At 63.7% G+C, this 112787-nt stretch carries 115 protein-coding genes (1 of these 115 running past the window's edge); 44 read left to right on the top strand and 71 right to left on the bottom strand.

What is annotated here, in order from left to right; translation table 11 throughout:
- Window positions 1-711 carry the 3' portion of an HNH endonuclease gene (locus AB4074_RS10160; RefSeq protein ID WP_441413276.1) on the top strand. It extends 735 nt beyond the left edge of the window, so only the last 711 of its 1446 coding nucleotides appear in the window; its start codon lies off the left edge, out of view; its stop codon occupies window positions 709-711.
- A 224-nt stretch (window positions 712-935) separates the two neighbouring features.
- On the opposite strand, the gene AB4074_RS10155 is transcribed toward AB4074_RS10160, so the two are convergent.
- The 10 genes from AB4074_RS10155 to AB4074_RS10110 form a co-directional block, all read right to left on the bottom strand.
- Complete coding sequence (locus AB4074_RS10155) at window positions 936-1766, bottom strand: permease prefix domain 1-containing protein (protein WP_441413275.1); 831 nt, start codon at window positions 1764-1766, stop codon at window positions 936-938.
- Complete coding sequence (locus AB4074_RS10150) at window positions 1715-2038, bottom strand: PadR family transcriptional regulator (RefSeq protein WP_441413274.1); 324 nt, start codon at window positions 2036-2038, stop codon at window positions 1715-1717. The genes AB4074_RS10155 and AB4074_RS10150 overlap by 52 nt, the downstream gene beginning before the upstream one ends.
- Before the next feature lie 93 nt (window positions 2039-2131).
- Complete coding sequence (locus AB4074_RS10145) at window positions 2132-2911, bottom strand: enoyl-CoA hydratase/isomerase family protein (protein ID WP_441413273.1); 780 nt, start codon at window positions 2909-2911, stop codon at window positions 2132-2134.
- Window positions 2912-2922: 11 nt separating this feature from the next.
- Window positions 2923-4158 (bottom strand): 1,2-phenylacetyl-CoA epoxidase subunit PaaE, encoded by a 1236-nt coding sequence (gene paaE, locus AB4074_RS10140; protein ID WP_441413272.1) that lies wholly within the window; start codon window positions 4156-4158, stop codon window positions 2923-2925.
- Between the two features lie 10 nt (window positions 4159-4168).
- Window positions 4169-4708, bottom strand: a complete 540-nt coding sequence (gene paaD / locus AB4074_RS10135; RefSeq protein WP_441413271.1) for a 1,2-phenylacetyl-CoA epoxidase subunit PaaD — start codon at window positions 4706-4708, stop codon at window positions 4169-4171.
- Window positions 4709-4719: 11 nt separating this feature from the next.
- Window positions 4720-5670, bottom strand: a complete 951-nt coding sequence (paaC, locus tag AB4074_RS10130) for a 1,2-phenylacetyl-CoA epoxidase subunit PaaC (RefSeq protein WP_441413270.1) — start codon at window positions 5668-5670, stop codon at window positions 4720-4722.
- Window positions 5667-5984 (bottom strand): 1,2-phenylacetyl-CoA epoxidase subunit PaaB, encoded by a 318-nt coding sequence (paaB, locus tag AB4074_RS10125; RefSeq protein WP_441413269.1) that lies wholly within the window; start codon window positions 5982-5984, stop codon window positions 5667-5669. Before paaB ends, paaC begins: the two co-directional genes overlap by 4 nt.
- Entirely contained in the window at window positions 5981-6976 is a 996-nt protein-coding gene (gene paaA / locus AB4074_RS10120; protein ID WP_437771262.1) for a 1,2-phenylacetyl-CoA epoxidase subunit PaaA, read from the bottom strand. The genes paaB and paaA overlap by 4 nt, the downstream gene beginning before the upstream one ends.
- 484 nt (window positions 6977-7460) lie before the next feature.
- Entirely contained in the window at window positions 7461-7853 is a 393-nt protein-coding gene (locus AB4074_RS10115) for a hypothetical protein (protein WP_441413268.1), read from the bottom strand.
- A gap of 224 nt (window positions 7854-8077) precedes the next feature.
- Window positions 8078-9277 (bottom strand): sensor histidine kinase, encoded by a 1200-nt coding sequence (locus tag AB4074_RS10110; RefSeq protein ID WP_441413267.1) that lies wholly within the window; start codon window positions 9275-9277, stop codon window positions 8078-8080.
- 755 nt (window positions 9278-10032) lie between these two features.
- Between AB4074_RS10110 and AB4074_RS10105 the strand changes: the two genes are divergently transcribed.
- Complete coding sequence (locus AB4074_RS10105) at window positions 10033-10863, top strand: response regulator transcription factor (RefSeq protein WP_441413266.1); 831 nt, start codon at window positions 10033-10035, stop codon at window positions 10861-10863.
- 11 nt (window positions 10864-10874) lie between these two features.
- Here AB4074_RS10105 and AB4074_RS10100 read toward each other — a convergent pair whose 3' ends face one another.
- From AB4074_RS10100 to AB4074_RS10040, 13 genes are all read right to left on the bottom strand, one after another.
- Window positions 10875-11330, bottom strand: coding sequence for an Hpt domain-containing protein (locus AB4074_RS10100; RefSeq protein WP_441413265.1), 456 nt, complete (start codon window positions 11328-11330; stop codon window positions 10875-10877).
- Between the two features lie 125 nt (window positions 11331-11455).
- Window positions 11456-12340 carry a type II secretion system F family protein gene (locus AB4074_RS10095; protein WP_441413264.1) on the bottom strand — a complete coding sequence of 295 codons (885 nt, stop codon included), beginning with the start codon at window positions 12338-12340 and terminating at the stop codon, window positions 11456-11458.
- 8 nt (window positions 12341-12348) lie between these two features.
- Window positions 12349-13281 (bottom strand): type II secretion system F family protein, encoded by a 933-nt coding sequence (locus tag AB4074_RS10090; RefSeq protein WP_441413263.1) that lies wholly within the window; start codon window positions 13279-13281, stop codon window positions 12349-12351.
- A 7-nt stretch (window positions 13282-13288) separates the two neighbouring features.
- Window positions 13289-14815, bottom strand: a complete 1527-nt coding sequence (locus AB4074_RS10085) for a CpaF family protein (protein WP_441413262.1) — start codon at window positions 14813-14815, stop codon at window positions 13289-13291.
- Window positions 14815-16008, bottom strand: coding sequence for an AAA family ATPase (locus tag AB4074_RS10080; RefSeq protein WP_441413261.1), 1194 nt, complete (start codon window positions 16006-16008; stop codon window positions 14815-14817). The genes AB4074_RS10085 and AB4074_RS10080 overlap by 1 nt, the downstream gene beginning before the upstream one ends.
- A complete protein-coding gene (gene cpaB / locus AB4074_RS10075) occupies window positions 16005-16754 on the bottom strand; it encodes a Flp pilus assembly protein CpaB (protein WP_441413260.1) in 750 nt (249 codons plus the stop codon). Before cpaB ends, AB4074_RS10080 begins: the two co-directional genes overlap by 4 nt.
- On the bottom strand, window positions 16751-17827 hold the full coding sequence (locus AB4074_RS10070; RefSeq protein WP_441413259.1) for a Tad domain-containing protein: 1077 nt from the start codon (window positions 17825-17827) through the stop codon (window positions 16751-16753). Before AB4074_RS10070 ends, cpaB begins: the two co-directional genes overlap by 4 nt.
- Window positions 17815-18189 carry a TadE/TadG family type IV pilus assembly protein gene (locus AB4074_RS10065; RefSeq protein ID WP_441413258.1) on the bottom strand — a complete coding sequence of 125 codons (375 nt, stop codon included), beginning with the start codon at window positions 18187-18189 and terminating at the stop codon, window positions 17815-17817. The genes AB4074_RS10070 and AB4074_RS10065 overlap by 13 nt, the downstream gene beginning before the upstream one ends.
- 125 nt (window positions 18190-18314) lie before the next feature.
- Complete coding sequence (locus AB4074_RS10060) at window positions 18315-18542, bottom strand: Flp family type IVb pilin (protein WP_441413257.1); 228 nt, start codon at window positions 18540-18542, stop codon at window positions 18315-18317.
- Between the two features lie 49 nt (window positions 18543-18591).
- A complete protein-coding gene (locus AB4074_RS10055) occupies window positions 18592-18804 on the bottom strand; it encodes a Flp family type IVb pilin (protein ID WP_236812567.1) in 213 nt (70 codons plus the stop codon).
- Window positions 18805-19416: 612 nt separating this feature from the next.
- Entirely contained in the window at window positions 19417-22221 is a 2805-nt protein-coding gene (locus AB4074_RS10050) for a PEP/pyruvate-binding domain-containing protein (protein WP_441413256.1), read from the bottom strand.
- A 99-nt stretch (window positions 22222-22320) separates the two neighbouring features.
- Complete coding sequence (locus AB4074_RS10045; RefSeq protein ID WP_441413255.1) at window positions 22321-22986, bottom strand: PAS and ANTAR domain-containing protein; 666 nt, start codon at window positions 22984-22986, stop codon at window positions 22321-22323.
- 191 nt (window positions 22987-23177) lie between these two features.
- Window positions 23178-24140 carry a plastocyanin/azurin family copper-binding protein gene (locus AB4074_RS10040; protein WP_441413254.1) on the bottom strand — a complete coding sequence of 321 codons (963 nt, stop codon included), beginning with the start codon at window positions 24138-24140 and terminating at the stop codon, window positions 23178-23180.
- A 419-nt stretch (window positions 24141-24559) separates the two neighbouring features.
- Here AB4074_RS10040 and AB4074_RS10035 point away from each other — a divergent pair, with 419 nt between their 5' ends.
- The 6 genes from AB4074_RS10035 to AB4074_RS10010 all read left to right on the top strand — a co-directional run bounded on the left by AB4074_RS10035 (window position 24560) and on the right by AB4074_RS10010 (window position 32004).
- Window positions 24560-25603, top strand: coding sequence for an LCP family protein (locus AB4074_RS10035; protein ID WP_441413253.1), 1044 nt, complete (start codon window positions 24560-24562; stop codon window positions 25601-25603).
- A 160-nt stretch (window positions 25604-25763) separates the two neighbouring features.
- Window positions 25764-26390 carry a TasA family protein gene (locus AB4074_RS10030; protein ID WP_441413252.1) on the top strand — a complete coding sequence of 209 codons (627 nt, stop codon included), beginning with the start codon at window positions 25764-25766 and terminating at the stop codon, window positions 26388-26390.
- A gap of 88 nt (window positions 26391-26478) precedes the next feature.
- The gene (locus tag AB4074_RS10025) at window positions 26479-27468 is read left to right on the top strand and encodes a signal peptidase I (RefSeq protein ID WP_441413251.1); all 990 of its coding nucleotides are present in this window, start codon (window positions 26479-26481) and stop codon (window positions 27466-27468) included.
- A 58-nt stretch (window positions 27469-27526) separates the two neighbouring features.
- Window positions 27527-28018 (top strand): hypothetical protein, encoded by a 492-nt coding sequence (locus AB4074_RS10020; RefSeq protein ID WP_441413250.1) that lies wholly within the window; start codon window positions 27527-27529, stop codon window positions 28016-28018.
- A gap of 78 nt (window positions 28019-28096) precedes the next feature.
- A complete protein-coding gene (locus AB4074_RS10015) occupies window positions 28097-30316 on the top strand; it encodes a S9 family peptidase (RefSeq protein WP_441413249.1) in 2220 nt (739 codons plus the stop codon).
- A 56-nt stretch (window positions 30317-30372) separates the two neighbouring features.
- Window positions 30373-32004, top strand: a complete 1632-nt coding sequence (locus tag AB4074_RS10010; RefSeq protein WP_441413248.1) for a sensor histidine kinase — start codon at window positions 30373-30375, stop codon at window positions 32002-32004.
- A gap of 259 nt (window positions 32005-32263) precedes the next feature.
- Here the strand turns inward: AB4074_RS10010 and AB4074_RS10005 are convergent, their stop codons facing one another.
- The 3 genes from AB4074_RS10005 to AB4074_RS09995 form a co-directional block, all read right to left on the bottom strand.
- Complete coding sequence (locus AB4074_RS10005) at window positions 32264-32437, bottom strand: hypothetical protein (protein WP_441413247.1); 174 nt, start codon at window positions 32435-32437, stop codon at window positions 32264-32266.
- Between the two features lie 82 nt (window positions 32438-32519).
- Window positions 32520-33335 carry a response regulator transcription factor gene (locus AB4074_RS10000; protein ID WP_441413246.1) on the bottom strand — a complete coding sequence of 272 codons (816 nt, stop codon included), beginning with the start codon at window positions 33333-33335 and terminating at the stop codon, window positions 32520-32522.
- Between the two features lie 152 nt (window positions 33336-33487).
- Window positions 33488-34138, bottom strand: coding sequence for a TetR/AcrR family transcriptional regulator (locus AB4074_RS09995; RefSeq protein WP_441413245.1), 651 nt, complete (start codon window positions 34136-34138; stop codon window positions 33488-33490).
- Between the two features lie 321 nt (window positions 34139-34459).
- On the opposite strand from AB4074_RS09995, the gene AB4074_RS09990 reads away from it, so the two are divergent.
- The gene (locus tag AB4074_RS09990; protein ID WP_441413244.1) at window positions 34460-35353 is read left to right on the top strand and encodes a DMT family transporter; all 894 of its coding nucleotides are present in this window, start codon (window positions 34460-34462) and stop codon (window positions 35351-35353) included.
- 72 nt (window positions 35354-35425) lie between these two features.
- Here AB4074_RS09990 and AB4074_RS09985 read toward each other — a convergent pair whose 3' ends face one another.
- Window positions 35426-35980 carry a GNAT family N-acetyltransferase gene (locus tag AB4074_RS09985; protein WP_441413243.1) on the bottom strand — a complete coding sequence of 185 codons (555 nt, stop codon included), beginning with the start codon at window positions 35978-35980 and terminating at the stop codon, window positions 35426-35428.
- Window positions 35981-36110: 130 nt separating this feature from the next.
- On the opposite strand from AB4074_RS09985, the gene AB4074_RS09980 reads away from it, so the two are divergent.
- Genes AB4074_RS09980 through AB4074_RS09970 form a run of 3 tightly spaced genes read left to right on the top strand, consistent with a single transcriptional unit; the run spans window position 36111 to window position 38609 of the window.
- The gene (locus tag AB4074_RS09980; RefSeq protein WP_441413242.1) at window positions 36111-36593 is read left to right on the top strand and encodes a hotdog fold thioesterase; all 483 of its coding nucleotides are present in this window, start codon (window positions 36111-36113) and stop codon (window positions 36591-36593) included.
- A gap of 7 nt (window positions 36594-36600) precedes the next feature.
- Window positions 36601-37953: a phenylacetate--CoA ligase PaaK gene (gene paaK, locus AB4074_RS09975; protein WP_306959145.1), complete on the top strand. Its 1353-nt coding sequence runs from the start codon at window positions 36601-36603 to the stop codon at window positions 37951-37953.
- 53 nt (window positions 37954-38006) lie between these two features.
- The gene (locus AB4074_RS09970) at window positions 38007-38609 is read left to right on the top strand and encodes a TetR/AcrR family transcriptional regulator (protein ID WP_236812614.1); all 603 of its coding nucleotides are present in this window, start codon (window positions 38007-38009) and stop codon (window positions 38607-38609) included.
- A 193-nt stretch (window positions 38610-38802) separates the two neighbouring features.
- On the opposite strand, the gene AB4074_RS09965 is transcribed toward AB4074_RS09970, so the two are convergent.
- Window positions 38803-39210, bottom strand: coding sequence for a VOC family protein (locus AB4074_RS09965; protein ID WP_441413241.1), 408 nt, complete (start codon window positions 39208-39210; stop codon window positions 38803-38805).
- Window positions 39211-39422: 212 nt separating this feature from the next.
- Here AB4074_RS09965 and AB4074_RS09960 point away from each other — a divergent pair, with 212 nt between their 5' ends.
- Window positions 39423-39743, top strand: a complete 321-nt coding sequence (locus tag AB4074_RS09960) for a GYD domain-containing protein (RefSeq protein WP_345448958.1) — start codon at window positions 39423-39425, stop codon at window positions 39741-39743.
- Window positions 39744-39879: 136 nt separating this feature from the next.
- Here the strand turns inward: AB4074_RS09960 and paaZ are convergent, their stop codons facing one another.
- Together paaZ and AB4074_RS09950 are read right to left on the bottom strand one after the other, a co-directional pair.
- Window positions 39880-41982, bottom strand: a complete 2103-nt coding sequence (paaZ, locus tag AB4074_RS09955; protein ID WP_441413240.1) for a phenylacetic acid degradation bifunctional protein PaaZ — start codon at window positions 41980-41982, stop codon at window positions 39880-39882.
- A gap of 242 nt (window positions 41983-42224) precedes the next feature.
- Entirely contained in the window at window positions 42225-42950 is a 726-nt protein-coding gene (locus AB4074_RS09950) for a tyrosine-protein phosphatase (protein ID WP_441413239.1), read from the bottom strand.
- 228 nt (window positions 42951-43178) lie between these two features.
- On the opposite strand from AB4074_RS09950, the gene AB4074_RS09945 reads away from it, so the two are divergent.
- From AB4074_RS09945 to AB4074_RS09920, 6 genes are all read left to right on the top strand, one after another.
- Entirely contained in the window at window positions 43179-44192 is a 1014-nt protein-coding gene (locus tag AB4074_RS09945; protein ID WP_441413238.1) for a LacI family DNA-binding transcriptional regulator, read from the top strand.
- Between the two features lie 155 nt (window positions 44193-44347).
- A complete protein-coding gene (locus AB4074_RS09940) occupies window positions 44348-45583 on the top strand; it encodes a sugar ABC transporter substrate-binding protein (protein WP_441413237.1) in 1236 nt (411 codons plus the stop codon).
- A 10-nt stretch (window positions 45584-45593) separates the two neighbouring features.
- Window positions 45594-46598, top strand: coding sequence for a carbohydrate ABC transporter permease (locus AB4074_RS09935; RefSeq protein WP_441413236.1), 1005 nt, complete (start codon window positions 45594-45596; stop codon window positions 46596-46598).
- Between the two features lie 157 nt (window positions 46599-46755).
- Window positions 46756-47526: a carbohydrate ABC transporter permease gene (locus tag AB4074_RS09930; RefSeq protein ID WP_441413285.1), complete on the top strand. Its 771-nt coding sequence runs from the start codon at window positions 46756-46758 to the stop codon at window positions 47524-47526.
- 116 nt (window positions 47527-47642) lie between these two features.
- Entirely contained in the window at window positions 47643-48416 is a 774-nt protein-coding gene (locus AB4074_RS09925) for a ThuA domain-containing protein (protein WP_441413235.1), read from the top strand.
- Window positions 48413-49546: a Gfo/Idh/MocA family protein gene (locus AB4074_RS09920; RefSeq protein WP_441413234.1), complete on the top strand. Its 1134-nt coding sequence runs from the start codon at window positions 48413-48415 to the stop codon at window positions 49544-49546. The genes AB4074_RS09925 and AB4074_RS09920 overlap by 4 nt, the downstream gene beginning before the upstream one ends.
- 89 nt (window positions 49547-49635) lie before the next feature.
- Here the strand turns inward: AB4074_RS09920 and AB4074_RS09915 are convergent, their stop codons facing one another.
- Window positions 49636-50322 carry a LysE family translocator gene (locus AB4074_RS09915; protein ID WP_441413233.1) on the bottom strand — a complete coding sequence of 229 codons (687 nt, stop codon included), beginning with the start codon at window positions 50320-50322 and terminating at the stop codon, window positions 49636-49638.
- A gap of 169 nt (window positions 50323-50491) precedes the next feature.
- On the opposite strand from AB4074_RS09915, the gene AB4074_RS09910 reads away from it, so the two are divergent.
- Window positions 50492-51343: an SGNH/GDSL hydrolase family protein gene (locus AB4074_RS09910; RefSeq protein ID WP_441413232.1), complete on the top strand. Its 852-nt coding sequence runs from the start codon at window positions 50492-50494 to the stop codon at window positions 51341-51343.
- A 51-nt stretch (window positions 51344-51394) separates the two neighbouring features.
- Here AB4074_RS09910 and AB4074_RS09905 read toward each other — a convergent pair whose 3' ends face one another.
- On the bottom strand, window positions 51395-51988 hold the full coding sequence (locus tag AB4074_RS09905; protein ID WP_441413231.1) for a GNAT family N-acetyltransferase: 594 nt from the start codon (window positions 51986-51988) through the stop codon (window positions 51395-51397).
- 164 nt (window positions 51989-52152) lie between these two features.
- Between AB4074_RS09905 and AB4074_RS09900 the strand changes: the two genes are divergently transcribed.
- A complete protein-coding gene (locus tag AB4074_RS09900) occupies window positions 52153-53079 on the top strand; it encodes an endonuclease domain-containing protein (protein WP_441413230.1) in 927 nt (308 codons plus the stop codon).
- 68 nt (window positions 53080-53147) lie between these two features.
- On the opposite strand, the gene AB4074_RS09895 is transcribed toward AB4074_RS09900, so the two are convergent.
- From AB4074_RS09895 to AB4074_RS09875, 5 genes are all read right to left on the bottom strand, one after another.
- The gene (locus tag AB4074_RS09895; RefSeq protein ID WP_441413229.1) at window positions 53148-54011 is read right to left on the bottom strand and encodes a 3-hydroxyacyl-CoA dehydrogenase family protein; all 864 of its coding nucleotides are present in this window, start codon (window positions 54009-54011) and stop codon (window positions 53148-53150) included.
- A gap of 1 nt (window position 54012) precedes the next feature.
- Complete coding sequence (locus AB4074_RS09890) at window positions 54013-54813, bottom strand: enoyl-CoA hydratase/isomerase family protein (protein WP_441413228.1); 801 nt, start codon at window positions 54811-54813, stop codon at window positions 54013-54015.
- On the bottom strand, window positions 54813-56036 hold the full coding sequence (locus AB4074_RS09885; RefSeq protein ID WP_441413227.1) for a thiolase family protein: 1224 nt from the start codon (window positions 56034-56036) through the stop codon (window positions 54813-54815). The genes AB4074_RS09890 and AB4074_RS09885 overlap by 1 nt, the downstream gene beginning before the upstream one ends.
- Before the next feature lie 97 nt (window positions 56037-56133).
- The gene (locus AB4074_RS09880; protein WP_236812652.1) at window positions 56134-56793 is read right to left on the bottom strand and encodes a pentapeptide repeat-containing protein; all 660 of its coding nucleotides are present in this window, start codon (window positions 56791-56793) and stop codon (window positions 56134-56136) included.
- On the bottom strand, window positions 56793-57251 hold the full coding sequence (locus AB4074_RS09875) for an SRPBCC family protein (RefSeq protein WP_441413226.1): 459 nt from the start codon (window positions 57249-57251) through the stop codon (window positions 56793-56795). The genes AB4074_RS09880 and AB4074_RS09875 overlap by 1 nt, the downstream gene beginning before the upstream one ends.
- A 73-nt stretch (window positions 57252-57324) precedes the next feature.
- Between AB4074_RS09875 and AB4074_RS09870 the strand changes: the two genes are divergently transcribed.
- Window positions 57325-58050 (top strand): dienelactone hydrolase family protein, encoded by a 726-nt coding sequence (locus tag AB4074_RS09870; RefSeq protein ID WP_441413225.1) that lies wholly within the window; start codon window positions 57325-57327, stop codon window positions 58048-58050.
- A gap of 125 nt (window positions 58051-58175) precedes the next feature.
- Here AB4074_RS09870 and AB4074_RS09865 read toward each other — a convergent pair whose 3' ends face one another.
- On the bottom strand, window positions 58176-59654 hold the full coding sequence (locus tag AB4074_RS09865; protein ID WP_345448984.1) for an amino acid permease: 1479 nt from the start codon (window positions 59652-59654) through the stop codon (window positions 58176-58178).
- A 201-nt stretch (window positions 59655-59855) separates the two neighbouring features.
- Between AB4074_RS09865 and AB4074_RS09860 the strand changes: the two genes are divergently transcribed.
- The 5 genes from AB4074_RS09860 to AB4074_RS09840 all read left to right on the top strand — a co-directional run bounded on the left by AB4074_RS09860 (window position 59856) and on the right by AB4074_RS09840 (window position 64219).
- A complete protein-coding gene (locus tag AB4074_RS09860; RefSeq protein ID WP_441413224.1) occupies window positions 59856-60584 on the top strand; it encodes a CPBP family intramembrane glutamic endopeptidase in 729 nt (242 codons plus the stop codon).
- Between the two features lie 136 nt (window positions 60585-60720).
- Window positions 60721-61158 carry a VOC family protein gene (locus AB4074_RS09855; protein WP_441413223.1) on the top strand — a complete coding sequence of 146 codons (438 nt, stop codon included), beginning with the start codon at window positions 60721-60723 and terminating at the stop codon, window positions 61156-61158.
- A gap of 21 nt (window positions 61159-61179) precedes the next feature.
- Complete coding sequence (locus tag AB4074_RS09850) at window positions 61180-62133, top strand: 1,4-dihydroxy-2-naphthoyl-CoA synthase (RefSeq protein WP_059389529.1); 954 nt, start codon at window positions 61180-61182, stop codon at window positions 62131-62133.
- A gap of 9 nt (window positions 62134-62142) precedes the next feature.
- Window positions 62143-63276, top strand: coding sequence for an AMP-binding protein (locus tag AB4074_RS09845; protein ID WP_441413222.1), 1134 nt, complete (start codon window positions 62143-62145; stop codon window positions 63274-63276).
- Window positions 63277-63337: 61 nt separating this feature from the next.
- Window positions 63338-64219: a 1,4-dihydroxy-2-naphthoate polyprenyltransferase gene (locus tag AB4074_RS09840; protein ID WP_441413221.1), complete on the top strand. Its 882-nt coding sequence runs from the start codon at window positions 63338-63340 to the stop codon at window positions 64217-64219.
- A 227-nt stretch (window positions 64220-64446) separates the two neighbouring features.
- On the opposite strand, the gene AB4074_RS09835 is transcribed toward AB4074_RS09840, so the two are convergent.
- On the bottom strand, window positions 64447-64755 hold the full coding sequence (locus AB4074_RS09835) for a DUF4229 domain-containing protein (protein ID WP_441413220.1): 309 nt from the start codon (window positions 64753-64755) through the stop codon (window positions 64447-64449).
- 81 nt (window positions 64756-64836) lie between these two features.
- Here AB4074_RS09835 and AB4074_RS09830 point away from each other — a divergent pair, with 81 nt between their 5' ends.
- The gene (locus AB4074_RS09830; protein WP_437771316.1) at window positions 64837-65214 is read left to right on the top strand and encodes a PLD nuclease N-terminal domain-containing protein; all 378 of its coding nucleotides are present in this window, start codon (window positions 64837-64839) and stop codon (window positions 65212-65214) included.
- Window positions 65215-65383: 169 nt separating this feature from the next.
- On the opposite strand, the gene ccsB is transcribed toward AB4074_RS09830, so the two are convergent.
- Genes ccsB through AB4074_RS09805 form a run of 5 tightly spaced genes read right to left on the bottom strand, consistent with a single transcriptional unit; the run spans window position 65384 to window position 70284 of the window.
- Window positions 65384-66448: a c-type cytochrome biogenesis protein CcsB gene (ccsB, locus tag AB4074_RS09825; protein WP_236812673.1), complete on the bottom strand. Its 1065-nt coding sequence runs from the start codon at window positions 66446-66448 to the stop codon at window positions 65384-65386.
- Window positions 66448-68199 (bottom strand): cytochrome c biogenesis protein ResB, encoded by a 1752-nt coding sequence (gene resB, locus AB4074_RS09820; RefSeq protein WP_441413219.1) that lies wholly within the window; start codon window positions 68197-68199, stop codon window positions 66448-66450. The genes ccsB and resB overlap by 1 nt, the downstream gene beginning before the upstream one ends.
- Entirely contained in the window at window positions 68199-68954 is a 756-nt protein-coding gene (locus AB4074_RS09815) for a cytochrome c biogenesis CcdA family protein (protein ID WP_441413218.1), read from the bottom strand. Before AB4074_RS09815 ends, resB begins: the two co-directional genes overlap by 1 nt.
- Window positions 68955-68968: 14 nt before the next feature.
- Window positions 68969-69619, bottom strand: coding sequence for a TlpA family protein disulfide reductase (locus AB4074_RS09810; protein WP_441413284.1), 651 nt, complete (start codon window positions 69617-69619; stop codon window positions 68969-68971).
- Between the two features lie 2 nt (window positions 69620-69621).
- Window positions 69622-70284 (bottom strand): histidine phosphatase family protein, encoded by a 663-nt coding sequence (locus tag AB4074_RS09805; RefSeq protein ID WP_441413217.1) that lies wholly within the window; start codon window positions 70282-70284, stop codon window positions 69622-69624.
- A gap of 204 nt (window positions 70285-70488) precedes the next feature.
- Here AB4074_RS09805 and AB4074_RS09800 point away from each other — a divergent pair, with 204 nt between their 5' ends.
- From AB4074_RS09800 to AB4074_RS09790, 3 genes are all read left to right on the top strand, one after another.
- Window positions 70489-71037: a YceI family protein gene (locus AB4074_RS09800; RefSeq protein ID WP_441413216.1), complete on the top strand. Its 549-nt coding sequence runs from the start codon at window positions 70489-70491 to the stop codon at window positions 71035-71037.
- Window positions 71038-71416: 379 nt separating this feature from the next.
- Window positions 71417-71893: a hypothetical protein gene (locus AB4074_RS09795; protein ID WP_441413215.1), complete on the top strand. Its 477-nt coding sequence runs from the start codon at window positions 71417-71419 to the stop codon at window positions 71891-71893.
- 235 nt (window positions 71894-72128) lie between these two features.
- Entirely contained in the window at window positions 72129-72929 is an 801-nt protein-coding gene (locus AB4074_RS09790) for a hypothetical protein (RefSeq protein ID WP_441413214.1), read from the top strand.
- Window positions 72930-73000: 71 nt separating this feature from the next.
- On the opposite strand, the gene AB4074_RS09785 is transcribed toward AB4074_RS09790, so the two are convergent.
- Together AB4074_RS09785 and AB4074_RS09780 are read right to left on the bottom strand one after the other, a co-directional pair.
- Window positions 73001-73708 carry a redox-sensing transcriptional repressor Rex gene (locus tag AB4074_RS09785; RefSeq protein ID WP_441413213.1) on the bottom strand — a complete coding sequence of 236 codons (708 nt, stop codon included), beginning with the start codon at window positions 73706-73708 and terminating at the stop codon, window positions 73001-73003.
- Between the two features lie 51 nt (window positions 73709-73759).
- Window positions 73760-74014 carry a glutaredoxin family protein gene (locus tag AB4074_RS09780; protein WP_234748772.1) on the bottom strand — a complete coding sequence of 85 codons (255 nt, stop codon included), beginning with the start codon at window positions 74012-74014 and terminating at the stop codon, window positions 73760-73762.
- Window positions 74015-74091: 77 nt separating this feature from the next.
- Here AB4074_RS09780 and AB4074_RS09775 point away from each other — a divergent pair, with 77 nt between their 5' ends.
- Window positions 74092-74910 (top strand): HAD family hydrolase, encoded by an 819-nt coding sequence (locus tag AB4074_RS09775; RefSeq protein WP_441413212.1) that lies wholly within the window; start codon window positions 74092-74094, stop codon window positions 74908-74910.
- A 264-nt stretch (window positions 74911-75174) separates the two neighbouring features.
- On the opposite strand, the gene AB4074_RS09770 is transcribed toward AB4074_RS09775, so the two are convergent.
- The 3 genes from AB4074_RS09770 to AB4074_RS09760 form a co-directional block, all read right to left on the bottom strand.
- Window positions 75175-75273, bottom strand: coding sequence for a 30S ribosomal protein bS22 (locus AB4074_RS09770; RefSeq protein ID WP_003792170.1), 99 nt, complete (start codon window positions 75271-75273; stop codon window positions 75175-75177).
- Between the two features lie 173 nt (window positions 75274-75446).
- Entirely contained in the window at window positions 75447-75659 is a 213-nt protein-coding gene (locus tag AB4074_RS09765; protein WP_441413211.1) for a helix-turn-helix domain-containing protein, read from the bottom strand.
- 158 nt (window positions 75660-75817) lie between these two features.
- Window positions 75818-76960 (bottom strand): 3-deoxy-7-phosphoheptulonate synthase, encoded by a 1143-nt coding sequence (locus AB4074_RS09760; protein WP_441413210.1) that lies wholly within the window; start codon window positions 76958-76960, stop codon window positions 75818-75820.
- Between the two features lie 325 nt (window positions 76961-77285).
- On the opposite strand from AB4074_RS09760, the gene AB4074_RS09755 reads away from it, so the two are divergent.
- Window positions 77286-78299, top strand: a complete 1014-nt coding sequence (locus tag AB4074_RS09755) for a LacI family DNA-binding transcriptional regulator (protein WP_441413209.1) — start codon at window positions 77286-77288, stop codon at window positions 78297-78299.
- On the opposite strand, the gene AB4074_RS09750 is transcribed toward AB4074_RS09755, so the two are convergent.
- Entirely contained in the window at window positions 78289-78993 is a 705-nt protein-coding gene (locus AB4074_RS09750) for a FadR/GntR family transcriptional regulator (RefSeq protein ID WP_441413208.1), read from the bottom strand. The genes AB4074_RS09755 and AB4074_RS09750 overlap by 11 nt on opposite strands.
- A 79-nt stretch (window positions 78994-79072) precedes the next feature.
- On the opposite strand from AB4074_RS09750, the gene AB4074_RS09745 reads away from it, so the two are divergent.
- Window positions 79073-80377, top strand: a complete 1305-nt coding sequence (locus AB4074_RS09745) for an alpha-hydroxy acid oxidase (RefSeq protein WP_441413207.1) — start codon at window positions 79073-79075, stop codon at window positions 80375-80377.
- A gap of 128 nt (window positions 80378-80505) precedes the next feature.
- Here the strand turns inward: AB4074_RS09745 and gdhA are convergent, their stop codons facing one another.
- The 3 genes from gdhA to AB4074_RS09730 all read right to left on the bottom strand — a co-directional run bounded on the left by gdhA (window position 80506) and on the right by AB4074_RS09730 (window position 83936).
- Entirely contained in the window at window positions 80506-81843 is a 1338-nt protein-coding gene (gdhA, locus tag AB4074_RS09740; RefSeq protein WP_441413206.1) for an NADP-specific glutamate dehydrogenase, read from the bottom strand.
- Window positions 81844-82045: 202 nt separating this feature from the next.
- Entirely contained in the window at window positions 82046-82627 is a 582-nt protein-coding gene (locus tag AB4074_RS09735) for an ArsR/SmtB family transcription factor (protein WP_441413205.1), read from the bottom strand.
- A gap of 97 nt (window positions 82628-82724) precedes the next feature.
- Window positions 82725-83936, bottom strand: coding sequence for an acetoin utilization protein AcuC (locus tag AB4074_RS09730; protein WP_441413204.1), 1212 nt, complete (start codon window positions 83934-83936; stop codon window positions 82725-82727).
- 112 nt (window positions 83937-84048) lie between these two features.
- On the opposite strand from AB4074_RS09730, the gene AB4074_RS09725 reads away from it, so the two are divergent.
- Both AB4074_RS09725 and AB4074_RS09720 read left to right on the top strand, forming a co-directional pair.
- A complete protein-coding gene (locus tag AB4074_RS09725) occupies window positions 84049-85482 on the top strand; it encodes a TrkH family potassium uptake protein (RefSeq protein ID WP_236812705.1) in 1434 nt (477 codons plus the stop codon).
- A gap of 40 nt (window positions 85483-85522) precedes the next feature.
- Window positions 85523-86161: a potassium channel family protein gene (locus AB4074_RS09720; RefSeq protein ID WP_171983496.1), complete on the top strand. Its 639-nt coding sequence runs from the start codon at window positions 85523-85525 to the stop codon at window positions 86159-86161.
- Between the two features lie 26 nt (window positions 86162-86187).
- On the opposite strand, the gene proC is transcribed toward AB4074_RS09720, so the two are convergent.
- The 7 genes from proC to AB4074_RS09685 all read right to left on the bottom strand — a co-directional run bounded on the left by proC (window position 86188) and on the right by AB4074_RS09685 (window position 95160).
- On the bottom strand, window positions 86188-87018 hold the full coding sequence (gene proC / locus AB4074_RS09715) for a pyrroline-5-carboxylate reductase (RefSeq protein WP_441413203.1): 831 nt from the start codon (window positions 87016-87018) through the stop codon (window positions 86188-86190).
- Window positions 87019-87270: 252 nt separating this feature from the next.
- A complete protein-coding gene (locus AB4074_RS09710; RefSeq protein ID WP_059389509.1) occupies window positions 87271-88107 on the bottom strand; it encodes a sugar phosphate isomerase/epimerase family protein in 837 nt (278 codons plus the stop codon).
- A 1-nt stretch (window position 88108) separates the two neighbouring features.
- Window positions 88109-89173 carry a Ppx/GppA phosphatase family protein gene (locus AB4074_RS09705; RefSeq protein WP_441413202.1) on the bottom strand — a complete coding sequence of 355 codons (1065 nt, stop codon included), beginning with the start codon at window positions 89171-89173 and terminating at the stop codon, window positions 88109-88111.
- Between the two features lie 71 nt (window positions 89174-89244).
- Complete coding sequence (locus AB4074_RS09700) at window positions 89245-89736, bottom strand: SseB family protein (protein ID WP_441413201.1); 492 nt, start codon at window positions 89734-89736, stop codon at window positions 89245-89247.
- A gap of 223 nt (window positions 89737-89959) precedes the next feature.
- Entirely contained in the window at window positions 89960-92689 is a 2730-nt protein-coding gene (gene topA / locus AB4074_RS09695; RefSeq protein ID WP_441413200.1) for a type I DNA topoisomerase, read from the bottom strand.
- Between the two features lie 119 nt (window positions 92690-92808).
- Window positions 92809-93450: an ArsR/SmtB family transcription factor gene (locus AB4074_RS09690; protein WP_345449015.1), complete on the bottom strand. Its 642-nt coding sequence runs from the start codon at window positions 93448-93450 to the stop codon at window positions 92809-92811.
- Between the two features lie 36 nt (window positions 93451-93486).
- Window positions 93487-95160 carry a DUF7059 domain-containing protein gene (locus tag AB4074_RS09685; RefSeq protein WP_441413199.1) on the bottom strand — a complete coding sequence of 558 codons (1674 nt, stop codon included), beginning with the start codon at window positions 95158-95160 and terminating at the stop codon, window positions 93487-93489.
- Between the two features lie 87 nt (window positions 95161-95247).
- On the opposite strand from AB4074_RS09685, the gene AB4074_RS09680 reads away from it, so the two are divergent.
- Both AB4074_RS09680 and AB4074_RS09675 read left to right on the top strand, forming a co-directional pair.
- Window positions 95248-95685, top strand: coding sequence for a hypothetical protein (locus AB4074_RS09680; RefSeq protein WP_441413198.1), 438 nt, complete (start codon window positions 95248-95250; stop codon window positions 95683-95685).
- Between the two features lie 43 nt (window positions 95686-95728).
- Entirely contained in the window at window positions 95729-96265 is a 537-nt protein-coding gene (locus AB4074_RS09675) for a hypothetical protein (protein ID WP_441413197.1), read from the top strand.
- Window positions 96266-96274: 9 nt separating this feature from the next.
- Here the strand turns inward: AB4074_RS09675 and trhO are convergent, their stop codons facing one another.
- Window positions 96275-97168: an oxygen-dependent tRNA uridine(34) hydroxylase TrhO gene (gene trhO / locus AB4074_RS09670; RefSeq protein ID WP_441413196.1), complete on the bottom strand. Its 894-nt coding sequence runs from the start codon at window positions 97166-97168 to the stop codon at window positions 96275-96277.
- A gap of 125 nt (window positions 97169-97293) precedes the next feature.
- On the opposite strand from trhO, the gene AB4074_RS09665 reads away from it, so the two are divergent.
- A complete protein-coding gene (locus tag AB4074_RS09665) occupies window positions 97294-97989 on the top strand; it encodes a GNAT family N-acetyltransferase (protein WP_441413195.1) in 696 nt (231 codons plus the stop codon).
- Between the two features lie 88 nt (window positions 97990-98077).
- Window positions 98078-100402, top strand: coding sequence for a DEAD/DEAH box helicase (locus AB4074_RS09660; protein ID WP_441413283.1), 2325 nt, complete (start codon window positions 98078-98080; stop codon window positions 100400-100402).
- Window positions 100403-100420: 18 nt separating this feature from the next.
- On the opposite strand, the gene AB4074_RS09655 is transcribed toward AB4074_RS09660, so the two are convergent.
- The 7 genes from AB4074_RS09655 to ssd all read right to left on the bottom strand — a co-directional run bounded on the left by AB4074_RS09655 (window position 100421) and on the right by ssd (window position 106034).
- A complete protein-coding gene (locus AB4074_RS09655; protein WP_441413194.1) occupies window positions 100421-100906 on the bottom strand; it encodes an Rv3654c family TadE-like protein in 486 nt (161 codons plus the stop codon).
- Entirely contained in the window at window positions 100903-101421 is a 519-nt protein-coding gene (locus tag AB4074_RS09650) for a TadE family type IV pilus minor pilin (protein ID WP_441413282.1), read from the bottom strand. The genes AB4074_RS09655 and AB4074_RS09650 overlap by 4 nt, the downstream gene beginning before the upstream one ends.
- Window positions 101422-101543: 122 nt before the next feature.
- Window positions 101544-101918 carry a DUF4244 domain-containing protein gene (locus AB4074_RS09645; protein ID WP_441413193.1) on the bottom strand — a complete coding sequence of 125 codons (375 nt, stop codon included), beginning with the start codon at window positions 101916-101918 and terminating at the stop codon, window positions 101544-101546.
- Window positions 101919-102094: 176 nt separating this feature from the next.
- On the bottom strand, window positions 102095-102745 hold the full coding sequence (locus tag AB4074_RS09640) for a type II secretion system F family protein (protein WP_441413192.1): 651 nt from the start codon (window positions 102743-102745) through the stop codon (window positions 102095-102097).
- Between the two features lie 3 nt (window positions 102746-102748).
- On the bottom strand, window positions 102749-103549 hold the full coding sequence (locus AB4074_RS09635; RefSeq protein ID WP_441413191.1) for a type II secretion system F family protein: 801 nt from the start codon (window positions 103547-103549) through the stop codon (window positions 102749-102751).
- The gene (locus tag AB4074_RS09630) at window positions 103546-104811 is read right to left on the bottom strand and encodes a TadA family conjugal transfer-associated ATPase (protein ID WP_441413190.1); all 1266 of its coding nucleotides are present in this window, start codon (window positions 104809-104811) and stop codon (window positions 103546-103548) included. The genes AB4074_RS09635 and AB4074_RS09630 overlap by 4 nt, the downstream gene beginning before the upstream one ends.
- Window positions 104808-106034: a septum site-determining protein Ssd gene (gene ssd, locus AB4074_RS09625; protein WP_441413189.1), complete on the bottom strand. Its 1227-nt coding sequence runs from the start codon at window positions 106032-106034 to the stop codon at window positions 104808-104810. Before ssd ends, AB4074_RS09630 begins: the two co-directional genes overlap by 4 nt.
- Window positions 106035-106248: 214 nt before the next feature.
- On the opposite strand from ssd, the gene AB4074_RS09620 reads away from it, so the two are divergent.
- From AB4074_RS09620 to AB4074_RS09610, 3 genes are all read left to right on the top strand, one after another.
- Window positions 106249-107943 carry a bifunctional 3'-5' exonuclease/DNA polymerase gene (locus tag AB4074_RS09620; protein ID WP_441413188.1) on the top strand — a complete coding sequence of 565 codons (1695 nt, stop codon included), beginning with the start codon at window positions 106249-106251 and terminating at the stop codon, window positions 107941-107943.
- A gap of 44 nt (window positions 107944-107987) precedes the next feature.
- The gene (locus tag AB4074_RS09615) at window positions 107988-108851 is read left to right on the top strand and encodes a CHAD domain-containing protein (RefSeq protein WP_441413187.1); all 864 of its coding nucleotides are present in this window, start codon (window positions 107988-107990) and stop codon (window positions 108849-108851) included.
- Window positions 108852-109061: 210 nt separating this feature from the next.
- Complete coding sequence (locus AB4074_RS09610; protein WP_441413186.1) at window positions 109062-109262, top strand: YegP family protein; 201 nt, start codon at window positions 109062-109064, stop codon at window positions 109260-109262.
- Between the two features lie 49 nt (window positions 109263-109311).
- Here the strand turns inward: AB4074_RS09610 and AB4074_RS09605 are convergent, their stop codons facing one another.
- Genes AB4074_RS09605 through AB4074_RS09595 form a run of 3 tightly spaced genes read right to left on the bottom strand, consistent with a single transcriptional unit; the run spans window position 109312 to window position 111982 of the window.
- Window positions 109312-109992: an NUDIX hydrolase gene (locus tag AB4074_RS09605; protein ID WP_441413185.1), complete on the bottom strand. Its 681-nt coding sequence runs from the start codon at window positions 109990-109992 to the stop codon at window positions 109312-109314.
- The gene (nth, locus tag AB4074_RS09600) at window positions 109989-110780 is read right to left on the bottom strand and encodes an endonuclease III (protein WP_441413184.1); all 792 of its coding nucleotides are present in this window, start codon (window positions 110778-110780) and stop codon (window positions 109989-109991) included. Before nth ends, AB4074_RS09605 begins: the two co-directional genes overlap by 4 nt.
- An 11-nt stretch (window positions 110781-110791) precedes the next feature.
- Window positions 110792-111982 carry a hypothetical protein gene (locus AB4074_RS09595; RefSeq protein ID WP_441413183.1) on the bottom strand — a complete coding sequence of 397 codons (1191 nt, stop codon included), beginning with the start codon at window positions 111980-111982 and terminating at the stop codon, window positions 110792-110794.
- Window positions 111983-112406: 424 nt separating this feature from the next.
- Between AB4074_RS09595 and AB4074_RS09590 the strand changes: the two genes are divergently transcribed.
- Window positions 112407-112787 (top strand): acetyl-coenzyme A synthetase N-terminal domain-containing protein (locus tag AB4074_RS09590; RefSeq protein ID WP_441413182.1); only part of this gene is annotated, 381 nt, incomplete at its 3' end.

The following is a 112787-nucleotide window of genomic DNA, read 5'->3' as shown; positions in this document are numbered from 1 at the left end:
ACCCGGTCCCGGGGCCAGATCATGGCCGACACCCTCGTCGAACGCACCACCGGCACCCCCGCAGGCATCAGCGGCGTCGAGGTCCAGCTCGTCATGACCGACCGCACCCTCTTCCAGCGCGATGCCGAACCCGCCCGGCTCCCCGGCTACGGCATCGTCCCCGCCGGCTGGGCAAGGACGATGCTCTCGACCGGCGAGCCTGAGGGCGGTCAAGAACTCAAGCTCTGGCTCCGGCGGCTCTACACCGCCCCCGGGACCGGGGACCTCGTCGCCGCCGATTCGAGGGCACGGCTCTTCCCGGCCGGTTTGCGGCGCTTCATCCAGGCCCGCGACGACACCTGCCGGACACCCTACTGCGACGCGCCCATCCGGCACTTCGACCACATCATCCCCTGGCACGACGGCGGACCCACCAGCCTGGCCAACGGGGCAGGGCTCTGCGAAGCCTGCAACCACACCAAAGAACTCCCCGGCTGGACAGCAACAACCGGGAGAGCAACAACAAGCCCGGGGACACGGCATGTCCTCCACATCCGCACCCCTACCGGCCACACCTACCGATCCACAGCCCCGCCGCTGCCCGGAGCCCGGATACACGGCACCGAGCCTTCCGATACCGCGCCGCCACATTCCAGACACCACCGGCGGCGACTACGCCATCAAGCCAAGGCGCTGAAATACGCCCATCTCACGGAACTCCAGGCCGCTTGAATCACCCGGCTGCGTCCTCAAAGGGTGGGGGCTACCAGATAGGCGCGGAGATTGGCCTGCTGACCGGCGCCCCTGGCTTCCGGGGTCCGCGTTAACCGGCCGAAGTTTGCTGCGTTACCCCACCCGCCTGCCAGCCGGGAAGAGTGTCTCGGGGAATCCGTACAGAAAGGTAGTGCACTCCGTCCGTACCCTCGGCCCGATGGTATCCACCGCCGCCATCCGGACTATGAACCCGCGGGCTTCATCCGCATGCTGCGCAGGGCGGCTACGGCGAACACGACGGCGAGCGGCAAGGCGACGACGACGGCGCTCAGCCACGCCCCCGTGCCCTGCCAGCCTTGGACGGCGGCGTTGAGTGCCTGGACTCCGGTCGCCGCGGCGGCGAGCAGGAAAGCCGCGGCTGCGAGCGACGGCGCGAGACCCGCCGGAAGCTGGGCTTCACGGGGCAGGAGCCGCCATACGAGCAGTAGGACAACGCCCAGCACACCAAAAACCACGCGATATTCGACCACCTCGCCCCAGTGGTGCTCGGCGGCAGCCTGGGCACAGTCGAGGCCAGCATAAGGTGCCTGAAGGACCGCGCACCTGGCGGCCGTGTAGGCGACGCCAGGGAGATCGCCGGCCACGAAGCCCGCGCCCCAGATCCGGCCGAACAGCTCCGATATGGCGCCGCTCACGCCGACGGCGATCGCGCCAACAGCCGCAAGGCCAACCAACGGTCGCACGAACGCTCGCAACGGCAGCCGGGCGACGTCGCGAAGTGACGGGCGCAGGACCGGCGTCACGGTGCCGACCGGTCCGAAGCGACGGACGGCCTCGCGCTCGGCGTCCTCCGGGTCCAGGCCCTGCCCGCGAAGCCGGGCGGCGCATTCGCGCAGATGCGCCTCGGTCTCAGCGAGGAGCCTGCGCGCGGCAGCGGGATCGCCGTCACGGGCGGCCACGAAGAGCTCGTCGAGGTATGCATCGATGGGCCCCTCTTCGGCCCCGGCGCCGCTCCCCGCGTTCACAACGCCGCCCCAAGAACGCCCTGCACCGCCGCCGAGAAGCCTTTCCATTCCTCCACCATGCGGGCAAGCTCGGCGTGCCCGGCGCCGGTGATCGCGTAGACTCTTCGGCGGCCGCCGGCGTCGTCCGCCCAACGACTCGAGACGCACCCCGCCGCCTCGAGCTTGTGCAACGCGGGGTAGACAGAGCCCTCCTGAAGCTCGAGCCGCGCTCCGCTGCGCTCGTGAATGCGCGCGATGAGCGCATAGCCGTGTGCCTCGCCCGCACCGAGCGAGCCAAGCAGCAAAAGGTCAAGCTGTCCGTTCACTGAACTTCGTCCCATACCTAGAGAGTCTAGGTATGGGACGTTGCCCTGACAAGATCAACCGACCAGGTTATCCGCGGCTGGAATTTGGGCGAGTACCCCCGGGACGCACTACCCCCTGAAGACCGGCGCCCGCTTCTCCTGGAACGCCCGGAAACCCTCGGCGTAGTCCTCGGTCTTGCAGAGCCGCGCCTGCTCGTCGTTCTCTTCAGACATGGCGGCCCACAAACCCAGGCGCTGATCGCGGATATGGGCCACGAGTTCCTTGCTTGCCGTGAACGCGCCGGTGGCGCCCGCCGCGACCCGCTCAACGATGATCCGCGTGGCCTCCAGCAAGGCATCATCAGGCATGACCCTGCTGAACATTCCCTGCGCCACAGCCTCGGCGCCGCTGATCAGGTCCGCGGTGTAGATGAGGTCCAAGGTCCGGTGCATGCCCAGGCGTTCGGTGAAGTACCAGTGCCCGCCCGAGTCCAAAGTGGCGCCCAGCTTGGCGAACGGCGAGCCGAACTTCGCGTTCTCCGCCACGTACACCACGTCCGTGGCGAGCAGCAGGCCGAGCCCGACGCCGAGGCACGCGCCATGCGCTGCCGCGAAGGTCGGGGCGGGGAAGGCTGCCATCTTCTTGAGCAGCGGCTCCACGAGCCCGTTCAAGTACGCCTTCGCATCGTCGCTCTCCGGCGTCACACCGGCAATGTCGCGTCCCGCGCAAAAGGCGCGGCCCTCTCCGCGGAGGAGCAGCGCCCGCACCATTCCGCGGGAGGCTGCGGCAGCGGCGTCGTCGTACGCTCTATCCAGTTCCGCAAGCGCTGCCTCGTCAAGAGAGTTCAGCTTTTCCGGGGCATTGAGGACAATTTCGGCGATGCCGTTGGCGATGGAGAGCTCGATCATTCGTTTATTCCTTAGACGTCGAAATCGACCGTGACGGATTCACTTGTGGGGTGGGACTGGCACGTCAGGACGTAGCCTTTGTCCAACTCATCCTGCTCCAAGGCGTAGTTCTCGTCCATGCCGACCGTCCCAGAGACCAGTTTGGCGCGGCACGTGCCGCACACGCCACCGGCGCACGCGAACGGAACGTCCGGGCGGACCCGCAACGCCGCGTTGAGGATGGATTCCCGCGCGTGGGTGGGGCTGGCGACATCGCCGGTCAAACCATCCAGCCTGAAGGTGATCTTGAACGTGTCCTTCGACTCGTCATCCACAACGGGGCGGCCGGCGTTGCCCTCGGGGCGGTCCGGGCGGCCGGTGGTGAAGAGCTCAAAGCGGACGTGCTCAGGCGCCACGCCACGGGCGGCGAGGGTATCCCGGCACAACTGGACCAGCTCGAACGGACCGCACAGGAACCATTCGTCCACATCCTGCGCATGGATGGCCGTGCCCAGCAGCTGTTGCAGCTTCTCGGCGTCGATACGTCCCGTCATGAGCGGCGCAATGCGCTGCTCGCGCGACAACACGTGGTGCAGCGCCAAGCGCGAGGGGTACTTGTCCTTCAGGTCCGCCAATTCCTCGAGGAACATGACGTCCATCGCGGCCTTGTTGGCGTAGATCAGGTCGAAACGGGTCTCCGGGTTCGCGGCCAGCAGCGTGCGGGCGATCGCGATCACCGGGGTGATGCCCGAGCCGGCGGCGATGGCCACGAACGATCCGGCGTCGCCGAACTCGCCCGCCATGTTCTGCGGATTATTCATGGAGTTCATGACATTCTGCTGGACAGTCTTGCCGTCCTTGCCATGCTTCGAAATGAACGCGCCCATGGGGCTCATGACGTCCAGCGTGTCGCCGGCCTTGAGTTCCGCATTCGCCCACGTGGAGAAGATGCCGCCCAGGTCCTTCTTGATGGCGACGCGGATCTCGCTGCTGCCGTCCGCAAAGCTGCGCGGCTCTGCGCAGATGGAGTAGCTGCGGCGGACCTCGTGCGGCTCACCGCTCTCATCGGGAAGCGTGGTCCGCAGGGCCACGTACTGGCCGGGAAGGTAGTCATACTGGCCGGCGAGTTCCGCCGGAACATCGAACGTGACCTCGATGGCGTCTTCAGTCAGGCGGCGGACTTCCGAAACGCTGAGGGAATGAAAAGACGCACGACGGCGGCCGGTGGCCTGCGCTTGTTCGGCTGCGGTCTGGCGGACAACGGGCATGTCGGATTCCTTACAGGACTTTGAAGTAGTCGAACGGTTCCTTGCAGTCCTGGCAGACGAAGAGCGCCTTGCAGGATGTGGAACCAAAGCGGGTGAGTTCCTTGGTGTTCAGCGAAGAACACTGGGGGCATTTCACGGCGAGGTTGAGCCGCACCGGGCCGGAGTGGCCGCCGGCTGCTGCCCTGCCACTTGGAGGTGCGATGCCGTATTCCTGCAGCTTGGCCTTGCCGTGCTCGGTCATCCAGTCGGTGGTCCAGGCCGGGGCCAGGACGAGTTCGACGTAGACGCTCGGGTATCCCTCTTTGTGGAACGCGCTCTTGAGGTCGTCGCGGATCGCGTCCATCGCGGGGCAGCCCGAGTAGGTCGGCGTAATGGTGACCTGGACCGCGGGGACGAGCCCGCCGTCGTCGAACAATTGGACGTTCCGGAGGATCCCCAGATCCTCGATGCTGAGGACGGGAATCTCCGGATCGCAGACCGTGGCAGCAATCCCCCAGGCCTTCTGCTCGGCGGTCTGCTTGGTCTGGGTTGGTGTTTCTTGAAGGAACATGTCCACCGCTGTCACCAGCTTGCGCCGGGATGTTCGCGGGCAAGCACCTGCATCTCGGCGAGCAGGTAACCCAAGTGTTCGGAATGCTTACCCTGACGTCCGCCGCCCAAGGATTGCGGGATACGTTCGAGGTTCAGTTCCTCATCGAGGCCTGCTTCGCGCAGGATCTCGCCCGTGAGCTGGTCGAAGTCCGCGCGGAGGCTGGAGGGCTGCACGCCTGCTCCGCTTTCAGCGAGGCGGGCCGTGAGCTCGTCGTCTTCGAAGAGTTCTTCCACGTACGGCCAGACGAGCTTGAAGGCCTGGACAATACGACGGCGGGACTCTTCCGTGCCGCCGGCAAGCCGGAGGACCCATTGGGCGCTGTGGTCGCGGTGGTAGTCGACCTCTTTGAGTGCCTTCGCGGCGATGGCTGCGATGGTGGCATCCGCGGATCCGGTCAGCCGCTTGTAGAGCTCAAACTGGTAGTAGCTCACAATGAACTGCCGGGCGATGGTGACGGCGAAGTCCCCGTTGGGCTGCTCGAACAGGTGGGCGGAGCGGAACTCGTGCTCCCGGCGGAAGTACGCCAGATCGTCCTCGGACTTGTCCCACGCCGCGCCGGCGTAGGTGAGGAAGGAACGGGCGTGGCCGAGCTGGTCGAGGGCGATGTTGCCGAGCGCGACGTCTTCTTCGAGCTCCGGGGCGCGGGAGATCCAGTGACCCAGGCGCTGGGCGAGGATCAAGCCGTCGTCGCCGATGCGCAGGGCGTATTCCGCGACGTCATTTGTGGGCTTGACTTGTCCCTTGCGGATCTCGAGGGCGATGTCCTCGGGGCGCAGGGCGTTACCGGGGGTGATGCGCGTGGCGCTTGCCGAACCGTCTCCGGAGGCACCTGCACCCTTGACGCCGACGGAGATATCGCCGTGGCCCTCGATGGCGAAGTCTTTGATTTCGTTTTCGTGTTCGTTTGCGGGGGCGGTCACAGGTGCTTCACGCCTTCGCTCTTGGTGTAATACGTCGCGTGGCGGTAGTCCTTGCCCTGCGGGGATTCGAAGAAGGAACCCTTGGAATCCGGGTCGCTCGAGGAAATAGCATCGGCCGGAACCACCCAGATGGACACGCCTTCGTTGCGACGCGTGTACAGGTCACGGGCGTTGCGCAGCGCCATCGCCGCGTCGGGAGCATGCAAGGATCCTGCGTGGACGTGGGACAGGCCGCGGCTGGAGCGGACGAAGACTTCCCAGAGGCTCCAGGGCGTTTCGTGGGGTTCGTTGGCTGTCTGGTCGTTGGGGATCATGCTGCGTGTTCCTTCTCTGCTTGCTTGCGGGCGTACTCGGCGGCCGCTTCGCGGACCCAGGCGCCGTCGTCGTGCGCTTCGCGGCGGCGTTCAAGCCGCTGCGCGTTGCAGGGACCCTTTCCGGCGAGAACGTTCTTGAACTCGTTCCAGTCCAGGGGGCCGTGCTCCCATTTCTTGGTTTCTTCGTTGAAACGGACGTCCTTGTCCGGGAGCGTGAGGCCCAGGACCTTGACCTGCTCCACCATCATGCCGACGAAGCGGCTGCGGAGCTCATCGTTGCTGAACCGCTTGATGTTCCAGGCCATGGACTGCTTGGAGTTGGGTGAATCGTCGTCGGGCGGGCCGAACATCATCAGCGCCGGCGCGTACCAGCGGTTGACGGCGTCTTGGGCCATCTGCTTCTGGGCGGGCGTGCCGTTGGACAATTCAAGGAGGATCTCAAAACCCTGGCGCTGGTGGAACGACTCTTCCTTGCAGATGCGCACCATTGCGCGTCCGTAGGGGCCGTAAGAGGCGCGGCACAGGGGGACCTGGTTGCAGATCGCGGCACCGTCGACCAGCCAGCCGATCGCGCCCATGTCCGCCCAGGAAATCGCGGGGTAGTTGAAAATGGACGAGTAGCGGGCCTTGCCGGCGATCAAGTCGCTGGTCATCTTGTCCCTGCTTTGGCCGAGGGTTTCTGCGGCCGAGTAGAGGTACAGGCCGTGGCCTGCCTCGTCCTGGACCTTCGCCATGAGGATGGCCTTGCGCTTGAGGCTCGGAGCCCTGCTGATCCAGTTGGCTTCCGGCTGCATGCCGATGATCTCCGAATGCGCGTGCTGCGAGATCTGGCGGAGCAGGGTCTTGCGGTAAGCCTCCGGCATCCAGTCGCGGGGTTCGATGCGCGAGTCCTCGGAGATGATGCGGTCAAAGTACGCCTGACCGGCCTGTTCCCGCTCAAGCTCTTCGGGGGACAGCTCAGCGGGCACAGACTGCAGATTCTGCGATGCCATGGTTGCTCCTAAATATTTACCGACCGTTCGTTCAGAATATGCGGAAGGCGCGAGATGCGTCAAGCGTTCAGGTTGGTGAGCCTGGGTCTACACAACGCTCGCTCAGATATAAGGCGCTCTCCCCCGACGCGCGCTCACATATATGGCCAAACGCCGAAACGCCCGCTCAGATCATGTGAGCGAGCGTTCGCCGAAAACGCCCCAAAGGTGAGCGAGCGTCGGACCGGAAGGGCTTGTTTGTGAGCGCGCGTCTGAGGGGGGAACGGCACAAAGGCGAGACGACGGCGAAACGGGACTGCCGCCGTCGGGCGCTAAGAGACTGTGCCCGGCACATCGACCGGAACGCTCGCTCAGATATAAGGCACTCTCCCCCGACGCTCGGTCAGATATATGGCCAAACGCCGAAACGCTCGCTCAGATCATGTGAGCGAGCGTCGGGCCGGAAGGGCTTGTTTGTGAGCGAGCGTCGGGCGGGGCGTGGCACTCAGGCCGACGCCGACACCGGGACGAAGGTGGGTCGCGGTGTCAGTTGCTTCCGCGCCCAGCGGGCAAGCTTCTTGCCTTTGCCCTTCCACCAGTTGTCCTCGTCCTTGTCTTGGTGCCAGCGGAAGATGATCATCACAATCACGAAAACGCCCATGGCCACGTCCGCCCAATTCCATTGGATTGCCTTGGCGAGCACACTGACGCCCATGACAAGAATCGACGGCACCGCCAGGGTCTTGAAGACGGTGTTGGCGACATAACGCCTATGCGACCGCGGCACGGACACGGCGCGGACCATGTCGAAACACACGCATACCACCACCATTGTCTGGCCCAAGTCCATCAGAATGAGCCCGGGCAGTGACCCGGCGAACATGGAAGCGGATTCCATCCCCGCGCTCAACGGACTGCCCCCGTCGCTATCGGACGCGGATAGGACACAACAGGATTGCAGGAAACACACATACGGATAACCCCCAGAGACCAGGAACTGCATTGAGACCAACTGCGTTCCATTCAATCCGTTGGCTCCAGGGCCGGTCACGAGTAGTGGGTACTCTACTTTGCTCGCCCGAATACTTGCACGGCGGCCAGTTACCCGGTCCGGGAACTGGCTTAATGCAGTGCCGGCGCGTCTGTCCGTGAAGGATCCTGGGGCGGACCAGCTGGCAGCGCCACAGTGAAGGTACTTCCACTGCCGGGCTCGCTACTGCAGGAGATGCTGCCTCCATGTCGTTCCACGATGGACTTGGTGATAGACAAGCCGAGGCCCACGCCTGGAATCCGGGCCTGACGGGCAGCATTCGTCCGGAAGAACCGGGTGAAAATCCTGGTTGACTCGTCCGTGGTCATGCCCATTCCGGTGTCCTGCACTTCAAGCTGGACCCAGCCGTCGTTCCGCTCCGCCCTTATCGTCACTAGTCCGCCACCGGGGGAATACTTGATGGCATTGGATACCAGATTGTCCAGGGCCTGTCCCAGTCTCAAGGGGTCGGCGTTTGCCCATAGTGGTGCTGGTACGTCGGCGACAAGGCCTACATGGGCGGCGTCGGCCTGCGCCTGTGCAGAAACCAAACTGTTCTCCACCAGGCCTGCCAAATCGGTGCGCCGTGGATGCACGCTCTCCACGGCGACGGCGGACATAAGGAGGTCTTCAACGAGGGCGCGAAGCCGCTCGGCATTGCGCTCCGCGACTTCCAAGCCACGCCTTGTATCCGGCTGGAGCTCTTCGGCTCCGCGTAGCACAAGATCGATGTTGCCCAAGATCGATGTCAGGGGCGAACCGAATTCGTGCGAAACGTTGGCAACCAATTCGTCCTTGGCCGCGAGTGCATCGACAACATCCGTCACGTCCTTGAAAACGATCACCGCACCAGCAAATCCGTCGTCGAGCTCGCTTTTCATACCCCGCGCCGCGGTAGAGATGGCCCGTTGGCCGGTACCGGCACCGAACCAGAGGAGATAGTCGGAAAATGTTTCCCCTTGAACTGCCCTCCGAGTAGGGCCCTTTTCCGGGGGAAGCGGCGTCCGCCGGTCCTGGCCGAAAACCAGCCGGTCCTGTTCCGCGGGCCCTGGCGAGCCTTCCGCCGGCATTGCCATCTGTAGGAATGCCTTTTGCTGGTTGTTGATAAGGAGGGTTTCGCCCTTCGAATCGACGGCGACAATCCCGACGTCGATCGTGTCCAGGATTGTCTTGAGCAGCGTCTCCCGCTCCCGGCTGGCGGCCAACAATTGCCGCAGGACCTGATCCCGCTGTTTTACCCGCCGTTGTTGGAGCCGAGCATTGGAGCCAGCCAAGCGAATGGAAACTGCCATTGCGAACATCATGAGGGGCAAAAGCAGCACCGAAGAAATGTCCGATGGGGTGGGACGTGGCAAGTGCGAAACCACCGGCGGAAACGCAATGAAGAAAGGACCAACAAAGCTGAGGATCAGGCTTGTCTTGGAAAGCATGCCCGAGGCAGACAACCAGATCACGGGAAAGATAGCCAATGTGATGAGGCCAGGTATCGCGCTGAAAGCGCCGTTTCGCGTGAACCAGAGGGCAACAAAATCCAAAATGGGGATCGCAAGGCTTGCGCTCGGCGCCAATCTCTCCCAAGGGACCAGCAGGCATCCCAGGAACAGGACGCCGTGGAGAAGGACTCCGGTAACGAACAACCAATTTTGGGTTAACCCTGGCCAAACAGTAGGTGCCGCGATTGCCAAGCCCGCGATGATGAGCGTTAGTGGCAATTCACAGACAGCCAGCCGGGCGCGAGGCGTGAGTTTTCTGAAGAAACGGGCGGCCGCGCGGAAAAATGGCTGCTCACTCAAAGTCGAGACCCTTCCTTGGAGATTCGCGAGCATTTACTGCTCCACGCGATTCCCGAAGGAACCGCCCGGAGTCCACTATTCCCCCCCAAGGAACCACAATACGATGGTCCGAACGATCCAACTGGAAGTTCGGAGCAGCGCTTAATCCACATATTAGATGCCAGATGGCTTTAATGCTTGTATCGTGAGTATTTGGGTGGCATTTACCGCATTGCGCTGGGCTGTGCGGCGATGTGCGCCCACAAGGATGTCCAATGAGCGAGCCTGGGGTAGCTGTAGTCATTGAGGATGACGAAGATGTGCGAAATCTGGTTGACGCCATCCTCAAAGAAGCTGGATTTGTGGTGCATTCTGCCGCCACCGGACGCGAAGGCGTCGAAGTTGTAAGGGATCACCACGCCTCCGTGGTGACGCTCGACGTCGGGCTTCCGGATATGGACGGCCATGAGGTCCTGCGGCGAATTCGGCAATTCAGCGACGCATATGTCGTGATGCTGACGGCCAGGCGCGACGAGCCCGACACGTTGACGGCTTTCCTCACCGGCGCGGACGACTACGTCAAGAAGCCGTTTCTACCGCGCGAGTTGAGGGCCCGGGTCACTGCCATGATGCGGCGGCCACGCGCGGAAGGCAGGCTTGCGTTGCCGGAGGAGGGTCGCGGGGGTTCGGACCGTTTAGCCGGTCCCGACGGCGGTTCAGCCCGTTTTGACGGGGGTGCTTACGCCGCCGCCCGCTCAGCCGAAGCCGACCAAGCGGTGATCAAGCACAATGGCCTGGCCCTGAACTACAAATCACGCACGGTGACGCTTCAAGGTTCGGCACTGACGTTGACGAGAAGCGAATTCGATCTCCTCTTTGACCTGCTTCGGGCCAAAGGCGAGGTGCGGACGCGCGCCGATCTCGTGCGGGCTGCCCGCGGTGACTACTACGACGACGATGCGTACATCAGCGACGCCGACGAACGCGCCGTTGAGACCCACATCGGGAACCTACGCCGAAAGCTCCGCGAGGATCCACAATCGCCACGCTTTCTACAGACCGTCCGGGGAGTCGGGTATCGGCTGACGCCGAAAAGATCGGACTAAGCGAGCCGGCGTCAATCATTCCGGAGGACGTAGCTGTCCTTTAGTTCCTGGACAGTCAGGTGCCCGCATTCAGCAAGTTCCTTGAGCAGGGGCCGGGCCTCACACAATTCACGTTTTCGAATGCGTTCCTCCAGTTGCGCTGCAAGTATCGCAAGGCGAACACCGCCAACCATGATGGAAGAGGTCCTGAGGCTTAGGACCGCGTTCAGGGCCGCGGCCACGTCGCCGCGCTCGACGGCGGTCGCGAGGATTTCGTATCGCTTGGCCCAGAGTTTTGCGAAGTCACCGGCAAACGTGCGTGCGACCAGCGGATTGTCCACTTGATCTTCCAAGAGTTGGAACTCCGCGAGGTCCAGTATGGGATGTTCGGCAAGCGGGACGACGGGCAGCCCATTGGAGTCGTCGACCGAGCCCGGATGGCTCGGATCTGAATCCTCGTTGACGTCGCTGGAACCTGAACTGAACATAGCCCAATGCTACTTTCTGAATTCCGGAAAAACCGAACTTATGGCTATCTTAAGGAAATCTTAGGCCTTTCTTGACTTACCCGGTTTCATCGTCTGCGCCCAATTCAGAGAATGCGATATTGCGCTTAGCCTCCGCTGAAGGTGGCTATGGCGTTGATGACAGCCGGCCCCAGGATGGCGATGAACAGCACGGGAAAGATAAAGAAGAGAAGCGGGAAGAGAACCATCACCGGAAGCTTCATCGCCTTCTCTTCGGCACGTTGGCGGCGCTTGACCCGCATCACCTTCGCCTGGACCCTGAGGACCCGACTGATGGCAATGCCGTAAGTGTCTGCCTGAATCACGGCCTGCACGAAGCTTCGAAGCTCCGGAACGTTGGTACGTTCGGCCAACGCCAGATAGGACTCGCGACGGCTCCGTCCAACCTGCATGTCTTGCAAAGTCCGCACCAACTCCTCGGCCAGGGGCCCCTTCCCATTTTCGCCTGCTCGGGCCATGGCTCCTTCAAACCCGAGCCCCGCCTCGACCGATATCAGCATTTGGTCCATGGTATTTGCGAGTTCCAATTGCAAGGCCTTTTGACGCTCTTGTCCTTTGCTGTAAAGCATTAGGTCCGGGATAAAATATCCAAGCAGTACAACAAATATCCCCACGAGCTTAAGTAATCCGCTCGAGCTGTTAGCACTGATCAAAAACCCAAAAAGTGCGCCGAACAATCCGAGCAGGGGTTTGGCTGCGAGGACGCGCCCCAAAGGGAGCGACGGGGGACGGCCAGCCAACGAGAGCAACCGATCCAGCTTCTGGACGTAGCTGACGGGAGTCAGGCGGTACCCAATGAGCTCGAGTGCACCACCACGATTTTGTGGACCGGTCTCGGCAATGTCTTGACCCCGAGTCAAGAGCACCCGGACGGCACGTTGGGCTTGCCGGTCAACCGACAGGAATGACCAAACGAGGTAGGCGATAGGCAGGGGAACCAGCAGCAGGGCGAAAAGGAGAGAGGGATTCACGCGTCACCTCAAAACTTCAGGTCGATGATCTTGCGCATCCACAGACCGCCGATGGTCATGAGAATGAACGACAACCCAATCATTCCCCAACCGAGCGGATGGGTGAACATCACGTTCATGTAGCCGGGGTTGACGACCAAGAGCATGGCCACGATGCCAAAGGGAAGCGCCATCAGTATGTATCCCGAGAATTTTCCCTCTGCGGCCAAGGACTTGATGTGTCCCTTGATCTCGCTGCGTTCGCGTATGGTCTCGTTGACCTGGTCCAAGACCTCCGCAAGGTTTCCGCCCACCTCACGGTTGATTTGGATGGCCTGCGCTATCCACACAAAGTCCTCGCTCTGCATTCGCTCCGCCGTATCGGTAAGCGATTCCTCAAGATCGCGGCCAAGACTCGTCTCGGTAATGACCCGGCGCATTTCCTCGGACGTGGGGCTGGCCGATTCATTGGCCGCAGCGTCGATGGCACGAAGTATGCTGTGCCCGGCCCGCAAGCCACCAGACAGTAGTTGGAGGGTGTCCCCAAGCTGGCCATCGAACTTCGCGCGCCTTTTACCGGCCAGAGAATTCAAAAAGAGCCGTGCCACGAAGGGCGCCGGGATAAAGAACAGAAAAGCCACCAACGGGCCGCCGATGACCAGCCCGATCAAGGCGCCCACGAATGCACCGGCAATCACGAGGATGAAGAAATCCGCCTGGCTCATTCGCAGCCCGGCATTCTCCAGTTGTTCGCGGTTGAAGAGCCGGACGTTGCGCCTGGTCAGGACCCCATGGACGACGTCGGCGGCAGAACCTGCAATACGCGTCAGCTGCGAGCCCGCGCCTACGTGGTAGGGCCGCCTTCGATCGAATGGAACTTCGGGAGTTTTCGGCAAGATCACGGCGACCCCGAAGAGCAGGATGGCTGACAGCATCAAGGCCGTTCCGGTCAAAAGGATCATGTTCCGTTCACGTCCTTGCTGCTGCTGCGGTTGCCAGGGGAGCGGCAAAGACCCCAGGAGATACATGAATGCCCAAGTCATCGAAGCGGTCGATGAAGCGCGGACGGATTCCCGTTGGGACGGGCTTTCCAAGAAATCTCCCGTGGGCGTCGACGCCTGCCGAGTAGTCGAAAACGAATGCATCCTGGAGGGTGACAATGTCGCCTTCCATGCCTTGGACCTCAGTCACGTGCGTGATGCGGCGAGTTCCGTCCCGCAACCGGGAGATCTGGATGATGAGGTTCACGGCGGACGCTATTTGCTCGCGGATTGCCCGCAATGGCAGGTCCATGCCTGCCATGAGCACCAGGGTTTCGAGGCGTGCAACGGCGTCGCGAGGAGAATTTGAGTGCACCGTGGAGAGGGAGCCGTCGTGACCGGTGTTCATGGCCTGCAGCATGTCGAGGGACTCTCCACCGCGGACCTCGCCGACGACGATCCTGTCCGGGCGCATACGAAGCGAGTTCCTGAGCAACTCCCTGATGGTCACGGCCCCCTTTCCCTCGGTATTCGGTGGCCGGCTCTCAAGCCTTACGACGTGTTGCTGCTGGATCTGGAGTTCTACGGCATCCTCAATGGTGACAATGCGGTTGTCTTCCGGGATGAACGACGAGAGGACATTCAACAGTGTCGTCTTGCCGGTTCCAGTACCTCCGGAAACGATGATGTTCAGCTTCGCCTTGACGCAAGCATTGAGGAGCTCAGCCATCTCGGGCGTGAGCGTTCCGAAATCAATCAGGTTCCTGATGGTCAACGGTATCTTGCTGAATTTTCGGATGGTCAGCGACGAGCCTCCCACCGCAAGCGGAGGGATCACGGCATTGACTCGGGAGCCGTCCTCAAGTCGCGCGTCAACGAGCGGGGACGACTCATCGATCCTGCGCCCCACCTTTGAAACGATGCGTTCAATGACCCTCCGGAGATGGTCCTCGGAGCTGAATCCGGAGTCCGTGAGGGTCAGCTTGCCTTTTCGTTCGACGTAGATCTGGTCCATTCGGTTGACCATGATTTCAGTGACCTCTGGATCGTCCAGCAAGCGTTGGAGCGGCCCATAGCCAAGGACGTCATCCGCTACGTCCGCCACGAGCCTGCTGCGCTCGTCCGCGGACAGCGGGACCTGTTCGGCGTCGATGATCCGGATGAGTTCTTCCCGGGCAGTCGACCGCAACTCACGTTCGCTGACGCTCGAATCGTTGAACCTCGCCCCCAGTCGCTCGAACAACGCCGTGGCGGCGCGCTGCTTGAGGGCAGCAAAGGCGTCCACCGGCTGCTGGGCCCTGAGCTTCGGCGACTCCGGTACGTCAGACAGCTTGACTGAAGTGTGGGGTTTTACGGCACTGCCGGACTTCGCCATGGGATGCGGCATGACTTGCTGCGCGGACTCGGCGAATGTCGGTTTAGGCGTAAAGAGAGGGCTCGGACCAAGATCCACCCCTTGGCCGGAGGACCTTTCGACCTTGTCCTCGACTGCATGCAGGCGTTCAGACAGCTTCATTAGACCACCACCCTTCTGTGCAGTTTGCGCTGTGCCGTGGCACGCCACGCGGGATTGAAGCGCTCGACAAGTTGCTTGAGTCCCTTGACGGCCGGATCCTTCACTGCGTCCTGGAGCACGGGAATGCCACGGTTGGTGGAGAACGCTACGGCCTTCGATCGAGGGATGCTCACGTCAACCGGGGCGCCTACGGTGGACTCGACGTCCTGCACCGATAGCCCCGACTTGGAATCAGCCATGTTGAGCACCACATGCCGCGTTTCCGGCAGGATGTTCAGCCTGCGGAGAATGTCCAGGCCGGAACGGAGGCCACGGACACTTGGAACGTCCATGCCGGTCACCCAGACAGCGTCCGAGCATTGCTCGAGGGCAGCTAGCCCGATTTCGGGCAGTCCGGGTGCCGTGTCAACAACCACATATTGGAACTCTTGTGCGAGCTGTTCGAGGAGCCTGCCGACTTGTTCCGGAGAGATCTCGTCTGCTTCGACGGGGTCCTTCGGTGCGCACAATGCATAGATGCTTGCCGGGTGAACAGTGAGAAATGCCTTGAGCACCAGGGAATCCTGGCTGGCCGAGGGAGTAACGGCATCGGTGACAGTATGCTCCGGATTGAGGTAGAGCCCGGAGGCGACGTCACCGAATTGCAGGTCCAGATCCACGATCACCACGCTCATCGGCGCGATCTTGCCCAACCCCACTGCGATGTTCGTGGCGATGGTCGTCTTGCCCACGCCGCCTTTGGGGGAAAAGACGCCGATCACCAGGCCCTTCGGGGAGCCGGATTGCTTGGGTTCCCCAGTGCGCTGCCGGCTCGCGAAAGACTGGCACGCGCGCTCAAGCATGACCCGTATCTGAGCCAGGTCTGCGTCCGGGCTCATGATGTCGCGGATACCGGACCGCATGGCTTGGAGGACAAACGCAGGATCCAGTTCACTGACAAGGATGACGCTCAGTTCCGGCAACTGCACATCGAAGACGGTGGCCAGGCGCAGGGCATCTTCCACGGGCACGTCGGGTCCCAGAATCAGCACTTCGAGTTGTTCCTGGTTGAGCGCGCCGAACAGTTCTGCTGGATCAGCCGGCAAAATGCTCGTGAAGAAGGTCTGCACGCTCCCCGGCAGGCCGCCCGCGACAGCTTGGCGTAAACGTTGGTCAAAGTCGGTGTTCGGGGTTATCAGGACAAAGCGGCTCATTTGTAGACCCCGCTCTGCTGCATGACGGTGGGGCCACTGTCTTTGGCATCCAACGGCTCTTTGCTGAGCCAGATCTTTTCGAACTCGGCGGCGAAGACGATCTTGGATGCGTCCACATCGCTCACGGCAACGGTCAGCAGGAGGGCTCCCGTGGGAAGTGCGCTGTCCTTGGAGCCGGCAGCACCGGACGTGGGATTCGGCGTCGCTTGTGCACTCGCTGCTGTTTGGGGGGCGCGTTGGACCGTCGTCACAAGAACCTTGTGTATCGCCAATTCGGTAGTTGGCTTGTCGCTCGACATGGAGATGAATATTCCAATGTGGTCGCCAGGAACCAGCAGTCCCCCGACTACCCGCTGGGGTTCCAGTTGAAATGAGACCTCCTGGAGCCCTGCGGGCACCTTGACGTCTCCAGGAGTCTTGAGTGCATCCGGGGCCACCAAACGCTCGGCTACCAGGGTCTCGCCAGGGATGAGGTCGACGGCGGCAACCTTGCCAGTGGAGTCCGCCAGAGTGTGTAGGGCCGACTGGGGTACCGCCGATTGCGGGAGTTGCTGGGTAACCAAGGAATCCTTCATGGCGTCCACAGAGGTGCCGGCAGGAATGGCCGCCTTGACCACCAGCACGTCAACAGGCGCCAGATTCTGGACTGCCCGTTGATCCGCTCCTTGAGCGTAGGAGAATACGAGAATCACCCCGACGACGGCCAGCAGTGCCGCTGCCGATCCGGCCAACAAGCGTGACTTCACTTACTACTCCTGTGCTCGAAGAACGGATGGAAACTAGTTGGTGAGGCGGACATTGGTGGCCCGTAGGCGTCCACGGGCCCCAGCGAGTAGCCATCCGCCAGCGATACGTACTTGACGAAACTCCCGATGATTCCGCGGCAGCCTCCGGTGCAGGAAAGAGCTGAAGACACATAGGCACTCGTGTTGTGGAAACTGTCCGGAAGGCTGTTGTTGCCGCCGCTGAACTTCCACCCCGTCACTTTGAATGCGGCGAAGGACACGAGATGGTAGATAGCCCCGGCTCCTGTGCCCGTTGCAACGTCGAAGACAGGGAGCAGAACGATGACATCCCGTCCAGCGGTGATCGTGTCGCCCCACTTTTGGAGGGTGGCTGCGCAATTACCCGGCGAACTGTTTCCCTGGGAGCTGCCGGCTTCGCTGGTGGCGAGGTTGATCGTGCTGCCACACAACCCGGCATCCTGGGCGAGCCAGCCGAACCCTCCAGGCACGGCGGCGCCGGATGGACCGTAATTGCAGCTCGGATTGGCACCGGAGCCGTGATCCTGAAGTAGCTGGAGTGCCCCGCCGATGTATCCCTGCACTTGGCAGATGGAATATGCAAGTGGGAACGGAGTGGTACCGGCCGATGGGCTGCCCCACTGAACACTGGACGTGGTCAAGACATTCGTGCTGTTCATGCCCAGGACGCGGGCGAAGAGGAGTGAAACGGCATTCGGCGCGCCGCCAGCCTGCTGGGCCCCGGCGGTCACGGTGACCTTCCGGTTTGTCAGATCCAGATTGATCGACTTGATGTTGTTCAGGCCATCGTTTGCGTTCTTGTTTGCGATGTCGCTGGCGATTGGGGACGTGGTGGAGCAATTCGGATCGCTCGTACTCGCGGCGCATTTCTGCGCCACCGCGAGGGCGGCGGCGTCGGATCCGTTCTGAACTTGCGCCCGTTCTGAATACAGCATTCCTGCATCCACGGCGAGGGCGGCGAACCCGAGCAGCACCACCAACAAGAGAGCGACGAGAACGGCAATCGCACCGCGTTCGCCGTCGTTGTTGTTGTTAGGGATCATCAGCCGCCGCATACCATGACTCCTACTCCTTGCATGGGGAAAGGCCCCGCGAATCCCGTGAGCGTGCTGAGGGTGTATTTGATGGTCACGGACATCTGGGCGCCGGAGGTACAGCTCGCCGGACTGAAAGTGAAGTTCGTGTCTGCCAGCTGTGGATTCAACGACACGGCAGCGTTCTTCGCCGCTGTCTTGGCGGCGGTTTGGTCATTAGAGATTGCCATGACGCGAACTCCTTCGCGGGCTGCATTCGAGAGCGATACCTGCACGTTGTAGGCCCTGCCGAATTCCATGATTCCCAGGAGCAACATGATCAAGACGGGTGCGAGGATGGCGAACTCGACCGCCACGGCACCGCGCTCTGAAGCCCTCGGCATGATGTTGCCCTCCCAGAGAACGGATGGTTCGAGTCAAGCAGAGTGGCGGCCGCCTGAATGCCGCCGCCACTCGGGATTTGCTTGGTGTGCTGGTGTTGCCACCAAGGCACCGTGCCGAGCGCCTCCTAGGGGCAGGTGGCTTGACCGGGGCCTGATCCTGCACTGAAGGTGGTTTTACCAGCTATGGAACACTGGGCTTGGGTGAAGGTGTCATGAACTGTCCCACCCAGCAGGGTCACAGCGGCGATGATCACCACTGCGATGAGGGCGACCATGATGCCATATTCGACGGCGGTGGCACCTCTTTCGTCGCGCCGCACGTGAGACGCGGACTTTAGGAAAGCGGAAAGCATTGATGCTCCTTGTTGTCTGGTGCGAACGGTAGGGCAGGACGCGAAGCTACTAGCCGCAAACGTTGGTGGTGGTGTTCCACGTTTTGCCGGAAACTGAGCATTGGACCTGGGAGAAGGTGTTCTTGACCGTCCCACCCAGTGCCGTGACGGCGACGATGATGACGACAGCAATGAGGGCAACCATGATGCCGTATTCGACGGCGGTGGCGCCCTTTTCGCTACGACGGATGCGCGAAGCGGCATTGGAGAAGAAAGCAAACATGTGAAACTCCTGAGCGAGTTGGGAGATACGGGCTGGTCCAGCACCGGCCCACAAGCAACTTAGCAACGCCCAATACCCCGTGGAGCAGTCCTTGGGACAACCTGTGCCAAGACTCGCGATCCTGCGCATTTCTTGGGTTAAACCTAGGCAGACCTTGCGATCTTGGCGCGCGACCAAAGGTGGGAAAACAGCGCGACTGCCCCGCCGCCGTCGGGCCCTCCCAGGACGCCGGCTCACATATATGGCCAGATCCCAGGACGCTCGCTCACATATATGGCCAAATTTCAGGACGCTCGCTCACATCATCTGAGCGAGCGTCCGCCGAAAACACCCCAAATGTGAGCGAGCGTTGGGGGGACACTGCGAAGGTCAGAAAACAGTGCAACGGGACTGCCGCCGTCGGGCCCCGACGAACCGGCCCGCGGCACATCGCCCCAGGACGCCGGCTCACATATATGGCCCTTGGGCGTAACCCTCGCTCAGATATATGGCGGTTGGGCGTAACCCTCGCTCAGATCAAGTGAGCGAGCGTCCGCCCAAAACCCCACACAAGTGAGCGAGCGTCCGCCGAAAGCCCCACATATGTGAGCGGGCGTCGGTGGGGGCGCAACGCTAGGCGGGTGGGTGCTCGACGGTCACGGTGCCGGCGTCGCCGTCGACGGTGATTTGTTGGCCGCTCGTGAGCCGCTGGGTGGCGACTCCGGTGCCGAGCACTGCGGGGATGCCGTATTCGCGGGCCACAATCGAACTGTGGCTCAACGGGCCGCCGACGTCGGTGACCACGGCGGACGCCATCGCGAACAACGAGGTCCATGCGGGAGTAGTGATACGGGCAACCAGAACCTCACCGGGCGCCATCTGGCCGAAATCCTGAGGCCCGCCCAGGACGCGCGCAGGAGCACTAACCCTGCCCGCACTGGCGCCGACCCCCTTGATGACATCGCCCGGCTGGTCCTGGGAGCGTGCCGGCATCATTGATTCGAAAGTGCGCTTCATCCAACGGGTCTCCGGCAGCAGTTGCGGCGCGGCGGCCTTGGCCTGGCCCCGCCAAAGCATCTTGCGTTCCTCGACGACGTCGGCACGGACGGGGCGCACAGCCCCCGTAATTGCCACCGCCACCGGTGCAAGCGGTTCCGCCGTGCCCAGCGGCTGCGGCGCGGTGAGGCCGAACTCGACGGCGCTTTGCAGCTCCTGCTGGCGCAGCCAGAACACGTCGGCGGGGCGGGTGATGACGCCGGAGTACACCAGCCGTTGTCCGAGTTCGAGCAGCATCCGCCGGATCAGCGGCCAGGCAAGCCCGACGTCGGCCAGGGCATCTTCGCGTATCGGTGCGGACTTCTGCGCCCACCGGAGCAGCCGGATGAACGGCGCCTTGCGACTCCGCCCGAGACGGGTCTGTCCGAGCCGGGCGAGCACCCGCTCGGTTTGGTCCTCCCGCCGGGCGGCCGAGAGCCGCTGGCGCTCATGCGGGTCGTTGCCTTGTCCACGCAGGTAGAACTTCACTGTATCCAACAGCGGCGAAGGATCGTCCGCCGGTACCGGGCTGGCGAAGTCCAGGTTGTAGACCGCATGGCCGAAGCGATCGAGGTGGGCCTGGAAACGTGGATGCCACTGCTGCCAGAGGGCCGGGTCCATGCCGGCAGGCGGGAGCCAGCTACGCTGCGACTCGGCCAGTGCCGCCGTCGCTTGATGGAGGATCGCCGGGGCCAGCCCCTCAACTTCCCGGGCCCAGGCCGCGAGGTCGTACAACGATTTCTCCGCACGGATCGGTTCACTGTCGTAGCCGAGGAGGAATGTCTCGGCCGGAGGATCTCCAGCGCGCCGGATGAGTTTGTCGTAGAACGCCCGGAAGGAGATTTCGCTCGTCGCGGCGATCGGAATGACTGACTCCACGGCGGTGTAGTACACGGTTCCGGCGTCCAGCAACGTCCGGACACCCTCAAGCAACTCTTCTCCTGAAAGCTCCGCCGCGGACTTCGCCGACCAGTCTTTGAGCACTTCCTTGTAGCGCGGATGCGAGAATTCACGCCAGCCGGTCATGCCCATGTGCGCCTTGCCCTGAGCCAAGGCGAGCATGGCCCCCGGCGCCTTGCCCATCACCCGCCACATTGCTGAGGAGCGGTAGTAGTAGTAGGCGTACCCGTTGATGGTGGGCAGTCCGACGTCGCCATCCCTGACCACGTCACTCCCGACGGCTTCGTTCATCAGAGTCTTGAGCGAACGGGTCACCGAGCCGTCAATGAGGTCGGCGAACAGCGGCGAGAGCGGGTCCGGCAGCTGTTCCACGATGCTCGCCCGGAAGTAGAGCCCCTTCGGGTAGGGCAACGGCCAGGTGTCCGGGGTGTCAGCTACGGGTTCAGGCAGGGCCGTTATGGGCCTGGACTGCAGCATGAAGAAATTGCCGTCGGCCCGCGCCCATTCGATGTCCTGCGGAGTTCCGAAGTAGTCCGAAATCCGTGTTCCATAGCGGGCCAGCGCGGCGGCAGCTCCGTCGTCGAGCACGGCCTGGTTGCGAAGCGTCGCCGGGACCGGCTGCTCCGTAGTGCCTCCTTGGCGCGCGGCGCCGTCCGCGGCCTGGTGCGCGGCGCCGCGGTCCTCAGCGCCGTCCGCGTACACAGTCATGACTTCCTTGTCGGCCGTCCGGCGCGAAAGCACGCGGCCGGTTCCCGCTTCGACCACAAGGTCATCCGTGGTGACTGTTCCACTGACCACGGACTCCCCCAGTCCCCACGCGGCACTGATGACGATCTGGTCGCGGCGCCCGTTGGCCGGATTGGCCGTGAACATGACCCCGGCCGCCTCGGCCTCGACCATCCGCTGGACCACTACCGCGAGGCGTACATCGCCCGGTGCGATGCCTTCCCGGTTCCGGTAGGCCATGGCCCGCGCCGTCCATAAGGAAGACCAGCAATCGACGACGGCGGCATCCAACGCTTCCGCGCCGCGGACGTTGAGGTAGGTTTCCTGTTGCCCGGCGAAGCTGGCCGAGGTGAGGTCCTCGGCAGTGGCGGACGAGCGCACCGCCACGGGCGCGCCGTCGTCGCGGCCGTCGCCGCCGCGAGAGCCGCCGTCGCGGCCGCCGCCGCCGTCGCCGTCGTCGCGGAGGCGTTCATAAGCGGCGGCGAGCTCGTATGCGATGGCCGCGGGCATGGTGCCGCCAGTGAAGAGGTCCCGGATTGCGGCCGAGGCATCCTCGTAATCCTGGGGCGCGGCCTCCGACGGGAGCGTCGCCAGTTCCTGGATGCGCGCCTGAATTCCGTTGGCATCCACGAAGGCCTCATACGCCGCGGTGGTCAGCACGAACCCTGGAGGGACCGGAAGCCCGGCGCGAACAAGGTTGCCCAGCCCGACGCCCTTGCCGCCGGCAACGGCGACGTCGGCTGCTTGCACATCGGCGAAGTTGTAGATGTAGGTCATGACCGTCGCTCCTTATCGCGGAGACGCCCTCATCGAGCCTGACTCACAACATACTGCCACGCCGTCCGGCGAGAGGCGATGGCTGCGCTGTCCGGCTTCTTACTGCGGGTCCAACGCGCGTTTCACCGCCGCCTGGTCGCAAGCCTGGAGAACACGAATGAACCCGTCCATGGCTTCCGGCCCCTCGTCGGTGTCAGCCACGCGAACAAGGTGTGAGGCCAGGACAGCGACCTTGACGTTGGTCATGCTGCTGCAACTCACAAGCAGTTTGAAAGCTGCGTCGGAGCTAAGGAGCAGCCGCCCCATCAGGATGCCGCGTGCCTGATTGATGACGCCCCGGGTCGCATTGGCGCCCGCGACGGCGTCACGCGCCGCTTGCTCGGTTTCCCGCCGCAGCGTGGACGTCAGGTCGACCGTGGTCCCCTCGAGCGCGACGGTCCCCGACGGGCCCGGTTGCGCGTTCCCCGCCGTCAGCACGCGACGGACATGTCCCTGCGCGTCGATGATCCGGTGGTAGATGCAGAAGTGTCCGCCGTCGCGAAATACTTGAGCCAGGATCTCCATGGCCCGAGGCCTGTCCTCCGGGTGCTTGTGCGACATCAACAGCTCGAGCGTGGGCACCACTTCGCCTCGCTGGTAGCCGTGGAGATTGAAGAGCCCGTCGGACCATTCCGCTTTCCCCGTAAGCGGGTCAAAGAGGAAGGTTCCGGCCAGAAAGCCGGGGGCGCCCAGTGCACTCGAGTACGTATGAGGGCTGTCCAACATGGCGCAAAGACTCATTTCCTAAGGGTGCTTATTAATTCAGCTAAGCGTACAGAATACAACGCGTACGACGGCGGCACGCGCCGTCGCGTCCGCCCTCATCCGCACACCGGGGCTTGGTTCCCAGCCGGGTGTTTGTAGCGCCCATGCAGGAAACCAGCCCCGGATATGCAAGAAACTACCAAATCAGCAGCTTAGTCCTTCACCACCACCTTGCCGACCATTCCAAAGTAATCGTGGAGTGCGCAGATGTAGTCGTACACGCCAGCCTTGTTGAAGGTCACCGTGAATGTCACGCCCGGCGGCAAAATGCCCGAATTGAGCTGTCCGCCCGTGTAATTCGTTGGATCGCCGAGCGGCGGGAACGGATTTGCCGGCTCGGTACCGAAGGTGATCGTGTGCGGCTCGCCCATGCCGTTGTTCACGAAGCTCACTTTCTCGCCAACGTGAATGACCACTTTGGGTTCGATGAACCGCATGACCATTGCGACGCCGTCGTCGGTCCCGGCAATCACTGTGTGGTTGTCCGCCTGATCGCGGGCGTCGCTCCATTGCTTGTAACCGTCACGGATGATGGCCCGTTCAGCCCGCTCTACCCGGTTGTTGTATTGCTCCTGGGTGTACGGGTAGTCCGTACCCTTGGCCCGCACGTGGACCGTGCCCTTCTGGGCCGCACCGTGCACCAGGCAGTAGTACGTGAAATCGCCTGTATCCGGGAACTTCAAGGTGTAGGAACTGACTTCGGCGAAGCCACTGTTCGAGACGTTCGACATCACGCCGGAGTTGTAATAGGAGTGCCCGTCGTAGGACGTGCCGCCCTGCGCGGATATATACAAGGGGCTGAAAGGATCAAAAGGTTGCGTGGACTCGATGGTTTGCCCCGCGGCCAGGAACGTGACCGTATGGATTTCGGCCGCGTTGGCCTCCCAGGTGACTTTGTCCCCGGCATTGATGAAAATGTTCTTCGGCAGGAAGGACATTCCCTGGATGGCCTGGTCCGATGATTCGGAGCCGACCTGGACAGTCCACGTCCTTGCGGATTTGCCACTGTCCGCTGCTGCTGTGCCACTCAGGGCCACCGGCAACACGAGGGCAAGTAGCAAAACCATGAGGGCTCGAAGGCGCGGCAATAGATGGGGTTTTGGATGAGCAGTCATAAGACTCATTCCTTAGAAAAATCTTTGCTGACCGGCTGTTATTAGCCTGGAAATTTTGAGGCGCCGGAGACCATGGCGTCGTTTGACGGTGACTCGGTTTCTTATAAATTCCCTATGAACTTCAGCTCGCAGCTGCTGCCCGTCCCCCGCAAGCGGTGCGGCGCCACGACGTTGGGGCCATGCAGGATCCTCCCTTGCTCGCAGGGATAACGTCCAGCTCCGTGGGCTAAGAGCCCCCCATTGCGGAACCGAAAGGACACGGCAAAGCCGGCCCATGTGAAGGCGAGAGATTTATCTCTCATCGTGCTACCTGGACGTTATTTTGTCGAGACTCCGGGACTGCATACGGGCGATTATTGTGGCCGAAATGAGGCCTTCCCTGGCGCGTTTTTAACTCACCTGGGTGATACGTTCCGGACATGAACGGACGACGGCGACTGTGGCTTGCGGCGGGACTCGCAGTTCTGCTGGCCCTCGTGGTGGTTCTGGCCGCGGTCATCGCCGGATCCAACAAGACCTCGTCCGGATCGTCGCCCTCAAGCGCCTCCGCGGGCGCAACGGTCACCCGTACTCCATCCCCCACCAAGTCCCCTGCGCCAACGGCTGCAGCACCGGCCCCGCCTACCATCCCGGAGCTTCCCGCGACCCCCATGAACATCCTGGTGATTGGCAGCGACAGCCGTGCCAACGCCAGGGACCAGAACAACCAGACCGTCACAACGGGGCAATCATCGGACCAACGCTCGGATTGCCTGATGCTGATCCACGTCCCAGCAGACCGGCACAAGGCCTACGGTATTTCGATCATGCGCGACAACTGGGTGGACATCCCGGGCTATGGCGCATCCAAAATCAACGCCAGCCTTGAGGTGGGAGGCATCCCCCTGGTGGTCCGGACCGTCGAGACGCTATTGGGCACGCACATAGACCACACCGCGATGCTGGACTTCGAGGGCTTCAAAGTCCTGACCGACGGCCTCGGCGGGATCGACGTCAATGTCACACTGCCCTTCACCGCAAGCTTTGATACCCATCACACCTTTGTTGCCGGCGTCAACCACTTGGACGGAGAAGCGGCCCTGGAGTTCGTCCGCGAGCGCTACTCGTTCGTGGACGGAGACTACCAGCGCGTCCGCGACCAGCAGACGTTCCTCCGCGCCCTGTTGGCCAAGCTTTCCGGGGGCGTCCAGACTCCTGCCGGTGTGTTGGGACTCGTCCAATTTGCAGCCAACTACCTCACTGTGGACCAGGGATACGACCCCGCAGCCGTCGCCATCCTGGCCTACGGACTCCGCACCGTGGACCCCAAAGCCTCCGTCTTCTTCACCCTGCCCACTGCGGGCACGGGTACCTCCCCGGACGGACAATCGATCGTGGTGCCGGATTACGCGGGAATCGGAGAAGTGGCCGCGGCTCTGCGGGACGACACCCTGCCTGAATATGTGGCCGCCCACGGTTACTGAGCCGCCACTCAACACTCGCAAAGATCTTGATTGAATATTTAACTAATCTTCGAGAAAAGCTTGCGGGATCCTTGCGGCTTCCTAAAAAACCTGCCGGAAAGTAGAGGTCATCGGACAGCAAAGTCCCGGTCTCACGGGCTTCAAGAAACGGAAAACGATCATGGGTCTCAACCTGAAAACCACCACCGGCAAAGTCATTGCTTCCCTGGCCCTGGTCGGCACTGCTGCCGGCGTGGCAGGACTGGGAACCTACGGTGCCTTCACCTCCAGCACCTCCGCCAGCAACACCGTCGCCTCCGGCATCGTGAACATCGCCCTGGGCGCCTCCGGCACCACGAACCGCCTCAGCGTCGCCGCCTCCGGCCTGGTCCCCGGAGACACCGTCCAGCGCGTAGCCACCCTGAGCAACGCCACCGGAAACCAGAACCTCTCCGCCATCACCCTGACCACCGCGGCGACGGCTCCGGGCTCCAAACTGGACACCGACCCGACCATGGGCCTGCAGATGACCGTCGACGAATGCTCCGTCCCGTGGTCCGAAACCCTCACCGGCACCGCCTACACCTACGCCTGCACCGGCGGCACCATCACGTCCGTCCTGGCTTCCCGCTCCGTCATCGGCGCCAACGTCACCCTGGCAAACCTGACCTCGATCGCTCCCGGACACACTGACGACCTCCGCGTCACCCTGACCCTGCCCGCCACCGCCGACAACTCCCTGCAGAACCAAAGCAGCACCATCGCCTTCACCTTCACCGGCACCCAGCGCACCGCCGCCGCCCAGTAACACCACCCCACCCCCAGCCAGCCCTCCGCCGTCGAGCCCCCCTGAAAAACGACGGCGGAGGGCCTCCCACAAGAACGGAGACCCAGCCATGACCGCATCACTGGTCCGCCCCACGCAACGGGTCTCCCGGACAGCCACCACGCCGGCGACACCGGGCTCCGATAAGAACTCGGGCATTGGGTCGAGGGTTGCCGGGGCCATGGTCAGCGTCATCACGACGACGGCGATGGTCGCCGCGGTCGCCGCGTTCCTGTTCCTCGCCGTCGGGCCCCGAGTCCTCGGATACCAGACCAGCACCATGCTCACCGGCTCGATGTCGCCGCTGATCAACCCGGGAGACGTGGTTGTCACCGTTCCCGTGGCGGTCCGGGAGCTGAAGGTCGGGGACATCATCACCTACCACATTCCGGTGGAGGACCAGCGGGTGGAGACCCACCGGATCATCGACTTGACGGTGAACAACCAAGGCACTGCCACCGTCCGTACCAAGGGCGATGCCAACAACGGCGCCGACCCCTGGACAGCGACCCTGGCAGGAGGCCAGGTTGACCGCCAGGTGTTCACCGTTCCCTACCTCGGCAACGCGATCCGGGCCCTTCGCGACCCTGTGGTCCTGAAGGTCCTGATGTACGGCGCTCCGGCTGCCCTGGTGGTCATGGTGCTCGTCTCCATCTGGCGGAAAAAGCCCGAAGGCGACGACGACGCCGTGGACGCCGGCGCCGCCCTGCCGGCCTTTGACCGCCGCCCCCTCAAGCGCCTGGCCAGGGAGATGAAGAGCAAGGAGGCCGCTGAGAAGTTCGCCGCCGCGTACGCGAGGCTGCTGCCACAGCGGGTGGACAAGATCAGCCACGCACTGAACACCGGCGACAGCGACCTCGCGATGGATGCGGTGCTCAGCCTGAAAACCAGCTCCTCGATGGTAGGGGCGCTCCGGATGGAACAGCACTGCGTCCGCCTCGAACACGCCTTGGTCACGACCGATCACACCGCGGCGATTGAAGCCGGGGAACTCGTCCGCCAGCACCAACCACAGCTGGAAAAAGCCCTGGGCGGTCACACCGCGCGGCGCGCTGCATGAAATCCTCTTCAAAGAACCGAACCGGGTCCGCTGCCTTTACCGCATGAAAGCGGTGAGAATGGGATGGACCACCGGGCCTGACAGAAAGCCGCTGACCTTGCGTAGAAGCCGGAGCACCGCCGACGCCGCTCAGACCCCTGCGTTGGGGCGAGTCGGCGCGGTCCTGGCAGCGGCTGCGGTACTGGTGTTCGCTCCCGGCATCGCCCAGGCCGCGTTCAACGGGTCCGCGAGCGCAGCCCTCCCCATCTCCTCCGCCACCTTGGCGTCGAGCGCGACCGTCACTGCAAGCTGCAGCGGGTCGAAGCCCAAAATCAAACTCACCTCTTGGGCGCTGCCGGATCCGCGGTTCGTTGGAGTGTTCACCGTAACCAACGGCGGAAACGTCCTCTTCACTGCAACCAGCACCCAAGGAAGCACCGCAAGCTACACCCCGACCGGCAATCCCAACCGCGGCACTATTTACTCCTGGACCGTCCAAAACCAGTACCCGGTCCCCGGCACCAGCAACATCTGGACCGGCGCAAGCAAAACCGGTCAGGTCACCTGCTAAGCGCTCCCCGCTACCCCCACCGCTACCCCCGCAGCGAACGCGGGCGCCGGCCTCGGTCAGGCTCTATATATTGAGAGCATGACCCAGACTTCCGGTTCCGCCCAGCCATCCCACGCCGAAAGCGCAACGGCTCCCGTTGCCAAGAAGGTGCCGCACACCCGCGAGCACCACGGCGATGTTTTCGTGGACAACTACGAATGGCTGCGGGACAAGGAATCCTCCGAGGTCATTGAGCACTTGAAGGCCGAAAATGCCTACCAGGAAGCCGTGACCGCACACCAGGAACCGCTGCGCGAAGCCATCTTCCAGGAAATCAAGGGCCGCACCCAGGAGACCGACCTCTCGGTCCCCAGCCGCAAGGACGACTGGTGGTACTACACCCGCTCCGTTGAGGGCAAGGAGTACGGCATTCATTGCCGCGTCCGGGCCGCGAACTCGGGCAATTCCGTAGCGGACTGGACGCCCCCGGCGGTGGAACCCGGCGTCGAACTCCAGGGCGAAGAAGTCCTGCTGGACGGAAACGCCGAGGCGGAAGGCAAGCCGTTCTTCTCCGTTGGCGGCACGGCCGTGACGTTGGACGGCAACCTTTACGCCTACGCCGTAGACAATTCCGGTGAGGAACGGTTCACGCTCCGCATCAAGGACCTGCGCACGGGCGAACTGCTGCCCGACGTCATCGAGAACATCTTCTACGGCGTCGCCTTTTCCCCCGACGGCACCCGGATCTTCTACACCGTGGTGGACGACGCCTGGCGGCCCTACCAGGTGAAGTCCCACGTCCTGGGCACGCCGGTCAGCGAGGACGAGGTCATCTACCAGGAGGACGACGTCGCCATGTGGCTCGGATTCGAGCTCTCCTCCGACCGGCGGTACCTCGTGCTGGGCATCGGCTGCTCGGAATTCAGCGAGACGCGCCTGCTGCGCTTTGACGACTTCGACGCCGGCCTGTCCACCGTGATTTCCCGCGACGAACACATCCTCTACGAGGCCGAGCCGTTCCTGCTCGATGGGGTTGAGACCATACTCCTGACCCACAACAAGAACGCCATCAACTCGATGGTGTCCATCGCGGACCCGGCCGAGTTCGCCAAGCCGCTGGCCGAGCAGAACTGGCGCACCGTCGTCGAGCATTCCGACGCCGTTCGCGTCAACGGCGCGGGCGTCACCTCGACGCATCTGGTGGTGGCCGTACGGCAGGACACGATCGAACGCGTGCAGGTGCTGCCCCTCGCCGGGCTTGGAACCTCGGCGCAGGGCGCCGCCGTTGAACCTGCTTTTGACGAGGAGCTGTACACGGCCGGGGTGGCGGGTTCGGACTACGAAGCCCCGGTGATCCGCATCGGATACACGTCTTTCTTCACGCCGTCGAGGGTGTACGACTTCGTGCTGCCCACCGCCGCGCTGCCGCAAGGCGAACTGCTGCTGCGCAAGGAAAGCCCGGTGCTGGGCGGGTACACCGCGTCCGACTACGTGGCCACCCGGGAATGGGCGACGGCGGCCGACGGCACGCGCGTGCCGCTGTCCGTGCTGCGGCACGCCTCCCTTGCGCAAGACTCAAGCGCCGCGGGCCTGGTCTATGGCTATGGCTCGTACGAGGTCAGCATGGATCCCGGCTTCGGCGTTGCGCGTTTGTCCCTCCTCGACCGCGGAATCGTCATGGTGATCGCGCACATCCGCGGCGGCGGCGAGCTCGGCCGACGCTGGTACGACGACGGCAAGAAGCTCAACAAGAAAAACACTTTCACGGACTTCATCGCAGCAACGGACTGGCTCGCGTCCTCCGGCTGGGTGGCGCCGGGGCGGATCGCCGCCATGGGTGGCTCCGCGGGCGGCCTGCTCATGGGCGCCATAGCGAACCTTGCCCCGGAAAAGTACGCGGCGATCGTGGCCGCCGTGCCATTCGTGGATGCGCTGAACACCATCCTCGACCCGGAACTGCCGCTCTCCGCACTCGAGTGGGAGGAATGGGGCAACCCCATCACTGATCCCGAGGTGTACGAGTACATGAAGTCCTACACCCCGTACGAGAACATCCGTGCCGTCTCCTATCCGAAGATCGCAGCAGTGACCTCTTTCAACGACACCCGCGTGTTCTACGTTGAGCCGGCCAAATGGGTCCAGGTACTGCGCTCCGAGACCACCGGCACGGCGCCCATCGTGATGAAGATCGAGATGGACGGCGGACACGGCGGAGCCTCGGGACGATACGTGCAGTGGCGCGAGCGTGCTTGGGACTATGCCTTCGTCGCGGACTCGCTCGGCGCCGTCGATCTGCTGCCCGGTGCAGGACTCAAGTAGCGTTCTCGATAGTAGGCTCTCCCCAGGGGGCCGAACCGAAACAGTAGGAGCGCAGCTTGACTAACGATGCATCGGTGCCAAACCGGGCTTTGGTGGCCGACCCTGACCCGGTTCGTCACGCAGAGACGGTTGCGGCGCTCGCCGCGGCAGGGTTCATGGTTCGTTCAGCGCACGACGCCGGTTCGCTCGCGGCCGCGCTGGAAAGCGAACCGAGCGACGTGCTGGTGGTGGACAACGACCTCCGGGAGTTCCTTCCCCGCAACAGCGTTCCGGTTTTGCTCCTGCTGGATCCCGAGAACGAGCTGGATGTTGCTGCCCTGGAAGGGTGGACGATTGCTGATTTCACCTACCGGGGCCAGCCTCCCGGATTTCGGGTGCACCGGGCCCTGGTACTGATAGCCCGTGCCGCCGAACGGACGCGCCGCCGTTCGGAGGCCGAGTCACTGAGGGAGAGCCTGCGGAAAGTGTCCGCGGCGATCCGGTCCACCATTGATCCGGGGCTGATTGCCCGGCATCTGGTGGATGGAATCGGCGAGGCCTTGGGCGCGGAGCATGTCTGGTTCACCACCTTCCCGGACGCCCGGGTGCCGCAGGTGAGTGCCGAGTGGAACGCTCCGGGACTTGTACCGGGAGTCCTGCCGGACGAACTCACCGACGAGATCGCCACGTTCGAACTGGCGGAGCGGTTGTGGGCAGAAGCGGAGGTGCAACCGCTGCCGAAACGGGCTCCCGCGGGTGACTCCGGCGGTGCGGGCGCGCCGGGTGGTGTGGGGGCGCCGTCGGCCTCTGTTGTGGTGCCGGTAGGCGAGGGAGATCTCGTTCTCGGCGTCATCTGGATCGCCCGCCCGGACACGGCACAGGAATGGACCCGGGCCGAAATAGGCCTGATTCAGCACGTCTCGGGGAACTTGGCGTACGGCTTGATGCAGAGCCACCTGATCGGCGCGCAACAGCAAGTCATGTACAAGCTCCAGGAACTCGACCAGGCCAAGACCGACTTCCTCACTACGGTGAACCACGAACTTCGAACTCCCCTGACGTCCATCACTGCCTATCTCGACATGATCCGCACAGGCGCCGGTGGACCTCTTCCCGCGGGTGTCGGGAGGATGGTCGACGTCATTTCACGAAATGCCGAGCGGCTCCGACGGCTGATCGAAGACATGCTCACCGTTTCGCACCAGGACACGTCCGGCGACCTTCAATTGAGCCGCGTGAATGTCGGCACCTTGCTCAGGCTTGTTGTCTCGACCTTGCAGCCGCTCGCCGACTCCCGTTCGCTGTCCCTTACCGTGATGCATGCGCCCGGAACCATGACTGTGCAGGCCGACGAGGCCAAGCTCGAGCAAGTCTTCGCCAACATCATCAGCAACGCAATCAAGTTCACGCCCGACGGCGGCCACGTTGCCGTGAGCAGCGGGATCACCTCGGACCCGGATTTGGTTCCCAGCGTGGTGGTGCGCGTGGAGGACACCGGCGTCGGGATCCCCGAAACCGAAATCGAGCAAGTGTTCACGCGGTTCTTCCGCGCATCAAACGCCTCCACTGCGGCCATCCCCGGGAGCGGGCTTGGCCTGGCGATAGCCCACGACATTGTGGAACGCCATTCCGGCCGGCTCGATGTCGAGTCCACCCTCGGCGTGGGGACCACGGTGTCAGTCCGGCTCCCGCTGGACACGGAGAGCTAAGGGGCGCCGTCGTCGCCGAGAGCTTGTACCGTTTTCCCCTTCTTTGAATCGGGAAAGCGCTTACGACGCGACGAGTCGCGTCATTCCGGGGCTCAGCGGCCGCAAACAAGGGGAAATCTGTACCGGGAGCCAAGGGGCGCCCAAAAAAACACCGCCCCTGGGCGGTAGCCCGGGGCGGTGTTTGGCATTGCTCTATCGTCCACCCAAGTAGCTGGCAGTTAATGCCGTTATGAGGCGTCTAAACGGCATCTAGTGCGAGTCAGTTGGGCCACCAACCGATCTGGGCGTAGTTCACAACAGTGCCGGTGGTAACCGTCGTTACTGTGGTGCTCGTGGTGTCGTGCGTGGTCTTCGGGGCGGCATTGGCAGGAGTAACAAACCCGCCAATAGCGAGCAGGCCCGTCATGAGCAGTGTTGCGGCGAATTTTTTCATGCAGTGCTCCTTTGAGCCGTGAAAATCCGAAGTTGACTTTCTCAGCGTAAAGAGCCTTGTTAAAGGTTCCCTTAAGATTGGGTCAGTTTTCCGACGTCTTTGCAGCTAGGCGGTAACCGACGCCACGCACAGTTTCGACCCAACGCGGCGACTGCGCAGAATCGCCGAGCTTCCGTCGCAGATTGGCGATGTGTACCTGGATCGCGCGCTCTTCGGATTCGCTGACATAGCCTCCGGTTTCGTACTCCTTGGCATGGAGCCAGCGGGCAAGCCCAGTGGTGCTTCGGACAACGCGTCCGGCCTCCATGAGGGCCTGAAGAAGGTCGAACTCGGTGCGGGTCAATTGCACCTCTTCCGTGCCCACCCGGGTTGTCCGCGTGGCCACGTCCAGGAAAAGGCCGTTGTGTTCCAGCCCCGATGGCTCGGCCGCCGGCTGCACGGGCGTGGGTGCGGTTGGTGCGTTCAGCGCCAGGGCCGGCGGCAGCTCCGCCGTCGTGCCCCCTCCGGAACCGCTCAAAAGCTTGCTGCCGCGCGGCCGGCGAAGGAGCGTTTCAACCCGGGCCAGAAGCTCGCGGGGGCGGAAGGGCTTGGTGACGAAGTCGTCGGCGCCGACGGCCAGCCCTTGCAGTGTGTCCACTTCACGCGCGCGGGCGGTGAGCATGATGATGTAGGCGTCACTGAACTCGCGGACGCGGCGGGTGACCTCGATCCCATCAATGTCGGGCAGGCCAAGGTCCAAGGTGATCACGTCCGGGTTGTGACGGCGGACCGCATCCACGCCATCGACGCCGTTCCCGGCCGCGTAAACCTCCAGGCCCGATGCCTCGAGGACGGCATGGACCACCTCACGGATGTCATCGTCATCCTCGATCACTACGGCAACGCCCGATGCGCCCACTTCAAGATCCCCGTCTCTTATGCTCAGCCCACCTTAACACCAGCGGTACCCGCTATTCTCGCGCATGTCGGCGTGAGTCCGGTTTACCCGGCTGCGCGCGGCTCTGCGGAGGTCGCGGCGGGCGTCGCGCGGGCGCTATTTCCTCGCGCCACTCACCCGATCTGAAGCTCGCGCCTCACGAACGCGATAAGGAGGCTCCGCGATGTTTCCACCGGAAGGGATGAACCCCGCGCATAGCATTGGACGGCGAGCCCATCCACCATGGCGGCTGTTTCGATGGCGAAGCTTTGGGGATCGTCGCAGATGAAGGATCCCTCGCTGACACCACGCTCGGTAATCTCGCGGAGGGCGCTGCGCCAGCCGTCGTAGTGTTCGCTCATCCAGCGTCCGTAGGCTTCGTCCCTGGCCGCAGCGGACCAGAAGTCGAACCAGATCAGCCAATGCCGACGGGAACTCGCGTCGGAGCCGAACATCCCCTCGAGGAAATACAGCAGTTCCTTAGTAGGGTCACCGGACCCTCTGGCGCTCTCCTGCAGCGGAACGTAGAAGTCTGCGGTTTCCGCCTTGACTACTTCCATCAGAACTTCGTCGAGACTCTTGAAATGGTAGGTGATGGTCCCGGGTGACACTCCGCAGGCTTTTGAAATGTCGCGGATCAGGACATTGAACAACCCCTTGTCCGCGATCAGGTCCCGTGCGGCATCAACCACCAGTTGACGCCGCACTTCAGTAGGGTGCCGCTGCCGTTCGCCGGCAGTCTTGGCGCGGGGCCGCTCTTCGTGGTCCTTGGCGGTAGTCGTCATGTCGCTCGTCCTCGTTTCCCCTGGTCAGGCCGATGTCCGACTAATGCGCTTCTCAAAGGTCTTTTCAAAGAATAGTTGCTCGTTCTTGAACGTCTTGAATTTCTGCTGCCCGAAGTCGGCGGACGGCCAGCCGTCCAGTCCCACCCAGGTGCCCGCCCGCTCTGGGTAATGGGCGGCCGGACATGGTGCTGAATCCTTATCTTTATTTCTTCCGCGAACGATCTAATTCATGTACTGTGCGAATAAATCGCCTGGGAGAGCAATAGTTCCCTGAATAACCGCCCTGAAGCAAAGGGCCACTTCACCGGGAAGGCCCCAATTGTGACCGGATGGTACCGAAGACCAGATGTGCTGATGGTGCTGTCTTCCGCGCCCACATACGTGGCTACCCGCGAGGCCCTCAAAGTGATGAACCCCCAGGACCTGACGCCGCTGCGCTACTTGGGTGCCGCCGTCGTGCTTGGCTTGGTCCTGCTGGTCCGGCGGCAGCGGCTTACGCTGCGCGGTCGTGACATTCCGAGGATGCTTGTCGCGGGATTACTGGGGTATGCAGGCTTCGGCCTGCTCCTGAACCTCGGGCAGACGACCGTTCCGGCCGGAACAGCGAGTCTCCTGCTGAACATCTCGCCCGTCTTCGCGTTCGTCCTCGGTCATCTGATGTTGCGGGAGAGAACGTCGGGCCTGGGCTACTGGGGGATGCTGCTTGCCGTAACAGGCGTCGTAGCCATTACGCTCGGCGATTCCGCGGCCGTCGGCTTCAATGGCGACGCCTTGTACATCGTGGCAGCCGCACTTCTCCTGTCGGCATTCCTCATCGTCCAGCAGCCCCTGCTGGCACGCGTCCCTCCGCTCGAAGTGGTCTTCTGGGGATCCCTCATCGGCGGAGTGGCAACCCTGCCGACCGCCCGGTTCGCAGTGACGCCGTCCGAGTTCACGTGGAACGCTTGGCTGGCATTGGCCGTGCTCGTGGTGATTTGCACGGTGGTGGGCTACGGTTTCTGGAACGTCTCGCTGTCGCGGACCAGCGTGGCAGAGGGCGGTTCGCTCCTGTACGTCGTACCAGTGCTGTCCCTGCTGCTCGGGTGGATTTTGCTCGGCGAAGTCCCGGGTGTCGCCTCGCTCCTCGGCGGCACGGCCGCATTGGCCGGCGTCATCTTGCTCTCCCGGGCAACCGCATCCATCGCACCCGAGAAAGAACTGGAGCCCGCACCATGACCGTCCCCCCAGTTCGAGGAGGAACACGTCGAAAATCCCGTCTCTGCGGCTGCGTCCGCCAAGCAGTGGATGCTACGTCCGCGCGCGCCACTCGGAGTCGAGCATGGCGTAGATGACTTCAGTGGACCATTGGCCCTTGTAGTGCCAGTTGTCCACGAGCTCGGCTTCGCGGCGCATCCCAAGCCGCTCGCACAATCCCGACGACGACCTGTTGAGGGCATCCAGCTTGGCGTCGATCCGGTGGAACATGAGCGTCTCAAAACCCAGGCGGAGCACGGCCTCGGCTGCCTCCGCGGCGTAGCCCTGGCCTCGGCTTTCCGGAGCCAGGATCCAGCCGATTTCGGCCTGTCCCGTGCCCGGCAGCCATTTAAGTACCACTTCGCCAAGCAGCCCCGGCGAGTCCGCGCGCTCTATGGCGAGGCACACCCAGTCGCCCTCTTGCTCGAAGGTGAAGTTGGCGTAGCGGCCGAGCGCTTCCATGGACTGCGTAAGGGTCAATTCCTGCCTGAGCAGGAATCGCGCAGTCTCGGGCAGTGACTGGTAGGCGTGGAATCGCTCCAGGTCGGTGGCCTCAAATCTGCGAAGCACAAGCCTCGGAGTCCTGATGGGGAGTTCGATAAGCGGCATGCCACGAGGCTACTACGCCGGGGTTTTTCGTGGTTCGGATCCGTCCCGCCGAGCGGTCACCTCTTGACAGTTCAAGCAAACTGGGATTACCTAATGAACATTCGGTAAATAAAGCTGGAGGCAATGACGCATGGTTGAGACCACCCTTTCTGGCGCAGCGCAGCACCAGATCCTCAAGAACGACTACGCCTCTGAGTGGATGGGCCTGGAGGTGCTCAAGGTCGACGACGGCCACGCCACCGTCCGCATGAAGCTCCGGCAGGAAATGCTCAACGGCTTCGGAATGGCCCACGGCGGAATGATCTTCGCCTTCGCTGATTCAGCGTTTGCCCTGGCCTGCAACCCGGCAAACCCGTCGCCGTCGGAAGCGGACACCATAACTGTCGCCGCCGGCGTCGACATCAACTTCCTCAAGCCGGCCTATCAAGGCCAGGTGATCACCGCCGTCGCGAACCGTCGCGCCAACAACGGGCGCAGCGGCCTGTACGACATCCAAATCTTCGCGGCCGACGCAAGCGAAGCTGCCGCCGTCGGGTCGCCCGATGATCCGAGCAGCTATGGCGAGCTCATCGCCGAGTTCCGTGGCCGCAGCCGCACCATCTCCAAGAAGTAGGAAGACCATGACACAGAACACCGTCGCCGCTCCCGACGCACCGCTCAACACCGCACAGCTAGATCGCGAAGAAACCATCTCCCGCGACGAGCTCGAGGCCCTGCAGCTCAGCCGCCTCCAGCACACCGTGGCCTACGCCTACGATCGCGTCCCGCTGTACAAGCGCAAGTTCGACGACGCCGGCGTCCACCCTTCCGATCTCCGCGAACTGTCCGATCTCGGCAAGTTCCCGTACACCACCAAGGAAGACCTCCGCCAGGAATACCCCTTCGGTATGTTCGCCGTGCCGCAGGACGAAGTAGCCCGCATCCACGCGAGCTCCGGCACCACAGGCCGGCCGACCGTCGTCGGGTACACCAAAAACGACCTCGCCAACTGGGCAACCCTGGTGGCCCGCTCGCTCCGTGCATCCGGGGTCCGCCCCGGCATGAAGGTCCACAACGCCTACGGCTACGGCCTCTTCACCGGCGGCCTTGGCGCCCACGCGGGTGCCGAAGCTTTGGGGTGCACGGTCATCCCGATGTCCGGCGGCCAGACCGAGCGCCAGATCCAGCTGATCCAGGACTTCAAGCCGGACGCCATCTTGGCAACGCCGACTTACCTGCTCACGATCGCCGACGCCATGGCCCACATGGGTGTCGATCCGGCGTCGACCTCGCTCAAGTACGCGGTGCTCGGAGCCGAACCGTGGACCGAGGAAATGCGGCACGAGCTCGAAACCACCATGAACATCAAAGCCTGCGACATCTACGGGCTGTCCGAGGTCATGGGCCCGGGCGTCGCGGGCGAGGCAGTGGAGACCCAGGACGGCTGCCACATCTGGGAAGACCACTTCCGCCCTGAGATCATCGATCCGTTCGATCCCTCCCGCGGGGAAAGTGCCGTGCTGGCCGACGGCGAACCGGGCGAACTCGTCTTCACCTCGCTCACCAAGGAAGCGCTGCCGATCATCCGGTACCGCACCAAGGACCTCACCCGCCTGCTGCCCGGCACCGCCCGCCCCGCGCACCGCCGAATGGGCCGCATCACCGGACGCAGCGACGACATGATCATCCTGCGCGGCGTGAACCTCTTCCCCTCACAGATCGAGGAGATCGCCCTGCGTATCCCCGAACTCAGCCCGCACTTCCAGCTCGAGCTCACCCGCCCCGAGGGCAAGCGCATGGATTCGCTGACGGTCAAGATTGAGCGCCGCGAGAACGTTTCGGTCGAGGCGGGCACGACGGCGGCACACGCCTTGCGCGAGCAGATCAAGATCCACGTGGGTTCCTCGTGCGTTGTGGACGTCGTGGAGCCGGGTTCACTTGAGCGCTCCAACGGCAAACTGCGCCGTGTCTACGACATGCGACCCAAGAGGTAACGTGGCCGGGCGCGTGCACGAATCAACCGACCGTTCATGAGAAAATGGCCAGCATGCCTAGTGAGACAGTAACCAAGCGGGGACGCCCCGGATACGACCAGCAATCAGTGCTGCTCATCGCCGTCGACGTCTTCAACCGCCACGGTTACGACGCCACGTCCATGGGCATTCTGGCCGAAAACCTCGGGATCTCAAAGTCGGCCATCTACCACCACGTGCCTTCCAAGGGCGACCTCCTGAAGCTCGCCCTTGAGCATGCGTTGGGCGGGCTCGAGGCCATCCTGGAACAGCCCGAGGCTGTTACGGGGGCGGCGGATGCGCGTTTGGAATTTGTCCTGCGACAGACCATCGCCGTGCTGGTGGAGCGGCTGCCGTTCGTCACGCTGCTCCTGCGTCTTCGCGGCAACACCGACATTGAGCGCGATGCGCTGGAACGGCGTCGGGCCTTCGACCACAAGGTGGCCGCGCTGATCTCGGCTGCCCGTGAAGAAGGCACGCTGCGCCAGGACATCGATCCCCGCACCGTGACCCGGCTCCTGTTCGGGACTATCAACTCGATCGTGGAGTGGTACAAGCCGGGCGGCTCACTCTCCCCGCAGCGCCTGGCCGACGACGTCATCACCATGGCGTTCGACGGCCTCCACGCCTCGGCGTAGGGCCGGTTCTTGGGGCACCCCTTCCCCCCTCCGACGCCCGCTCACATATATGCCCCTTTCGACCGACGCCCGCTCACATATATGCCCCTTTCGACCAACGCCCGCTCACATATATGGCCAATTGACAGAACGCTCGCTCACTAAAGAAGTGAGCGAGCGTTCTGCGCAGTGTTCGTGAGTGTTTTTCAGCCGGTCAGAGCTGGTATTCGGCTTGGACCCCCAAGCTTTCATGGACGCAGAGGATGTTGTTTTCCGTGTCCATGAACCAGGCACAACGGTCGGCGTCAGTGGTACAAATGTGGTGTTCTGTCTTGAGATCCGGGAGGTCATAATCCCGGAATTCGACGCCGTTCGCCTCCATTTCGTCGACTGCCCGCTCGATGTCGCTGACTTCAAAGGAAAGGGCAGTGTGCGAAGAGTGCATGCCGTCCTTGATGGGCATCAGCTGCAGCATGGGACCGCCGTCGATGCCGAACAAATCATTACCATCCCAAGTCATGCCGCGATGAGGGAGGCCGAGTTTCTCTGCGTAGAAGCTGCGGGCTCGGTCCACGTCGTCGACGGGCAAGACGGTTGTGGCTGTTCTGAGTGCTAGGTTCATTTCGCCACCTCCTACGCAAAAAATCTTACGCCGGGCGGGATCGGAAAGACCTTGTGAGCGTGCGTGAGCCTAAACCGTTGTCAGGGCGACGACCTCGGCCTACCATGTGCAGCACAGCCCCTCGCAGGGGAACAACTCCGGGACCTTCCCTCAACGGGTGATGGGAGCACCTGAGGAGGCCCGAGTCCTGGACATCACGGGACGGGAAGACAATGACCAAATATCTGTTCGAAGCAAACTACGTAGGCGACGGAATCAAGGGGCTGTTGCGCGAGGGCGGCACCAAGCGCCGCGATGCTGTGGTCGATGCACTCAAATCCGTCGACGGATCGCTCGAATGTTTCTACTACGCTTTCGGCGAGACCGACGTCGTCGGGGTATTTGAAATCCCGGACGCGGCTAGCGCCGCCGCTCTCTCACTCATGATCAATGCGACAGGCGCAGTGCGCTTGCATTTGAAGCCGCTCATGACGGTTGAGGATCTCGACGAAGCTGCCAAGAAGTCCCCGACATACCGCGCCCCCGGACAGTAGAACTCCTCACATAAGGAACGCTCCCCATTGCCGGGGAGCGTTCCGCGTATGCAGCACATAGGTGAGCGAGCGTCCCGGCAAACACCCACATACGTGAGCGAGCGTCCCGCCAAACACCCACATACGTGAGCTGGCGTTACTTCTCTACGAGGGTCAGGACATCGTAGGTGGCTACGATGTCGTCGTTCTGGTTGGTCAGCACGGCGTCCCAGGCTACTTCGCCGTATTCGTCGGTCTCGCGGGGCGTGATCTTCTTGGCGGTGAGCGTGACGCGGATCGAATCCCCGGCGGCCACCGGGGTGATGAAGCGCAGGTTCTCCAGGCCGTAGTTCGCGAGGACTGGTCCGGGCTCAGGCGAGACGAACAAACCTGCAGCCCAGCTCAGCAGCAAGTACCCGTGCGCCACGATTCCCGGGAAGAAGGGATTGGCCTCCGCCGCTTCCTGGTTGGTGTGTGCGTAGAAGGTGTCGCCGGTGGACTTGGCGAAGGCGGTGATGTCGTCCAGGGTGACCTGCCGCAGTTCGGACCGCACGGCGTCGCCGATCCGCAAAGTAGCGAGCGACTTCCGGAACGGGTGCGTTCCTTCCGTCTCCACCGTGAAGTTGCGGTCCGCGCCCGTGTGCCAGACGCCGGTCACGGCAGTGAGCATGTTCGGCGAACCCTGGATGGCGGTGCGCTGCATGTGGTGCATGACGGAGCGGATACCACCGAGTTCCTCCCCACCGCCGGCGCGGCCCGGTCCGCCGTGGACCAAGTGCGGCACTGGCGAACCATGCCCGGTTGACGAGCGGGCGTCCTCGCGGTTGAGCATCAGGACACGTCCATGGTGCGCTGCGATTCCGGTCACCAATTCGCGGGCAACAGCAGGATCGTTGGTGCATACGGAGGCCACGAGGGAGCCGCCACCGCGGGCGGCGAGGCGGACGGCGTCGTCGAGGTCCGCATAGCCGATCACGGACGATACCGGACCGAAGGCCTCGAGCGAGTGGACTGCTTCGGAGTCCACGTCAGCCCAGCTCAGGACGACCGGCGACATGAACGCGCCGCCTTCTACGACACCCACGGTGCCGTCGAGCGAGGTGACCGATGGCGAATCGAGCGTCCCGTACGCAAGCTCGCCACCGGCGTCGAGCATTGACTGCACTGCGGCGCGAACGTCGGCGAGCTGCTCGAGGGACGCGAGGGCGCCCATCGTGACGCCCTCAGCGCGGGGGTCGCCGACCACGACGCGCTCGTCCACGCGCGCGCCGATGGCGGAGACGACGTCGGACACCAGGGCCTGGGGCACGATGGTGCGGCGGATCGAGGTGCATTTCTGCCCGGCCTTGACCGTCATTTCGGTGACGACAGACTTGATGAAAGCGTCGAACTCGGGGGTGCCAGGCACGGCGTCGGGGCCGAGGATGGCGGCGTTGAGCGAGTCGGTTTCGGAGGTGAACCGGACGCCACCCTGGACCACGTTGACGTGGGACTTCAGCGAGTTGGCGGTGGAGGCAGAGCCGGTGAAGGCGAGAAGGTCGCGGTAGTCGAGGTGGTCCAGCAGGGTGCGGGCGGATCCCGAGATGAGCTGCAGCGAGCCTTCCGGGAGGATGCCCGACTCGACGATCGCCTTGACCACGACGGCGGCAACGTAACCGGTGGGGGTGGCGGGCTTGACGATGGTGGGGACGCCGGCGATGAATGCAGGCGCGAACTTCTCGAGCATGCCCCACACGGGGAAGTTGAAGGCGTTGATCTGCGCCGCGACGCCCGGAATGCGGGTGTAGATGTGCCCGCCGGCGAAGGAGCCGTCCTTGGACAGGATTTCCATGGGACCGTCCACTACAACCTGCGAGTTCGGCAGTTCGCGGCGGCCCTTGGAACCAAAGGTGAAGAGCACACCGATGCCGCCGTCGATGTCCACCATCGAGTCGATCTTCGTTGCACCGGTCTTGAAGGAAGAAGTGTAGAACTCCTCGCGGCGGCCGTTGAGGTACTGGGCCAGTTCCTTGAGTTTGAGGGCGCGCTGGTGGAAGGTGAGCTTGCCGAGCTCGCGCTGGCCCACCGCGCGGCCGTACTTCACGACGCCGGCAAGGTCCAGTCCATCGGTGTTGACCATTGCGAGGATCTCGCCTGTGCTGGCGTCGCGGACGGGCACGCCCGCGGAGGCGTCGGCGCTGGGGGTCCACCACTCGCCCTGGACGAAACTGGGCACGGTTTCAACGGTTGTGGCTTCCGGAGCGACTGCGGTACTGGTCATCGTCGACGGGTCCTTCCAAGGCACGGGCACGAAATGGACTGAACGGCCGCAAATTACTGACCGGCCGTTCGGTAATATCCCCAGAATACATGAGAGCCCCGATCTGCACACTAGATGCTTCTTGGGGTTGCGTCCTTCCTGACCTTCTTTGACGCGCTTTGACGCCCGGAAGTTGCGACTCGCCGTGTCGCAAGCGCTTTCCGAAATCAAAGAAGGTCACGACGGCGCGAGGTTACCTTCCGCTAGTCCGACCGGCTGCCGAGCTTGGTTCGAACGGCGGCGACTTCCGCCTCGGAGACGCCGTTCGCTCCCAGAAAGGCAACCGTGTCCAAGGAATGGGCGAACTCCAACAGGCTCACGCTGCGTGATGCCAGCATGGCTTCGAGTGCGTCTTCCTCGAGAAAGGGATCATGGGCGTGCGGGGCGCGGTGGTGACGGTGGCGCTCGTTGATTCCACGCATTCCCTGCTGGTAACCCCGCACGATTTCCTCGTCGCTCGCTCCTGCCAGGTTCTGCAGCATCACGGCGATGATCCCGCTACGGTCGCGCCCGGCCGCGCAGTGCACCACCACCCCGCCGGGTGCCGCGGCGATGGCTTTGAAAACCGCTGCAAGCCTGCCCGGGAAGAGCCGCACATAGTCGGCGTAGTGGGCAGGGTCTTTCAGGTACGGCCCAAAGCGCTCGGTGAAATCTTTGTCCTCCGGGTCTTCGGTGGGGCAATGGACGATGTCGAATCGTGCGGTCGCCTCCGCTGAAACCTCGGGATCGACCTCCCTGGGCTGCTGCTCGCGAAGGGTCCGCAGATCGATTACGGTGCGGATGCCGGCGTCGTACATTTGCTGCCAACCAGCCTCGGTGAGCCATTCCCGCCGGCCCATCCGATACACACCTCCGGCGATGTGCCAGGCGTTCACCGCGCCGTCCCAATGGACGCCCCGCTGCTTGGCGGCGGTTGAGATCCCATCCATACCGGACAGCTAACCACACGCCGAGATGGTGAGCGAGGGTCTGGGGAAAGGCGGTCATAGGTGAGCGAGGGTCTGGGGAAGACGGTCATAGGTGAGCGAGGGTTGGGTCTTGCGCGTCTTACGTGACTTATGTCATACTTTTTCTCGATACGCATCGACGATGCGTATCGACGACACAGAACCACATATCAGACCAAGACCACTGGACCCGGCAAGGAGGCCTGGAACGTGCCCACGAGCAAGGATGTCGCCCAGGCTGCCGGCGTAGCCCAAAGCACTGTTTCCTATGTGCTCAGCGGCAAGCGGCCCATTTCCGAGAAGACCCGGAAAAAGGTCGAGGCCGCGATTGACCAGCTGACATACCAGCCCAATGCGGGCGCCAGAGCCTTGGCAAGCCGCAAGACCCGGGTCATCGGCTTGGTCATTCCGTTCATCCCGGAGCTGGAAATGGGATCGATCATGGAATTCGTCTCGGTCATTGCCAGCACGGCCCGGCAATACGAGCACGACATTCTCTTGATCACCGACGACGAAGGCGCCGCCGGACTGCGCCGCGTCGTCGGGCAGCAGATCTGCGACGGCCTGATCCTCATGCAGGTTGAGGACGAGGACGATCGCCTCCCCGTGGCGCGCAGCCTGAACGTCCCGGTGGTGCTGATCGGCATTCCCCGCGATCCGTCGGGCCTGGTCTGCATCGACGCCGACTTCGAAATGGCCGGTGAGCATTGCGTCCGGGATCTCGCGGCCGCCGGCCACTCCGTAATTTCCGTCCTTGACTGGCAGCCCGCAGTGATGGACCGGCATGTGAACTACGTCGACCGGTTCCTGCACGGCACGGATGTCGCGGCCAAAGCCCTCGGCGTAACCGTGCTCCATCTCCCCGGCGGGACCGACCGCGCCACCATCTCCGAATCGGTTGACAAAGCACTCGCCAGCACCACCGGCAAGCCAGCCTTCATCGCCCCCGACCGCACCATCCAGGACATTCTGCGCCGCATCTTAGGCAGCCGTGGCCTGACCCTGGGGTTGGACGTTTCCGTCATCGGAAGCGCCTCCCCCACCCTTGCCGAGCTCCAACCCATACCGCTTTCCACCATCGATCTGCAGCCGGCAGAAGTATCCCGGCGCGCAGTCAAAATCATGTGCCAACTCCTCGAAGCCGACTCCCACGGACCACACGAATCCTTGGAGTTGGTGCCCACGGTCATCACGCACCGTTCGAGCACGCTCCGTCCCCAGTGAATCGCCACCCCTGATTCGCCGCGCCCTATAGACCTCGCCAACTCTTTTTGTTCCAGCTCCTTATCCTTTTCGTTTCAGCATCGTCGATACGCATCGATGATTCGATTCCGCAAACAATCGCACCGTTCCCTTCCCCACCAACAAAGGAATAGACAATGAAGTCAGCTATCAGGACACGCCGCCCGCTCGCCCTGGCCGTGGCAGCTCTCGTCGGCCTCCCGCTCGCCATCTCGGGCTGCGGTACCACTGCGTCCGCCTCCTCCACGGATGCCGTGAAGGAAATCTCCGTGATGGACTATTACAACAACGAGCCGGACAAGTCCTTCATCGGCGACGCCCTGACCGCCTGCGGCACCAAGGCCGGCGTAACGATCAAACGCGAAACCGTGCCGGGCAAGTCGTTGATCTCCAAGGTGCTCCAGCAGTCCTCTTCCAAGACCCTGCCGGATGTGCTCATGCTCGACAATCCGGACCTGCAGCAGATTGCGGCTACCGGAGCGCTGGCTCCGTTGTCCGATTTCAACATCAACACCGCCGATTTCGCGCCCGGCGTGCTCAGCGCCGGCACCTACAAGGACAAGGTGTACGGGCTCGCCCCCACCGTGAACACGATCGCGCTCTTCTACAACAAGGACATCCTGGCCAAGGCCGGAGTCACCCCGCCCACCACCTGGGACGAGCTGAAGGCTGCGGCCACCAAGCTCACCTCGGGCGAGCAGTATGGCCTGGCCTTCAACGCCAACCCCACCTATGAGGGCACATGGCAGTTCCTTCCTGTCATGTGGTCCAACGGTGGCGACGAGAAGAACATCGACACCCCCGAGACTGCCCAGGCCCTCCAGCTCTGGACCGACCTCGTCAAGGACGGATCCGTGTCGTCCTCCGCGCTGAACTGGACGCAAGCAGACGTCAAGGACCAGTTCATGGCAGGCAAGGCAGCCATGATGGTCAATGGCCCCTGGCAGATCCCGGCGCTCGACAAGAAGACCACGCTGCAGTACGGCGTCGTGAAGATTCCGGTCCGTGACGCCAGCCAGACAGCCGTTGCCCCGCTTGGCGGCGAAGTGTGGACCGTTCCGCAGACAGGTAACAAGGCCCACCAGGCCAAGGCCGCGGAAGTAGTGGCCTGCATGAACAGCGACGAAAACCAGCTGGCCATGGCCAAGGTCCGCAACACCATCCCGTCCAAGTCCTCGCTGGCCGCGAAGTTCGCTACCGACAACCCGAAGCTCGCCACTTTCACCGATCTCATCAAGACCGCCCGGGCCCGCACCGGCGAACTCGGAGAAGGATGGCCGGCACAAGCGACCAAGATCTACACCGCCATCCAGACCGCGCTGACAGGGAAGGCCTCCCCGGCCGACGCCCTCAAGCAAGCCCAAGGCCAGTAAGCAGCTGGACATGTCCCTCACAACTGATTTGTCGCAGGCCAAGTCACGCGCCAAGTCGCGCGCCAAACCGCGCACAAAGTCCGGGTCGGAGAACACCCTGATCGGGGAGGCAAGGCCCCGCAGGCGCGGACGCAAACGCCGCGAGCGCCTCTTCCAATGGCTGTTCCTGGTTCCTGCCGTGACCTACATGGCGCTGTTCTTTGGCTACCCCGTGGTCAAGAACATCGTGATGAGCTTCCAGGACTACACCACAGCCACCTTCTTCACGGGCGAGGCCCCCTGGGTGGGGTTGGCGAACTACGCGAAGGTGCTGTCGTCGTCGCTGTTTTCAACGTCTTTGGTGAACACTGCCCTGTTCACCCTGGGATCCATCCTGGGCCAGTTCGTGATCGGCCTGGCGTTGGCGATCTTCTTCCAGCGCAAGTTCCCGCTCAACGGAATTCTGCGTTCGCTGCTCCTGCTCCCTTGGTTGCTGCCGCTCATCGTGTCCAGCGCCGTGTGGAGATGGATCCTCGACAAGGACAGCGGAGCGTTGAACCGCTTCCTCGGCGAATTGCACATCGTGAACACGGGCGTTCCGTGGCTCACCAGCACCTCGTTGGCGCTGATCGCCGTGGTGGGAGTGAACATCTGGATCGGCATCCCGTTCAATCTGACCATTCTCTATGGCGGCCTCCAGGAAATTCCGGATGAGCTTTACGAGGCCGGTTCCTTGGATGGCGCCACCGGTTGGAAGGCGTTCCGGCACATCACTTGGCCGATGCTGCGTCCCGTGGTGAGCGTGGTCCTTGTGCTCGGCGTCGTCTACACCCTCAAGGTGCTGGACATCATCCTGGGCCTGACCAATGGCGGCCCCGCGAATTCGACCCAGACCATCGCCACCCAGTCCTACGATCTGTCCTTCCACGAGTTCAAATTCGGCGAGGGAGCCGCGCTGGGCAACGTCCTGGTGGTCATTTCCCTGGTCTTCGCGGTCCTGTACTTGCGTGCCAGCCGGCTGTCCGTCGATGAGTGAGGAAAGCATGACGACGACGAAAATCACCACCCGCCGTTCGGTGCCGGCGAGCGCCCGCAAAGGTAGCGCCCGGAAAGCGGGTGTCCGCAAAGGCGCCGGACCGGAGCGCGCCGCGAACGGCCCCGGGCGCAAACAGTGGGGCTACACCGTCCTGGCCATGATCTTCCTGGCGATCATGCTGTTCCCCGTGTACTGGATGATCAACGCTTCGCTGCAACCAAACGGCACCACGCTCGAAACCTCGTGGCTGCCGCTCAAGCCGGACTTCACGGGCTACGCCACGGCCATCAGCGAACAGGGCGGGAACCTGGCCACCAGCTTGGTGATCTCGCTGGGCAGCGTGGTACTGAGCCTGGCCATCGCGGCGCCGGCGGCCTATGCCTTGGCCTATTTCAAGGTCAAGGGCGCCGGCGTGGTCCTCTTCGCGATCCTGATCAGCCAAATGATCCCGGGGATCGTGGTGGCCAACGCGCTGTACACGGCCTACAACGATCTCGGCCTGCTCAACTCGATTCCGGGCCTGATCCTGGCAGATTCCGCCCATGGCATCCCGTTCGCGATCCTCATCATCAGGGCCTTCATGAACGGCATGCCGGCGTCGGTCATCGAGGCGGCGCGGGTGGACGGTGCCGGGCATTTGCGGGCCTTTTGGTCCATCGTGGTGCCGTTGAGCAGGAACTCGCTCATCACCGCGGGGCTCTTCACCTTCCTGTTCACCTGGAGCGACTTCCTTTTCGCCCTAACCCTGACCACCACCGAGGCTGTGCGGCCCGTGACCCTGGGAATCTTCCAGTACATCGGCGCCTACGTGAACGACTGGAGCTCGGTCATGGCCACAGCCGTGCTCGCCTCCATTCCAGCCATCATCCTGCTGGTCGCGGCGCAGAAGTACATCGCAGCCGGTACGACCGGCGGCGCGGTCAAGTAGCGGCTGTCAAATAGAACCAGCCCCCGACGGCGAGTCCCGCCGCAGGTGCCGACCTCACCGCCCGCGGCACCGCACCGCCGTCGAGCATCAAACCACAAACCTTCGAGGAGAAAATCATGACTGACAGCAAGCCAATCCGCGTCACCGTCTGGAGCGAAAACCGGCACGAAAAGCGCGACGAACTGGTGACCCGCCTCTACCCCGAGGGCATGCACGGAGCCGTGAAGGCCGGCATCGAGGAGAACCTCGGCGCCAAGGCCAGCGTCCGCACCGCCACCCTGGACGAGCCCGAGCACGGGCTCACCGAGGAAGTCCTTGCCAACACGGACGTACTCACGTGGTGGGGGCACATGTCCCACGGTGATGTCGACGACGAGATCGTCGAGCGCGTGCACCGCCACGTCCTGTCCGGGATGGGCTTGATCGTGCTGCACTCCGGGCACTGGTCCAAGATCTTCACCAAGCTCATGGGCACCTCGTGCACGTTGCGCTGGCGCAGTGAGCAGGACCGCGAACTGGTCTGGACCGTGGACCCCACCCACCCCATCGCGAAGGGCGTGCCTCATCCCATCGTGATCGATCAGCAGGAGATGTATGGCGAATTCTTCGACATCCCCACCCCCGAGGAGCTCGTGTTCATCAGTTCCTTCAGCGGCGGCGAAGTCTTCCGCTCCGGATGCACCTTCCGCCGCGGTCACGGCAAGATCTTCTTCTTCAGCCCCGGCGACCAGGACTACCCGGTCTACCACCACAAGGATGTCCGCCGAGTCATCTCCAACGCCGTCGAATGGGCAGTCACCGAGCGGCCGGAGCGGGCCTACCCCGAACTGCTGCGCTATGAGACCAACGACTTCTTCAACGGCAAGAGCTACCAGGGGGCCAACGCATGAGAACCCCTTTCGCCACCATTCCCGACGACGGCACTCCCCTTCGCGTCGTCGTCGTCGGCGCCGGGGGCATGGGCCGCGCGTGGCTTAGGACCGTGCAGGAGTCGCCGCTCGTGGAGCTCGCTGGCATCGTCGACCTGGACCTGGACGCCGCCCGCGCTGGCGCGGCGGCTATCGGGCTTCCCGATCTGCCGGTGGGCACCGGGACCGCGCAGTTAGCGTCCGACGTCGGCGCCCAAGCGGTCATCAACGTCACCGTTCCGGTAGCTCACCATCCGGTGACCTCCGAGGCGCTGGCGGCGGGGCTCCCGGTGCTCGGCGAAAAGCCCGTGGCGTCCACCGTGGTCCAGGGGCTGTCGCTGGCCGCGGCGTCGGAGCTTACTGGCCAGTTGTTCATGGTCAGCCAGTCGCGCCGGTACAACAGGCATCTTTTCGAGGCCAAACGGCTCGCCTCGGAGCTCGGCACTGTGGGCATTGTCTCGGCCGAGTTCTTCAAGGCCCCGCATTTCGGTGGTTTCCGGGATGCCATGGACCACCCGCTGCTGCTGGACATGGCCATCCATCAGTTCGACATGGCCCGGTTCCTGCTCGACGCGGATCCTCTCTCGGTGTTCTGCGAGGAATACAACCCGTCCTGGAGTTGGTATCGCGGAGATGCGGGGGCCACCGCCATCTTCGAAATGACCGGCGGGGAACGCTTCGTGTTCACCGGAAGCTGGTGCAGCCCGGGCCAGGAGACCTCCTGGAACGCGGCTTGGCGGATCAGCGGCGAACGCGGCACCGTCCTGTGGGACGGCGACAGCGAACCTGTGTCCTCGTTGCTCTTTCCGTCCGGAACCGGTTCGGAGGACCCAGGCCAGGAAATCGTCGGTTCGCTGCGTGACTTCGTGGTGGCCTTGCGTACCGGTAGCACTCCCATGGGCCAGGTCCACCAGAACATCATGAGCCTGGCGATGGTGGAAGCGGCCATGCTTAGCGCCTCCACCGGCACCCGCGTTTCCGTTGATGCGCTGCTTGAAGAATCCTACGGACAGGCCGTCCTGACTGAACGCGACCCGGACGTGCTGGAGGTCCTCAAGTCCTGGACCTCGGTCCGCGGTGCGTTGACTCTTCCTGCCCACCAACCCAACTAGCTCGCATTTGTTGTCGTTTTGAAGGCTCAGAACGACAACAACTGCGAGCTACTTGGCGGCGCCGCCCCCGGGTTGCCCCTCGCGGGCCGTTAGCTGGAGGCCAGGGATTTCGTCAGGATTGTCCCGCCGACGCCGATCAGGACAGTCCCGGATCCGCCGGTGATGATCCGCTTCACGCGGGGACGGGCCAGAGCCGAGGAGATTTTCTTGAGCGCATGAACCAGCAGAACGTACCAAACCAGCGCAGTGAGTAGAAAGATGCCCGCCATCAACGCATGCTGTCCCAGAGGGGGAAGGGGCGCGAGGTTGAATTGAGGGAAAAGAGACAGATAGAAGACAGCGACCTTGGGGTTGAGCAGATTGCTCACCATGCCTTGCAGGAATGGCGAATTCCCTCGGAATCCAAACCCGGGTTCCGGTGCTGCCGTAGCTTGAGTGCGGGGGCGGCCAAAGGCCTCCAGCAGGGCGCGGGCTCCCAGATAGAGCAAGTACGCCGCACCGGCGATTCTGATGGCGTTGCCAAGGACTTCCGACGCACCTAGGAGCGCCGTGACGCCGAGCACTGCGAGAAGTGCAAGGATCGTGTTGCCGACCATGATTCCGATTGCGGTGGTTGCAGCTGATCCGGGTCCGCGGGGTGCGTTTTTCAGCACAAGGGCAAAATCAGGGCCGGGAACGAGGACCACGACCAGGCAGGTCAGCGCAAAAGCCATCAGTTGTTCGACCATCAGGGACTGCTTCCGGAGGAATGGATCTTCGGCACGTGTTGCCTTCAAGAGTGTAGCCTCGCCCGGCGGCGCGGCCTGACCTAAACCGAATGGAAAAACCAGGCTTCTTTTCGTAGTCATGGGCACGCGGCGCGCGTAGTCTGGCCGCAAGACTGCCGGGCTGGGGTAGCCCGCGCCGCCAAGCGGCACTGCAGATCGACACGAGGGGATATCAATCATGCAAGCAGCTAATTCGCGACGTCGGTATGGCCGCCTGGTGGGCGCCGCCGTCGTCGTCGTACTCCTGGCAGCACTCGGAACGGGACCGGCACAGGCGAATCCGACCACAGCGAAACCGGCCGATGTCTATGTGGCCTTGGGCGATTCCTATGCCGCCGGCACGGGCGGCAGCAGTCCGGCTCCGGGCTCGTTGCCGGCCTGCCATCAGAGCTTGGACAGTTACGCCGCCCTTTTGGGCGGGCTGAACCTGGGCTGCTTCGGCGCCACGTCGATTGCCGTCAAGGCAGGCCTGGACAATCTGTCCCCCGCTGACCCTGTTGCGATCGCACTGGGGTCCGCTACCGAAGTCTCGGTGACTGTTGGCGGCAACGACGTCGGCACGGGAGCCGTGGCGGTGGCCTGCACCAGTGCCGATGCCCTGGCCTGCGCTTCGGCCGTGCAGAATGTGGCGAACGCCCTGCCCGCGCTACCCGGCAACATCGTGGCCATGGTTCAGTCGATCCGGCAGAAGGCACCCCACGCCGACATTGTGGTGACCGGCTACCCGCGCTTGTTCACCGTCGGCCCCAAGATGCCTCCCACGCAGAAACAGTTGGCCACCACCCTGAACGGAATGGCTGACCAATTGAATGCGACCATCGCCGGTGCCGCATCCGCCGCAGGTGTCGGCTACGTGAGCGTGACTGAACGGTTCACCGGGCACGGCATCGGTTCCAACAATCCGTGGATCCACTACACCCAGCCATCGCCCCTGGATCCGCCAGAGCTCGCGTTGGACAACTTCCACCCCAACGACGCCGGCTACTCCCAGGGCTACCGTACGGCCGTCAACAGCGCGCTCAAAAAGTAGCTGGCCTCAGGCACGAACGCGCGGCGCCGTCTGCGCGTTCGGTGCTCGCGCTCAGGGCCGCTTCGCGAGCCGGAACTCGAGGCCGGTGCGCACCGCGGGCCACTCGTGTTCGAGGATGGAGAACACCACGGTGTCGCGGAGCACTCCGTCCAAAGTTCGCGAGTGGTTCCGGAGGACGCCGTCCTGCTTGGCGCCCAGACGGGCGATGGCCTCCCGGGACTGGTGGTTGAGCCAGTGTGTACGGAATTCGACGGCGGGGCAGCCAAGGGTTTCGAAAGCATGGCGAAGGAGCAGCAGCTTGGAGTCCGGATTGCTCCCGCTACCCTGTGCCGAGGCAGCGTTCCAGGTGGAGCCGATCTCGACGCGCGGGGTGGCGGCGTCGATGTTCATGTAGGTGGTCATGCCGATGAGCTTGCCGTTCGCCTTCAACCGCGTGGCGAATGGCAGCATGGATCCTTGCTCCTGCAGCCCGAGCCGGCGGTCGATCTCCGCGGACATGCCCTCCGGCGTCGGGACCGAGGTGTACCAGAGTTTCCACAACTCGCCGTCTTTGGCGGCATCCACCAAGCCGTCGTGGTGCTCGGGGCTGAGTGGTTCCAGGGTTACGAAGCGGCCATCCAGGGTCACGGGTGCAATGAGAGTCACCCAGCCAGCCTAACTGACCCAACTAGCTCGCATTTGTTGTCGTTTTGGCGGCTGAAAACGACAACAAATGCGAGTCAGTTGGGGTTCCGGGACGGCTGCCTGTGGATAACTCAAAATGGCGTTCCAGGATTTGCAACGATAGGGCGACGAGGACCCCGCAACCCTTGCCGGCGCTGCTGGCGTGCGCCCCGTTCACCTTTCAAGAAGCGGTCGACGCCGGCGTGAGCCTCCGGCGGTTGCGGCACCGATCGCTGCCCGCGCCGAGCCGGGGCATCCGGATTCCGGACCAGGCCTTTGCCCAAGGGCAACCAAAGGAGGTCAGTTTCGTCCGGCCTTTCACCGCGGTGACCGAGTTCTCGGCTGCGTCGCACGCCACGGCCTTCTCCCTGTGGTCGTTCCCTGGTTTCCTCCCCGGTAGCGATGATCCGCGCATCCACATTTCGCGTCCGGACACCATGGCCATTCCTCGGCGAACCGGAGTGGTTGGGCATGTGGGGCAGTTCTTCGACGACGAAATCACCAGTCTTGACGGTCTTCTGGTCACCACGCGCACCCGGACCTGGCTCGATGTGTCCAGGAAGATGAGCGTGGATGAACTGACTGTTGTGGCTGACCATCTGTTGCGGAACCCTCGGCCGGAGTTTGAAGGCCGGACAGAGCCGTACGCAACATTGGAACAATTGGCCGACATGTTGGACCGGCACAAAGGCACTCCGGGGATCCGGAAGGCACGTTTGGCTCTTGAGCAGGCACGGATCGGCTCAGACTCGGCCCCAGAAACGCGGCTCCGGCTGGCCCTTGAAAACGGCGGACTGCCGGAACCCCAACTGAACGTAGCCACTGAGCTAGGTGCCGGCGTCGTACGCCAACCGGATCTCGCCTATCCGGAACACCGTGTGGCGGTCGAATACGACGGCGAGCCGCATTCCGAGCCGGCCCAGATAGTCCGGGACATCGCCCGCGAAGAGGATTTCGCCCGTGCGGGCTGGCACTTGGTGAGGATCTCCAAACGCCACATGGCGAACGAAGCACGGTCCGCCGTCGCGAAAGTCCGTGCCGTGCTTTTGGACCGAGGCTGGACCCCCAAGTGACTCGCATTTGTTGTCTTTATGAGGCCTGAAAACGACAACAAATGCGAGCTAGTTGGGCGTACGAGACGCTAGTCAGTCCAGTCGAAGAATCCCTTGCCGGTCTTGCGTCCCAGTTCGCCGCGGGCGACCTTGTCGCGCAGGATCTGAGGCGGGGCGAAGCGCTCCCCCAGCGTCGAGTGCAGGTATTCGGCGATGCCCAGTCGCACGTCCAGGCCAACAATGTCCGTGGTCTTGAGCGGTCCCGTGGGGTGCTTGTAGCCGAGCACCATGGCCGCGTCGATGTCCTCCGCCGACGCCACGCCTTCTTCAACCATTCGCATCGCCTCAAGCGCGATCGCAACGCCCAGCCGCGAGGACGCAAAGCCCGGAGCATCGTTGACGACGACGGCGGTCTTGCCGAGTGCCTCGGTCCAGCTTTTCGCCGTGGCGGCGAGCTCCGGCGAAGTCTCCTTGGCCAGGACCACCTCGATGAGCGCGGAAGCCGGGACCGGGTTGAAGAAGTGCAGGCCCACGAAATTGGCGGGCCGCCGGAGCTGCGAAGCGAGGCCGGTCACGGAGAGCGACGACGTATTGGAGGCCAGGAAGGCGTCCGCCGAGAGGTGCTCCTCCACAGCTTTGAGGGCCGCAACCTTGAGCTCGTAGTCCTCGGGCACGGCTTCCACCACAAGCCCGCAATGGATGAAGGAGTCGTAGTCGGTGGAGGTGCTGAACCGGGACAAGGCCTCTTCGGCGGTTTCCGTCAGCGTGCTTCGGGCGGCGGACTTGGCGACGGCGTCAGCGACCCGCCCCTGCGCGCCGGCGGCGGATTCGTGGTCGCGCTCGACGACGATCACGGTGGCGCCCTTGACCAGGAAGGCATGGGCGATGCCGGCGCCCATGCGGCCACCGCCGAGGACACCGACAACATGCGGGATGGCTGGCGTTGCTGTCATTTCAGGTCCTGTCTGGGTTGTCGCTGGACTGCTTGTCGCTCTTCTTGTCAGTGTTTTTCTTGTCCAGGAACGTCTGCATGCGGTCGAACTTGGCTTGCGATTCGAAAAGCATGCCCTGGGCCAGCGTGTCGATCACGGGGTGCGCCTCGGCCGGAGCGTGGAACACGGACTTGGTGATCCGCACGGCCAGCGGATCCTGCCGGCCGATCCGGTCAGCAAGGTTGTGGGCCGCTTCCATCAGCACGGGAGCTTCATGGATCTGGGTGATGAGGTTGATGCGAAGGGCTTCCTCGGCGCGGAGGACGGCGCCCGCCAAGAGGATCTCCTTGGCGATCGGCTCCCCCACGAGCTCCTTGAGGCGCCAAGTGGCACCGGCTGCGGCCATGATGCCCAGTCCGGTTTCCGGGTTGCCGATCCGCAGGCTGGGCGTGCCGATGCGGAAGTCCGCGGCATAGGCGAGTTCGGCCCCGCCGCCCAGGCAATAGCCGTCCAGGGCCGCGATGACGGGCATGGGCAGCTTCGCGATCCTCACGAAGATGGTGGAGTTGATGCCGCGCAAGGCGTCGTCGCGGCGGCGTTCCCTCAACTGGCCGATATCTGCACCCGACGCAAAGACGCCTTCGACGCCGGCAATGATCAGGATTTTCGGCTCGCGCTCAAGGTAATCGCACACCTGATGGAGTTCGTCCACCATCTGCTGGTCGATCGCGTTGCGGACCTCGGGACGGTTCAGGAGGACAGTGACGCGGTCCTCGCGTTCCTCGATGAGCAACGTTCCGAATTCCTCGGGGTTCAACGCCATTACATGCCTTCCAGGAGAATGGCTGCGCCCTGCCCGACGCCGATGCACATCGTCGCGAGGCCGATCTTACGCTCGGCGCTGCCCAGCTCGCGTTCCATGCGACCCAGCAAGGTGATCGCGATACGTGAGCCGCTGGAACCGAGCGGGTGCCCCAGGGAGATCGCACCGCCGTCGAGGTTCACGATGTCAGGATCCAGGCCCAGACGCCGCATGCTCGCGAGCGATTGCGTCGCGAAGGCTTCATTGAGTTCGACGGCGCCAAGGTCACCAACCGTGAGTCCGGAACGGCCCAGGATCTTTTGGGTTGCCGGAACCGGGCCGATGCCCATGATTTCGGGTTCACAGCCGGCCGAGCCGCCGTCGATAATCCGGGCCCGCGGGGTGAGGCCGAACTTTTCGATGGCAGCCTCGGACGCAACAATAATGGCGGACGCGCCGTCGTTGAGCGAGGAGGAGTTGCCCGCCGTGACAACCGATCCACCGGCGACCACTGGACGGAGCCCGGCGAGGACCTCCATGGTGGTTCCCTCGCGTGGGCCTTCGTCAGTGTCCACCACGGTTTCGCCCCTGCGGGTCTTCACGGTAACCGGAACGATCTCTTCCTTGAAGCGACCCCCCGCGATGGCAGCAAGCGCGCGTTCGTGCGAGCGGACGGCGAAGGCATCGGCGTCCTCGCGGGAGATGCCGTCTACACGGGCAAGTTCCTCGGCAGTTTCCGGCATGGAGTAGGTCATCTTGCCGCCGCGGGAGAGTTCGCCCTTGCTGAAAACGGGGTTGGCGAAGCGCCAGCCAATGGAGGTGTCGAAGATTTGGCCCGGTTTGGCGAAGGCTGTGGAGGGCTTCTCCTGCACCCACGGGGCCCGGCTCATGGACTCGACGCCGCCCGCCACCACGATGTCCGCAGCACCGGCCTTGATCATGTGGCTGGCCATGATGATGGCGCTCATGCCGGAGGCGCACAGGCGGTTGACCGTGATGCCGGGGATGTGGAGGGGCAGTCCTGCCAAGAGCGTGGCCATGCGGGCGACGTTGCGGTTTTCCTCGCCAGCGCCGTTGGCGTTGCCCAGGATGACTTCATCGATCGCGTCGGGGTCGACGCCGGCACGGGCCACGGCTTCGCGGACCACGAGGGCCGCCAGGTCATCAGACCGGACCGCGGAAAGCGCGCCGCCATAACGGCCTACAGGGGTGCGGGCACCGCCAACAAGAAAAGCCTCGACCATGAGAACATCCTTCGCGAAGGGAGCGGGGCCGGTGAATAATTTACCGACCGTTCGTTCTATAAAGATTACACGGCGCCGCGATGTGGTCAACCTTCACTCAGATCACCCGGATACCCAGGTGTCCGGCCAAAAGGGGTGCCAACAGGCTGAGCTGGTAGTCGTCAATGACCACGCCGGACAGTCCACCAAGTCCATTGATCATCCGGAAGTCCGAGCCACGCAGGTCCACATCCTTGAGCTTGGCCCCTGTGACATCCAGCGTCCCGATGGTGCAGTCCTTGAGCACCATCCGCGTCGCAGTACAAGCCCCGAGGTCGAGTTCGTTGATGATGCAGCCCGTGATCACCACATCCGTGAGCTTGGATCCACGCAGGTTCAGGAAGTCCAGCTTGCCGCCGTCGATCTTCACCGAATGCCAGGCTCCCTCGTACATCTCCGCTGAACCCCAACGCGGGTTGCTGATCTCCACTTCCCGCCACGAGGTGCGCGCAGCGGTAAACACCGGCGCGTAGGGCTCATTCAGGATGCAGTCCCGGAAGGTCGCGCCACGCAGCTGCGCTTCGTTGAAGGAGACTCCGTTGAATTCACACTCGATGAAGTCCGCTCCGCTCAGCTCCGCTCCGTCGGCAACGGCACGGGTGAGGCGGACGCCGTCGTACCGTTCCCCGCGCTGAAAGTCCGGCGCGGGGTCGTCGCGGAGTTCGTCGAGCCTGATCGGGGAGATGCGGGGCGCCGTCACCTTGGCGACCGCCGCCATCAGAGGGCCTCCGCTTTCGCCGCGATTTCGGCGAGATCCTTCGCGAGCGCCTTCCGTGTGACGCTCATGCCGAGCTTGCCGAACGCAACCATCATGAGCTTGCTGAAGAAAGTCGGCTTGAGGATCTCCGCGCCGAAGAACAACACCAGTTCGGTCCCGCCGTCGCGCTCTTCCAGGGTGAATCGGGTGGTGTAATCCGCGCCGCCCTGCCGCGCCTTGACCGTGGTGGCGCGCGGCGGATCGCTCTGGGAAACGTGCATTTCGACGGTTTCCTCCTTGCCCATCATGGCGCGGGTTTCCTTCCACCGCGTGCCCTCACCGTAGGCTCCCTCGCTGAGCATCTGAATGGCTTTGACGCCCGAGAGCGTCTTGGCCGAGCCCGGAATATCGCTGATGACGGCCCAGACTTTCTCCCGGGAGGCGTTGATGTGCTGGCTGAGAGTGGTGCTGTGGTCCATGCATCGAGCCTAACCGCGACCGCTGACAAAAACAGCCGACAAGACACTTGCGGGGTCTGGCAGGATTGCACCCATGGTGCACATCGGCTTGAGCGCGGACAGTGTGGCGGCAGGAGGCTCGCGGAGCCTGAAGGGGTACCTTGCCGAGCCCGACGGCGAAGGGCCGTTTCCCGGCGTCGTACTCATCCATGAGGCCTTTGGGCTCGACGACGTGATGCAGCGGCACGCAGACCGGCTCGCCTCGGCCGGTTACTTGACGCTCGCCGTCGACCTCTACAGCGACGGCGGCGCGAGGCGCTGCCTCGTGGCGACCATGCGCTCCCTGATGTCGGGTACGGGCCGGGCATTTACGGATGTGTCCACTGCGCGGACCTGGCTCCGCAATGATGCCCGGTGCACCGGAAAAGTGGGGGTCATCGGTTTCTGCATGGGCGGAGCATTCGCCCTGCTAGCGGCCCACGACGACTTCGACGCCGCCTCCGTGAACTACGGCCAGTTGCCGCGGCACCTGGAGCAGGCTTTGGAGGGTGCATGCCCGGTGGTGGCCAACTACGGAGGCAAGGACCGGACGATGCCGGGAGCGGCCGCGAAGTTGGAGGCCGCTCTGACGAACCTCGGGATCGAGCACGACGTCAAGGAATTCCCGACGGCGGGCCACGCCTTCATGAACGACGTTCCGGTGGGGCCCCAGCCCCTGCGGCCGTTGATGCGGGTGATGGGCATCAAACCCGATCCGGCTGCGGCCCCTGAAGCCTGGCGGCGGATCGAGGACCACTTCGCGAAGCATCTGAAGGGCTGAGCACAGTACGACGGCGGGCGCCCCCGGAGCGGGAAGCGCCCGCCGTCGTGTGGGCCCACGCCGCCAGGGTTCCCTGGCCGAGCTTGCGAGGCGAGGGTGGCGGTGGGGACTACTCGGCCTGGGGCCTAGCTAAACAGTTCGCTCTTCGGCTCGTTGTTCTTGACCTTCTGCCAGCCGAGCCACAGCACCAAGGCGAAGAACGGAATGGTGGCCAGGGTCCAGAGGCCAAGGAGGAACACCTCGCCCGTGGCCTTGTCCGTCATGGTGTCCATGCCGATCAGCACGGTGATGGCCAAGAGGGCGACCAGGCCAACCCAGCTGGTCCACGGGGAACCGGGCATCGGCAGGCTGGAAACGTTGCCCTTCTTCTTGCGCAGCGCGATCTGGCTGGCGAAGATCGAACCCCACGTGAAGATGACGCCGATCGAGGCCGTGTTCAGCGCGAGGTCGAAGGCGTGCGAACCGCCCAACCAGATGTTGAGCAGGATGCCCACGAGGTAGACGGCGCCGATTGCCAGGATGGCCGCGTACGGCACGTGGCGGGTGGACATCTTGGTGAGCCATTTGGGGGCATGTCCGTTGTTGGCCATGGTGCGGAAGATGCGGCCGATCGAGTACAGGCCGGAGTTGCATGAGGACAGTGCGGCGGTGATGACGACCATGTTCATGACGTCGCCCATCCACGGCAAGCCCATCTGGCCGAAGACCGTGACGAACGGGGACGTTCCCGCGTGATACTGGTCCGAAGGCAGGAGCATCGCCAGCAACATGACGGAACCGACGTAGAAAACAACAATGCGGATCACGACGGCGCGGATCGCCTTGGGCACTTCGCGTTCCGGGTTCTGCATCTCGCCAGCGGTAATGCCGACCAGTTCAATGGCGTTGTAAGCGAAGATCACAGCGTTGAGGACCAGGATCATCACCAGGCCGCCCTTGGGGAACATGCCTCCATCGGCAGCGAAGAGGTTCCCCACAGAAGCGTGACCGGTGCCGACCTGTGCGTTCGTGACCACCATGAAGGTGCCCACGGCCAGGAAGATCAGGATCGCGGCGACCTTGAGGCAGGAAGCCCAGAACTCGAACTCACCGAAGGCCTTGACGCTGAACAGGTTCACGGCCACCAGCAGTACCAGCGCGGCGATGGCGGACAGCTCAACGGGAACGTTCGGGAAGAAGAACTGGAAGTACAGGCCGATGGCAATGAGTTCGGCGATGCCCGTCATGGCCCAGTTGATGAAGTACATCCAACCGGAGAGGAAGGCGCCCTTTTTGCCGAACATTTCACCGGCGTAGCTGACAAAGGAGCCGGAGGTCTGGCGGTACATGATCAGTTCGCCAAGGGCCCGCATCAGCAGGTAGGCAATGACGCCGGCAATGGCGTACGAGAAAATGAGGGCCGGGCCGGTTGAGGCCAGACGTCCACCCGCACCCATGAAGAGGCCGACGCCGATCGCGCCGCCCATCGCGATCATCGTGACGTGGCGGCGGCTCAGGGTCTTCTGGTAGCCCTCGGCGCTGAGGTTTTCGGAAGTTGTAGAGGTACTGGGCGCAGCCAGGGTTCCCGGCTCACGCTGAAGGTCGGTTGTGGTGTTTTGAGGCACAGCTGTTCCTTGTGGGTTGAGGATATGCCGGTCCTGGCTTCATGCGCATCGGCACGAACAATTCGAGCTTTCAACCTGTTGGCGAGTCGAATCAGTAGCGAAAACACGGAAGCATCGAAGGTAAATCCGGCAAAACCATCCTACCCGGTGATTTCGGCGGAGCGTGACGCGGGCAACAAACCGGGGCGTTACGCTGGACATATGGGCACCATTCCGCCAGCCGGCAGGCTATACCGTTTCACGGGCTTGGACGCTGCGGCTTTCGGACTCTACGCGTCATTGGCGGCTGTTCTGAGCCTCGCCACGGCCCCGGTGACGACTTTCATGCAGCAGGTCTTCCCCGACCCCGCAACCGCCGTCTTCGCCATCAACCTCGCTTTCTACGCTTCGGTGGGCCTGTTCGCGGTTGCGGCCGCGTGGCGCGTCATAGCCCGCGACCTCCTGATCCTGGCGACCCGTCCGTGGTTCACGCTTGCCATGATTCCGCTGTCCATCGTGGCAATGCTGGTGATCACCGCCATTCTGGTGACAGTTACCGGCTCGGCCAAGGAGTCGCAGAACCAACTGGGCCTGCAGTCCCTGGTCCTGCAACTGCCGGCCTGGTTCGTGGTGCCTTTGCTGGTGGTGTTGGGTCCCTTCGTCGAGGAGTACCTGTTCCGGCACCTCCTGATCGGCAAGCTGTCCCGCCGCGTCAATATTTGGGTTTGTTGCGTGCTGTCCGTACTTTGTTTCGCCGCCATACACGTGGTGGGACGTGAAGGCCTGGTGCTTCCCGCCCTGGCGCCATACCTCGGAATGGGCGTTGTCCTGGTGGCCGTCTACGTCTGGACGGGCAAGAACGTGATGTTCTCCTACTTCGTTCACGCCGCCAAGAACCTGTTGGCCGTCGTGCTGATCTACGCGATCCCGCCGCAACTCCTCGGCGGCTAACCAACCCAACTAACTCGCAGTAGGTGACGTTTTCAGCCCTCAAAACGACAACAACTGCGAGTCAGTTGGGCAACGCGGACCGGAACTGTCCGCTAGGCACTTCCCCGGCCACGCGCCGTCGTCGTAGGTTCAGTCCATGGCACTGAACTTTCAGGTAGTAGTCGACTGCAAGAATCCGCACGTCCTGGCCGATTGGTGGGCCGAGACGCTCGAGTGGATCGTGGAGCCCCAGGACGAGGCGTTCATCCGGTCCATGGTGGATCAAGGCTTCGCCACGGAGGATGAGACCACCACCCACAACGGCAAGCTCGTGTGGAAAGACGGTGCGGCCATCGGCCCGGCAGAAGACCAGGACAAGGACACCCGCCGCCGCTTCCTGTTCCAGACCGTTCCAGAGGACAAAACCGTCAAGAACCGGGTTCACTGGGACGTGCGCCTCAACGGACAGGACAAGGACGACGTCCGCGCCGCCCTCGAAGCCCGGGGCGCAAAATACCTGTGGACAGCCAAGCAAGGGCCGCACGAATGGCACACGATGGCCGATCCCGAAGGCAACGAGTTCTGCATCAGCTGAGGGGATTACTAGACTCTGAGGGTGAGCAACGACTTCCCCGCCAAGGTATCCGACGTCTTTGACCCGTCCCGCTGGCGTACAGTGTCCGGTTTCGACGATTTCCAGGACATGACGTACCACAGGCAGGTCGAGCGGGACGCAGACGGAAAAGTGACGAGGGACCTTCCGACGGTCCGGATTGCCTTCAACCGCCCGGAGGTCCGCAACGCCTTCCGGCCCGGCACCGTTGACGAGCTCTACCGTGCCATGGACCACGCCCGGATGACTCCGGATGTCGCCACGGTGCTCCTCACGGGAAACGGCCCCTCCCCCAAGGACGGCGGCCATTCCTTCTGTTCCGGCGGGGACCAGCGGATCCGCGGCCGCGACGGCTATCGGTATGCCGACGGCGAGACGCAGGAGAGCATCGACCCCGCCCGGGCCGGCCGCCTGCACATCCTGGAAGTCCAGCGGCTCATGCGGACCATGCCCAAGGTGGTCATCGCCGTCGTGAACGGCTGGGCCGCTGGCGGCGGGCACTCCCTTCACGTCGTCTCGGACCTCACCATCGCCTCGCGCGAGCACGGCAAGTTCAAGCAGACAGACGCCACTGTGGGAAGTTTCGACGCCGGTTACGGCTCGGCGCTGCTCGCCCGCCAGATCGGGCAGAAAGCCGCCCGCGAGATCTTCTTCCTGGCCCGCGAGTATTCCGCGGAGGACATGGTCCGCATGGGGGCCGTGAACGAAGCCGTGGACCACGAGCGCCTCGAGGAGGTCGCCCTGGAGTACGCCGCGGACATCGCGCGCCAATCCCCACAGGCCATCCGCATGCTCAAGTTCGCCTTCAACCTGGCCGACGACGGCCTGGCCGGCCAACAGGTCTTCGCCGGGGAGGCCACGCGCCTGGCCTACATGACGGACGAAGCCGTCGAGGGCAAGGAAGCCTTCCTTGAGAAGCGCGATCCGGACTGGTCCAACTTTCCGTACTACTTCTAGGACTCGCCCGTGAACATCGATCCCGTTCTCAAAGCCTTGGCCGCCGCCCTCCACGATGAGGGCCCCGCCGTCGAAATCGTCGTCCCGGAGGACGGCACCCCGGTGGCGGTCCCCGTTGAAACGCCCGGTTTCGAAGACGCCGCGGTAGTGGTCCGCACTTCCGGTTCCACCGGTACACCCAAGGCCACGGTGCTCACGGTCGATGAGCTCGCCGCTTCTTCCATGGCCACCGCCATCGCGCTCCGGGGCGAGGGCCAATGGCTCCTGGCCCTGCCGCTGCAATACGTCGCCGGGGTTCAGGTGCTGGTCCGCTCGCTCTTCGCGGGCACGCGTCCGTGGGCCATGGACCTTTCGAATGGCTTCACTCCGGAGGCCTTCACCTCCGCCGCCGAAGAGCTGACCGACACGATCCGCTTCACCTCCTTGGTGCCGACGCAGCTGCAGAGGCTCCTGGACTCACCATCGCCGCAGACCCTCGCAGTACTTCGCCGTTTCAACGGCATCCTCCTAGGCGGCGCGCCTGCACCCGCCCCACTGCTGGACGCCGCCAGGGAGGCCGGACTGAAGGTCGTGACCACCTATGGCTCCGCCGAGACGTGCGGCGGTTGCGTGTACGACGGAAGGCCGCTTGAGGGCGTCCAGGTCATGCTCGACGACGACGGCCGGGTCCTCCTGGGCGGCGATACTGTGGCTTCCGGTTACCTGGACGCGCCCGAGGCGAACGCCGAAGCGTTCTTCGAGGAGGACGGCACCCGCTGGTACTGCACCAACGATCTCGGCGAGCTCGCCGACGACGGAACCCTCACGGTGCTGGGACGCGCCGACGACGTCATCATCACCGGCGGCGTGAAAGCCTCCGCCGCGTTTATCCAGGCGGAGCTTGAAAAGTTCGACGGCGTCACGGCGGCTTTCGTGGCCGGGGTGCCTTCCCGCGAGTGGGGCCAGGCGGTGGCAGCTTATGTTGCCGTCGAGGACAGCTCCCCGGAAAGCATCGCGGACTACAAGGCCCGCTGCCAGGAATCGCTAGGGACCCTCGCTCCCAAAACGGTGCTGACCACGGATGGCCTCATCATGCTCCCCAATGGAAAGCCGGACCGGCTGGCGATGATCGAGCTTCTCACCGAGGTGCATCAGGGAGAATAGACACGTCCTCCCTGACCATCATTTGCCTTCCCCCAACGCGAAACAACACGAGGTACTGAACGTGGCAACAGCTGCACAATGGATTCAAGGCGCCCGCCTGCGCACCCTGCCGGCTGCGATCGCGCCGGTGCTGATCGGCACAGCGGCCGCCTACGAGCTGCAATCTTTCCGGCTCTTGAATGCCATCCTCGCCGCCCTCGTGGCGCTGCTCCTGCAGATCGGAGTCAACTACGCCAACGACTACTCGGACGGTATCCGTGGCACTGATGAGGACCGCGTGGGTCCGCTCCGGCTGGTCGGCTCCGGTGTAGCACGCCCCGCACAGGTCAAGTGGGCTGCCTTCGGTGCGTTCGGCCTGGCCATGATATTCGGCCTGGTACTGGTGATCATCACGCAGAGCTGGTGGCTGATCCTGGTGGGAATGGGCTGCGTCCTTGCTGCGTGGGGGTACACCGGCGGCAAGAACCCGTACGGCTACATGGGCTTTGGCGACCTGTTCGTGTTTGTTTTCTTCGGCCTGGTGGCAACGCTCGGCACCACCTACACGCAGGCCGGACAAGTGAGCCTTCCGGCCGTCATCGGCGCCATCGGCACGGGATTGATTGCGTGTGCCTTGCTGATGGCCAACAATGTGCGGGATATCCCCACGGATACGGCGGCAGGCAAGCGGACGCTGGCGGTGCGACTTGGCGACCGCCACGCCCGCGAGAGTTACGTCCTGATGCTGGCCGTGGCGATCCTGTTGGTCGTGATACTGGCGCCCACCAAGCCGTGGATGCTGATAGTGCTGCTGCTGATCCCTGCCTGCCTCATGCCGGCTTGGCTCATGGTCAACGGCCGGAAGCGCAAGAGCCTTATCCCGGTGCTCAAGCAGACCGGAATGATCAACCTTGGCTACAGCGTGCTGTTCTCACTGGGCCTCATCCTGAGCCACGGCTTCTAACCCTCGCTCACATATAGCCCGGTTTCCCCAAACCCTCGCTCACCTATAGCCCCGTTTCCCCAAACCCTCGCTCACCTATAGCCCCGTTTCCCCAAACCCTCGCTCACCTCATGTGAGCGGGCGTCGGTCGAAAGTGCCGCATATGTGAGCGGGCGTCGGTCGAAAGTGCCGCATATGTGAGCGAGCGTCTTCCCCCGGGCCCTCGCTCACATCTGGGCTTTGGACTTCTAGGATTCGTTGGGGCGGCGGTCGTTCTCGACCTTTACCGCAGGGTTTTCATCGACCAGCCGGTCCTCGATCGAGGCATCTTCAATCTCCAACGCAGAGCGGATGGGCTTGGCCCGCCCGGAGAAACGTTCGCGCATGGCGGCAGTGGCGGCGTCGCGCTGCTTCTGGAAGAACAGGTAGCTGATGGCGAACGCGATGAGGCCCGCGAAAATCGCCGCGAGGAACAAACCCGTCTGCAGGAGCGCGAAGATAACGAAGAGCGGTACGAAGATCGCAAGACGGATCAGGGAGTATTTGAGGAAAGCCACGGATCAAGTTTAGCCTCACAGCCTGATTGCACCCTGATCGCACAGCTATCACCGGACCCGACGGCGACTAGACTTGACGGTATGCTCCGCGTTGTTGCAGTTGTGGCCGTCCTGCTCGTGTTCGTCTATGGGCTGGTGGACGTCATTCGCACCGACCGCCGCTCTACCCGGGGAATTTCCAAACCCGCATGGATTGTGGTGATGATCCTTCTGCCGGTCCTCGGCGCGGTTCTCTGGTTCCTTATCGGCCGTCCCTACAACATCCGGCCTACCCCGCAGCCCGCGAGCCATCCCACAGCCCCCGACGACGACCCCGACTTTCTCCGGAACCTGGAGGTCCGCCGTCGCAACCAGGCCGAAGCCGAACGGCTGAAGAAGCTCAAGGCCGACCTCGAAGCCAAGGAACGCAAGCTCAAGGGCGAATCCAAGGCCGACGACAGCGGCGACGTCAACAGCTGACGGCCCCGCTGAGACGCTCAGAGCCACCCTTCCTGACCTCTTTTGAAGCGCGAACGACGGCGACACGCCCGCAAGTGCGGAGTGTCGCCGTCGTCGTTAATTCAAAAAGGGTCAGAACGGCAAGGCGCTGATGCCCGCGGACCCGGCCCGCGGGACCAGCACGTTGAACCTACTGCGAAAGCCCCGAGTAAGAGTGCAGGCCGTTGAAGAACACGTTGACCACGGTGAAGTTGAAGATCACGCACAAGTAGCCTGCAATCGACAACCAGGCCGCGCGGGTTCCCGTCCAGCCGCGGGTGGCGCGAGCGTGCAGGTAGCCGGCGTAGACCACCCAGATCACGAAGGTCCAGACTTCCTTGGTGTCCCAGCCCCAGAAGCGGCCCCAGGCTTTCTCGGCCCAGATGGCACCGAACATGAGGGTGAAGGTCCAGCCCACGAATCCCACAGTGTTGATGCGGTAGGACAAGTTTTCCAGGCTCAACGCGTTCGGTACGAGCCGCATGAAGCCCAGTTTGTCCACGCCGCCGGCAGCCAAGGTCTTCTGCCGGTGCGATTGCAGCAACTGCAGGGCTGACATGGCGAACGTCAAGGTGAACAGGGACGCGGACATCACTGCGATGGAGACGTGGATGACCAGCCAGTAGCTCTGCAGTGCCGGGACCAAGTGGCCCACCGGGGTCCAGTACGTCACGGACGCGGCCACCATCATAATCACGGCGAGGCCCAGCACGAAGGTACCCAGGAAGCGCAGGTCGCGGCGGATCAACGACAGCAGGAAGACCGCAACCACCAGGAAAGCACCGGTGGTCAGGAACTCGTACATGTTGCCCCACGGCACCCGGCCCGCGCCGATCGCACGGGTGATGACCCCGGCGCCATGGATTGCCACGCCGATGATCGCGACTGCCACTGCCACGCGGGCGGGAATGCGGCGCTCGGCGGCGTACTTCATGTCACCGCCGGCGGTCTGGTTGACGGACGTGATCGCCGATGTCGGGCGCTCAGTACGGCCGGCAGGTCCCCCGACGTCGTTTCCGCCGGCACGGCCGGCAGCCACCGGAACCTTGACCTCGGCTGCCACCGAAGAGGCCGCCTTCAGGTCAACTGCCTTCAGCATTTTGCTGCTCTTGGCGAGGTCCCACGCGAAAGCGATGAACGCCACCGTGTAGGTGCCGGCCGCGAGCAGCATGAAAAGCTCGCTGTACTGGCCCATGGTTTCGTTGATGGGGAACATTACTGGTCCTTCGAGGTTGAGGAAGAAACGGTGTCGGTGGACTGCCCTGTGTGGAGCAGCCATTCTCGTTGCAGCAGTTCGCGGATCGCGGCAGCTTCGCCGGCCAGCCTGTGGTCCTCGCCGCGGGCAAGGAGACCGTACTCCACCATTGTGCGCCCGTCGTCGTGGGTTCCGGTCCGGACCCAGACGCGGCGGCGGTTCAGGTAGAGGGAGAGAATCAGTCCGGCGACCGCCAGCAGGGCGAACACAAGCGCCGTGGCCTGGCCCGGATTGTGGTGGATGTCAACGCCGACGTACTTCTTGACGCCATCGAAAGTGATGCTGCCCTTGCCGTTAGGAAGCGTGTACGTGCCTCCAGGGGCGATCGCGATGGCCTTGTCCGCCATGCCGCGGCCGTTGAGCGGGGTCAGCTTGGCGACGTCGAGCTCGAAAACGTTCTGCGGGGTGCCCTTGTTCAGGCCGAGGTCACCGTAGTACGAGTTGAGGTTCAACTGCGGATTGATGAGTGAGGGATCGCCGCTGTAGGCGAGGCCCTTGTCCGTCACCATCGCGGTGGGAAGGAAGAACCCTGCGAAGCCGAGCTGATCGGGCTTGGCATCGGGAACCTTGATGACCACCGAGGAGTAGTAGTTGTCACCTTGCAGCTTGGCCACGACAGGTCCCTGCATGGCGACGTTGCCGGCGCCGTCCCGGACCGTGACCACAGGAGCATAGCCGTTGCCTGTCAGGTAAATGCTGGTATCGCCAAGGGTCACGGGATCGTTGACCTTGAGGACCTGCTTCTTAGCGGGTGCGTCCGGGGTGTCCTTGGTGGTGACGTCGGCCGTGAAGTCGATGGGCTGGCCGAAGTGCGCCGGCGATTCCCGGTCGAACTGCACGTCGAACTTGTTCAGCTGGATTGAGTACGGCTGCAGCCAGCTGCTCTGGAAGTTGGTGCCCGGGCTGAACTGGTCATAGCCCACCAAGGTGTTCACGAAGGTATCGCCTTCCACCAGGATGCGCTGGCCGCTATAGCCGAACAGCCCGCCGACCGCCACCGAAACCAACACTCCGATCAGCGAAGCGTGGAACACAAGATTGCCCACTTCCTTGAGGAAGCCCCGCTCGGCACCTAATGAAGGCATGGCGGCGTCGACGTCGCGAACCTCCACGCGGTAGCCGCGCTTCTTCAGTACCGCAGCGGCGTCCGAGATAGCCTTCGACGCCGGGATCCCGGCGTCGGCGGGCAGCACAAGCGTGCCGTACTCCGGGAGGCGGGAGAGACGCTTCGGGGTCCGCGGCGGCTGGGAGCGCATCGCCTTGTAGTGGGCGATGGCCCGTGGCGTGACACAGCCGATCAGGGAGATGAACAGAAGAATGTAGATCGCCGAGAACCAGGCCGAGGAGTACACGTCGTAGAGCTGCACGGAGTCCAGGAGCTTGCCGTAGTCCGGGTGGTCGCTGATGTACTGCGTCACGATCGAAGGGTTCGCCGGACGCTGCGGGAACAGCGAGCCAGGAACCGCCGCGACGGCCAGGAGCAGCAGCAGGAAAAGCGCAGTACGCATACTGGTCAGCTGGGTCCAGGCCCAGCGCAGCATGCCTACGATCCCGAGGACCGGCAGTGCGGCCTGGGCTTTAGCCCTGTCAACTGCCTTGTCAATCGCCTTCTCATTCGCCTTCTCAGCGGCGTTGTCATTCGCCTTGTCAGCTGCCGCTGGTTTGCTAGCGGACTTGTTGGACTTCTTTTTACCTTGCACGGGCTCGCTCATCAGATCGGCAACTTCACATCGGTTTGGAACCAGTACTGGAGCCCGGTTACCCAGGCGCCCCACACTCCCGTCGCCATCAGGATTCCCAGGAGGATCAGGATGCCCCCGCCCATCCGCTGGATCGCGAGGCGATGCTGGCGGAAGAAGGACATCACACCCATCCCCCGGCGGACTGCGAGGGCTATCAAAAGGAAGGGAATGCCCAGGCCAAGACTATAGACAAACGCCAGGAGGGCCCCCTTCGCGGCGGACGACCCCCCGGAAAGGCTCAGCAACTGGACGGCGGAATAGGTAGGACCAATACAGGGCGCCCAACCGAGGCCGAACGTGATGCCCAGCAACGGCGCACCCCACAGCCCGGCGGGCGGCTTGGCATGGATTTTGGCGTCGCGCTGCAACCAACCGAAGCCGCCCAGGAAGACGACGCCCATGATGATCACCAGAATACCCAGCAATTGGGTGATCCACGCGTTCTGCGGGCCTGTGATGAGGGTCCCCAATTGGCCGAAGGCGCCGCCGAGCAGGACGAAAATCGAGGAGAATCCGAGGACGAACAGGCCGATTCCCGCGAGCATACGCCCGCGCTTTTGCTTCTGGAGGTCGACGCCGGTCAGCCCGGTCACGTAGCCGAGGTAGCCAGGAACGAGGGGCAGGACGCACGGCGACAGGAAGGACACGAGTCCGGCCAGCAAAGCCACGGGGATGGCCAGCAGTAAGGAACCGCTCAGGATGGTCTCGGCGAAAGGGCTGTTCACGCTGTCCGGGCCACCTACTCGGCAACCGCAGTGGTGATGAGTGCCTTGAGAGTGCTCTTCTCAATCTCGCCCAGGACGCGGGCAGCAACCTTGCCTTCTTTGTCGAGCACGAGTGTGGTGGGCACCGCACCGGGCGGCACAATGCCGGAGACAGACAGCAGCACGGCGCCGTCTTTGTCGTCGAAGCTGGGGTACGTGAGCTTGAACGTCTGGTCGAACGCATCGGCCGTGGCCTTCTCGTCCCGAAGGTTCACACCGTAGAACTGGACACCTTTGCTCTTGAACTCCTGGCGCAGTTCCTCGAGGATCGGCGCTTCAACCCGGCACGGCGCACACGCGGCGAACCAGAAGTTGAGGACGGTTACCTTGCCAAGCAGGTCCTGCGGGGTCACGGCAGTTCCGTCGAACAAAGTGCCCTTGATCCCGACGGCGGCCTTGCGGTCCGCCTTGGCGAATTCGGTCACCGAGCCATCCCCGGCAACGTAGTTCTTGTTGTCCCCGGCTTTCGCTTGCTGGGCCAGGGCGTCTTCCTGGGCACAGGCGGACAAGCCCATGGTCAGTGCAGAGAGTGCTACTCCCCCGACAGCCAGGAAGCTGCGGCGTGAAGTCAAGGCGGCATTGATCTTCTGGCCGCTGGTCTTGCGGCTCGTGGTGTTCCCGTTCATTGTCATGCTCCGGGCGTCTTCGCGGCACCGGGCAGCAGCACGGCAGCGGGTTCGCTGTACTCCACCCGCGCGACCTTGCCGTCGTCGAACATCAGGGAAGTCAGCGACGTCAGCGTGCACTCGCGCTTGCGCGGATCGTGCCACAGGGGCCGGCCTTCCGCGCTGAGGCGCGTGGCGTAGATGGGGAGCTGGTGGCTGACGAGGATGGCTTCGGCACCATCGCCGCCGAGTTCGATCGCTTTCAGCCGGGCGTCCTCGACGGCGGCACGCATGCGGGCCACCTGGTCCTGGTAAGACTCGCCCCAGGACGGGCGCAGCGGATTGCGGTACTCGAACCAATGCTTGGGCTTGATGAATTCGGAGATGTTGGCCTTGAGCCCTTCGAAATGGTTCTCCGCCTCGATGATCCGCGGTTCCGTGTGGATCTGGAGGTCCAGCGCCTGGGAAGTGGGGAGGGCGGTTTCCTGTGCGCGGGTCAACGGCGAGGAGACAAGGTAGACGATGTTCGCCCCCTGGGCGACGCGGGCGGCGAAGTGGTCCGCGAGCATCTTGGCCATCTCGCGGCCGCGTTCGGAGAGGTGGAATTCGGGCAGCCTGCCGTACAGAATGCCGTCGGGATTGTAGACCTCGCCATGGCGGAGCAGATGGACAGTTGCTTGGGGCATGTTTACCAGTTTCTCAAAGAAGGCGGGCGATCTGAAATCTTCTACGTTTCGTAGAACTGAAAGTTTCTTCAGAATGTTCCCCGAAGGTGGAATAAAAGATGCATTTGCATGTTTATACTTGACACAAGGTTCGGTTGACACTTCAACTAAGTACGGCCGAACGACCCGATGAAGCTACGATCACACCTTCCCAAGGAGAACCCCATGACTCTTCCCGCAAACGTCACCACCGGCGTCTGGACCCTCGACAACTCCCACAGCGAGATCGGCTTCACCGTCCGCCACGCAGGCATCAGCAAGGTCCGCGGCCAATTCACCGAGGCCGAGGCCACCTTGGAACTCGGCAGCGGCCTGACCGACTCCAAGGTCGCAGCAACCATCCAGACCGCCAGTTTCGACTCGGGCGACGCCAACCGCGACGGCCACGTCAAGGGCGAGGACTTCTTCGATGTGGAGAAGTTCCCGGAAATCAGTTTCGTCTCCCGCCACGTCAAGGCCAACGGCGACAGCTTCGACCTCGTGGGCGATCTGACCATCAAGGGCGTCTCCAAAGAGGTCACCATCGAGACCGAGTTCAACGGCGTGGCCGTTGACCCGTTCGGCAACACCCGCGCAGGCGTCTCCGGTGAGACCACCATCAGCCGCAAGGACTTCGGCCTGACCTGGAACGCAGTGCTTGAGGCTGGCGGCGTGCTGGTCAGCGACAAGGTTGTCATCAACCTCGAACTGGCTTTCATCGCACCTGCCGCCTGATCCCGTTCCAAATCCTCCGGGTTCCCGGACTGAATGGCGCCTTCGGGGCCGCACACGATTGCGTGTGCAGCCCCGAAGGCGCCATTTTTTCTCGCGGTGTCACCCGCCCATTGTTCGGGGAAAAGCCGAGACTTAGCGGCGAATTAGCCAAGAATTTCCTATGAATCCTTAAACCTCAGGTCTAAAGTGATGCCATGAGTAACCCAAACGAAGCTCCTCAGCCTCAGCAGCCCGGAGCCCAGCCACCGCAGCCCGGCAATGTCCCTCCTGCGGGTTACCAGCCTCCGCAGGGATACCAAGCACCTCCTTCTTACCAAGCGCCCCCTCTTACCAGCAGCCCGCTCCCGGATACCAGCAGCAGGGCCAACCCGCCTACGGCATGCCGGCGGGTCCGAATACCGCCCCGCCGGCAGGACTCGGCTACGCGGCCCCGGCGCGGAACACTTTTGGACTCGACTTCAACAACATCGCGCAGCGCTTTCGGGACACCACCGGAGTGCCGCAGCAGCTGACCATCTCTTACTGGTTGTGGGTCGCGGCTGGCGCCTTGGGTATTGTTGCCAGCTTCCTGAACATCTTCACGATGCGCGGCCTCTTCGGCGAGATGATGGTGGGCCCTGGCATTGTGGGCCTGATTTTCAGCCTGGTGTTCGCAGCCCTCTACATCTTCATTGCCATTCGACTCAAGGAGGGCTCCCGCTGGGCGCGACTTGTCCTGACCATCCTCGGAGCGTTCGCGGTAATTTCCCTTCTGGTCCAGGTGGTTACCCTTAACCTCAACTTCATCGGATCGGCGGTAGCCGTCGCGGCTGCGGTCTTGATGTGGCTTCCGGAGTCCAGGAAGCACTTCGTATAACGGACAACCCAGTACCCATAACTGAAGGCCGCGGCCGGTCCCGGGAGGACCCCGCGGCCTTCCGTTTGTCCTCGCTCCATTCACGGGGGATCCGCCGAAGCTTGTTCGGCGAGAATTCTTCCCGTGAATCATCACCAGCACTGTGCCGTCGGGGTACGGTGGAATTAAGCCGAGCTGGGGGCAGGGCACGTTGCACCCGGCAGCCGTATCTGCAGTCGACACGCAAAGGAATGCCATGAGCACCCCTCCGTACCCGCCATCCACTCCCGGCGAGAATCCCACCCCTGAGGAGCCGAAATACGGCCAGCAGTCACCTCAGCAGGGTCAGCAGCCGCAATACGGCCAGCAAGCTCCCCAGTACGGCCAGCCTTCCGCGCCACAGTACGGGCAGCAGGCTCCGCAGCAGGGTCAGCAGCCCCCTTACGGCCAGCCTTCCGCACCCCAGTACGGGCAGCAGGCACCGATGTACGGCCAGCAGGCACCTCAGCAGCCGCAGTACGGCCAGCCTCCCGTCCCGCAGTACGGTCAGGGCGGACCGGTCGCCTGGCCGAGCCAGCAGCCTGCCGCGACGTCCGGAGTCCCGCAGCTGGTCAATATCTCCTTCTGGCTCATGCTTGCAGCCGGCTTGCTGACCTTGATCGGCATTCCGTTCACGATCGCTACGCTGAACTCACCGGCGGGCAAGAGCATGTTGGATCAGGCCCTGTCGGCGCAGGGAACCAGCGCTTCAGGCATAGACACCAGCAGCTTTATCAACATTCTGGTCACCGTCCTGGTTATTTTCTCGGTGATCTTTGCCGGGCTCTACGCACTGGTTGCATTCAATGTCCGCAAGGGGAAGAACTGGGCCCGCATCCTGGGCACGGTCTTTGCCGCAATTTCCCTGCTGGGCCTGACCCAGATCGGCATGGGCACCATCACCATCCTTCTGGGCATCGCCGCGATCGTGCTGCTGTACTTGCCGGCCTCGGCGCCGTACTTCCGGAAAGCCCAGCCGTTCGCGAACCCCTACGGCCAGGCGCCTTACGGCCGCTAGGCCATACGGCGAACGGCCACAGGGCCTATAGCTAAGAACAAAACCAACAACGGGCGCAGACCCGGTCCGGCCTAAATGGCTTGGCCCGGGGTCTGCGCCCGTTGTGCGTGATACGCCAGGATCTGAAGCTCAGTGGCCATGTCCACCTTCCGCAGATTCACGTAGGGCGGAACCTGGAGCAGCACTGGAGCAAAGCTGAGGATGCTGCGGATACCGGCGCTGATGACGCGGTCGCAGACATCCTGTGCCACCGCTGCGGGAAGGGCCAGGACAACCATGTTGGTGCCGGTCCGCTGAAGGACCGTTTCAAGATTGGCGGCGTCGCTGACCCGCAGCCAGCCGACTTCGTTCCCGATGATCATGGGATCGGCGTCGAGGATCGCCACCACGTCGAACCCCCGCGACTCGAATCCGCCGTACCGCGCCAAGGCTTTGCCGAGGTTTCCGGCGCCCACAATGGCCACTTTCCAGTCGTGGGTCAGGCCGAGCGCCGCCGCGATGTGCCGGCTGAGGTACTGGACCTCGTATCCCACGCCACGCGTTCCATAGGAGCCGACGTAGGAGAGGTCTTTGCGCAAGGTGGACGAACTGACTCCCGACGCCTCAGCCAAAGCCTCGGAGGAAACCCGTTCCACGCCTTCGCCCAGGAGGGAGTTCAGAGCGCGCAGGTAAAGCGTCATCCGGGCCACAGCCGCGGGCGGTATCTGCTTCGCGGCAGAGTCCTTGTCCCCGGGCACAGCTTCGGCGGACGGTTCCAGCGCAGTCACGTTCTTCTCCATTGCGTCGCTTTGTTTTCCCACTCTATTGCCAACAAAGCTCTGCACGCATGTTCAGGCGGCGATGGCCTTCTTCAGGACCCGCACCAATCGTGCCTCGTCGATTTTCCAGAAATCCCGCTGAATTCCGTCCACGAATACCACCGGGATCTCCTCGGCATAGCGCTCGCGCAGTACCGGGTCAGTGTCGATCGACTGTTCCGTCCACGTGAGCCCAAGGCTTGAGGTCACGCGCTCGACGGCGTCACGCGCCGCGGCGCAAAGGTGGCAGTCAGCTTTGGTGAGGAGTACGACGTCGGGATTTGGCATGGTTCAACGGTATCGCTTCAACGTCGGCACGGCCGTCGCGAACGGCAGGGGGCCAGGCGATTGACTAGACTCAAGGCATGCCCGTCGAGAAGAACGCCGTTGTGGCCACCGCGCCGAGTGCAACGCAGCAACACGGCGAAGCCGCATTCTTCGACGTCGACAACACCCTCATGAAGGGTGCCAGCCTCTTCCACGTCGCCCGGAAGATGTATGAACGCAAGGCCTTCACACTCTCGCAAGCCGCGGGTTTTGCCTGGAAGCAGTTCAAATTCGTCCTGCGGGGCGAAAAAATGGAGGACGTCCATTCCGTCCGGGATTCCGCGCTGATCCTCGCGGCCGGTATCAAGGTGTCCGATATCAAGGAGCTGGGCGAAGAGGTCTACGACGAGATGATCGAGTCGCGGATCTGGCCCGGCACCAAGGCCCTGGCAGAACAGCACCTGCGTGTTGGCCGGAAGGTCTGGCTCGTGACGGCGACGCCCATCGAAGTTGCCACTGTCATTTCCACGCGGCTCGGCCTGACCGGCGCCCTGGGTACCGTCGGCGAAGTCGAAGATGGCGCGTACACGGGCCGGCTCGTGGGCGAGATCCTCCACGGACCGGCCAAAGCCGTGGCTGTGCAGCGCGTAGCGGACGAAGAAGGCCTGGACTTGAAGCGCTGTTGGGCGTACAGCGATTCACATAACGACATCCCGCTGCTCACCTTGGTGGGCCACCCGGTGTGCATCAATCCCGACGCCGGGCTTCGCCGCCATGCGCGGGAGAACAACTGGCCCGTTTACGACTTCCGGTCCGGCCGCCGGGCAGCCACGCTCGGCCTCAAAGCCGCGACCGTCGGTGGCGCCGTCTACGGTTTGTGGCGGGGCTTCTCCAAGTTCCGCAGCCCGAGAGCCTAACCCAGGCAACCCTCGCTCACATAAAGCCGCCTCTCAAGCAACCATCGCTCACATATAGCCGCCTCTCCAGCAACCCTCGCTCACATATAGCCGCCTCTCCAGCAACCCTCGCTCACACATGAGGTAAGAATCGCCATGCGGCCACATACCTGAGCGAGCGTCTCCGAAACGACCCACATACCTGAGCGAGCATCTCCGGGGGATGGACGCAAAAATGCCCGCCGCCTTGAGAGGCAACGGGCATTCACGCTGTAGGAAGTATCTCTACTTCTTATTGCGACGCTGGTGGCGGGTCTTACGAAGCAGTTTGCGGTGCTTCTTCTTGGCCATACGCTTGCGGCGCTTCTTAATAACTGAACCCACGTAAGTTCCTTACCAAACTAGATTGAGATTCTGTCTGCTGGGTGAGGTCCTTGAACTGAGCAACAGACTTTACAACTGACAGATTCTTACAATGACGTAAAACGTTCCTTAACAGGGTACCGCTTATCGGGGGCACCCAATGACCGCCGGCCCCTTCGGGAACCAGGCATGGCTCAAGCCGTCTCCGAGTGTCCGTCGACGATCGCGCCCTTGAGGTACTGGCTCACGGCTTCTTCGGGGACACGGAATGATCGTCCAAATCGGACGGCCGGCAATTCTCCCGAGTGGACCAGACGGTACACGGTCATTTTGGAAACCCGGAGGACTTCGGCAACTTCAGCCACTGTCATGAAACGCGCGTTCGAGAAGTTAGTCTCTGCGGACATTTCTCCATATTCCTTTGCTCTCAGCGGTTAGCGGCGAACCCCAGCATTCATTACCTGGTGTGCCGATGCTGAGCCATCAAACAACCATGTGCTAGATACTCTAGAGGCTGCTGGTACCAAAGTGAAAGTCTTTCGGCCAAGTGGAGGCTAGGTTTCCTTTAGTTGGAAGCGGCCACCCGACGCTTGCGGGCCGAGGCCGCCAACTGGTCCAGGACGGACACCGTGACGTCCCATTCCATGCAGGCGTCCGTGACGCTCTGGCCGTACACCAACTCTTGTTCGCCAGCAGACTGCCGCTCCACATCCAGGTTCTGCGCCCCTCCGACAAGGAAGCTCTCCAGCATGACGCCGGCGATCGGCGAAGCCACGTCATCTTCCAACTGCGCACCGATCTCCAAGGCGACTTCGGCCTGCCGATGGTGGCTCTTGCCGCTGTTGGCGTGGCTCGCGTCAACAATCAGGCGCGGATTCAGCCCCTTCGCCGAGAGCTTCTCCGACGCAACAGCGACTTGCTCGGCGGCGTAGTTCGGACCCTTGCGGCCACCGCGCAGGATCACATGGGTGTCCGGGTTGCCCGCAGTCGCCACCAGTGCGGCGCGGCCATCGCCGTCGATCCCCAGGAATGCCTGGGGCGCTGCAGAAGCACCGCAGGCATCGATCGCTACCTGGAGGTCGCCGTCGGTCCCGTTCTTGAAGCCGATCGGCATCGACAGCCCGGAAGCGAGCTGACGGTGGATCTGGCTCTCGGTGGTCCGCGCACCGATCGCGCCCCACGCCACGAGGTCGGCCATGTATTGCGGACTGATGGGCTCGAGGAATTCGGTGGCGGTCGGCAGGCCCAGGGCCGTGACCTGCTGAAGGAATCCACGCGCCGCACGGAGTCCGGCCGCGATGTCGTGGCTGCCGTCCAGGTGGGGATCGTTGATGAGGCCCTTCCAGCCAACCGTGGTGCGCGGCTTCTCGAAGTACGCCCGCATGACGATCAAAAGGTCTTCTTTGTGTTTCTCGGCCTGGCTGACCAGCCGGCGTGCGTATTCCAGGCCGGCCTTCGGATCGTGGATGGAGCAAGGGCCCACGATCACCAGGAGGCGATCGTCAACGCCGTCCATGATGGCGCGGACTCCGTCGCGTCCGCGTTCGACGACAGCGGCGGACTTGGCGTCAAGCGGCAGTTCCGCGCTGATTTCCAGCGGAGTGGGGAGCGGCTCGAAGCGGTTGACGCGCAGGTTCGACGTCGACTGGGCGCGGGAATTCGCGACGTCGTCGTTATGTGTGGTGTGCTCTGCGGCGATGCTGGTCATGAAAGGGGTCCTGTTCCGAAAGAGGTGCGGACCCTGCTCAGAGCCCGCCTGGAAATGGCGAAGGGCAGAGAATCATCTCTGCCCTGTTGGCTCTGAAGGAAAGTTGGATGCGTGTCAGTTAGACGCGGGCCCCTCCAGAGCCAACGAAAAATACGCATACCAACGCTTAGTCATAGCCAAACCATAACCTCAGGCTCCGGATGCCCGCAAATTGAAATGCAACGACATCAAGGGAAACCGTTTCCCCACGCACTATAAACTTCACCTCAGAACAAATGTCCCCGCCGCGTTGGAACAGGGCGGCCCCAGCTCCAGGAAGGAAACCATGCCAGGCAGAAGGAACACCCGGCGGGTGGGCATCGCAGATGTGGCATCCATGGCCGGTGTTTCGCATGCCACGGTTTCCCGCGTCATGAACGGAAATACAACCGTGGACGCGGACATTGCCGCTCGCGTGCGCGCGGCCGCCTTGGAGCTGAAGTACAAGCCGAACCCAGTAGGCCGCAGCCTGGCCCTGGGAAAAACCGACACTATCGGAATCGTGGTGCCGGACCTGTCCAACCCCACGTTCCAGGCCATTCTCCGAGGACTGAGTATTGCCGCGGCCCGCGACGGCTACCGCGTATTGATCGCGGACTCCTCCGAGGTCTCCAGCGAAGAAGCGATCCTCGCCGGGGAAGCCCGGAGGCGATGCGACGGCGTCGTTCTTTGCGCCCCCCGCATGAGCGACGCGGAACTGGAAGAACTCGCCCCCACGCTCTATCCGCTCGTCCTCATCAACCGGACCACCGAGTCGGTGCCGACTCCCAGCCTCGTGGTGGACTACGGCCAAGGCATCCAGGAGCTCGCCGCCCATCTGGTCGAGCTGGGCCATCGCAAACTGGCCTACCTGACGGGACCGGACCGCAGCGCGTCCAACGTGCAGCGCCTCCGCGGTCTCGAAAAGTTCACGGCCGAATTCCCGAACGTCGAATTGCAGTTCATTCCCGGAGGCAACACGTTCGACGCCGGATTCGAGTCAAGCGATGCCGTCGCCTCGTGCGGGGCCACCGGCATCCTCGTCTTCAACGACGTCGCGGCGATGGGGCTCTTGAGCGGACTAAGCCAGCGCGGGATCCGCGTGCCGGAAGACTTGTCGCTCACCGGTTTCGACGACATGCCCTTCGCCCGGTACACCATGCCCCCGCTGACCACCGCCGCCGTGCCGATCTCCGACCTCGGGGACCTTGCGTGGCGTCGCATGCGGGAGCAGATCCAGACCAAAGACGCCGCCTCCCCCACGAACTACTTTCCGCCTCGGATTGAGCTCAGGGGCAGCACCGGACCCGCTAAGGCCTAGGTTCCGCAGGGGCTTGCCCCAGCCCGGCCTCCCGGTAGTACCCCTCGATGTGCGCGGCAACCAGCGTCGCTGCCCGGCCGCCGTCGCCGGCGTTCATCGCCGACAAAATCGCGCGATGCTCGGACCGCAGGCGCTGGGCGGTGCTATCCCAATCCGGCAAGTTTGCCGTGAGCGCCGCCGCGTAACCCTCAATCGCTTCCCGGAGCGATCCCATGATGGTGCTCACCACGGCATTTCCGGCGGCTTCCGCCAGCGCCAGGTGGAAGGCGACGTCCAGCGCGAGGAAGCCGTCGACGGCGGCACTCACGTCCATTTCGTCCAGGAGCCTCGCTGCTTCCTCGAGTTCGGGGGCGTCAGCTTTGGCGCGGGATACCGCCCACGATTCGAGCAGGACCCGCGTTTCCACGATGTCGGCGACGGGCAAATGCTGCGTGGCCACGTGGAGGCGGAGCGCGGAGCCGAGGGCCGTGGCCGGTTCCGCGATGACCACAGTCCCGGCGTCCTTGCCGGAGCCCACGCTTGCCCTCACGACGCCCATGGCTTCCAGGATCCGGATGGCTTCGCGGACCGACGTCCTTGAGACTTCCAGCTGTTCGGCCAGCGCCCGCTCAGCGGGAAGCCGTCCACCAAGCACCAAGTGCCCGTCGGACAATTGCTTTTCGATCCAACTCAGGACGAGCTCGTGCGTTCGCATGGATAAATAGTAGTTGATGTGGTTGGACCACATGGCATAGAGTGTGGTCTAACCACACAAGCACACTGGAGACAGCACCATGACGCAGACCGTCCAGCCGAGTAACGCCCCTTCCTTTGAGGAGCCAGCGAACGTCCCCACCGCCGTCGGGCGCCCCGCAGCACTCAAGCGCCGGGTTCCCAAATACTCGGACCTCGCGCCGCTCATGAAGTTCAAGAAGCCCGAGTTCGGCAACGCGGCGAAGCTGCGCCGCGCATCCACCATTTGGGAACTGCGAGACATCGCCAAGCGACGCACTCCCCAGGCACCGTTCGACTACACGGACGGCGCAGCGGAGGCGGAAATCACGCTTCGCCGGGCCCGCCAGGCATTCCAGGACATCGAGTTCCGGCCGGGAATCCTGCGCGACGTCTCCAGCATCGACCTCAGCACCGGGATCCTGGGCAAGGAATCCCGGCTTCCGTTCGGCATCGCGCCTACGGGATTCACGCGCATGATGCAGTCGGAGGGTGAGTACGCGGGCTCGCAGGCGGCCGAAGCGGCCGGTATTCCGTACACTCTCTCCACGATGGGCACGGCTTCCATCGAGGACGTGGCCGCCGCGGCTCCGAACGGCCGCAACTGGTTCCAGCTGTACCTCTGGACGGACCGGGACCGTTCCCTGGAGCTGATCGAGCGAGCCGCCAAGGCCGGAAACGACACCCTTATGGTCACCGTGGACACCGCCGTCGCGGGCGCCCGGTTGCGGGATGTCCGCAACGGCATGACCATACCGCCGGCGCTGACCGTGAAGACCGTCCTGGATGCCTCGTACCGGCCAGCATGGTGGTTCAACTTCCTCACGCACGAGCCGCTGACTTTCGCCTCGCTCTCCCGCTACACCGGAACCGTAGCCGACCTCATCAACTCCATGTTCGATCCCACCCTGACCTTCGACGACCTCGACTGGCTGCGCGAAACCTGGAAGGGCAAGCTCGTAGTCAAGGGCATCCAGACGGTGGAAGACGCCCGCAAGGTGGTGGACCACGGCGCGGACGGCGTCGTGGTCTCCAACCACGGCGGGCGCCAGTTGGACCGGGCACCGATTCCGCTGCACCTCGTTCCGGAGGTCGCCGCCGCGCTTAAGGCGGACAACAGCGACGCCGCCATCATCTTGGACACCGGCATCATGAGCGGCGCCGACATCGTGGCAGCCCTGGCCCTCGGTGCCGACTTCACATTGATCGGCCGCGCGTACCTCTATGGGCTCATGGCCGGCGGGCGCGCGGGCGTGGACCGCACCATCCAGATCCTGGAGAAGGATATGGCCCGCACCATGGCCCTGCTCGGAGTCACGAAGATTTCGGAACTGAACCCGGACCACGTGCGCCTGCTGAAGCACTAGGTCGGGCTGCCCAACTAACTCGCAGTAGGTGTCGTTTTGGGGCCTCAAAACGACAACAAATGCGAGCTAGTTGGGGCGGGGTGGGCAGGATGGCGCGGGGCGCGCGTGCGTGCGTGCGTGCGTTGGGCCTAAATGAGGCCTTGCGCCAGCATGGCGTCGGCGACCTTCACGAAGCCGCCGATGTTGGCACCCAGGACGTAGTTGCCGGGCGCCCCGTATTCCTCCGCGGTTTCGGCACAACGATCGTGGATGCCCACCATGATTTCCGTAAGGCGTGCTTCGGTGTATTCGAAGGACCAGGAATCGCGGCTGGCGTTCTGCTGCATCTCCAACGCAGACGTCGCCACACCACCGGCGTTGGCTGCCTTGCCCGGGGCAAACAGGATGCCCGCGTCTTGGAAAACGGCAACGGCTTCACGGGTGGAGGGCATGTTGGCTCCTTCGGCGACTGCCAGCAGACCGTTGCTGACGAGCTTGGCCGCGGCGGCGCCGTCGAGCTCGTTCTGCGTCGCGCACGGCAGGGCAACGGCGCCGTTGACGTCCCAGACCGAGCCGCCGGCCACATAATTGGCTCCTCGGCGGCGCTCCGCGTATTCCGTGAGACGGCCGCGTTCGACTTCCTTGATCTGGCGGAGCAGCGCGACATCGATGCCGGCCTCGTCCACGACGTACCCGGCGGAATCGGAGCAGGCCACCACGGTGGCGCCGAGGGCCTGGGCTTTGGCGATGGCGTAGATGGCCACATTGCCCGAACCGGAGACCACCACACGTTGGCCATCGAAGGACCGGCCCCGGGTCTTGAGCATCTCCTGGGCAAAGATGACCGTGCCGAAACCAGTGGCTTCCGGACGGACGAGGGAGCCGCCCCACGACATTCCCTTACCCGTCAGCACGCCCGACTCGTAGCGGTTAGTGATGCGCTTGTATTGGCCGAACAGGTAACCGATCTCGCGGCCTCCCACGCCGATGTCGCCGGCAGGAACGTCCGTGTATTCGCCGATGTGGCGGTACAGCTCAGTCATGAAGGACTGGCAAAAGCGCATGATTTCGGCGTCGGAGCGGCCGCGGGGATCGAAGTCCGAGCCACCCTTGCCGCCACCGATCGGCATGCCTGTCAGGGCATTCTTGAAGATCTGCTCGAAGCCGAGGAACTTGACGATGCCCAGGTAGACCGAGGGGTGGAAGCGCAGTCCACCCTTGTAGGGGCCCAAGGCTGAATTGAACTCGACGCGGAAACCGCGGTTGACGTGAACGCGTCCGGCGTCGTCGGTCCACGGCACGCGGAAGATGATTTGGCGCTCCGGTTCGCACAAGCGCTCAAGGACGGCGCCCTCCAGGAATTCCGGGTGCCTGTCGTGCACCGGGCCGAGGCTTTCAAAGACCTCGGTGACGGCCTGGTGAAATTCCAGCTCACCCGGGTTCCGCGCCAAGACGGTGTCCCGGACTGCTTCCAGCCTCGAATCCATGTGACTCCCTACAACTTCTGCGCCTAAAGGCGGGTCTGCCTGCAATCCCGCCCATGCTCCCATCAGACGCGCGGCAGTCTCCATCCGAACCGATTACGACCGGGCAGCGCTCAGGGCACAGGCCCGCGAAAAGCGCGGAGTTTCAAGGAAATCATCCGCCAGGGTCAAATGGCAGCGTGACCGGGATCACCCCGGTTTGCCGCTACTTCTTCCGCCCGAACTTCGGCAGATTGGGTAGGTTCGGCAGGTTCGCCAAGAGGTCCGCAGCCTTGGTGGCCGCACGGCCAACCGTACGGCCGATCTGCTGCGGCCTGGTGTCGTCGATACCCGCGACGGGGGCAACAGCTCCGGAGATGGGAACGGTTTCAGGCAAGCGCTCGACGTCGGTGCTCGTCGGAGAAGCGAGCGGCTCGCCGTCTGGCTGGGTCCGCGCTGCACCCGGCTGGCCCGCTGCACCCTGCCCAACCGTACGGGGCCGCGGGCTGCGGGCCGGCGTGGCGGCCTCGGCCGCGGGCTTCGCGGGACCGACGTCGAACGTCTCCAGCCAGCTGGCAACCCCGGCGAGCGGCTTCGGGTTCAACGCGTAATAGCGTTTCTGTCCCTGCGCGCGCATGCTGACGAGATCCGCCTCGCGGAGTACCTTCAGATGCTTTGAAATGGTGGGCTGGCTCGCTGCGAGCTCCTCCACCAGTTCCCCCACAGCCTTATCCCCAGAGCGGAGGGAAACCAGAATGTCACGCCGGGTTGCCTCAGCAATGACGGCAAATACGTCGTCAGTCACCATGCCTCCCACCCTAGCGACATATACGCCAAAAGGCATCAACTATTTCGCCTCTGCCCGTGCCGTTCCCCCGGCTTTGCGCCTACCAGCGGAACAACCATCAGTCGAACCAGGGGTCCAGCCCGTAGAGCGGGAAGATCTCCTTGCGGGTGGCGATGATGGTGCGGTCCACGGCGTCCGCGGGGTCATACCCGACCTCCCACGAACGCCACCACGTGTCCACGCCGTCGCCCATGAGTTCCGGAACCGTTTCCCCGTACTTCTCCCTGACATAGCTCCGGAAAGCCTCCGGGACCGGAGCCGTCAGCTGGACGGGATGTTGGGCCACGATGCCTATCAAATGGCTCCACGTGCGCGGTACCACTCCCGTGATGTCGTAACCCCCTCCCCCGGTGGCGATCCACCGGTTTTCGCAGAACCGGGCAGAGAGGCCCCCGACGGCGGTGGCCGCCTCGCGTTGGCCGTCCACGCTGAGGTTGAGGTGCGTGAGGGGATCGAGTTTGTGGGAGTCGCAGCCATGCTGGCTCACGATGACTTCCGGTTCGAAGGCCTGCACGAGTTGAGGTACCACGGCGTGGAACGCGCGCAGCCACCCGGCGTCGCCCGTCCACGCAGGCAACGCCACGTTGACGGCCGTGCCCAGGGCGTCCTGTCCGCCAATCTCGTTGGCGAATCCCGTTCCGGGGAACAACGAGAGGCCACTTTCGTGCAGGGAAATCGTCAGGACCCTGGGGTCGTTCCAGAAGATGCTTTGGGTGCCGTCGCCGTGGTGAGCATCGACGTCGATGTACGCGACCCGCCGGACACCGCCGTCGAGCAGCCTCTGCACGGCGAGAGCGGCGTCGTTATAGATGCAGAAGCCGCTGGCGCGCTCGCGGGAGGCGTGATGCATGCCGCCGCCGAAGTTGACGGCGCGGACCGCTGTCCCGGAGAGGATCGCTTCGGCCGCGAGCAACGACCCTCCGGCAAGCCGGGCGCTGGCTTCGTGCATCCCGGCAAAAGCGGGATCATCCTCGGTGCCGAGCCCGCGTTCCGGGTCAGGCGTCGTCGGGTCTTCGCTTGCACGCCGCACCGCGGCGACATATTCGGCACTGTGCACGGCCAGGAGTTCGACGTCGGACGCGACCTCGGGCGCTTGGACGGACACATGCTCCAGGTCGAAGAGTCCGAGCGCCGTTGCGAGCCTGGCCGTCAGTTCCAGCCGTGCGGGGGCCATCGGATGCGAGGGACCGAAATTGTATGCGGTCATGGCGGGATCCCACGCCACCGTCGTTGGCAGCGGGGACGGACGGAGGCCTGCCCAGGAAGTCATCAATGACAGGCTACCCGAGCGGCGGGAGCGCACCTGCCCCGTTACAGCTGGCGATTAGTGGTTTACTACTCAGGAAAGCAGAATCAAACGACCAGAAGCGAACAGCACTGCCATGACTCAGAGCCAGTCGAGGTCCCGAGACCCGGCCAGCTGGCAAACCGTCCAGCCGGAGCGGGGAGGCCTGTGGATTTTCACGGGTATCCGCGACTTCATCGACAACATCGCCAACTCCTCACCGGCGCGATTGGCGCTGACGGCGTACGTCTTCGCGATTCTCTTGTTCACCGGGCTGCTTTCCCTGCCGGCGGCATCGGCCGACGGTTCGGTCACTCCCATCCACCAAGCCCTGTTCACCGCTGTCTCAAGCGTGTGCGTAACTGGCTTGACGGTTGTGTCGACGGCGACGCACTGGACCTTCTTCGGCCAGCTCGTGATTCTCGTGGGCATCTTCGTGGGTGGATTGGGAACCCTGACACTCGCATCCCTCCTGGCCCTCATGGTCAGCAAACGGCTGGGCGTGAGGGGCAAGCTCATTGCCCAGGAGGCCATGAACAACGCCGGACGCCTCGGCGAAGTGGGTACATTGTTGCGGATCGTCATCTCGACGTCCGTGACCATCGAGGCCGTACTGGCCGTCGCGATGATTCCCCGGTTCCTGACACTCGGAGAGGACTTCTGGCAGGCCGTCTGGCACGGGGTCTTCTATTCGATCTCGTCCTTCAACAATGCCGGTTTCACACCCCATTCCGACGGAATCGTGCCGTACGAGGCGGATCTGTGGATTCTTGTGCCGCTTATGCTTGGCGTGTTCCTTGGCAGCCTCGGCTTCCCGGTCATGTTGGTGCTCCGACGGCACGGCCTCAATTGGAAGAAGTGGAGCCTCCACACCAAGCTCACCATCCAGGTTTCCCTGATTCTCCTCGTTGCCGGCGCAGTCCTCTGGGCCTTGATGGAATGGGACAACACCAACACCATCGCCAACATGAGCTTCGGGGACAAGATCACGCATTCCATTTTCGCCTCGGTGATGACGCGCTCCGGCGGCTTCAACCTGGTTGACCAGAGCCATATGGATTCCACCACGAGGCTCCTGTCGGACGCGCTCATGTTCGCCGGCGGTGGTTCGGCGTCGACGGCGGGCGGCATCAAGGTGACCACCATTGCGGTCATGTTCCTCGCCATCGTCGCTGAGGCCCGGGGCGACGACGACGTAAAAGTTTACGGGCGCACGATCCCCGAAGGCACCATGCGGGTAGCCATCTCGGTGATCGTCGCCGGTGCCACCTTGGTGTGCGCATCCGCATTCCTGCTGCTGGCCATCAGCGGCGCCAGCCTGGACCGGGTGCTCTTCGAAACCATTTCAGCCTTTGCAACCGTGGGACTTAGCACGAACCTCAGCGCCGAGCTGCCGCCGTCGGGCGTCTACGTTCTCGCCGCCCTCATGTTTGCCGGCCGCATCGGCACCATAACCCTTGCCTCCGCCCTGGCCCTCCGCCAGCGCAGGCAGCTATTCCATTATCCGGAAGAGAGGCCGATCATTGGCTAATTCAACAGGCGCCCCTAACCGGCCGGCGCACAACGCGCCCGTGCTGGTGATCGGCTTGGGCCGATTCGGTGCAGCCACCGCCGAGCAGCTCGTCAAGCAGGGACGCGAAGTCCTGGCCATCGAGCGGGACCGCACGCTCGTCCAGAATTGGGCTTCCGTGCTGACCCATGTAGTCGAGGCGGACGCCACCAACATCGATGCCCTCCGCCAGCTCGGCGCGCAGGAATTCAGCTCTGCCGTAGTGGGCGTGGGAACGTCGATCGAGTCCTCGGTGCTCATCACGGTGAACCTCGTGGATCTGGGCATCGAACACCTCTGGGTGAAAGCGATCACTGCCTCACACGGCAAGATCCTCACCCGCATCGGCGCCAACCACGTCATCTACCCCGAGGCCGACGCCGGCGTCCGTGCGGCACACCTGGTCTCCGGGCGCATGCTGGACTTCATCGAGTTCGACGACGATTTCGCCATCGTGAAAATGTACCCGCCCAAGGAAACCGTGGGTTTCACCTTGGATGAGTCCAAGGTCCGTTCCAAGTACGGCGTGACCATAGTCGGCGTGAAATCCCCCGGCGAGGACTTCACCTATGCCCGGCCGGACACGAAGGTTTCCGGCCGCGATATGTTGATTGTGTCCGGGCACGTGGACCTGCTGGAACGGTTCGCCGCGCGGCCGTAGCTGACTCTAGCTGTGGCCGCCTGGTACTAAGCGAGCTGCTGTGTGATCTCCGCAGCCCGGGCCGCTGCTGCGCGGGCTCCGTCGGCGATGATCGCGGGTATGCCGCCGTCGTTGAATGCCGCGATGGCACGTTCCGTGGTGCCATTGGGGCTGGTCACGGCGATGCGCAGCGCAGTGGGGTCCGCACCCGGCTCTGCAAGCATGAAACCCGCGCCTGCCACGGTCTCGCGGGAAATCATGAGGGAGAGCTCCGGATCCAGGCCAAGTTCGACGCCGGCGGCAGCCATCGCCTCGGCAAGGTAGAACACGTACGCAGGGCCCGAGCCGCTGATGGCGGACAATGCATCCACCTGCTCCTCCGGTATCTCCACCACGGTGCCTGCGGCGGCGAGGATGTCCTTGGCCAGCTGGAGCTGCTCGGGACTGCAGTTGGTCCCGGGTGAAACGGAGACTACGCCTCGTCCGAGCTTGGCAGGAGTGTTGGGCATGGTGCGGATGACCGGCTGACCTGCGGGAAGGGCTGCTTCCAGCTGTGCGATGGACACGGCTGCGGCAACGCTGATCACAATGGTGTTCTTAGCCAGCGAGGGCGAGATTTCACGTGCGAGATCGGCAATGCCGACAGGCTTGACACCAAGTATGACAACCGAAGCGCCCTTCGTGGCCAGCTTGTTGTTGTCTGGCTCCTCGGCTCCGGCGATGGTCATGACATGGTGGCGCTCAGCCAGTTCGGCGGCGCGCTCTGCTCGACGTACGGTTGCGACGACGTCCGAGGGATCCGTTCCGGCGGCAAGCAGGCCACCCAGGATGGCCTCGTTCATGGACCCACAGCCAAGGAATGCGATTCGGTTGCTCATGGCTCCATGATGCCAGTTCAGCCGCGCCACCGCAGAACCAGTGCAAGGCTTTCCGGGGCCGCAAAGGATTCCCAGCTAGTTCCCAAGGTTATTGCAGGCTGCACCCAAAATCGCTCCGTAACTTAGTAATTACCTCATTGAGGGTGCGAGTGATGAGGCGGGCATGGGGATGTCCGCCACAAGCACCGGTGGTCGAACGGGTTTCCCCCCATTTTCCCGTATCGACCGCCGGTGCTTTCTCGTTTAAGGAACCTAGATCTCGAAGGCTCCCACGAGCGGCGCCCCCAGGTGCTGGCGCGCAAAGCGCAGCGTTTCGGCGAGCCACTCCTCGCGTTCACCGGCAGCCTTGGCCTTGCGCGTTGAAATCTCGGCAACCACGGTGCCCTCGAATCCGTTGGATGCGAGATACTGCAGCGCCTCGGCGCACTGTTGGGTTCCGTAACCGGGGATCAAGTGTTCGTCCTTGCCCGAGCCCGAACCGTCCGTGAGGTGGACGTGGCGCAGCTTGCTCCCGAGCGCCCGGATCGCCTCAAGGCTGTTGGCACCCGCGGTGGCGGCATGCGAGAAGTCCCAGGTCACGTCGTCGTAATCCTGGCCCATCGGATCCCAGTGCGGAAGGTAAGCGAGCGCCTCCCGGCCGCGCACACGCCACGGGTACATGTTCTCTACCGCGATGTGCACCTGATACATCGCCGCGATCTCGCGCACACCGGCAGCGAAGTTCTCCGCGTAGTTCGACTGCCAGCGGAACGGCGGATGGACCACTACAGTGTTGCAGCCGACTTCGCGCGCCATCTGGCAGGACATCTCGATCTTGTTCCACGCCGGACCCCAAACCTGCTGGGTCAGGAGCAGGGTGGGGGCGTGGATGGAGACGATCTGCTGGTCGTATCGATGGCTTAGCTGGATGAGGGCATCCGGGTTCTGGCTGGTGGCGTTGTTGGTCACCATCACCTCGACACCGTCGTACCCCAGGTCCTGGGCCACGGCAAAGGCGTCATGGACGCTGAGCGGATAGACGGAAGCGCTGGATAGCGCCACCGGGATCCTCGGCGTGTCTTCTTCGGAGTGCTCGACGTCGGTGCTCATGTTAGTTGGCCTGCCTCCCGGCGATGGGGATTGGTGTAGATACTGCCGCGGGCGCGGCCGTTCCAGTGTTGGCGCCCAGGCGTGGTACCGGTACCGCACCTCCGAGCCCGACATGCGGGGCAGGGGCAAGCGGGCCGTCGAAGATCAGCTGGTCGAGCCGGCGCAGGATTAATCCCTCGCGCAGGGCCCAAGGGCAGATCTCCATGCTGGGAAACTCGAACATTTCCAATGCGGCCTCGGCCACGAGGGCGCCCGCAAGGATCTGTGCTGCCCGTGCATCTGAGACGCCCGGGAGATACAGCCGATCCTCGACGGTCATAGCGGAAATCCGCTGCGCCCAGAGTCCCAAGTCCGTGGCGTGGAGTTCGCGCTTGACGTACGGACCGGCGCCGCTCGGGGCCGCGCCTGCGATGCGTGCAAGCGAACGGAAAGTCTTGGAGGTTCCGGCCACCAGGTTGGCCCGGCCCAATTGCTTGAACTCACGCACGACGGGCTTGAGTGTGTGGCGGATGTACTTGCGCAGCTCTTTGACGCTCTTGGCCGTGGGCGGGTCATTGTGGAGCCAGTCCCTGGTCAAACGGCTGGCGCCAAGCGGTACTGACACTGCGAGCTCGGGCAGTTCGTCCTGGCCAAACGCCATTTCGAATGAGCCGCCGCCGATGTCCAGGTCCAGGATCGGTCCGGCGCCCCAGCCGTACCAGCGCCGGACCGCGAAGAACGTCATGGAGGCTTCTTCGCTGCCGGTCAGTTCCTGCAGGGTCACGGTGGTCTCGTGCTTCACCCGGGCAAGGACCTCGACGCCGTTGGTGGCTTCGCGGATGGCCGAAGTACAAAAAGCCAGGAGGTCCTCGGCCTTGTGGCGGGCTGCGAACTCCCACGCTTCGAGGACAAATTCGATCAACTCGTGTTGTCCGGCGTCGTTGATGTTGCCTTCGGCGTCCAGGAACTGAACCAGCGAAAGTGGTCGCTTGTGGGAGGCAAACGCGACCGGGCGTGCGCCTGGATGCGCGTCCACCAAAAGCAAATGGACGGTGTTGGAACCGATGTCTAGGACGCCAAGACGCATTCTGCCATTATTCCCCGATTCGAAGCGTGTGAAGCAAGTTCGACTGCCGATTCGTGCCGGCGGTTAGTCAATTAGTCCCGGGGTCCGTCGGTGCGTGCTTCTACGGTCGCGTCTTCGGGCGGGCCGTCGGCTTCGGCGGCTTCGTTGGCTTCGTCGGCGCGGGTGAAGTCTCGGCGGACGTTGGCGATGCCTTCCGGGCCCATCTCGAAGCCGTGCTCGCTGCCGGGGTTGATCACGAGGCCCAGCTCGTCACCGATGCTGTCCAGAATCGCAGAACCGTGGGTGCCAAGAACGTTTGGCGCTGCCTCGAGGAAGTGCGACTCCACCCGGCTTGGGTGGCTGAACACGGCGAGGACAGGCTGGCCCTCTGAGTTCGCGAGGACAAGCGGCTCCACGGCGGCGTCAGGCTTATCCAAGGAGTCGGTGCTCAGGATGTAGACCTCGTTGTTCAGGAAGGCCAGGATGACGTCCACCGGGTTCGCGTCGGGTTGCCCGGACTTTGCGAGCTTGGACTCAAGGTCGTTCAAGGGCAGGGATTCCGGTGCTGCAGGCTGATCTGTCATGGTTCCACTCGATCACGGTTCCCCGGCCCGAAGCAATTCCCGGGCCGCTCTCCGCCCTCCGTCCGGCCACCCGCCGCCCACCCGCCGCCGAGATCGTGGGTGCGGGCCGGAATTCCTTAACCATCCGACCGGCAGTCCGAACGGGAGTGATCCGGCAGCGTGCGTCTAAGCGAGGAACGAGCGAGCACGCAGAGGATTGCTCCCGTTCGGAGCTGTAGCGGAACTACTTCTTCGCAGCAGCCCTCTTCGCAGGCGCCTTGCGGGCCGTCGTGGTGGTCCGCTTGACCGGACCCTTGGCGCGCTTCTCCGCAAGCAGCTCGATGGCCTGCTCCCGGGTCAGCTCCTCCAAGGACGTGGCGCGCGGAACCGTGATGTTGGTGACGCCGTCGGTGATGTACGGGCCGAAACGGCCTTCCTTCACCACGATGTTCTTCTCCGAAACAGGGTCCGGACCGAACTCGGCCAGGGGCGGTACGGCTGCACGCGCACCACGCTGCTTCGGCTGGGAGTAGATCTCCAGTGCCTGGTCCAGGGTGATCGTGAAGATCTCTTCCTCGGATCCGATGGAACGCGAGTCCGTGCCCTTCTTCAGGTAAGGCCCAAAGCGGCCGTTCTGCACCGTGATGGGGTTGCCTTCAGCGTCCGCGCCGAGGACGCGGGGCAGGCTCATGAGCTGAATGGCTTCATCGAGCGTCACCGAGTCAACGGACATCGACTTGAAGAGCGAACCCGTACGCGGCTTGGCCTTGACAGGCTTCTTCGCCGGCTTGGGTTTGCCGTTTTTGTAGTACTCCACCGGCTGGTTTGCCAGCTGCTCTTCCGTCATCTCGGGGATGATCTCGGTGACATAAGCGCCGTAGCGTCCGTTCTTCGCAACCACGGTGTGCCCGGTGTGGGGGTCTGCACCCAGGACACGTTCCTCGGGGGCGGCCGTTTCCATGAGCTCCACGGCCTTGGCCGCAGTGAGCTCGTCCGGTGCGAGGTCCTCGGGGACGTTGGCACGCGCCGACTCCACGACCTCGCCGGTCTTGGGATCGATAGTGGGGATCGAGCTTTCCAGGTACGGGCCGAACTTGCCGACGCGCAGCGTAATGCCTTCGGCGATCGGCACCGAGTTGATCTCGCGGGCATCGATTTCACCGAGGTTGTTGACGATGCTCAGGAGACCGGGATCGGCGTCTTCACCGTAGTAGAAGTGCTTGAGCCAAGCAGCACCGACGGCCTGGCCGTTGGCGATCTTGTCCAGGTCACCTTCCATGTCCGCCGTGAATTCGTAGTCCACGTAGTCGGTGAAGTGCTGTTCCAGCAGGCGAATCACGGAGAAGGCGATCCAGCTGGGAACCAGCGCAGACCCTTGCTTCCGGACGTAGCCGCGGTCCTGGATGGTGGAGATCGTGGACGCGTAGGTGGACGGACGGCCGATGCCACGCTTTTCCAGCTCTGCCGTAAGCGATGCTTCCGTGTACCGCGGCGGTGGCGAGGTCTCGTGGCCAACGGCAACGATTTCCGAAGCGGTGAGGGAATCGTCCTTGGCCACGTTGGGCAGGCGCCGGGCTTCGTCGGAATCGTCGTCGCCGCGGCTCTCGTCCTTGCCTTCTTCGTAGGCCGCGAGGAAGCCCGGGAAGGTGATGACCGTTCCGGAGGCCGAGAATTCGGCGTCGCGACCATCGCTAGCCACTGCGCCGAGGCGGATGGTGGCGGTGGAGCCCTTGGCGTCGCCCATCTGGGAGGCAATGGTGCGCTTCCAGATGAGTTCGTAGAGGCGGAAGGCGTCGCCGGTCAGATGGTTGGCCACCTGGGCCGGGGTGCGGAAAGAGTCACCCGCGGGGCGGATGGCTTCGTGGGCTTCCTGCGCGTTGGCGGCCTTGTTGGCGTAGACGCGGGGAGACTGCGGCACGTACTCGGGACCATACAGTTCGGCGGCCTGGCGGCGTGCAGCCGTGAGGGCTTCGTCGCTCAATGCGGACGAGTCCGTACGCATATAGGTGATGTAGCCGTTTTCATACAGGCGCTGGGCGATCTGCATGGTGCTCTTTGAGGTGAAGCGCAGCTTGCGGCCGGCTTCCTGCTGAAGGGTCGACGTCGTGAACGGCGCCGCGGGACGGCGCGTGTAAGGCTTGGTGTCGACCGAACGGACGCGGAAGTCCGCGTTCTCGAGTCCGGCGACCAACGACGTCGCGAGTTCCTCGTTGAGGTGCACCGCATTCGCGGAGGTGAGGACACCGTCGTCGTTGAAGTCACGGCCGCTGGCTACCTTCGCACCGTCGACGGCAGCAAGCTTCGCTTTGAACGTCGCGGAGCCGGTACCGAACTGGCCCGTCAGGTCCCAGTAGGATGCGGACTTGAAGGCCATGCGTTCGCGTTCGCGGTCGACCACCATGCGGGTCACCACGGACTGCACACGGCCGGCCGACAGGCCACGGGCAACCTTGCGCCACAACACCGGGGAGATTTCGTAACCGTATAGGCGGTCCAGGATACGGCGCGTTTCCTGGGCGTCCACGAGGGCGCTGTCGACGTCGCGCAGGTTGTCCATGGCGCGGTGGATGGCTTCCTTGGTGATTTCACCGAAGGTCATGCGGTAGACGGGAACCTTGGGTTTCAGGACCTCCAAGAGGTGCCACGCGATGGCCTCGCCCTCGCGGTCCCCATCGGTTGCGAGATAGAGCGCGTCAGCGTCTTTCAGCTGGGCCTTGAGCTCGGCGACTTTTTTCTTCTTGTCCGGAGACACAACGTAATACGGTTTGAAGTCGTTTTCGATGTCGACGGCGAACTTGCCAACCGAGGTCTTCTTCAGTTCTGCAGGGAGGTCCGATGGCTGTGGGAGGTCGCGGATGTGACCGATCGAGGCCTCGACAATGAAGCCTTCGCCCAGGTACTTGGCGATGGTCTTGCTCTTGGCCGGAGACTCCACGATCACGAGTTTCTTGCCGGTTTTTGCCTTGCTGGGCACGGTTCTCCTACAGAAAAATGAATTGCTTGGGCTCGTGCCCATATTGGCCTAGTTCACCATATTTTGCAGAATCGTGCGTTTCCATGTGCACAAGTGCTGTGAAGGAACGGTGCGTTTGGTTAGCTTGAAGACGGCGTCCGGTCGTCCGGAATCATCGACCACATCGTAGCGATTCGCACCGCTCCTTCGGGAATCCGCGTGGGATCTTCGAGTTCATATGACCTGATGAGGTTCTGGAATTTGGCCTTGAGATCCGTTCGCTGATCCGGGGTCAAGTACAGCAGGTCGCTGGACAGCACCATGGCGGCTGCCTCGTTCGCGGCCTCTCCGCGCTGGCGCCGCTCACCCCGGGCCCGGGTGAACGCGGTGGCCCGGCGCCGGAAGGCGTCCAGTTCGAGTTCGACGACGGCGATCTCCGGGCTCGGAGCGTTGCCGCCGGATTTGATAGTGAAGTCCGAACCCGCAGCCTTCCAACGGCGTTCGCGCGCATCGCCCTCGTTGTCTGCAGCCGTCACAATCCCCCATTTCTGGAGGGCCCGTAGGTGGTAGCTCATGGCGCTCGGCGTGAGCCCTGTCTGCGCGGCGAGCTCCGTGGCCGTGCGGCTAAGCTGCGTGGAATACAGCTCCGAGATCACCTCAAGCCGGGCGGCATGCGCAAGCGCACGGATCGCTTTGGGGTCGGTGATCTCCACCGTCTTCTCGGGCCGTTTCCGGCGCTTCGGGGATGCCAGCCCGGTGGGTACCCCATTGTCTTCATTCACCGGAACAGTTTATCCGCCGGTGCCGGCGCAAATGTCCTATGCCGCGGGAAGCAGGAAGCCGTCGCGGACAAGGTTCTCCACGTCGGAGAGCAGCCCGGCGCGGAATGCGTCGTCGTCGAAGTCGTCCCCTCCACCCAGCAGTGCGGCCAAGGCACCGATCAGCTGGCGGACGGACAACTCGCCGTCACATGCCGACACGAAGCCGGCCAGCTCGGTGCTCAGTAGATTCGTCCGGCGCAGCCCCGCGCCTTGGCGCAACAGGATGACGCCTGGGTGTTCGGCTCCGGGCCTCTGGTGGCGTTCCTCGGTCACGTCTTCGGCCACCATCAGGTGGGCGTCGGAGAGCTCGTGGGTGACCAGCCAGTCGGCGCGTTCGACGGCGGCGGCAAGGTGTGGGCCGATCGGTTGCTCGATGGGGTAGGTGATTTCTTCGAAACGGGTCGGCGCAGCTCCTGGACGCTCGCCCAGCGGCCGCCGGAGCCAGATCATTCCGAAGCCAATTGCCTCCACGTTGCGGGACGCGAAGTCCTCCAGGTAGGCCGCGTAAGCATCACGGTAGAGCTTGCGGTCGCGGCCTTCGGAGGCGTCCTGCAACCAGGTCTCGGCGTACAGCTCGGGACTCACCTGTTCCCGCTGGATGAACCAGGCCTCCGTGCCGGACCCCGCCAGCCACGACGCAGGCCGTTCGCTCCAGCCGCTGCCCGCAGGGATCTCCCAGTTGCCGAGCATCTGCGCCGTGCCGCCGGGCGCGAGGACATCGGGAAGGGTGCGGACGAGGTTGGCGACGATGTCGTCGCCCGGCAGGCCGCCGTCGCGGTAGGTGAACTGATCCGAAGAGTGCTCGCCGGCACTTCGCGGGGTTATGACGAAAGGCGGATTGGACACCACCAGATCGAACGTCTCACACCCGACGGGTTCCAGGAGCGAGCCCAGCCGCAAGCTGACCCGGGCCTCGAGATCGGCCGGGTCAAGGTGCAGGGCCTCGGCATTGAGCATCAGGTTGAAACGGGTGAACGCGAGGGCCCTCTCGGAGATGTCCGTGGCCGTGACGTGCTCGCTGTGGTGCAGGAGGTGGAAAGTCTGGATCCCGCAGCCCGTCCCGAGGTCAAGGGCGCGTTTCGAGTGCCGGTGGATGGTGGTCTGGACGAGCGTCGTGGAGGCCTGCCCGATGCCCAGCACATGGTCATGCCGGAGCACGCCGGGCTGCTGGTGGGCGGCGAGATCGCTGGAAACCCACAGCTCGGCGCCACCGCTCCCGCTGTTGTGTGCTCCGGAGTCACATTCCCAGCCGTACGGCCGCAAATCCGCTTTCGCGGCGACAGCACCGCCGTCGTTCTTCTCCACCAGGCCTAGCTCTGACAGGCCCGAGGTGCGGATGCGCGGCAGGGCGGCGTCGACGTCGCTTTCGGTTTGCGGGACAGCGAGAAGCCACAAGCGGACGACGACGGCGAGCGCGGCTTTCGCGCGGTCCGTCGCCGGGTCTCCGGTCAAGGCAGCCGGTTCGGTGACGATGAGTGCGGGGATGAGCTGATCCCGGGCGAGGGCCGCGTGAGCGGACCCTCCCAGAAGTCCTGCCACGCCGTCCACGGTGTAGTCAACGTTCCGCAGGTCGTCGGCGAGCGCTATGAGCAGCTCGGGAAGATCGCTGCGCGGAGCGTCGAGGGTGGTGGGGGCGGTCCCAAAGATGGCGGGCGTTGCGGGATCAGTCACCGTTCAAGTCTATTGGGGGTGGCGGGGCGCGCCTCTCGCCGGATTCCTGCGTCGGCGGGGACGCGTTCGAGCAGGTAGCGTTGAATCATGGCATTTCACCCCTCCACTTGGCGTCGCGCCGCACTTTTGGTCATTGGCGCAGCCGCCCTGGCGATGACGGCGTGCTCCTCCGGGGGATCTGTCTCCAACGCCGACGTCCCCGTCTGGAAGGCGACCACCATCCCCTCGGCGGCCGGGGTTGTCCTGGAGGACTCCGGGAAGATCCCGAACCGCGACCCCTTGGTCAAGAGCTTCGCGAACGTCGCCGCGGGTAGCTACACCTTGACCGTGGCCTGCGATGGCGGCGGCAAGGCATTCTTCGACGTTTCCTCGGGCAGTACGCAGATCACCGAGGCCGGGGCGGCATGCAATGGCAGCCGCGAAACGTCCCGTATCAAGATTCCTTCGACCGGTCCTCTGAGCATCAGCGCAAGCAGCGTCGATGCTCCCGTGATCTACGCGTACCAACTGGTACCGGCTTCGTAACCCGCCCCTCGTTCGGGCCTACAGCCCGGCGTAGAGTCGGATCATGGGGTGGGCACGCACCCTGAAGGTAGCGACGACGCGGCCGGCGATTCCCGCCGTCGTGCTTTGCGGTGTGCTCGCGTGCGGCACGATGGCGTCGTGCGAATACAGCTACGAGGACGGTCGTGCGGCGGCAAGCAGTCCGCCGTCGGCGGCCATCACGGATCTGGTACTGACCCGCGACCCTGGGCTGGGACAAACCGTCACGGGCGACGCGCTGAAGGCTTGGGCGCAGGACGTGCTTCCGGAAGTGAACGGGCTGTCCTTCTATAGCAGCCTCGGCCTGTTGTCCGCAGGCGAATCCCGCGACGAAGAGACCACCCAGCTTCCGGGGGGAACGTACGCAGTGACGCTGGCGTGCCGAGGTGCCCGCAGCGCCGAATTCACCGTGCGGAACGGAAGCGAAGTCCTCACTGATGTCATGCTGCGGTGCGGCACCACGCGGGTCAAGGTCCTGAAGCTGGAGACGGACGCCATCCTGGCTATCACGATCACCGCCAATGCACCGGCGAACTTCGCGTACCGGGTGAGCCGGATCTAATGACCGGAGCTAGGCAGCGCAGCCCTCTGGGCAGCGCAATGTTTCCGGACTCGAGGCACATTTGGCACAGTACAGCGTGAGGTTGCGACAGCTCAGATTGGAGCAGTTTTCAAACTTGTTGGTGGGCGCCTGGCAGCGTACGCATTGGCCGATGGTCTTGGCGTCCTCACTGAATTCCACGTGCATGCGCTTGTCGAAAACGTACAGGGAGCCTTCCCACAGGCCCTGGTCCTTGTAGCTTTCGCCATAGCGGACTATCCCGCCGTCGAGTTGGTAAACCTCCTTGAAACCGCGGTTCACCATGAGGCTGGAAAGGACTTCGCAACGGATTCCGCCTGTGCAGTAGGTGACGACAGGCTGGTCCTTGAGGTCGTCGTATTTTCCCGAGTCGAGTTCCTTGATGAAGTCGTGGGTCGTGGCGACGTCGGGAACGATCGCGTCCTTGAACTTGCCGATCTGGGCTTCGAAGGCGTTGCGCCCATCGAAGAACTTCACATCCTTCCCGGCCGCCCTCTTTTCCTCCAGGAGCGCGTGGAGCTCCTCAGGCTGAAGGTGGGTGCCGCCGCCGACAACGCCGTTCTCATCCACCTTCAGTTCGCCGGGGGCGCCGAAGGACACGATCTCATCGCGAACCTTGACGCTGAGCCTCGGAAAGTCGTCGGCTCCGCCTTCGGACCATTTGAAGTCGATACCGTGGAAGCCCTTGTATTCCTTGGTGGTCTTCACATACTGCTTGACCTTGTTCAGTTCGCCGCCAACCGTGGCGTTGATGCCGTCCCGCGAAATCAGGATGCGCCCGGTCAGGCCGAGCTTCTCGCACAGGGCGCGCTGCCAGAGCCGGACGGCGTCCGGGTCCGCGATCGGAGTAAAGCCATAGAAGAGCACAATTCTGTTTAAAGCCACGTATTTAAGGGTACTTGGTGGCCCCAAACCCAGGTGTCGGGCCGTCGTCGGGCTGCTCTAAGTGTTAATGGAGCTGTTACTGACCGCCACTGTTGATTCCCAGACCGCTGGCATAGTCTCTCTACATGAGTCACGACGCCTTGGTTGAAGACATCGCTGAGCTGCTCGAAGTCTGGGTGGCTGGCTGGTCCGGGTCCCGGAGCTACGAAACGCGAAAGGAAGGCCGGTTCCCGGCGGCCCTGCGTGCGGACAAAACCGGCGACTGGGAATTCTTCGCACATGACCCATCGGATGCCGAGTTCGCCGGGCTGGCTGCCAAGACCGCCCAGGCGGACACTCGTATCCTGACAATCCTCACGAACGACGCCGGCCGCTATACCCAGTTGGCCCGCGAGAACGGACTGAACGTCACCTCCGATTCCCAGACCATGATGATCGTGGACATGGGGACACAGGATGCGGAAGATCCGTGGCTCTCGGATGATGACCTCAAGCTCACGACCTTCGACAGCAAGGGCGTCCATTACGCCGTGGTCCATGCCGGCGAAGAGGTGGCAGCCAGCGGCCAGGTGTTCGTGGTCAAGCAGACAGCAGTGTTCGACAAAATCGTCACCGAGCCCAACTACCAGCGCCGGGGCCTGGGCAGTTTCATCATGAAAGCCCTCGCCGCGCAGGCATTTCAATACGATGTTGAAAGCGGTCTGCTCCTGGCTTCGTTGGATGGACAGCATCTCTACTCACACCTTGGCTGGAAGCACGTGTGCCAGGTGCTCATGATGTCCACCAAACCGGTCGACGAGACTGACCTGTCCGTGGCGTAGCCGACCTTCCTTACGCGTAGCCGACCCTCACCGCGCCGGTCGGTTTCCGGCGCGGTGACAGAATGTTCAAGTGAATGCAACTGAATCGATGATCTCCCTTCTGGGCAGGAGCCCGGACCCGGAGCAGTTGCGACATGTCCGCACTATTCCGGCGCGCCAGGCGATCCATGAGTCATGGCCCGGGTGGGCCCATCCCGACGTCGTCGCCGCCTACGGAGCCTTGGGCATCCACGAACCGTACAGGCACCAGATCGAAGCAGCCGAGCTCGCTCACTCCGGCCAAAACGTCGTCATTGCCACGGGGACCGCATCCGGGAAGTCACTTGCCTATCAGCTGCCTGCCCTCGACGCGATACATCGTTCCGAGCTGCGGGTGCTGTCCGAGCCGGGCAAGATCCACGACGACGGTGCCGTCACCCTGTATCTCTCCCCCACCAAAGCGCTTGCAGCCGACCAGCTGGCAGCGATCCGCGCACTCAAGCTACCTACGGTCCGGGCGGAAACGTACGACGGCGATACCGAGCAGTCCCAGCGCCGCTGGATCCGCGATCACGCCAACTTCATCCTCGCCAACCCGGACATGCTGCATTTCGGGATCCTGCCCAACCACACGTGGTGGGCCCGCTTCTTCCGCAGGCTCCGGTACGTCATCGTGGACGAAGCCCACAGCTACCGTGGGGTGTTCGGGTCCCATGTCGCCAACCTCATGCGGCGGCTCCGGCGAATCTGTGCCTACTACGGTGCCGGCACCTCCTTTCCTGAACCCGTGTTCATTGCGGCGTCGGCGACAGCGTCGGACCCCGGCACATCCTTTGCCCGGCTCATCGGCACTCCCGTCCGCGAAGTTTCCGAGGACTGTTCCCCGCACGGCTCCACCACGGTGGCTTTCTGGGAACCTGTCCTGACCGAGCTGAAGGGCGAAAACGGTGCAAAATCCCGCAGGACCGCCGTGGCCGAGACCGCCGACTTGCTGGCCAATCTGGTGTCCTCCCGTGTGCGTACCATCGCCTTCATCAAGTCAAGGCGCGGCGCGGAAACAATTTCGTCGATCACCAAGAGGCTCCTCGATGAGGTGGACCCCAGCCTGCCCCAGCGGGTTGCGGCGTACCGCTCCGGCTATCTCCCCGAGGAAAGACGGACTTTGGAAAAAGCTTTGCGCTCCGGTGAGCTGCTTGGCGTCTCCAGCACGTCGGCATTGGAATTGGGCATCGACATTTCCGGACTCGACGCGGTGCTGGTAGCCGGCTGGCCCGGGACGAGGGCGTCCCTCTTCCAACAGATCGGACGGGCCGGCCGCGCAGGGCAAGACGCCATTGCCGCCTTCGTGGCCAGCGACGATCCCCTGGACACATACCTCGTCAACCATCCGGAGGCGATCTTTGACGTGTCAGTCGAGGCCACCGTCTTCGATCCCGGAAACCCCTACGTGCTCGGCCCCCACCTGTGCGCGGCAGCCGCAGAGCTCCCGATCGGAGTGGCCGAACTTGAGCTGTTCGGGCCAACGTCCGAATCCCTGTTGAATCAGTTGGTGGAGCAGGGGTACCTGAGGAAACGGCCTGCGGGCTGGTTCTGGACCCATCCCGAGAGCGCCGCGGCCATGGTGAACCTCCGGGCAGATGGAGGCGGCCCCGTAAGCATCGTGGACTCCGAGACTGGCTCCCTTTTGGGCACCATGGACTCGCCGCAGACGCACTACCAGGCGCATACCGGTGCGATCTATGTGCACCAGGGCGACAGTTACTTGGTCGAGGAGCTGAACGAAGAGGACCATTGCGTGGTGGTTCGTCGAACCAACCCGGACTACTACACCACAGCACGGGACGTGACGCAGATCGAGGTCCTGCAGACTCTCCGGACCATGGAATGGGGCGATATCGCAGTCCACTTCGGCGAAGTGAAGGTAACAACACAGGTGGTCTCCTTCCAACGTAAGGCACTGATTTCCAATGAGGTTTTGGGGGAAGAACCTCTGGAACTCGGGGCCAGGGATCTTTTCACCAAGGCGGTATGGTTCGTGGTACACAACCGTTCGCTGACTGGCGCAGGCCTTGTTGAGGCCCAGTTCCCGGGTGCGCTTCACGCCGCGGAGCACGCCGCCATCGGACTTCTCCCGTTGGTCGCTTCGAGTGACCGTTGGGATATCGGTGGAGTCTCAACAGCGCTCCACGCCGACACCGGAGTTCCCACGATCTTTGTCTACGACGGGCATCCAGGCGGTGCCGGATTTGCCGAACGTGGCTTCGAAAAAGCCAAAGTGTGGTTGACCGCCACAAGGGACGCCATCAAAGCATGCGAGTGCGACACCGGCTGCCCTTCCTGCGTCCAGTCCCCCAAATGCGGCAACAAGAACAATCCGCTGGACAAGGACGCGGCGGTCACGCTGATCAACGTGCTCCTGCGCGACGCTGCGTAGACGCTGGTCCGGGCTGTTCTAGGGCGGCGGCCCGGCCCGGGAGCGGCCGGTCGCGGTCCCGAAGACCGCGACGCGGTCCAGCTCAGTGCGGACCTCTACGATCCCGCCTTCGCCCACCGTGCAGGCCGACAGCGAAGCTCCGTGGCGCGCGGCCGTTTCGCTGGCGACCACGCAAGGATCTCCGGTTGTCAGGCCGCGGGCTGCGTCGGCTCCTGCGAGCGCCGCGAGATCGGCGGCAGATGCTGCGCGGTGCGCCATCGCCATGGCCTCGACCAGCATGAACGCCGCCGCCATGCAGATCATGACAACGAGGCCGAGGGCAACGGCGAGCATGGTTCCCGAACCGTATTCAGCAACGGAAGGGCCATCGCTGGCGCGGGCGCTACCTGCCCTCACGCCGACCTTCGCCTCGCCGGAGCCATCGCTCGCGCGGGCGCTACCTGCCCTCACGCCGACCTTCGCCTCGCCGGAGCCATCGCGGGCGCGGGCGCTACCTTCCCTCACGCCGCGACCTCTTCCACAGCGGCTTCGAGCCCAAGCAACGGCACAGCACCTCTGAAATCCACAACGCCGTCCCGGGAGGCGAGGAAGGTAACGGTGGCTGCCGACGACTGCGGGGCCTCTCCCCTTGCCGATGCCGTCGCCGAGAGCCTCCACGGGATGAGGGAGCCCAACGGGCCAACGACCCGGGCGGAGACTGTGACCTTGATCCATTCGCCGTCTTCCGCAACGACAGCCGAGGCGGCATCACCCGCCAGTCTTCGAACGATGCCGTCAACGGCCGCGTGGCCATCTCCGCGGGCGAGCGCCCTGGCACCTGCCCTGGCCGCCTCTTCCAAGCGAAGTTGCGTAATTCCCGCGGCCGATCCCGCTAGAAGCAGGGCCAAAAGAAGCAGCACAGCGGGTAGTGCAACGGCGAATTCAGCAGTGACTGCACCGTGGTCCCTCCCAGGAAAGACCCGTCGCCGACCGTGCTTCGGCGGGCCATCGAGCTTCTCGGCCGGAGGAGGCCGTCTGATCGAAGGAGGCCCCTGCCGCGCCACTCCGGCAGCGGAACGGGCCTTCTTCCCCGCGAGCGCCCATATCAACTCCTGTGCAGGTATCGAGCTGACAGCACGGCGCTTTGAACCCCACCGCTGCGTCATGGCAGGGAGAGCGCGCTGCGAATGAGGTTGAGGAGGAAGCCACGTACTTCCTCACTGCGAAGAATGACCACCAAGAGTCCGGCGAAGCCCACTGCGGCAAGCGTGGCGATGGCATATTCGGCCGTTGCCATCCCAAGCTCGGATCCCATGAGCCGCATCTTCGACCGTTTCGGAGCGGCAGAATCGTCGCTGGGCCGCGCACGGCCTGTTTCAACGTTGGAATGCAGGCGGGTTGGCAGCCGAATGGGCTTCCTTCCCGACGAGCCCGGGAACAGTTCAAGGACCTCGGCCTCCGGCCGAGGAAGGGATACCTGGGCGGGGGCCATGGCAGGCTGGACGTGGGCCGTGGGGGTATCGACGGTTGCGTTCATTTCAGTTCCTTTCTTCGCGCCGGCTTGGGCTGCCGGCCGTACTCCGACTCTTCCGCTGGCATTTGGGCTTCGAAAGGCCCCAAGTCTCCTAAGTGGAAAACTCGCTTCTGACCTTTCCTGTGGAGGGAAACTGGCATGTGCACCAACGCTCAGGCCGACCCGGGTGGGGCTGCCGGCTATCCCCCGGACGGAAGCATGGCCAGCAGCACCGGGACGACGCCAAGACAAATGAAGGCAGGCAAGGAACACAAACCCAGTGGAATCACGAGTCTCACTCCGAGCGCGGCAGCGCGCTTTTCCGCCATCCTGAACTGTTCACGCCGGAGGCGAGCCGCCTGGGCATAAAGGATCGCCGAGGATGGCGCGCCGGTCAGGGCAGCGAAGGTGAGCGCATCCTTTAGCTTGCGCGCTTCAACGAACAGCTGGCCCGGACTCCGCCATGCCGCCTCCCAGTCCGTTCCGATGTCGAGCGCAGCAACCACTGTCCGCAGGGAGCGGCCAAGCTGCGGGGAAGCGCACCCGGCGATCAACTCAAGGGCCCGTCCGAGCCCCGCCCCTGAGTCGAGCATGGCAGCCACCAACTCTAGGATCATCGGCACATTGCGCAAGCCTTCCTGGCTCTCGGGATTCGGGTGAGCGCCCACCGCCTCGCCTCTACGAGCGTTCTTCAGCGGGCCGCTGCTCCCGGGCGTGCCGTTGCCCCCGGGTGAGCCGCGAAGCATCCGCAGGGCCGTGCGCCGCCGAGTTCTTCCCTGATACCCCAGCCCGAGAATTGCTGCGAAGATCAACGTCAGGGACACCGCGATGGCTGGGAAGGTCGAGCCCATCAGTCAACGCCCCGCTGCGGCATGCACCAATCGAGATGACCAGATCCTGCCGGTGACGGTCAGGACGCCCCCAGCCGCGAGCGCTGCCAATCCGACGCCGTTGGCCAGCAGGACCCCCAGCGGGTCCACGCCAAGCATCATGCCCAACCCCAAGCCGAACACCGGCAGCCACGTCAGAAGGCGCACCGTGGCTTTCGGGCCGGCCAACGCAGTTTGCCGCGCATCACCGGCGTCGTCCTCGGCCTCAAGCTGGGCGGCGAACCGGGTCAGCACGTCGACTAAGGGACAACCACTCGCCTCCGAAACATCCAAGCAGGCGGCAAGCTCTCCCCAGATTCGGCGTTCCACGGGGTTCCAGCCCTGAAGATTCTTCGCTGACGACGCCCTGATGGCTCCGGCGACCGACGTCCCCATCATCGAGGCCGCCCGCGCAGCCGCGAGAACTTGGACAGACCCAGACGACAGCTTTCGTCGCGCATTGAGGACCTCCGGGTCGCCCGAACCAAGGCGGTGTTCCCTGCCTCCATGCACCATCCAGAGTTCCTCCCAGAGCCTCGACGTCGAACGGCCTCCCCGGAGGAGAGCGGCCAACTGCTGTACGAGTACCGTGAGCGGCAATGCGTCCGCGCGAGAGCGTCTCCGCAGCGTGCGCGCCTCAGCCCCAGCCCCGGCCCCGGCCGCTGCCGCAGCCGCAACCGAGGGGGCGCCCGGCAGGGCATGCACTACCCGTCTGCCAAGTCGCCGGGACGGTTGGAAGACCATCCACGCAGCGGCCGCCAGGACGAGGACGAGGAGTCCGCTCACGCGAGCGCCCCAAGGTGATCTGAACGGGAAATCGGTCCTTCTGACCCGGGCAGGGGCCCAGGCAGGAGCCCGGGATCCAGCTCAAGACGCGATGCGAGGTCACGCCACGCGGGGCCGCCAACGGCGGCACCCGCCCGCAGTTCGACAGCAGGCACGATCGATTGGCCTGACGCATCCTCCGCCAACAATCCAATGCAGGAAACTCTTCTGCCGGCCGGCGTCCGCTCGACATGAACCACTGCGTCCAATGCCGTTGAAAGCTGCAATTGAACGGCTTCCCGGCTCAAGCCTGCGAGCGCGCCCAACGCCACGAGCCTGGCCGGGACGGCGGAGGCAGTGTTTGCGTGGATTGTGCCACCGCCACCCGTGTGGCCGGTATTGAGTGCCGTCAACAGCTCACGGACTTCCGCACCGCGGCACTCGCCCACGATCAACCGGTCCGGCCGCATCCGCAGCGCCTGGCGGACGAGTTCGCCAAGGTCGAGCGCGCCACTGCCTTCAAGGTTTCCGTGCCTGGACTCAAGGGAGACGACGTGCGGGTGCACCGGGTTCAGCTCCGAAGCGTCCTCAATCAGGACGAGCCGATCACGCGGGCTGCTCAAGCCGAGCATCGTGGACAGTAGTGTGGTCTTCCCGGAACCGGTGGCCCCGCTGATCAGGAGGCTCAACCTGTGGTCTACGATGGCCTGCAGCACCTGCTGGACGGGCGCTCCGAACATGCCTCCATCACGCAGCTCGTCCATGGAGAAGACCTCCTCGCGCCGGATCCGAACGGACAACAAGGTTCCGGCGGCGGAAATCGGAGGCAGCACTGCGTGCACCCGGTATCCGCCGTCGAGGCGGACATCGACGCACGGCGAACCGTCGTCCAAACGACGCCCGCCGGCCGCCACAAGCCGGGAGGCCAAGGCACGGATCTGAGGTTCGCCGTCGAAATGCACCCGTGCCCGTTCCAGCCCCTTGCCGCGGTCGAACCACACCGAGTCCGGGCCATTCACGAAGATGTCCGTCACCGAGGCATCGCGTGCAAGCTGTTGGAGGGGTCCAAGTCCGCTCAGTTCGGCGCTGATCGATTCGACGGCGGCAAGCGCCCCGGCGGTGCCGAGCAGCCTGCCCGTGGCGTGGACGGCCGCTGCCACGCGCGATGGGGTGACCGGTCCGGCGTCGGCCATGACGGTTTCCCGCACGGTTTCAAGGAGCGCGGCGTCCACGAGCCGGGTATTGCGTCGGTGCTCGCCGCTTGGGAATGCAGGGGTACTCATGCCGCGCCGTCGTCGAGTAGTTGAAGGACGGATTCTGCAAAGCGACGCACGGCCTTGCGCTTGCCGAATTCCAGAAGGCGTCCAAGTTCAGCCGCCGCGGCAGTACCGCGGAGTTCGGGGAGCACCCCGTGAAGCGGCAGTCCCAGCGATTCGGCGATGAGGGGTCCGTCGAGAGCCGAACCGGCATCACCCCGGACCACCAGGGCTGTGTCCACGGGAGGCAGCTCCTGCAGAAGCCTGGCCGCAGCTACTGCCGCCCGGAGTTGGGCCGGTGCCACGAGAAGGATCCTGTCGCAGTCCCCGGCGAAACCGTCAAGCGACTCTGTTCCGCGGCCGATGTCGACAATGACCAATTCAAATCCCCGCCGCGCCGCATCAAGGACAGTCGCGACGGCTCCGGGCTCCACGTCTGGGGAACGGTCGCGACTGCCCGGCCAAGATAAGAAGGCGAATCCTCCGGCTATGGGCAGTGAGTCGCTCAGCTGCCCGGTGCCGATGCTGCCGCTGGCACCTGCAAGATCGGGCCAGCGCAGTCCGGGCGCATCTTCAGCGGCCAGGCAAAGCTCAAGGCCCCCTCCCCGGGGATCTCCATCAACCAGCAGCGTCCGGACTCCGTGGACGGCCGCTTCCTGGGCCAGCCAGATGGCGGCCGTGGACGCGCCCGCACCCCCGCATCCTCCCGTCACCCCGAGCACGAGTCCTCCGGGGTCCGGATCACGGGACCTGCCGAGGTGCTCCGCCAGCCAGGCTGCAGCTTCCGGCAATACAGCCACGCGTTCGGCCCCCAGCGCCGCTCCCAATTGCCACAAACTGTCCCCCTCCCCGTTGAGGCCCAGCAAGACGGAAGGTGCACGACGACGGGGCGGAAGTTCGCGGACATCGCTGCCAAGAAGCACCATCCCCGCGGTGTCCCACATGGGCAAGGCAGCGGATGAATCGACGACTGTCCGGAGACTGACACCGACGGCGGCCGCGACCCTTTCGGTTTCGGCTTGTAATCTGACGTTCGCCGTCACCAAAAGGACTTCCCCGGAATTGGCAGGAAGCCAGGGCTCTCCAGACACCGCGTCTGAGGACACCGGGTCCGGCTGGGCGCCGGACGATGGACCCGATCTTCCGGGCCGCGGGCGGCCACGTTGCAGCGCCGTCGGGCGGCGCACGCCGTGATATCCGACCCCTTTTCCCCGGCTGTTCTGGCTCCGCTCGAGATGTTGCCCACTCATGAAGCCACTCTCTCCGTTCCGCCACGAGCGTTGAAGGCCCGTATCGGCGTATGTGGATAAGTAACGACAACAACCCCTGTGGGGGAGGGGTCCCGCATCGCGGACGGAAGGGCCACGGCCGGAAGGCCCCCGGACTGAAGCGCCAGACGCATAGCGGACGGCAGCTGTCCGCAAAGTGCAAGGTTCCACGGATTCACAGGGCAGAATTGTCAGCATGTACCTGCTGCTCGCCGCCCATCCAGACGGCGCAGCTATTCAGGAAAGCAATGCTGCCGGAGTAGCCGTGGCGGAGCCGCGCGTCGTACGAAAGGCCGATCTCGCCGGCGTCGTCAGCGTGTTGGAGAAGAGCCGTCCGCGCTGGGTCTGGAACCGGACCCAGGATTGGTACCCGGCGATGCTCCAATCCGGGGTGGAACTGGAACGTTGCCATGACCTCACACTCTGCCGCGCCATCCTCGTCCATTCCGAATTCACCGCCCACACGGAATATGCCCGCAGCGCGGAAAAACTCACTCAAGACGACGACATGCCGGTTCCGCCGAGGGTCCTCCAGCCTCCCCCGCCGCCCGCCGATCAGGACGCGCTGTTCGACGACCTGGTCCCACGAAGTACCCAGCCGGGGCTGGACGAGATCCGGGCCGAGTTCGCGGCACAGCAACACGCGCTCGGCCAGGCCACCAAGGAGGAAGGCCGGCAGCACCGCCTGAAACTGCTGCTCGCCGCGGAATCCGCCGGTGCGATGATCGCCGCCGAAATGCAGTTCACGGGTGTGCCGTGGCAGGAGGCGTTGCACGAAGAAATCCTGGAAGGCCACCTCGGTCCCCGGCCTCCCGCCGGCCACCGGCCAGCACGGCTGGAGGCTCTCTGCAACGAGCTTCGCGGGATTCTCCAGTCTCCGAAGCTGAATCCGGATTCACCACAGGACCTCATGCGTGCCCTGCACCGGAACGGGATCGAAGTAAAAACCACCCGACAGTGGGAACTCAAGGAATCCAAGCATCGGGCCATCGAGCCACTGCTGGAGTACAAGAAGCTCTCCCGCTTGTTCACTGCCAACGGCTGGTCGTGGCTGGACGCGTGGGTGAGCGACGGGCGGTTCCGTCCCGAGTACGTGGTGGGTGGCGTGGTTTCCGGCCGTTGGGCGTCCAGGGGCGGCGGGGCGTTGCAGATTCCCCGCCAAATCCGGGGCGCGGTGCATGCCGACCCGGGGCACAAATTGATCGTCGCAGACGCCTCCCAGCTCGAGCCGCGGGTTCTAGTGGCACTGGCGCAGGACTCGAAGATGGCCGAGGCTGCGCGCGACAAGGACTTGTACGCCGGCATCGCCGCGCAGGGCTTCGGTGGCGACCGTTCGAAAGCCAAGATCGCCCTACTCGGCGCAATTTACGGTGCCACCACGGGCGAATCGGGTCGCCTCATGCCTCAGCTAACCCGCACTTATCCCCGGGCAGTCGGTTTCGTCGAACAGGCAGCCCGCGACGGCGAAGGCGGCCGCGCCGTGACCTCAAGGTTGGGCCGCAGCAGCCCGTCGCCGTCGGAACGCTGGATCCGCAGCCAGCAATCCACGACGGCGGAAGAGCAGCGGCGCGCGGACAGCATCGCCCGCTCGCGGGGCCGTTTCACGCGGAACTTCGTGGTGCAAGGTTCCGCGGCGGACTGGGCGTCGTGCTGGCTCGCTGAACTTCGACGGCGGCTGCGCACCGCACGTGCCGACGGCCTGCCTGCCGGGGAACTCGTGTTCTTCCTGCACGACGAGGTCATGGTGCACGCGCCTACACAGTCGGTGGAAGCCTGCATCAAGGCCATCGAAGAGGCCGCGGCCGCCGCCAAGGAACTGTTGTTCGGGCGGGTTCCGGTGGAATTTCCGGTGAGCGTCGCCGTCGTCGATTCTTACGACAAAGCGAAGTAAGAGCCGCTATTGCCCCTGGCGCAACAGCAGAGGACGATTGCCCCGTGGGACACAAGGGCCAGGCACCACTGGCTGCATACATTGCCTTCCAACTGACAGAGTTGGAGGGACAATTGCCGCTGATCGCAGCGGCAGATCCGGAAGCCGTGCACAACGCCAGGCTTGCCCTTCGTCGGCTGCGTTCAGTCCTTAGCTGCTATCGCGGCATGATCCCGAAACTCCCCCGGCCTGCCCGCGAGGAAGTCAGCTGGCTCGCAACTTCGCTCGGCGAGTCCAGGGATGCCTACGTCCTGGCGCAGAGGATCCGGCTATCCCTCGACACAAAGGATTCCTGGAAAAGCCCCGAGGCCGTGCGCCTGGCCGTGGAGGAACTGGAAGCGTCCAGCGCCCGGCTGGCCGCTGCCCTTGGAGGGCACAAGCGCAGCAAACGCACGGTGCGGGCCGCAAGGGCAGCGCTCTTGGAAGTCCCCGCTGCCCGGGAATACAAGAACCCGACGGCGGACCTTGCCGAGCGTCTCCAGGGGCGGTGGGAGCGGTTGCAGCACAGCCTCGCGGAGCAGGCGGGGAGCAGCGACCCGGAGGTGCGCAACGCTGCGCTCCACCAAGCACGCAAAGACGTCAAGTGCCTCCGCTACTCGGTGGAGGCAGTTGCGGAGGCCTTCAGCCATCACGCTTCCGGGGTGATCCAGCCGGCGATCGGCCTGCAGCGTTTGTTGGGCGAGCAACATGACGCCGTCGTGGCCGGCGAATGGATCAGGGAACTGGCGAAAAACCCCGGCATTGACGCGGAAGATGCCCAGAGGCTGGAATCGATGGAGGTCCGGCGGCGACTCAACGCGGAGGAAGAGTTCCGGATGGCGGTCGCCGAATACCCGGTGCCTGCGCCGAGGCGTGCACTGATCTTTTGAAGCCCGGAACCATAGCCGCTGGCGGGCCCGAAAGCGAGTCACATGGCGGAAACGAACCCGGCATGACCCGGGCAAGTAATGTACCGATAGGTAACTTCAGCCCTCCCAGCTCTTCTCGATAGTCTCGAGTTATGGCTTCCGAAGTGAGGAATGCCACAGTGCAAGGACGCACGAACTGTGCGAGGCAGTATCCAAGGGGGAACCGCAACGATGGCTGGACGATTCGAAATTCTCAGAGACGGCGAAGATGGCTACCGATTCCGGCTGGTGACAGCCGACGGAACCCTGGTTGCGGAGTCTCCGCAGTTTAAACACCTGAAGGCTGTGGCGGCCGGCATCACCGCTGTGCGGGAAAATGCCGCCACCGGCATCGTGGTGGATCGCTCAAAAATAACCCCGCACGCAGCGTAGCGGAGCGGCGCCCCGTTCAGCAGGGGCAGGCGGCACGTCTACAGCGAGGCTAGATCTCGATCTCAAGCACGCGCTCCGTGTCCCACGGAACCGTCCAGCCCAAGGCGTCGAACAGGCCGCTGAGCACCATCCCGGTGAAACCCCAGACCACAAGTCCGTTGACTTGGAACACCGGGCTCGAGAAAGTCCGGCCAAGCCGCGTGAGCGTCCCGGTGTATCGGTTGTCGGGATCCAGGAGGTCACGCACCGGAACACGGAACACTTGCGCGGACTCGCCGTAGTCCACCACCCTCACGGGCGACGGCGACGCCCACCACGCCAGGACCGGTGTGACTACAAAATTGCTGCGGATCAGGCCAAGTTCGGGCATGACGCCGAGCACCCGCACGCCACCGCTGTCCAGACCGGTCTCCTCCACCGCCTCCCTGAGGGCTGCCGCCACGGCTGACTCATCCCCGGGATCGATGCTGCCGCCGGGGAACGCCACCTGCCCTGGATGATCGTCCAAGGTGTGGGCGCGTTCCAGGAGCAACACGTCCAAATCCGCCGGGGCCACCGGTTTTCCGGATTGGGCGGGAACGTCGTCCAAAACGCCGAAGAGCATGAGTACGGCCGCTTTTCGCGCCTTGTCCGGATCTACGGTCGCGGCCGCAATCCGCGGATCAGGGGCGGGATGCTGGCCGGAATCAATCCTGGTGATGAGGCATATTAAATCCTCGAGCGCGGTCATGCCGGTCTCCTCTGTGATTCCATCCGAATCTCGGCCGCACGATGGGTTTCGGCAAGCAGCTTTGCCAGAAGCGCTTCGTTGCCCGGTGCCAGTTCGTATTTGAGCAACTTGGCCGCTTTGACGGGATCCTTTTCGCCTTCGCCATAACTCGGGCACCAAGTGGCCACCGCACACGCTCCGCACGCCGGCCGGCGTGCTTGGCAAACCCTGCGGCCGTGGAAAACCACGCGGTGGGACAGCATGGTCCAGTCTTTGGGCTCGAACAGCTCCGCGACGTCGAACTCGATCTTCACCGGGTCCTCGGACGTCGTCCAGCCAAACCTGCGCGCCAGCCTGCCAAAATGGGTGTCCACGGTGATTCCCGGAACGCCAAACGCGTTGCCGAGCACCACATTTGCCGTTTTACGCCCGACGCCGGGAAGCGTCACCAAATCTTCCAGCCGGCCGGGAACCTCGCCGTCGAACTCGTCCACCAAGCGCGTGCTCAGCGCCAGGACGTTTTTCGCCTTCGCACGGAAGAAGCCCGTAGGCTGCAGGATCGCCTCCAGCTCGGCAAGCTCAGCCTGGGCCATGCTCCGGGCATCCGGATAGCGTGCGAACAGGATCTTGGTGACTTGGTTGACCAGCACATCCGTGGTCTGGGCGGACAGCACCGTGGCCACTACCAGCTCGAACGGGTTCCGGAAATCAAGCTCAGCGTGGGCATAGGGATAGAGCTCAGCAAGCGCCTTGTTGATTTTGCGCGCACGCCGCTTCAAAGCCAGCGGGGTCTCGACGACGGTGTCCACGGCGGGCCTGGTTAGCCGCGTTCGATGTGGGTGAGATCGCGCAGGACGCCCACACTGCCGTCAGTATCCTGCACGAGGAATTCCTCACCTCGGTCTTCGAGGGCCAGGACCCACGCGCCCGGTTCGATGGTGAAGGCGGGCATTCCTGTGTGCTCGTCGACAACGACGCGGGGATGGGCCACGGCGAACCAGAATGCCTCGTACCCGGAGGCGTGGTCGGATTCGTCCTTCCGAGTGGCCGGATCAACGGTGGCGCCGATGGGCTCGTGTTTCCGGGGCTGATCGACCGTGCCGATGTGCTGGGTAGCGGGTCCTGCGCCGGCGTTCGGGCCGCCGACGATCGGCGTAGCCATGGTGGCGGTAGGCAGGTGCTTGGGCTCCTCGGGCGTGGGCGCTTGCGCGTCCCGCCCCCGGTCGGCAACTGCAGCCTCTGCGGACTCGGCAGGTACGACGGCGGCGGGCACGGCTGTCGCGACAGCGGCGGCTTGGGTGGCCGCGGGTTCAGGGGCAGCGGCTTCTGCGGCAGCCTCGGGGGCAGCGACAGGTGCGGCTGAGGCGGGTGCGGCGGGGGTCTCTACGGGTGCCGGGCTGGCAGGCTCCGGCTTGGGCTTGGCGGTCTTCGGCACCGCAGGCTTGCGGGTTGGAACGGCCGATTCCCGGGCCACAACGTGAGCTGGCTGTTCTGCCCGGTCCTGGAAATCGTCGCGGAGGAGCGGCAAGTGGGGAGCCAGGACCGTCGCTGCCAGAAGACCTAGCGAGCCGATAAGTCCGACGAGCACGAAAACGGTAAACGCGCCTGCAGCGGACAGAAAGAACAGGGTCAGGGCGAACGACGCCACGACGGAAGCGAACTGGTCGGTCGAGAGCGAACCGATTCTCACGATGTTCCCCGGCTGCAGGCGACGGGCAACGAACAAGGCGGTAACTACGAGGGGAAGAATGATCCCGAGTGCCAGGAAGAAAAGGTTGTCAAGGTTCCACAGGTTGTAGCGCCCGCCAAACATCGGCAAGAGGGACCCCACGAACATCAGGAGGGTGGAGCCGAAAACGGTCAGGTCCCGGATAGTGAACGGACCCAGCACGGCCTGGTACTTCGGGGAGGTCATGCTGCCGGGCTCTGGCGCCCCGGATCCAGCTGGTGCTTCGGGGGCCGATCCAGGCGCGATTGCACCGTATTTCGGACCTTGGCTCGTCTGGTTCATATGCAAATCTCCTTTGTACGGCGGCGCCCGGTACGCTGCCGCCCGAGGCTGTACCCGGTCTTTTCGGGCCACGCCAGGCGGCAAGTTTTCGCGTCTCCAGACCTCTTCAGCCTATGCCACGCGTCTGACAGTCCACTAGTTGGCGCGGGCGCTGAGGCAGGCATGCTGCGCCGTAATATTCCCCGCGGTGGGAGCCAGGCGAAAGCCTTCAGCGCCGTTCGGCGCGAATCACCCGCCACTCACTGTCCGGATTGTGACCGCAGACACTTGTTGTCGGCCCAAAACGCTAAGGTGGGTTCCGGAAAAGCTCTTTGCGGAATCGCGTGAGGCGCCGCAGCCCAACGCCGTGCACGATTGGCATTTGTGGGGCGGCCCCACTCACGGGACACCCGCGCGGCAGAGATCGATGAATGATGAGGTTCACATGTCCCAGGACGCCAATGGATCGACGACCACCGCTGGAACCGGATCTGACGGGGCCGGCAACGGCGATGCCCTCGAAAACCTTCTTCACGAGGACCGGAAGTTCGCGCCCACTGCTGAGTTCGCCGCGAATGCGGTAGTCGGCGCCGAAGTCTATGCGGAAGCGGCTGCGGACCGTCCCGCGTTCTGGGCGAAGCAGGCCCGCGAACTGCTGGACTGGGAGACGGACTTCAGCCAGGCCCTGGACTGGTCCGACCCGCCGTTCGCGAAGTGGTTCGTCGGCGGGCAGGTCAACGCCGCGTACAACGCCCTGGACCGGCACGTGGAGAACGGGCTCGGGGACCGGGTGGCCATCCACTTCGAGGGCGAACCCGGCGACACC

It is taken from the genome of Arthrobacter sp. 2MCAF14, from assembly GCF_052115645.1.
Taxonomy (GTDB): domain Bacteria; phylum Actinomycetota; class Actinomycetes; order Actinomycetales; family Micrococcaceae; genus Arthrobacter.
The sequence above is the reverse complement of the archived record's forward strand: the minus strand, read 5'-3'. Positions and strand labels throughout refer to the sequence as shown.

Bases quoted from the DNA above. Each gene is read 5' to 3' on its own strand.
- AB4074_RS10155 (WP_441413275.1), bottom strand. From the start codon at position 1,766: ATGGAAAGGCTTCTCGGCGGCGGTGCAGGGCGTTCTTGGGGCGGCGTT.
- AB4074_RS10150 (WP_441413274.1), bottom strand. From the start codon at position 2,038: ATGGGACGAAGTTCAGTGAACGGACAGCTTGACCTTTTGCTGCTTGGC.
- AB4074_RS10145 (WP_441413273.1), bottom strand. From the start codon at position 2,911: ATGATCGAGCTCTCCATCGCCAACGGCATCGCCGAAATTGTCCTCAAT.
- paaE (WP_441413272.1), bottom strand. From the start codon at position 4,158: ATGCCCGTTGTCCGCCAGACCGCAGCCGAACAAGCGCAGGCCACCGGC.
- paaD (WP_441413271.1), bottom strand. From the start codon at position 4,708: ATGTTCCTTCAAGAAACACCAACCCAGACCAAGCAGACCGCCGAGCAG.
- paaB (WP_441413269.1), bottom strand. From the start codon at position 5,984: ATGATCCCCAACGACCAGACAGCCAACGAACCCCACGAAACGCCCTGG.
- paaA (WP_437771262.1), bottom strand. From the start codon at position 6,976: ATGGCATCGCAGAATCTGCAGTCTGTGCCCGCTGAGCTGTCCCCCGAA.
- AB4074_RS10115 (WP_441413268.1), bottom strand. From the start codon at position 7,853: ATGGAATCCGCTTCCATGTTCGCCGGGTCACTGCCCGGGCTCATTCTG.
- AB4074_RS10110 (WP_441413267.1), bottom strand. From the start codon at position 9,277: ATGGCAGTTTCCATTCGCTTGGCTGGCTCCAATGCTCGGCTCCAACAA.
- AB4074_RS10105 (WP_441413266.1), top strand. From the start codon at position 10,033: ATGAGCGAGCCTGGGGTAGCTGTAGTCATTGAGGATGACGAAGATGTG.
- AB4074_RS10100 (WP_441413265.1), bottom strand. From the start codon at position 11,330: ATGTTCAGTTCAGGTTCCAGCGACGTCAACGAGGATTCAGATCCGAGC.
- AB4074_RS10090 (WP_441413263.1), bottom strand. From the start codon at position 13,281: ATGATCCTTTTGACCGGAACGGCCTTGATGCTGTCAGCCATCCTGCTC.
- AB4074_RS10085 (WP_441413262.1), bottom strand. From the start codon at position 14,815: ATGAAGCTGTCTGAACGCCTGCATGCAGTCGAGGACAAGGTCGAAAGG.
- AB4074_RS10080 (WP_441413261.1), bottom strand. From the start codon at position 16,008: ATGAGCCGCTTTGTCCTGATAACCCCGAACACCGACTTTGACCAACGT.
- AB4074_RS10070 (WP_441413259.1), bottom strand. From the start codon at position 17,827: ATGCGGCGGCTGATGATCCCTAACAACAACAACGACGGCGAACGCGGT.
- AB4074_RS10065 (WP_441413258.1), bottom strand. From the start codon at position 18,189: ATGCCGAGGGCTTCAGAGCGCGGTGCCGTGGCGGTCGAGTTCGCCATC.
- AB4074_RS10060 (WP_441413257.1), bottom strand. From the start codon at position 18,542: ATGCTTTCCGCTTTCCTAAAGTCCGCGTCTCACGTGCGGCGCGACGAA.
- AB4074_RS10055 (WP_236812567.1), bottom strand. From the start codon at position 18,804: ATGTTTGCTTTCTTCTCCAATGCCGCTTCGCGCATCCGTCGTAGCGAA.
- AB4074_RS10050 (WP_441413256.1), bottom strand. From the start codon at position 22,221: ATGACCTACATCTACAACTTCGCCGATGTGCAAGCAGCCGACGTCGCC.
- AB4074_RS10045 (WP_441413255.1), bottom strand. From the start codon at position 22,986: ATGTTGGACAGCCCTCATACGTACTCGAGTGCACTGGGCGCCCCCGGC.
- AB4074_RS10040 (WP_441413254.1), bottom strand. From the start codon at position 24,140: ATGACTGCTCATCCAAAACCCCATCTATTGCCGCGCCTTCGAGCCCTC.
- AB4074_RS10035 (WP_441413253.1), top strand. From the start codon at position 24,560: ATGAACGGACGACGGCGACTGTGGCTTGCGGCGGGACTCGCAGTTCTG.
- AB4074_RS10030 (WP_441413252.1), top strand. From the start codon at position 25,764: ATGGGTCTCAACCTGAAAACCACCACCGGCAAAGTCATTGCTTCCCTG.
- AB4074_RS10025 (WP_441413251.1), top strand. From the start codon at position 26,479: ATGACCGCATCACTGGTCCGCCCCACGCAACGGGTCTCCCGGACAGCC.
- AB4074_RS10020 (WP_441413250.1), top strand. From the start codon at position 27,527: ATGGGATGGACCACCGGGCCTGACAGAAAGCCGCTGACCTTGCGTAGA.
- AB4074_RS10015 (WP_441413249.1), top strand. From the start codon at position 28,097: ATGACCCAGACTTCCGGTTCCGCCCAGCCATCCCACGCCGAAAGCGCA.
- AB4074_RS10005 (WP_441413247.1), bottom strand. From the start codon at position 32,437: ATGAAAAAATTCGCCGCAACACTGCTCATGACGGGCCTGCTCGCTATT.
- AB4074_RS09995 (WP_441413245.1), bottom strand. From the start codon at position 34,138: ATGACGACTACCGCCAAGGACCACGAAGAGCGGCCCCGCGCCAAGACT.
- AB4074_RS09985 (WP_441413243.1), bottom strand. From the start codon at position 35,980: ATGCCGCTTATCGAACTCCCCATCAGGACTCCGAGGCTTGTGCTTCGC.
- AB4074_RS09980 (WP_441413242.1), top strand. From the start codon at position 36,111: ATGGTTGAGACCACCCTTTCTGGCGCAGCGCAGCACCAGATCCTCAAG.
- paaK (WP_306959145.1), top strand. From the start codon at position 36,601: ATGACACAGAACACCGTCGCCGCTCCCGACGCACCGCTCAACACCGCA.
- AB4074_RS09970 (WP_236812614.1), top strand. From the start codon at position 38,007: ATGCCTAGTGAGACAGTAACCAAGCGGGGACGCCCCGGATACGACCAG.
- AB4074_RS09965 (WP_441413241.1), bottom strand. From the start codon at position 39,210: ATGAACCTAGCACTCAGAACAGCCACAACCGTCTTGCCCGTCGACGAC.
- AB4074_RS09960 (WP_345448958.1), top strand. From the start codon at position 39,423: ATGACCAAATATCTGTTCGAAGCAAACTACGTAGGCGACGGAATCAAG.
- paaZ (WP_441413240.1), bottom strand. From the start codon at position 41,982: ATGACCAGTACCGCAGTCGCTCCGGAAGCCACAACCGTTGAAACCGTG.
- AB4074_RS09950 (WP_441413239.1), bottom strand. From the start codon at position 42,950: ATGGATGGGATCTCAACCGCCGCCAAGCAGCGGGGCGTCCATTGGGAC.
- AB4074_RS09940 (WP_441413237.1), top strand. From the start codon at position 44,348: ATGAAGTCAGCTATCAGGACACGCCGCCCGCTCGCCCTGGCCGTGGCA.
- AB4074_RS09935 (WP_441413236.1), top strand. From the start codon at position 45,594: ATGTCCCTCACAACTGATTTGTCGCAGGCCAAGTCACGCGCCAAGTCG.
- AB4074_RS09930 (WP_441413285.1), top strand. From the start codon at position 46,756: ATGATCTTCCTGGCGATCATGCTGTTCCCCGTGTACTGGATGATCAAC.
- AB4074_RS09925 (WP_441413235.1), top strand. From the start codon at position 47,643: ATGACTGACAGCAAGCCAATCCGCGTCACCGTCTGGAGCGAAAACCGG.
- AB4074_RS09920 (WP_441413234.1), top strand. From the start codon at position 48,413: ATGAGAACCCCTTTCGCCACCATTCCCGACGACGGCACTCCCCTTCGC.
- AB4074_RS09910 (WP_441413232.1), top strand. From the start codon at position 50,492: ATGCAAGCAGCTAATTCGCGACGTCGGTATGGCCGCCTGGTGGGCGCC.
- AB4074_RS09895 (WP_441413229.1), bottom strand. From the start codon at position 54,011: ATGACAGCAACGCCAGCCATCCCGCATGTTGTCGGTGTCCTCGGCGGT.
- AB4074_RS09890 (WP_441413228.1), bottom strand. From the start codon at position 54,813: ATGGCGTTGAACCCCGAGGAATTCGGAACGTTGCTCATCGAGGAACGC.
- AB4074_RS09885 (WP_441413227.1), bottom strand. From the start codon at position 56,036: ATGGTCGAGGCTTTTCTTGTTGGCGGTGCCCGCACCCCTGTAGGCCGT.
- AB4074_RS09880 (WP_236812652.1), bottom strand. From the start codon at position 56,793: ATGGCGGCGGTCGCCAAGGTGACGGCGCCCCGCATCTCCCCGATCAGG.
- AB4074_RS09875 (WP_441413226.1), bottom strand. From the start codon at position 57,251: ATGGACCACAGCACCACTCTCAGCCAGCACATCAACGCCTCCCGGGAG.
- AB4074_RS09870 (WP_441413225.1), top strand. From the start codon at position 57,325: ATGGTGCACATCGGCTTGAGCGCGGACAGTGTGGCGGCAGGAGGCTCG.
- AB4074_RS09860 (WP_441413224.1), top strand. From the start codon at position 59,856: ATGGGCACCATTCCGCCAGCCGGCAGGCTATACCGTTTCACGGGCTTG.
- AB4074_RS09855 (WP_441413223.1), top strand. From the start codon at position 60,721: ATGGCACTGAACTTTCAGGTAGTAGTCGACTGCAAGAATCCGCACGTC.
- AB4074_RS09830 (WP_437771316.1), top strand. From the start codon at position 64,837: ATGCTCCGCGTTGTTGCAGTTGTGGCCGTCCTGCTCGTGTTCGTCTAT.
- ccsB (WP_236812673.1), bottom strand. From the start codon at position 66,448: ATGTTCCCCATCAACGAAACCATGGGCCAGTACAGCGAGCTTTTCATG.
- resB (WP_441413219.1), bottom strand. From the start codon at position 68,199: ATGAGCGAGCCCGTGCAAGGTAAAAAGAAGTCCAACAAGTCCGCTAGC.
- AB4074_RS09810 (WP_441413284.1), bottom strand. From the start codon at position 69,619: ATGAACGGGAACACCACGAGCCGCAAGACCAGCGGCCAGAAGATCAAT.
- AB4074_RS09805 (WP_441413217.1), bottom strand. From the start codon at position 70,284: ATGCCCCAAGCAACTGTCCATCTGCTCCGCCATGGCGAGGTCTACAAT.
- AB4074_RS09800 (WP_441413216.1), top strand. From the start codon at position 70,489: ATGACTCTTCCCGCAAACGTCACCACCGGCGTCTGGACCCTCGACAAC.
- AB4074_RS09795 (WP_441413215.1), top strand. From the start codon at position 71,417: ATGCCGGCGGGTCCGAATACCGCCCCGCCGGCAGGACTCGGCTACGCG.
- AB4074_RS09790 (WP_441413214.1), top strand. From the start codon at position 72,129: ATGAGCACCCCTCCGTACCCGCCATCCACTCCCGGCGAGAATCCCACC.
- AB4074_RS09785 (WP_441413213.1), bottom strand. From the start codon at position 73,708: ATGGAGAAGAACGTGACTGCGCTGGAACCGTCCGCCGAAGCTGTGCCC.
- AB4074_RS09780 (WP_234748772.1), bottom strand. From the start codon at position 74,014: ATGCCAAATCCCGACGTCGTACTCCTCACCAAAGCTGACTGCCACCTT.
- AB4074_RS09775 (WP_441413212.1), top strand. From the start codon at position 74,092: ATGCCCGTCGAGAAGAACGCCGTTGTGGCCACCGCGCCGAGTGCAACG.
- AB4074_RS09765 (WP_441413211.1), bottom strand. From the start codon at position 75,659: ATGTCCGCAGAGACTAACTTCTCGAACGCGCGTTTCATGACAGTGGCT.
- AB4074_RS09760 (WP_441413210.1), bottom strand. From the start codon at position 76,960: ATGACCAGCATCGCCGCAGAGCACACCACACATAACGACGACGTCGCG.
- AB4074_RS09755 (WP_441413209.1), top strand. From the start codon at position 77,286: ATGCCAGGCAGAAGGAACACCCGGCGGGTGGGCATCGCAGATGTGGCA.
- AB4074_RS09750 (WP_441413208.1), bottom strand. From the start codon at position 78,993: ATGCGAACGCACGAGCTCGTCCTGAGTTGGATCGAAAAGCAATTGTCC.
- AB4074_RS09745 (WP_441413207.1), top strand. From the start codon at position 79,073: ATGACGCAGACCGTCCAGCCGAGTAACGCCCCTTCCTTTGAGGAGCCA.
- gdhA (WP_441413206.1), bottom strand. From the start codon at position 81,843: ATGGATTCGAGGCTGGAAGCAGTCCGGGACACCGTCTTGGCGCGGAAC.
- AB4074_RS09735 (WP_441413205.1), bottom strand. From the start codon at position 82,627: ATGGTGACTGACGACGTATTTGCCGTCATTGCTGAGGCAACCCGGCGT.
- AB4074_RS09730 (WP_441413204.1), bottom strand. From the start codon at position 83,936: ATGACTTCCTGGGCAGGCCTCCGTCCGTCCCCGCTGCCAACGACGGTG.
- AB4074_RS09725 (WP_236812705.1), top strand. From the start codon at position 84,049: ATGACTCAGAGCCAGTCGAGGTCCCGAGACCCGGCCAGCTGGCAAACC.
- proC (WP_441413203.1), bottom strand. From the start codon at position 87,018: ATGAGCAACCGAATCGCATTCCTTGGCTGTGGGTCCATGAACGAGGCC.
- AB4074_RS09710 (WP_059389509.1), bottom strand. From the start codon at position 88,107: ATGAGCACCGACGTCGAGCACTCCGAAGAAGACACGCCGAGGATCCCG.
- AB4074_RS09705 (WP_441413202.1), bottom strand. From the start codon at position 89,173: ATGCGTCTTGGCGTCCTAGACATCGGTTCCAACACCGTCCATTTGCTT.
- AB4074_RS09700 (WP_441413201.1), bottom strand. From the start codon at position 89,736: ATGACAGATCAGCCTGCAGCACCGGAATCCCTGCCCTTGAACGACCTT.
- AB4074_RS09680 (WP_441413198.1), top strand. From the start codon at position 95,248: ATGGCATTTCACCCCTCCACTTGGCGTCGCGCCGCACTTTTGGTCATT.
- AB4074_RS09675 (WP_441413197.1), top strand. From the start codon at position 95,729: ATGGGGTGGGCACGCACCCTGAAGGTAGCGACGACGCGGCCGGCGATT.
- AB4074_RS09665 (WP_441413195.1), top strand. From the start codon at position 97,294: ATGAGTCACGACGCCTTGGTTGAAGACATCGCTGAGCTGCTCGAAGTC.
- AB4074_RS09660 (WP_441413283.1), top strand. From the start codon at position 98,078: ATGATCTCCCTTCTGGGCAGGAGCCCGGACCCGGAGCAGTTGCGACAT.
- AB4074_RS09645 (WP_441413193.1), bottom strand. From the start codon at position 101,918: ATGAACGCAACCGTCGATACCCCCACGGCCCACGTCCAGCCTGCCATG.
- AB4074_RS09640 (WP_441413192.1), bottom strand. From the start codon at position 102,745: ATGGGCTCGACCTTCCCAGCCATCGCGGTGTCCCTGACGTTGATCTTC.
- AB4074_RS09630 (WP_441413190.1), bottom strand. From the start codon at position 104,811: ATGAGTACCCCTGCATTCCCAAGCGGCGAGCACCGACGCAATACCCGG.
- ssd (WP_441413189.1), bottom strand. From the start codon at position 106,034: ATGAGTGGGCAACATCTCGAGCGGAGCCAGAACAGCCGGGGAAAAGGG.
- AB4074_RS09620 (WP_441413188.1), top strand. From the start codon at position 106,249: ATGTACCTGCTGCTCGCCGCCCATCCAGACGGCGCAGCTATTCAGGAA.
- AB4074_RS09610 (WP_441413186.1), top strand. From the start codon at position 109,062: ATGGCTGGACGATTCGAAATTCTCAGAGACGGCGAAGATGGCTACCGA.
- AB4074_RS09605 (WP_441413185.1), bottom strand. From the start codon at position 109,992: ATGACCGCGCTCGAGGATTTAATATGCCTCATCACCAGGATTGATTCC.
- AB4074_RS09595 (WP_441413183.1), bottom strand. From the start codon at position 111,982: ATGAACCAGACGAGCCAAGGTCCGAAATACGGTGCAATCGCGCCTGGA.